Raw genomic sequence first — 113,633 nt, 5'->3', positions numbered from 1 at the left:
CGACCGACGACAATATGCTGCCGGACAGCCTGCGCGGCTTTGCGCCGGTTATCCGAGGGATCGCCAGTTCAACCGCGGAAGTTACGGTGCGCCAGAACGGCTACATCATTTTTCAGGATACCGTTGCTCCTGGCGCGTTTGAAATCAGCGATCTCTACCCCACGTCGCACAGCGGCGATCTGGAAGTAACCATTAAAGAGGCTGACGGCAAAGAGCGACGTTTCATTCAGCCGTTTTCCGCCGTACCGATCATGCAGCGGCCCGGACAGCTTAAATACAGCCTGACGGCGGGCGAATACGATCCGAGCGGGCCAGACGACGCCACGCCCGCCTTTGCGCAGGGCACGCTGATCTACGGTCTGAATAACGCAGTGACGCTCTATGGCGGCGCGATGGGGGCAGAGACTTATCAGGCCGCCGCCCTCGGCGTAGGCGTTGGGCTCGGGGAGTGGGGCTCGGTCTCGGTTGATGTCACGCAGGCGCGCAGCCAGCTGCAAAATAATACGACCTCGACAGGCCAGTCGTACCGCTTTCAGTATTCTAAAAATATTGAATACACCGATACCGCCATTACGCTTGCGGGCTACCGCTATTCCACCAGCGGCTATTACGATTTCGATGAAGCAAACCATGATGAAGACTGGTATGACGACCGCTACAGCGGGTATTACCAACAGCGCAGCCAGCTGCAAATCAGTATTAACCAGACGCTTGGCGGCATCGGTTCGTTTTATCTGAATGGCTATCAGCGAGACTTCTGGAACCGGGCGGACAAAGAGCAGAATCTCTCTGCGGGCTTTGCCTGTACGACATCCGGTATCACCTGGACGCTTTCGACTGCGTGGAACAAAACAGAAGATCAAACCGATCGGCAAATCGCGCTCGGCGTCAGTATTCCGTTGAGCCGCTGGCTGAATAATAGCTGGGCGACGTTTAACGTAAGCCAGAACCAGGATGGCGACACGCGCTACCAGACCGGGTTGAGCGGCACCCTGATGGATGACGGCCGGTTAAGCTATTCGCTACAGCAAAGCTACAACCAAGCGGGGCAAAACGGCGATAACAACACTGACAGCAGTGCCGATCTCAATTATAAATCGCGCTTCGCCAACCTGAGCCTCGGCTATTACCAGTCTGAGGATACCCGCCAGTGGAACTACGGTGCCTCCGGCGCGCTGGTGGTGCATCCGCATGGCGTTACGCTCGCTCAGCCGCTCGGCGACGCCTTCGCGCTGGTGGACGCCAATGGCGCCAGCGACATCCGCTTCAAAAATCAGTCCGGTGTCGCCACCGACTGGCTGGGTTATGCGGTGATCCCCTGGCTCTCTCCTTATGAAAGAAACGAGCTGACGCTCGACACCACCACGATGCCCGCTGGCGTGGACGCGGAAAATACGCACCTGACGCTTATCCCGAATAAAGGCGCGTTAGTCTACGCGCATATCGATGCGCGCAAAGGGCATCGGCTGCTTTTGACGCTGCGCCGGGCAAACGGCGAGCCGGTGCCGTTCGGCGCGCTGGTAACGCTGGATGGCGTTGAGAACTACGAAAGTATTGTTGACGAAGGCGGCGTCGCATACCTGACCGGCGTGAAAGAAAACGGCAGCGCGCAAGTGAGGTGGGGAAGCCGCGCCGACCAGCGCTGCCGTGCTTCTGTGATTTTACCCGAGACGCCGCCAGTACAGGGCGATCTCCTCCCCCTGACGGCTATGTGTCGATAAAAAGAGAATACGATGATGTCTAAAGCGTTCTTAAGGGGCCTGCTGTTCTGCTGTCTTGCCGCTGTCCCGTCCACACGGGCGGCAACGGGATTTTGCAACACGACGGGCGGCCCGAAAATTTTTAACGTCGACGCCAGCGCGACGGTAACCAATCCTGATGATAACCAGTCGGGCAAAACCTTTACTGAAAGATTCGGCTCATCGGAAAATTACAGCGCGCACTGCGATTGCGATGACAGCGATACAAATAAAGAGCCGCATCCGGGGGTCTACTATAAAAGCGAGTATCTGGCGCCGACGAGGCAATATGGCAGTTCGTCCTTTATTCGCGTCAATGACAATATTGATATGGCGGCGGCGATTAACATAGCAAACGTGGGCGATGTCAACGTGCCGTTTACCGATATCTGGAACAAAAAAAACAATGGCTGCTCGCTGAATAGCTTCACCACCGGACAAAGCGGATCGTTGACGTTTCGTATTAATAAACCTTTCCTGGGACAGGTGACTATCCCACAAATGGCCGTGGCAGCGATTTATGGCACCGTCAGGCCGGGGCAATATTCCAGCGAACCGATGTCTAAGGTGTATGTCCAGGGCACCATTACCGTGCCGCAAAGCTGTGAGATTAATTCCGGCGAAATCATCACCGTTGATTTTGGCACGCTGTTAGCCAGTACTTTTACGACCCGGGGCCATAAACCCGACGGCTTTGTCGATAAAAAAACGGCTATTGCTTATGTCTGCAAAAACATCAGCGACAGTGTGACCTTAACCATGACGTTTTCCGGTGCGGCGGCAGACGGCATGCCTGAGGCGCTCGCCACCAGCAACCCCGATGTCGGCGTGCTGATGAAAAACGACAGCGAACAGGTCATCCCCATCAATACCGGCGAACTGCCCATGCCGCTTAACGCCGCCACCGATATCTCGCGCCGTACCGGCGCGGTAAATATTCTCACGGCGCCGGTCAATCTCAGCGGCAAAACGCCGCAAAATGGCGAATTTTCGGGCTCGGCCTCTATCACCGTGAACATACGCTGACGCCGCCCGCGTTTCCCGCAGCCGCCACAAAGGCGGCTGATTTTGTTATGGTAATTAAAATTACCCTGCCCGGAGAGACGCCTGTGGAGATCCTTTTCTATCATCCCACCTTTGATGTGACCCAGTGGACCCCTTTGCTGCAACGGCACCTGCCGCACGCGCGTCTGCGTGCCTGGCAAACCGGCGATAACGCGCCCGCTGATTACGCCCTGGTCTGGCACCCCCCGTATGAGATGCTGCGTGGACGCACCCACCTCAAAGCGATTTTCGTGCTCGGCGCGGGCGTCGATTCGCTGTTAAGCCGCCTGGATGCGCATCCGGATCTGCTGCCGCCTGACGTGCCGCTCTGTCGTATGGAAGATACCGGCATGGCCGCGCAGATGCAGGAGTATGCGGTAAGCCAGGTACTGCACTGGTTTCGCCGCTTCGATGATTACGCGGCGCTACAGCGCGAGGCGAAATGGCAGCCGCTTGAAGAGTACCGCCATGCCGATTTCACCATTGGCGTGCTCGGCGCCGGCGTGCTCGGTGGGCAGGTGGCGCAAAGTCTGCATTCGTGGGGCTTTCCGGTGCGCTGCTGGAGCCGCGGCCGGAAAGCGTACCCCGGCATCGAAAGCTTTGCCGGTACGCACGAGCTGGCTGCGTTTTTGCGCGGCACGCGCGTGCTGATTAACCTGTTGCCCAATACGCCGGAGACAGTGGGTATTATTAACGGCGGGCTGCTCGCGGCGCTTGAGGATAACGCGTATGTCCTGAACCTGGCGCGCGGTGTGCATCTGGTGGAAGAAGATTTGTTGGCCGCGCTGGATAGCGGGAAAATCAAAGGCGCGATGCTGGACGTCTTTCATCAGGAGCCGCTACCTGCGGAAAGCCCGCTGTGGCGGCATCCGCGTGTGCGCCTCACGCCGCATGTGGCGGCGGTTACGCGTCCTGAGGAGGCGGCTGCGTTTATCGCGCAAAGCATCTCGCGCATTGAGCGCGGCGAGACGCCGCAAAATCAGGTGGATGTAGCGCGCGGCTACTAGCGACCGTCTGTCGCGCCCGGTGATTCGGCTAAAAATCGCCGGGGATACCTGTTATCCTTGAATAACATCACAAAGGAGAGCGCCATGTATCCCGTTGACCTGCATATGCACACCGTCGCCAGCACCCATGCTTACAGTAACCTGCATGATTATATCGCCGCGGCGAAGCAAAAAGGCGTCCGGCTCCTGGCCATCACCGATCACGGCCCGGATATGGCGGATGCGCCGCATCACTGGCATTTTATTAATATGCGCATCTGGCCGCGCGTCGTCGATGGCGTCGGCATTCTGCGCGGCATCGAAGCCAATATTAAAAACCGCGACGGAGAGATCGACTGCACCGGCCCGATGCTCGATTCGCTTGATCTCATCGTCGCCGGCTTTCATGAGCCTGTTTTCGCCCCCCAGGACAAAGACACGAATACCGAAGCGATGATTGCGGCGATGGCGAACGGTACGGTGCATATCATTAGCCACCCCGGCAACCCGAAATATCCGGTCGATATCCCGGAAATTGCCGCGGCGGCCGCGAAATATCAGGTCGCGCTGGAGATTAATAATTCCTCCTTCACCCACTCCCGCAAGGGCAGCGGGCCAAACTGTAAAGCTATCGCTGCCGCTGTGCGCGATGCGGGCGGCTGGGTGGCGCTCGGCTCTGACTCCCATACCGCCTTTACGCTTGGCGATTTCCATGAATGCCGTAAGGTGCTGGATGAAGTCGGTTTTCCGGAAGACCGCATCCTCAACGTCACGCCGCGCCGCCTGCTCGATTTTCTTGAAACCCGCGGCATGACGCCAATTGCTGAATTTGCCGCGCTTTAATATCGCCTGAAATGGAATCTGTTCATGAATGAGTTTTCAATAATTTGCCGCCTGCTGGGCTCTCTCTGGTACCGTGCGCCGCAGGACCCGGTGATGGCACCTATTTACGGCCTGATCCGCGACGGCAAACTCGCGCAAAACTGGCCGCTGGAGCAGGACGAGCTGCTGACGCGCCTGCAAAAAAGCGCGCAGCCCGATGAGGTGCAGACCGATTACCAGGCATTGTTCGGCGCTGATGACGCTCGCGTGGCGCCGTTTCGCTCCGCCTGGGTTGAGCAGGGCAGTGAACAGGAGGTCCGCGCCTTTTTAACCTCCCGCGGCATGCCGCTCGGCGAAACGGCGGCGGATCACTTCGGCCTGCTGCTGCTGGCGGCGTCGTGGCTGGAAGATCAGTCAGCCGAAGATGAAATCGAAGCGCAGGAGACCCTCTTCGGCGAGTTCCTGATCCCGTGGTATGAAACGTTCCTCGGTAAAGTAGAGGCGCACGCCACGACGCCGTTCTGGCGCACGCTTGCGCAAATCACCCGTGAAGCCATTCAGGCGATGTGGGAAGAGTTGCAGGAAGAAGATGAAGACGAAGAGCGCGGCGCGGAGTGATTTCTATTTGTGATTAATATCACAAATAAAATGTAACTCACTGTGCGTTATTTCATGTGGTGTGCGTAAGATCGCATTCCCGGTGCGGCGTTTTGCTAAGATACGCCGCCATGAACAGACACTTTTCTCTCGCATTAACTACCGGCCTGCTCTCCGCCCTCTGGGCGTGGAGCGCCGTCGCGCTCGGCCTGCCGTCCTGGGCGGGCTTTCTCGGCTGTACCGCCTGGTTTGCCAGCCCGCGGGGCGGCATCACGGGTTTTCTGACTCTCCTCTTTACGCTGTGCAGCGGCGTGCTGTGGGCGCAGGTGATTATCGCCGGTAGCGCCGTGGCACCGGGTCTCGCGTGGGTGAGCTATGCCATGACCGGCGTGGTGGCTTTCCTGATGTGCATCCAGTCGCGCCAGACGCTGCTCAGTTTCGTGCCCGGCACGTTTATCGGCGCCTGCGCCACGTTCGCAGGCCAGGGCGACTGGAAAAACGTGCTGCCAGCGCTGCTGTTGGGGCTGCTTTTTGGCGTGGCCATGAAAGGCAGCGGAATGTGGCTCGCGCACCGTACCGCGCCGAAAAACACCACCACCGCCTGACACGAAAACCCGCGCCCGCGGGTTTTTTATTGCGGCTTTACCCGTTCCGCCTGTATCAACCGTGACATAATAATCCCCCGCCGTGAATATTTCTGTTTCAGGCTTCCATAACCTTTGTTTGTAATATATATGTTAACTTTAAGTTAAAATAATATTACCTGTGTGGGAGCCATTTCAATGTATACCTCGCTTTTCGCCGCCGCGATGACCGCCGCGCTTGCCTTGTCGTCCGTTGCCGTTCTGGCGCAAACGGGCGGAACCCTTACGTTTCACGGCGCTATCGTGGAAGAGGTCTGCTCGGTCGCGCATAACGCGGCGCGTATTGAGCTCTCCTGCCCACGCGGTCATCAGGTACACCGCCAGACGCTCTCGCTGCGCGCCACGGGCGTGCGCGAGATGCACTCGCCGTGGGTGCACAGCCGTCTCGACTATCTTAATGCGTCGCATACGCTCGGCATTCTGACATTGACCTACCGCTGAACACGTCGTGGCGGCGACCGGGCGCGCTGTTCTACACTTGAATAAACAGCGTTTATCAGGAGAGAAGCATGTCAGGGCGCATTGAAGTGGTGCAGGGCGATATTACCCGCATCGATACCGACGTTATTGTCAACGCCGCCAACCCTTCGCTGATGGGAGGCGGAGGCGTGGATGGCGCTATCCACCGCGCCGCGGGGCCTGCGCTGCTGGCGGCATGTAAAGCCGTGCGTCAGCAACAGGGGGAGTGCCAGCCGGGGCACGCGGTGATTACCGAGGCGGGTAACCTGGCGGCGAAAGCCGTAATACACACCGTGGGGCCAGTCTGGCGCGGCGGGCGCGATAACGAACCGCAACTGCTGGCGGACGCCTATCGCAACAGTCTGGCGCTGGTGACAGCGAACGGTTATCACAGCGTGGCGTTCCCGGCCATCAGCACCGGCATTTATGGCTATCCGAAAGCGGCGGCAGCGCAAATCGCCTTTGATGCCGTTTCGGATTATCTTACCAGGCACCCACAACTTCAGCAGGTATACTTTGTCTGCTATGACGAAGAAAACTTCCTGCTTTACCAGCGCTTACTGGGACAATACGACGCACAGCCGGGCGCATAATACCCGGCTTGGCCGCGCTATTGCCCCGACCACGGCGCAGCACCCTCACCACAGCGGCTTACATCCTCTTGATGACAGCCTCGACGCCTTCGCCGCCCGGTATCTGCTGGCGGAGATGGCGGAGGAGACTATCGACGTCCAGTACTATATCTGGGAAGACGATATGTCCGGGCGGCTGCTGTTCGGCGCGCTGCTGGCGGCGGCGCGGCGCGGCGTCCGGGTGCGTATTCTGCTTGATGACAACAATACGGTGGGCATGGACGACACGCTGCGCCTGCTCAATGCCCATCCGAATATCGAAATTCGCCTCTTTAACCCCTTCTCTTTTCGCACGCTGCGCGCGCTGGGCTATCTCACCGATTTCGCAAGGCTTAATCGCCGCATGCACAATAAAAGCTTTACGGTGGACGGCGAGGTCACGATTATCGGCGGGCGCAACGTCGGCGACGCCTATTTCGGCGCGGGCGAACAGCCGCTGTTTTCCGATCTCGACGTCCTGGCGATAGGCCCGGTAGTCGCAGATGTCACCCAGGATTTCGAACGCTACTGGAAGAGCCGGTCAGTGTCGACGCTTGATAAAGTGCTGGAGGTCGAGGTGGAAGAGATAGACGCCCGCGTGCAGCTGCCGCCGCACTGGAAGGACGATCCGGTGGCGCGGCGCTATCTGGAGCGTCTTGAGAGTACACGCTTTGCAAGCTACATCGAAACCCGCACGCTGCCCCTGGTCTGGGCTAAAACGCGCCTGTTAAGCGACGATCCGCGCAAAGGGCAGGGGAGGGCGCGCAACCATACGCTATTGCCGCAGCGCATGATGACGCTTATCGGCGAGCCTAAAACCCAGTTCGATATCATTTCATCCTATTTTGTGCCCACCCGCGGCGGCGTGGCTTTACTGCTGGCGCTGCGCCGCAAAGGAGTGAAAATCGCAATCCTCACCAACTCGCTGGCGGCGAACGACGTCGCGGTTGTGCATGCCGGTTACGCGCGCTGGCGTAAAAAACTGCTGCGCCACGGCGTGGAGCTGTATGAGCTGAAACCGACCCGCGATCCGGGCCGTGTGCCGCACGACCGCGGGTTGACCGGTAACTCTGGCTCCAGCCTGCACGCCAAAACGTTCAGCGTTGACGGGAATCAGGTGTTTATCGGTTCGTTTAATTTCGACCCGCGCTCGGCGATGCTTAACACCGAAATGGGGTTTGTGATTGAAAGCGAAACGCTGGCGGGCGCTATCCATAAACGCTTTACGCGAACGCGGCGTGAAGCGGCCTGGGCGCTACGCCTCGACCGCTGGGGGCGTATTAACTGGATAGAAGAAAAAGATGGCAAAGAGATTGTCTGGAAAAAGGAGCCGAAAACCCGTTTCTGGCAGCGTCTGCTGGTGCGTCTGGTCTATCGGCTGCCGGTTGAGTGGATGCTCTGAAACGCTGGCTGAGTATTAAGACGACGCGCCGCGCGGGCGCGTGTCCGGATCACCCCGTTGCCGTACCTGGCGCCGGGGTTTTATTTTGCGGTTTCCCGGAGAACAGGAAACGCAGCAGGGGAATGCGCAGGTGCGCCTCATACAGCACTACGGCGATGCCAATTACAAACACCAGACCGGCGATGAAGCCCAGCGCGTTCGAGTGGATGTGCGGCGTGATATACGCGCCGAAGAACAGCGTCAGCGGGTGATGCACCAGGTAAATAAACAGCGAGGCGTTAACGAAATAGGTCACACGTGCCGATTTAAAATTCAGCAGGCGATGGCCGAGCGAGAACACGACGTTGACCATCCACAGTCCCATCAGCATGCTAATCACGTTATCGGTTTCATACATCCAGGCATCGCCGCTGCCGTAGCGTTGGTTCAGCAGATAGGCGATAAACGCCGCCGTCGCGCCGAGCGCGCAGCCGGGCGAGAAGGTGGTAAAGCGGTCTTTCAGCGAGGCATGCTTAAAGGCCAGCGCGCCGAGAATAAAAAACGGCGAATAAAATAAGGTTTGCATCACCACGAAATTAAACAAGCCGTCGCTTAATATCGGCGCATAGACGATAAAAATAAGACGGCGCAGCGCGGCGAATGCGACGCCGAAGAGTAAAAACAGCGCTGAGAGTTTTCCTAATGTCAGGCGTTCGGCCAGCGCCGCGCTTTTCTCTTCGGGCCAGTTTTTTATCTGCTGAAATAGCCATAAACCGAGGGTCGTGAACACCACCAGCACCAATAAAAACCATAAATGCGAGGTGAGTTCCCACACCAATGTGTTGTATTTGTCGTAACCGGAAAGCGTATGCCAGTCATCGGCCCGGCCTTTGACATATTGCAACATCAGAAATTGCGGCAGCGTGAGAAGCGGAATGGCGGTCAACATTGGGATGCCGACGCGCTCCACACGCACTTTCCACCAGCGTTTGCGCGGGTAGCGCAAGAACAGCATGTAGGAAAAATACCCTGAAATAACAAAGAAAACCTGCATGCGGAAGACGTGAATGAAATCGTTAAACAGCGTCAGGCCCACGGACGGGGTGAGGCTGTTGACATGCCACTGGTGGGTGGAATAAATAAGCGAAATATGAAAGGGGATGCCTAAAAGCATCAACCATGCGCGGATGGAATCGAGAAAAAACTCTCTCTGTGTCGACGTCGTCATATCACTCCATAAAATCTCGGACTATTCGCCTTATCCCTCAGGCTGATTCTGTTTTAGATTCGGCCCCCACCCTACAGGAAGGCCGACACACTGTCTCCAGGACAAATTCGCAAAGCGAAAATGGCGCGCATTCATTTGTTTAATCCCTGAGCCGGCGTGCTGAACAAAGCGGGGATTGTGTTGTCGGAAACCGCAAGTTTCCATTAAAATGGATCGGATTGATTTAAGCACACAAAGGGGGAAGTGCTTAGTTATATGAAACATAAAACACAGATGATGAAAATGGGTTGGCTGGGTGCGGCAGTGATGTTGTCACTTTATACCACTTCGGGTTGGGCCTTCACTATCGACGACGTCGCAAAACAGGCGAAATCCTTAGCGGGCAAGAGCTATGAAGCGCCGAAGAGCAACCTGCCCTCCGTTTTCCGCGATATGAAATACGCGGACTACCAACAGATCCAGTTCAATCACGACAAAGCCTACTGGAGCAAAATCAAAACCCCGTTCAAGCTTGAATTCTACCATCAGGGTATGTACTTCGACACGCCGGTCGCGCTTAACGAAGTGACCGCCAATACGGTTCGTAAAATTAAGTACAGCCCGGATTACTTTAATTTCGGCAACGTTCAGCACGATAAAGACACCGTCAAAGACCTGGGCTTCGCCGGTTTCAAAGTGCTCTACCCGATCAACAATAAAGATAAAAACGACGAAATCGTCAGCATGCTCGGAGCGAGCTATTTCCGTGTGATAGGACAAGGCCAGGTTTATGGGCTTTCCGCGCGCGGTCTGGCTATCGATACCGCGCTGCCGTCCGGTGAAGAGTTCCCGCGCTTTCGCGAGTTCTGGATTGAGCGTCCGAAAGCTGCCGACAAACGTCTGACCATTTACGCGCTGCTGGACTCTCCACGCGCGACTGGTGCCTATCGCTTCATCATTACCCCCGGGCGTGACACGGTCGTGGACGTGCAGTCGAAAGTTTACCTGCGCGATAAAGTGGGCAAACTGGGCGTCGCGCCGCTGACGAGCATGTTCCTGTTTGGGCCGAACCAGCCGTCGCCGGCAACCAACTTCCGCCCTGAATTGCATGATTCTAACGGTCTCTCTCTGCATGCTGGCAACGGCGAGTGGATCTGGCGTCCGCTGAACAACCCGAAACACCTCGCGGTCAGCACGTTCACGACCGAAAACCCGCAGGGCTTCGGTCTGCTGCAACGCGGCCGTCAGTTCTCACGCTTTGAAGATATCGACGATCGCTACGATCTGCGTCCTAGCGCGTGGGTAACGCCGCAGGGTCAGTGGGGCAAAGGAAAAGTCGAACTGGTGGAAATTCCGACCAACGACGAGACCAACGATAACATCGTGGCCTACTGGACGCCGGACCAGCTGCCGGAGCCTGGCAAGGAGATGAATTTCAAATACACCATCACCTTTAGCCGCGACGAAGACAAACTGCACGCGCCGGAAAACGCGTGGGTACTGCAGACCCGTCGCTCTACCGGCGACGTGAAACAATCCAATCTGATTCGTCAGCCGGACGGCACCATCGCATTTGTGGTGGATTTCACCGGCACCGAGATGCAAAAGCTGCCGGATAATACGCCGGTGACTGCTCAGGCGAGCATTGGCGATAACGGCGAAATCGTTGAAAACAGCGTGCGTTACAACCCGGTCACCAAAGGCTGGCGTATGACGCTGCGCGTGAAGATCAAAGACGCCAAGAAAACCACTGAAATGCGCGCGGCCCTCGTCAATGCCGATCAGCCGCTGAGTGAAACCTGGAGCTATCAGCTACCTGCCAATGAATAAGTCTACTGAGTATATCGACCTGCTGCCGCTTTCCGATATTGAGAAAGCGGCGCTGCCGACATCTGACATGCAGGCCCTTCATCAGTCGCTGGACGCCGAAGGGCGCGTCTGGGCCCGCGAGGATGACTCCCCGCTGGGCTCGGTGAAAACGCGTCTTGAACAGCGCTGGTCAGACTCGCTCAATGGCGATCAGCTGATCAAAGACGACGAAGGCCGCACGCAGATCCAGGCGATGCCGAAGGCAACGCGTTCCTCCATGTTCCCGGATCCGTGGCGTACCAACCCGATTGGGCGCTTCTGGGATCGTCTGCGCGGCCGCGAAGTGCTGCCGCGCTACATGGCGGGCCTGACGAAAGAAGAGCGCGCCGCGGAGCAAAAATGGCGTACGGTCGGCACTATCCGCCGTTACATCCTGCTGCTGCTGACGCTCTCCCAGACGGTCGTCGCCACCTGGTATATGAAAACCATTCTGCCTTATCAGGGCTGGGCGCTGATCAATCCGGCAGACATGATGGGCCAGGACTGGCTGGTTTCCGTGATGCAGCTGCTGCCATATGTGCTGCAAAGCGGCATCCTGATCCTGTTCGCAATTCTGTTCTGCTGGGTCAGCGCCGGGTTCTGGACCGCGCTGATGGGCTTTTTGCAGCTACTTATTGGTAAAGATAAGTACAGTATCTCCGCCTCGACGGTCGGGGACGAGCCTATCAACCCTGAGCACCGTACCGCGCTTATCATGCCTATCTGCAACGAAGATGTGGATCGTGTGTTTGCGGGCCTGCGCGCAACCTGGGAGTCGGTCAAAGCTACCGGCCAGCAGGCGCACTTCGACGTTTATATCCTGAGCGACAGCTATAACCCGGATATTTGCGTCGCCGAGCAGAAAGCCTGGATGGAGCTGATTGCCGAAGTGCAGGGCGAAGGGCAGATCTTCTATCGCCGTCGTCGCCGTCGCGTGAAGCGTAAAAGCGGCAACATCGACGATTTTTGCCGTCGCTGGGGCAACCAGTACAGCTACATGGTGGTGCTGGACGCCGACTCCGTGATGACGGGCGACTGTCTGACCGGTCTGGTGCGTCTGATGGAAGCGAACCCGAACGCCGGGATTATCCAGTCGTCGCCGAAAGCGTCTGGCATGGATACGCTCTATGCGCGCTGCCAGCAGTTCGCCACTCGTGTTTACGGGCCGTTGTTTACCGCCGGTCTGCACTTCTGGCAACTGGGCGAATCGCACTACTGGGGCCATAACGCGATTATCCGCGTGAAGCCGTTCATCGAGCACTGCGCGCTGGCACCGCTGCCAGGCGAGGGCTCTTTCGCAGGCTCCATCCTCTCCCATGACTTCGTGGAGGCGGCGCTGATGCGTCGTGCGGGCTGGGGCGTGTGGATTGCCTATGATCTGCCGGGCTCGTATGAAGAGCTGCCGCCGAACCTGCTGGACGAGCTTAAGCGCGACCGCCGCTGGTGCCACGGCAACCTGATGAACTTCCGCCTGTTCCTGGTGAAGGGCATGCACCCGGTTCACCGTGCCGTGTTCCTGACGGGCGTGATGTCTTACCTGTCGGCGCCGCTCTGGTTCCTGTTCCTGGCGCTCTCTACCGCGCTTCAGGTGGTACATGCGCTCACTGAGCCACAATACTTCCTGCAGCCGCGTCAGCTCTTCCCGGTCTGGCCGCAGTGGCGTCCTGAGCTGGCGATAGCGCTGTTCGCCTCGACCATGGTGCTGCTGTTCCTGCCGAAACTGCTGAGCGTTATTCTCATCTGGTGTAAAGGCCCGAAAGAGTATGGCGGCTTTTTCCGCGTCACGCTTTCTCTGCTGCTGGAAGTGCTGTTCTCGGTACTGCTGGCGCCGGTGCGTATGCTGTTCCACACCGTGTTTGTGGTAAGTGCTTTCCTCGGCTGGGAAGTGGTCTGGAACTCGCCGCAGCGTGACGACGACTCCACACCGTGGAGCGAAGCGTTCCTGCGTCACGGTTCGCAGCTGCTGCTGGGTCTGGTATGGGCCGTCGGTATGGCATGGCTGGATCTGCGCTTCCTGTTCTGGCTGGCACCTATCGTGTTCTCGCTGATCCTCTCGCCGTTTGTGTCGGTGATTTCAAGCCGCGCGACCGTGGGCCTGCGTACCAAACGCTGGAAGCTGTTCCTGATCCCGGAAGAGTATTCGCCGCCGCAGGTGCTGGTGGATACTGACCGCTATCTGGAGCTTAACCGCAGCCGTTCGCTGGAAGATGGCTTTATGCACGCGGTGTTCCATCCGTCGTTTAATGCGCTGGCGACCGCCATGGCAACCGCGCGTCACCGCGCAAGCCATGTGCTGGAGATTGCCCGCGATCGTCACGTCGAGCAGGCGCTGAACGATACGCCGGAGAAACTCACCCGCGACCGCCGCCTGGTGCTGTTAAGCGATCCGGTGACGATGGCGCGTATGCACTATCGCGTCTGGGCGCACCCGGAGAAATACTCCTCCTGGGTCAGCCATTACGACGAGCTGAAGCTCAACCCGCAGGCATTACGCGCGCAGTAAGCGTGGTAAATGCCAGAAATGAAAATGCCGGCCTGATGGCCGGCATTTTTTTGCCTCTCTCACGGACTGTTATACTTGAAACACTCTGTTAAAAAGCGAGGTCACCCTTGAGAATCGTCGCCGTTCTGCTTGCCGTCTGGATGCTCTGCGGCTGTGGCAGTATCATCAGTCGCGCCGTGCCGGGGCAGGGACATGGCAATCAGTATTACCCCGGCGTGCAGTGGGATGTGCGTGACAGGCCGTGGCGCTTTATTCTGATGCTCGATCTGCCGTTTTCGCTCATCTTCGACACGCTGTTGCTACCGGTCGATATGCATCACGGCCCGTATGAATAACGCTTAGCGGGTGGTATCCCATTCGTCCGCCGCGGTGCGCCCCTCTTCGGTGTCCAGCGGCGGCTCCAGCTGAAACTCGCCTTCATCCCACTCATGCAGCGTATTCTCTTCCTGCCACTCCTGGCGCAGTTCAATCTCGTCGAAATCGCCGTCAAACACGCTCTGCGCGGCGTCGCCGGTCAATACGGTCAGACAGTCGCCTTCGTCGGTTTCATTGGCGAAGAACTCGACCTGCCACATAATTTCCCCATCCTGCAGCACATATTTTTGCATATTGAACAGCTCGACAACCGCGTCCTCTTCCTCGATTGCCGGATTCGCGGCGAGGAACTCTTCGCGTGCTGCGTCAATGGCTTCTTCAAGCGTGGCGTACATAGTCATAGCTTTCTCCCTGAACGGACATGGTTGTTTCAGGAAAGAATAGTCGAAGATCAGGATTTGCAAGAATGAAGGCGAAAAAAATGGCGGGAGAAGCAACGCCCGCAACGTGGCGCGCTGCGGGCGGGGTGATTAATAGCGAGACGGTACGCCTTCCGGGCGCGTCTTGAAGCGGCGGTGCAGCCACATATACTGATCCGGGGCCATCAGAATGCACTTCTCCACCACCTTATTCATCCAGGCGGCGGTCTCTTCGGCGCTGCCAACAGGCGGCGCACACTCCGGCTCCAGCGCAATCAGCTCATAACCGCTGCCGTCCGCCTTGCGGCGCGGTACGAACGGCACGATGCAGGCTTTCGACGTTTTCGCCAGCATCCAGGTGCCGGAGGTGGTGGCAGCCTGATCAACCGCGAAAAACGGCACAAACACGCTGTTGCGTGGGCCGTAGTCGTGGTCCGGCGCATACCAGATGATTTCGCCGCCTTTCAGCGCGCGGATCATGCCTTTAAGATCTTTACGATCGAGCATGGTTTTATTGGAGCGCAGGCGTCCCCAGGTTTGCAGCCAGTCGAGCAGCGGGTTGTCGTTAGGGCGATAAACTCCGATGCCCGGCGTATGCATTCCGAAGATGCGCGCGCCCAGCTCCAGCGTCAGGAAATGCACGCCGATCAGCAAAATGCCCTGTTGCTGCGCCAGCAGCGCTTTGACGGGTTCGACGCCGGAAACCTCCGTCCAGCGCGCAACGCGCCAGTTGGGCCAGAACCAGGCCATGCCGGTTTCCATCAGCCCCATGCCGACCGATTCGAAATTCTTCACTACCAGCGCCTTTCGCTCGGCTTCGCTCATTTGTGGGAAGCAGAGCTCAAGATTGCGATGCGCGATGCGCGCGCGGCGTTTCATCACCCGCATCGCCAGGCGGCCAAGCCCACGCCCCAGGCGCCAGATGACCGGGTAGGGGAGCAGCACGACGAGATAGAGCAGGCCAATGCCAAGCCAGGTCAGCCAGTAACGGGGGTGCAGCAGTGCGCGAGAAAATTGCGGTAAATGCGTCATGAAAATTCCATTAATTGCAGGCGAAGCCCTTTCACGGCCGGTATTGTGACATTTTTTTGCGAACGACCAAAATTCTCTGCCGTTCACGCCGCGACGCCGGGGGAAGATAAAAGCGCTAAGGTGTGGAAAATGTAGCGCAAAATGTAGGGATGTAAATTAACGGTAATTGCTATATGATGCCGGCCGTTATTTATTCCCCCACCGATAGCAGGAAAGTACACCATGCCAGTGTTACACAACCGCATATCGAATGAGGAGCTGAGAGCGCGCATGCTGGCCGAAACCGAGCCGCGCACCACTATCTCATTCTATAAGTATTTCACCATCGACGATCCGAAAGCAACGCGCGACGCGCTCTATAAAGCGTTCACCGAACTCAATGTCTTTGGCCGTATTTATCTGGCCCATGAGGGTATCAACGCGCAAATCAGCGTGCCGGAAAGCAACGTCGAGGCGTTTCGCGCCGCGCTGTATGGTTTCCACCCGGCGCTGGACGGGCTGCGTCTGAATATCGCGCTGGATGACGACGGAAAATCCTTCTGGGTGCTGCGCATGAAAGTGCGCGATCGCATCGTGGCGGACGGCATCGACGACCCGACTTTTGACGCAAGCGACGTGGGCGAATACCTGAAGGCGGCGGAAGTCAACGCGATGCTCGATGACCCGGATGCGGTGTTTATCGATATGCGCAACCACTACGAATATGAAGTGGGGCATTTCGAGAATGCGCTGGAGATCCCGGCGGACACTTTCCGCGAGCAGTTGCCGAAAGCGGTGGAGATGATGCAGGAGTACAAGGAAAAGAAAATCGTCATGTACTGCACCGGCGGGATCCGCTGTGAAAAAGCGAGCGCATTCATGCGCCATAACGGTTTCCAGAAAGTCTGGCATATCGAAGGCGGCATTATTGAGTACGCCCGTAAAGCGCGCGAACAGGGGCTGCCGGTACGTTTTGTCGGCAAAAACTTCGTGTTTGACGAACGCATGGGCGAGCGCATCTCGGAAGATGTTATCGCGCACTGCCACCAGTGCGGCGCGCCGTGCGACAGCCACACCAACTGCAAAAATGACGGCTGCCATCTGCTGTTCATTCAGTGCCCGGCCTGCGCTGAGAAATTTGCCGGTTGCTGCAGCGAGCTGTGCAAAGAAGAGATGGCCCTGCCGGAAGAAGAGCAGCGCCGCCGGCGAGCGGGTCGTGAAAACGGCAATAAAATCTTTAATAAATCCCGCGGGCGTCTCAACACTACGCTCGGCATTCCGGACCCGGAATAACCCGCAGGCGTAAAAAAACCGGTCAGTTGACCGGTTTTTTTTATGCCGTAAAGGCGATTACTTCTGCTTCACGCCTTCCACAGAGATAATCAGATCCACTTCCTGGGAGGCCGGCCCCAGATCGGTGGTAATGTTGAAGTCTTTCAGCTTGATTTTCCCTTCCGCTTCAAAGCCCGCGCGCTCGCCGCCCCACGGATCTTTACCCTGGCCCAGCAGTTTCGCTTCCAGCGTTACCGGTTTGGTCACGCCGTTCAGAGTCAGGTCGCCAGTGATATCCAGTTCATCGCCATCTTTTTTCACGGCGGTCGACGTGAAGGTCGCTTTCGGAAACTTCGCCACGTTCAGGAATTCCGCGCTGCGCAGGTGCTTGTCGCGCTCGGCGTGATTCGTGTCGACGCTGTTGGTATTGATGGTGACGTTGACTTTATCCGCCGCCGGATTTTTCTCATCAAACGTGAACGTGCCGTCGAAATCGCGGAACGTGCCGTAGAGCCAGCTGTAGCCCAGATGCTGGATACGGAAGTTGACGAAGGCATGCTGGCCTTCTTTATCGATCTTGTAATCAGCGGCGACGGCTGAGCCGGTCGTGAACAGCAGGGCACCCAGAGTGACCCCCAGCAGGCTTTTCTTCATATTTCGCTCCATGGTTAGTGTGACGCTTTCCCGAGCATCCGCTTCAGGGTGACGTCTTTGTCGACAAAATGGTGTTTCAGCGCGGCCAGCGCGTGCAGGACCGACAGGCCCACCACGCTCCAGGCGAGCCACAGATGGATATCACCAGCGAGATCCGCCTGCTCGCCCGCGCCGCTCACCAGCGCCGGTACCTCGAACAGCCCGAAGACGGAGATCGGTTTGCCTTCCGCCGTCGAGATCAGATAGCCGCTGATAAGAATAGTAAACAGGATCAGGTAGAGCATGACGTGTACCGCAACGGCGCTGAAATGCGTCAGGCGTGAATAACTGGCGAGGGGCGGCGGGGGCGGAGAGATAAAGCGCCAGACCACGCGCACCAGCAGAAAGACAAACAGAATAATACCGATGCTCTTGTGAATTTCCGGCGCCTGGTGATACCAGACATCGTAATAGCCGAGCGACACCATCCACAGCCCGAGCGCAAACATGCCGTAAACCGTTAGTGCCATCAGCCAGTGAAGCAGTACTGAGAAATGTCCATATCGTGTTGGTGAGTTACGCCACTGCATGATTATGCGTCCGCAAGTAAGAATGACTCAAACAGTGGCGTTTAGACGAAGTAAAAGCAAACCAAAAAAACAAAACAAATTGTTCAAATATTTTGAAGCTAAAACATTCGTAAAAAAAATTCGTTAATTGATTGTTAAAACCGCTACAGGCGGCGGGAATATCCTATATCATTTTGAGTATAAACGCCTGGCGACGAGGCGGTAAGATTGTTTAGCCACCAAATAGTTTAGTGATTTATCAGCTTTTGTCAGTCTGGCGTCAATAAATTTGATTGTCGATACGAAAGCGAAAACCGGGCGCTGTCACGGCCCGGCTTGCGGTCAGTTATGCAGAAGCGGTAAAACGCGCCAGGGAGAAAGGAGAGAGATCGAATTCGTGCGGCTTACCGGCGGCGAACCGCGCGGCAATCTCGCCAAGCACCGACGCGAACTTAAAGCCGTGGCCGCTCAGCCCCGTCACCAGCAGCACGTTGGGGGTATCGGGCAGGGTGTCGATAATAAAATCCTCATCCGGCGTATTGTCATAGGTGCATGATGCGCCGTACAGACAGCCGCCAATGCCTGGCAGGAAGTGGCGCAGGAACGGGAAGGCTTCCGCGCCGTCGGTCGCCACCGCGCCAAAAGGCACGCGCTCTTCGGGGCGAGAAATAATCTGTCCGCCGTTATGCTTACCAATTTTCAGCTCGTTGTTTTCCGCCGGGAAGCCATAAAACTGGTCGCCGTTCGGCATTTCGCCCGTGAAAGCCGGAAAACGGTTGTTAGTGCTGTAGCGGCCATCCGCCTGATACCAGGCGAAGATTTTACGCACCGGCGTCACTGGCAACCCCGGCACCAGCCGCGACACCCAGGTCCCGGCGCTGATAAGCGCTTTGCGGGCGTGGTACACGCCGTCGGCGGTGGTGACGCGCACGCCCTCTTCGGTGGCCTCAAACCCGCTGACCGGGCAGTTAAAGAGCTGCGCGCAGCCCGCTTCTTCGGCAAGGCGAATATACGTAGCGATCGCTTTTTCACTGCGCAGCACGCCGGAATGAGGTTCAAACAGGCCGAGATAATTTTCCGGCAGGCGAATTTCCGGCCAGCGCGCCATCACCTCTTCACCGGTCAGTTTCTCCAGCGGGAGCTGCCAGCGCGTGGCGCTGTCGACAACGTTCGCGAGAAAGGGGGAGTCGGCCGGGCCAAGATTAATAACGCCGGTACGCTCGAAAATACGCTCGCCGCCGAGTTCCTGTAGCTCGTCCCACAGCGCCTGAGCGCGCAGCACCAGCGGAACATAGCGCTCGCCTTCGCCATAGGCATGGCGGATAAGCCGCGTGTCGCCGTGGTGGCTCCCCTCCTGATGCGGCGGGTGAGCGCTGTCGGTCATTAATACGTTAAGCCCGGCGCGGGTAGCGTAATAACCGGCCGCTGCGCCTGTTGAGCCGCTGCCGATGATAATCAGATCGTATTCCATGAAATTACTCCGCGAAAACCATTGGTTAGCAGAGTAATTAAGAGCAGGACAATTCTCAAGCGGGAAAAAATAAAGGCACCCCGGAGGATGCCTTTGAGTTATAAGAAAAGCACGGTATCAGTGCTTGCGATAATCGCTTTCCTGGTACTCACCGGATTCAATTTTTGCAATGCCGGCTTCTAAGATGGAAATAAATTGTCTTGCTACATCAGTGGTCAACCATAATGTCTGGCCGACTTCGGTCGCTTCGCGATCCGCCTGCGGAGAGGATTGATAGTGCAACCGCAGCATCAGTGCGTCATAGCTGTCGACGGTGCTGATGTCCCATCCAACAAGGGGATGCGTCTGTATTACTTCATTTTTTTCCATCATAACCCCCTTTATACGTGTTTATAGACAACGACTCATGAGGTTCAATGCGTGATTTCTTATCTCTGAAGCAAATAAAGTATATCAACCAATAAGGGAAAATGGGGAGGAAATAAATACCCTGAAACACATTTTTTTCAAAATTTGAATTAACTGAACAATAAAACGGCAGATTATTCGCAAATTTTTGTTAAGCATCGCGATCAATGAGATAAATGCTGAAAAGAAAAAAACGAACTATTGCAGAAAAAGGCGGGACAAATATAAAAAAAACCGGGCGGCGAAGCCCGGAAAACTGACACCATAGAGAAGAGGGATACGAGGGTTAATCAGCAGAAAACCAGTCGTCAGCGCTTTCCCAGGTTTCCTGGAGAATTTCGCTGATGCGATCTTTATCTTCTTTAGCGCCACCCAGTACCGACAACTGATTCGCAGCGGCATAGCGCACGCTCACGTGGTTCGGCATTTCCGGAAAATGGCTTTCAATACGGCGGGATAGCTCGCTGGCCAGCGCGTCGATAGCGCCTGGCGGTAACGGCGTGGTTTTGGCGATAGTCACTTCAATACGCATAACAACCCCCTGTTAATCATACTGTATATATATACAGCTTAAAGATGAGGCATGCAACAGGGGGCCGTGATTTTTTTGCAGGCTTTAGCCTTTTACCGTCCAGCAAACCGCTTCGCCCGCAAGGAACGGCACCAGCGTGTCGCCTGCAATTTCAATGGTTTCTGGCATGACGCTCGCTTCACGCACCAGCTCGACGGTGCCGTCATTTACCGGCAGACCGTAAAAGCGCGGGCCGTTGAGCGAGGCGAAGGCTTCAAAGTGCGCCAGCGCGTTCATCTCTTCAAAGACCGTAGCGTAGGCACCGAGTGCGGAGGGCGCGTTAAAACAGCCCGCGCAGCCGCAGCTCGCCTCTTTACGATGACGCGCATGGGGGGCAGAGTCAGTACCGAGGAACACACGCTCGCAGCCGCTCGCTACCAGCTCGCGCAGCGCCTGCTGATGCACGTTACGCTTAAGGACAGGCAGACAATAGAGGTGCGGGCGAATACCGCCCGCGAGCATATGGTTGCGGTTGAACATCAGGTGCTGCGGCGTAATGGTCGCGCCCAGACGCTCGTTGCCTTCACGCACGTAGTCAGCGGCGTCTTTGGTGGTGATATGTTCAAACACGACTTTAAGCCCCGTCAGGCGCTGTCTGAGCGGCTCCATCACTGTCTCAATAAACCGCGCTTCGCGATCGAAGATATCGATGTCGCTGTGGGTCACTTCGCCATGCACCAGCAGCGGCATGCCGAGCTTTTCCATGCGCTCCAGCACCGTCATGATGTTATCCACGCTGGTGACGCCGTGGCTGGAGTTAGTGGTGGCGTTAGCCGGATAAAGTTTGGCGGCGGTAAAAACGCCTTCGTTAAAGCCGCGCTCCAGTTCGTCCGCGTCCAGCGTGTCGGTCAGGTAGCAGGTCATTAACGGTTCGAAGGTGTGGGTGTCGGGTACGGCGTCAAGGATGCGCTGGCGGTAGGCGATAGCGGCTTCCACAGTGGTGACCGGCGGCGCCAGGTTTGGCATGACGATAGCGCGCCCGTATGTTTCGCTGGTGTAAGGCACGACGGTTTTCAGCATGTCGCCATCGCGCAGATGAACATGCCAGTCGTCGGGGCGGCGGATTTTTAAAACCTGGGGTTGTGCAGTCATGGAAGGCTCCGGCTTGAGGAAACAGTCAGTAATGGCTGGTTTTATGCCGGGCACTAAGGATAAGCGTAAACGTTTTCCTTTGCATCCTTTTCATGAAAATTCGGGGGCATCGCGCCCCCGGAATTTTTTAATCGGTAAACGGAATGACGATTTCGCCGGGTTTCACCTCCAGCCCTTTGGCGAATTTTTTCGCCAGCGCCTCGCCGTTGGTGCGATCTTCGCTCAACACATACGCCGGACGCTGTTCGAAGTAGCTGCGCAGCGACTTATTCAGATACGGCATCAGGGTTTCGAGCACCGGCGCCATTTTGTCCGGCGTCACGCTGCTGTCGACAATCTCCATTTCGCGCAGATAAATCGCGCCCTTGTCTTTATCGAATGAGGGCAACGCCTTGAGCTTCAGCTTCACCAGCGCTTTCTGGTTGCCGAACAGCGACGTCATATCGAGGCTCGCATCGCCAGTCAGCGTGACTTTATTGGGCTCTTCGCGGCCGATCGCGCTGCTGAGATTGGTTAAAACGATATGCGCGTCCGCGACGCCCGGCAGGCCGATATCTTTCGCGTAGTTATTCCGCTTTTGCAGCGCCTGGTTGATGTCCTGTTCGGTGACGGTGTACTGCGTGAGCTGGTTACATCCCACCAGCAAGCCGCTGACGATAAGCGCTGCGGCGACTAACATTTTTTTCATGAGCTTCCCTCGTTCTGGTGCTGTCGGGCGATCCTGACACAAAGCAGGATGCCCCGCCAGTGGAAGCGGCAAAAGCGGATTCGGCTTAAAACGCCGGTGGGAGCCACCGGCGTGCAGGTCAGATAGCCATTGAGGAGAGCAGATTAATTTGCGTCTGCTTGGCCATGTTGTCGCGGTAATCGGCAACGCGGGTAGGGTAGTTGACGCCCGCCACCAGCGTCAGGTTACGTAGCACCGGGAAGAGGTGTATGTCATCTTCGGAAAGCTCGCCGTTCACGGCGTTTGGCTGGACGATAAACTTATCGAGCGCGCGCAGGTCGTCGCTGATATTTTTGATAAGCCCCGCAGAGTGCGCCATATGGTCCTCAAACGAGCCAATCGCCGCCTCTTTTTTCTCGGTAAAGTAACGGCGCGCTTCCGGCGTGGCGAATTCATCAAACGCGGCTTTGGCGAAACGCGGCAGCAGCAGGCGGTTAACATAGCCATTGACGCGGCGCAGCCACTCCTCGATCGCCGGGTTACGCTTGCCGGTCAGCAGCGGTTTGCCGTCGAGGTTATCGACGTAATGAACGATGTCCATACTTTCCGGCAGGTAGCGACTGTCGTCTTTTTGCAGAATCGGGGCCATTTTCTGGCCAATCATGCGGGTGGGAGTGGCTTCGTCATCGCTGGACATCACTATAAGCTCCACCGGAAGGTTCTTGAGCCCGAAAATCATGCGCGCTTTCACACAGAACGGACAGTGATCGTAAATATATAACTTCACGTTTCTCCTCCTGCTCAGGTTACTGATTTTTCAGTATGGTGGAGAAAACGCAGGGGAGCAAATCGCCCCCCGCGCATCAGGCTTCCGGCTCCAGCAGCCCCGTTGTCAGGCGTTTCTGGCTGAACTGCCACCAGAGCATCATAAACGTGCCGAGGCCGATAATGCCGAGCATAGCCCAGGGCAATTCTGGCGTGTTGAGCGCGCGGCCAGCGTCAAACAGCCAGCCGCCGCCTGCGTAGCCGAGCGCGCCGCCAAAGGCGAGCCCAAGACGGCTAAAGCCCATATAGCTGCCGCGCGCGGGCGTCCGCCAGCGACGCGCTCAGGGTTTCACGCGCCGGTTCGGCGATAATCGAGCCGAGATAAAAGAGGCAGATAAGGGTAAAGAGTTGTTGCAGGTTGTCTGCAAGGCCGATTGGCACCAGGCTTAGCGTCATCACCAGCAGCCCGGCCATCAGCCGCTGCTCCAGGCGAAAGCGCTTTTCGCTCCAGCGCGCCAGCGGGTAGAGCAGCGTCAACGACAGCACGGCTTCAATGGCGTACATCCATTTCACCGCCGCCGGTTCGCCTGCGATATCGTTGACCATAACCGGCAGCATCAGCATCACCTGTACCGCCAGCATGTAGTAGCCGGTCAGCGTCAGCACATAGGTGACGAAGCGTTTGTCGCGCAGCACCCGGCCCATGCCTTCGCGCAGCGGCGTGCGTACGGTAGAGAGCTTCCAGTCCGGGAGCAGCCAGGCGTTAAACGCGGCGCAAACCACAAACAGCAGCGCGCCTACGCCGCACACCAGGCGGAAATCATATTGCAGCAGCCAACTGCCGATAAGCGCGCCCGTCACGGCGCCGGCGCTGTCCTGCATCATCAGCAGGGAGAAAAAGCGGCCCCGCTCCTGCGGGCGTACCAGCTTCACGACCAGCGCCGAGCGCGGCGGGTCGAAGAGCGTGCCGCCAAGCCCTGACAGCACACAGGAGACCCAAAGCACCCACGGCTCGTGGGCGATAGCCATCGTCGCGAAACCTGCCGCGCGCAGCAGCATGCCGGTGACAATCATCGGCCGCGCGCCCAGACGATCGGCGATAGCGCCGCCGAAAATACCGAGCCCCTGTTGCACAAGCTGGCGCAGACCGAGCGCGATGCCCACCATCAGCGCGGCCCAGCCGAGGTTGTCGACAAAGCGGATAGAGATAAGCGGAAAGACGACAAAAAAGCCCAACACTACGAGCATATTGTCTATTAACAGGAAATATTTACCCAGGCTTCTTGCCTGCGACACGCTGGACATTTCCCCTCCAGGGAAAAAAGCGAAGAGACAGACTATCTTACGGCCTGGCGCGTCCGTTGGCGGTGCTTTGAGCGACAATATTTTTTATCGATCGCTATGATTGATTCATGAAATTCATCGTTATGCCGCGCGGCACGTCAAAGAATGGCAGGTTGCTGTTTTCACTGTTTTGTTTACCGCGGTTATAGTAAAACGTAAGGCCCGCGATGGCGCGCTGTCCGGGGCAGGAATCAGGAATAATGCCGAGAAAGGAGCAGGGTATCGATGTTTGGCTACCGAAGTAACGTGCCGAAAGTAAGATTAACGACGGATCGCCTGGTGGTGCGGCTGGTGCACGATCGCGACGCGTGGCGGCTGGCGGATTACTACGCCGAAAATCGCCAGTTCCTGAAACCCTGGGAGCCTGTTCGCGATGAAAGCCACTGCTACCCCTCTGGCTGGCAGGCGCGGCTTGGCATGATCAACGAACTTCACAAGCAGGGCAGCGCCTTTTATTTCGCGCTGCTCGACCCGGACGAAAACGAAATCCGCGGCGTCGCGAATTTTTCCAACGTGGTGCGCGGCTCATTCCACGCCTGTTATCTCGGTTATTCGCTGGGCGAAAAGTGGCAGGGGCAGGGCATGATGTTTGAAGCGCTTACCAGCGCCATTCGCTATATGCAGCGCAGCCAGCATATGCATCGCATCATGGCCAATTATATGCCGCATAACCAGCGCAGCGGCGACCTGCTGGCGCGCCTCGGCTTTGAAAAAGAAGGCTATGCCAAAGATTATTTACTGATTGACGGCGTCTGGCGCGACCACGTGCTAACCGCGCTGACCGCGCGTGAATGGACGCCGGGGCGCTGAGGAGAAAACCATGAAACATCAGTTCAGCGCGCTGGAAGCGCGCGTCATCGGCTGCATGCTCGAAAAACAGGTCACGACGCCGGAGCAATACCCGCTCTCGGTCAACGGCGTGGTAACCGCCTGCAACCAGAAAACTAACCGCGAGCCGGTAATGAACCTGAGCGAAGCGCAGGTGCAGGAGACGCTCGATAACCTGGTGAAGCGGCACTATCTGCGCACCGTCAGCGGTTTTGGCAACCGGGTCACCAAATATGAGCAGCGCTTTTGCAACTCGGAATTTGGCGATCTGAAATTCTCGCCTGCTGAAGTGGCGATTGTCACCACGCTGTTGCTGCGCGGCGCACAGACGCCGGGCGAGCTGCGCAGCCGGGCTTCGAGAATGCATGAGTTCAGCGACACAGCGGCGCTTGAAGGCGCGCTGGAGACGCTGGCGAGCCGCGAGGATGGCCCGTTTGTGACGCGTCTTGCGCGCGAGCCGGGCAAGCGCGAGAGCCGCTATATGCATCTGTTCTGTGGCGAGCCGGATGCTGCGGCGTTTGCCACAAGCGAAGATACCCCGACGGCGGATACCGACGCCTTAACCGCGCGCGTCGAGGCGCTGGAGCTTGAGGTGGCTGAATTACGCCAGCGCCTCGAATCACTGTTGGCACACCTGGGAGAATAATCGTGGCGAAATTACGCGTAGGGGTAGTGGGGCTTGGCGGCATCGCGCAGAAAGCGTGGTTGCCGGTAATGTCGCAGGCGACGGACTGGACGCTCGCGGGCGCATTCTCCCCGACGCGCGCCAGGGCGCTGCCGGTCTGTGAGGCGTACCGTATCCCGTATATCGATTCGCTTCAGGCGCTGGCGGCGCAGTGCGATGCGGTCTTCGTGCACAGCGCCACCAGCAGCCATTATGAAGTGGTGAGCGAGCTGTTAAATGCGGGCGTGCACGTCTGCGTGGATAAACCGCTGGCGGAACATCTCGCCGACGCCGAGCGCCTGGTGGCGCAGGCGAAACAACGCAATCTGACGCTGATGGTCGGCTTTAACCGCCGTTTCGCGCCGCTGTATCGCGAACTGAAAGCGACACTCGGCGCCGCCTCGTCGCTGCGCATGGACAAACACCGCGCCGACAGCGTCGGCCCGCACGACCTGCGCTTTACGCTGCTGGACGATTACCTGCATCTGGTGGATACCGCCCTGTGGCTTGGCGGCGGCGAAGCGACGCTTGCGAGCGGCGCGCTGCACACCACCGCGCAGGGCGAGATGTGGTACGCCGAGCACCATTTTCGCCGCGGCGATCTTTCCATCACCACCAGCATGCACCGTCGTGCGGGCAGTCAGCGTGAATGGGTGCAGGCGGTAACCGACGGCGCGCTGATTGACGTCACCGACATGCGCGACTGGCGCGAAGAGCGCGGCGCAGGCGTGGTGCATCGTCCCGTGCCCGGCTGGCAGAGCACGCTGGAGCAGCGCGGCTTCGCGGGCTGCGCGCGGCATTTCATCCACTGCGTGCAGAATCAGACGGTTCCGGAAACCGCAGGCGAGCAGGCGCTGGCCGCCCAGCGCGTGGTGGAACGGTTGTGGCGCGAGGCGATGCGCGAGTAACCACGGCGCGCATCTGCCAGTAGTATTTCCCTTTCAGTCGAGTAGACTAAGCGCTTCGCTGAAAAGCCCCTGACGCCTGCCCTGCAGGCGTCGGTGTTTATGGGAAAGAATAAGAATGAATTTACTGAAGTCGCTGGCTGCGGTCAGCTCAATGACGATGTTTTCCCGCGTGCTCGGGTTTGCACGCGACGCCATTGTGGCGCGGGTGTTCGGCGCCGGTATGGCGACGGACGCCTTTTTCGTCGCCTTTAAGCTGCCGAACCTGCTGCGCCGCATCTTTGCCGAAGGCGCGTTTTCGCAGGCGTTTGTGCCGATCCTCGCCGAATATAAAAGCAAGCAGGGCGAAGACGCCACGCGGGTCTTTGTCGCTTACGTTTCCGGCCTGCTGACGCTGGCGCTGTTTATTGTGACGATCGCCGGTATGCTGGCGGCCCCGTGGGTGATTCTGGTCACGGCGCCGGGCTTCGCGGATACGGCGGATAAATTCGCGCTCACCACATCCCTGTTGCGCATTACCTTTCCTTATATTCTGCTGATTTCGCTGGCCTCCCTCGCGGGTGCCATTCTTAACACTTGGAACCGCTTTTCGGTGCCGGCGTTCGCCCCGACTTTCCTGAATATCAGCATGATAGGCTTTGCGCTCTTTGCCGCGCCGTACTTTAACCCGCCGGTGCTGGCGCTCGCCTGGGCGGTGACGGTCGGCGGCGTGCTGCAACTGGTCTATCAACTGCCGCACCTGAAGAAAATCGGCATGCTGGTGCTGCCGCGCATTAACTTAAAAGACGCGGGCGCAATGCGGGTGGTGAAGCAGATGGGGCCCGCCATTCTTGGCGTATCGGTGAGCCAGATCTCGCTCATCATTAACACTATTTTCGCCTCATTTCTGGTCTCCGGCTCGGTCTCCTGGATGTATTACGCCGACCGCCTGATGGAGTTCCCGTCCGGTGTGCTGGGCGTCGCGCTCGGCACCATTCTGCTGCCGTCGCTGTCACGCAGCTTCGCCAGCGGCAATCATGACGAATATTCGCGTCTGATGGACTGGGGGCTGCGCCTGTGCTTTTTACTGGCGCTGCCGAGCGCTGTAGCGCTGGGCATTCTCGCAAAGCCGCTTACCGTGTCGCTGTTCCAGTACGGTAAATTCTCCAGTCACGATGCGAGCATGACGCAGCAGGCGCTGGTGGCGTATTCGGTGGGGCTGATGGGGCTGATTGTGGTGAAGGTACTGGCGCCAGGGTTTTATTCGCGCCAGGACATCAAAACGCCGGTTAAGATAGCCATCGTGACGCTTATCATGACGCAACTGATGAACCTGGCGTTTATCGGGCCGTTGAAACATGCCGGACTGGCGCTTTCCATCGGCCTTGCGGCTTGCCTGAACGCGAGTCTGCTCTACTGGCAGTTACGTAAGCGCAAAATTTTCCAGCCGCAGCCCGGGTGGGGCGCGTTTCTCGCACGACTGGTTATCGCGGTGCTGGTGATGGCCGCCGCGCTGCTGGGCGTCATGCACCTGATGCCGGATTGGGCGCAGGGCACGATGCCGCTGCGGCTGTTGCGTCTCGCGGCTGTTGTGGTGGCGGGCGTTATCGCCTATTTCGCCACGTTAACGCTGCTTGGCTTCCGCGTTCGCGATTTTGCGCGCCGCACGGCCTGAGCCCGCTACACGCCAACGCGCCGCGCTTATCGCCCGGCGCGTTTTTTTATCGGCTTTTTTCAGGCGGCATAGTGCAGACGTGCGAAAACCTTCCGGCAGGTTTCCCTGCCAGAAGGGGTATGATTATCCACTGCCTTGCGGTCAGATGGCGATTTTCTTCCCGCCGCGATGCATATTCGCGGACGTCTGCCCGTTAGCGCCATACAGCGCCGGCTCCTGCAGCGGCTTTAACACCGCCAGAGCCTGCTGGTTGCGGGCCATTTGCCCTTCGAGCAACCAGCCGTTATGCAGATTCATATCGCGCAGGTGCAGGGTTTTCTGAGTAATCGTCTGCCAGCGCGCGGCCACGTCCGGCGGCGCGACGCGGTCCGTCTTTTGTTCGCTGCGGCGCTGCTGTTCAAGGTAGTCCAGCGTGGCCAGCAACGAGCTTTTCTCCTCGGTGATGCGCTGAAGCGCACTGCCGTTAAGACTGCCCGCGGATAACTGTTGCTGCTCCGCGTCCATCACAGACTTCAGCGAATTCAGTACAGTTGTCATTTGGTCTAACACTTCTGACAGACGGCTCATAAATTATTTATCCTGCAAGTAACTCTGAGCTTCCTGGATAAGCGCATCGGCGATTTTGCCGGTGTCCATTTTCAGCTCGCCATTACGAATGGCGGCCTTCAGCGCTTCCACACGCTCAACGTTGATGTCATCAGCGCCTGGCTTCATCAGTTTTGCCTGGGCGCCGCTAAGGGTGACGCTGGCGCTGCCTGCCGCGGTGGTTTCCGTCTGGCGGGCTTTTGGTGCCTGCGGTTCACTGTTTTCGCGCGGTTGCACCGTACTCACTGGCTTCAGGGGGGACGTGCGTTCAATGCTCATTGATTTTTTCCTCATAGAGGGGCTCGCGGCGTAGAGCCGATATCCATCGTTAGTTGATTAACTATATCGGCAGCCACGATGAATTCTTTATAAAGATTACAGGTTAATCAGAATAATCCCATCAGAACCCACGATGCCGCTTACCACCTGGCCTGAGGCCATTCTGACCCGGGCGTTTTGCGCCACCGCCGCATTGTTTAAGGCCCGGCCTTCGCCATTAATGCTAAAGCCTTCGCCGTTGGCGATTATCTGTACCTGCTGACCCGCTTTTACACGCCAGGACTGGCGCACCATCGTCAGCATTACCGGCTGATCGGGCGCGAGGTCACGCAGGGTAACAGCTTCGCGCGCCTGGTCAAGATTGAGCATAGCTTTTGGGGGCAGGAGATCCAGACGGCCGCGTTCAAGGCGGACGTTGGACTCGTTCAGCATGCCGCCGCGCGCGACAGGCTGACTGGCCACCACATAGTTCCCGAAGGCCTGAACGTTGACCTGCATATACCGTTTTTCACTGCCGCAGCGCACCAGCACGCTGAGGTTTCCCCACAGACGGGCGTTGCCCGGCAGGCTGAAATCAGGATTGTCGCAAATCAGTCTCTGCGGCTCCGGCGTTTTCACCGTCACCACTACCGCGTCGCTAATGCCTGCAAGACGCTGAAGAAAGAACGGCGTCAGCTGGGCGTTAAGCGTATCGGCGAAAAGGCCCGGGCTTAACAGCAGCAAACCCGCGGCGAGACAGTATTTCAGGCTCTTCATTGCACTTCTCCACTTTCGGAACAGGGAGGATTCTACTCTGCTCTGTTTTTGTTCAAGGCAACAAATAGCGACGCATTTTGCGTTTATTCCAACGATAACGCACGCGTGAGGGGCGATAAGCTTTGCACACTCACCAGACTAATTGGAGGAATCATGCTCGATAAACTGGACGCCGCGCTGCGCTTTCAACAGGAAGCTATCAATTTACGCGCTCAGCGTCAGGAGATTCTGGCGGCCAATATCGCCAACGCCGATACCCCAGGTTATCAGGCGCGCGATATTGATTTCGCCAGTCAACTGAAAAAAGTGATGGATCAGGGCCGCGCGTCAGGCAGCACCATGACGCTCGCCGTGACCTCATCACGCCATATCCCGGCTCAGGCGTCCACCGGCGCTTCTCTTGATTTGCTTTACCGCGTGCCGGACCAGCCCTCGATGGATGGCAACACCGTCGATATGGACCGTGAGCGTACCCAGTTTGCCGACAACAGCCTGAAGTATCAGACCGATCTGCAGGTTCTCGGCGGCCAAATCAAGAGCATGATGTCCGTGCTGCAGCAACAGTAAGGGTTAAAACGCGATGGCGCTTTTAAACATTTTCGACATTGCCGGCTCAGCGATGACCGCGCAATCCAAACGCATGAACGTGGCGGCCAGTAACCTTGCCAACGCCGACAGCGCGACCGGGCCGGATGGACAGCCTTACCGCGCCAAGCAGGTGGTTTTCCAGGTGGATGCCGCGCCAGGCGCCGCGACAGGCGGTGTGAAGGTAACGGATGTCGTGGAAAGCCAGGCGCCGGACAAGCTGGTTTATGAGCCAGGCAACCCGCTGGCGGACGCCAAAGGGTATGTCCGTATGCCGAACGTTGACGTGGTGGGCGAGATGGTGAACTCCATGTCCGCCTCCCGCAGTTACCAGGCCAACGTTGAAGTGCTGAACACCGTGAAAAGCATGATGCTGAAAACGCTCACGCTCGGTCAATAAAGGAGAGAGTTATGTCGGTGACATCAACTATTAATGAGAATTACAGCACCAGCAGTGCCGCCAGCGCGACCTCCAGCAGCAGCCTGACCGGGAGCAAAGCGTCTGACCTGCAAGGCAGCTTCCTGACGCTTCTGGTGGCGCAGCTGAAAAACCAGGACCCGACCAACCCGATGCAGAACAACGAACTGACCACGCAGCTTGCGCAGATCAGTACGGTGAGCGGCATCGAGAAACTGAACACCACCCTCGGATCTATCTCCGGTCAGATCGATAACAGCCAGTCGCTTGCGGCGAGCGCGCTTATCGGTCACGGCGTGATGATCCCGGGCAGCACCATTCTGACCGGCAAAGACACCACGACACCGTTTGGCGTCGAGTTGCAGCAGGCCGCAGATAAAGTTACCGCGACTGTCACTGATAAGAGCGGGAAAGTCGTTCGTACCATCGAGATCGGCGCGCTGAGCGCAGGTGTCCATACCTTCTCTTGGGATGGTTCGATGAGCGACGGCACTAAGGCGCCGGATGGCTCCTACAACGTCTCCATTGCCGCAAGCAACGGAGGCACTCAGCTGGTCGCGCAGCCGCTTAACTTCGCGATGGTAAACGGCATTACGCGAAGCAACGGTTCGAACCTGCTGGATCTGGGCACCTACGGGACTGCCTCACTCGACCAGGTACGGCAAATTATTTAAGCCTTCAATCTTATCAGGAGTAAGAAATGGCCTTTTCACAAGCGGTCAGCGGTCTGAATGCTGCCAGCACCAACCTCGACGTTATCGGCAACAACATTGCCAACTCCGCCACTTATGGTTTTAAGTCTGGTTCCGTCTCTTTCGCCGACATGTTCGCCGGCTCGAAAGCGGGCCTGGGCGTTAAAGTCGCGGGTATCACCCAGGACTTTGGCGACGGCGTGACCACCAACACCGGCCGTAAGCTTGACGTGGCTATCAGCCAGAACGGTTTCTTCCGTCTGGTCGACAGCAACGGCGGCGTGTTCTACAGCCGTAACGGCCAGTTCAAACTGGACGAAAACAGCAACCTGGTCAACATGCAGGGCATGAAGGTAACCGGCTATCCGGCAACCGGCACCCCGCCGACCGTACAGCAGGGCGCAGATCCGGTCTCACTGACCATCCCGACCGCGCAGATGCCGGCAAGCAAAACCACCAGCGCGAACTTCGTGATGAACCTGAACTCCGCTGACGATGTTCCGGCGCAGTCTCCGTTCGATCCGGCTAACTCCAGCACCTTTAACAAAAGCGTGCCGCTGACTGTTTACGACACCCTGGGTAACGAACACAACCTGAAGCTGTACTACGTGAAAACCGCGGATAACAAGTGGGATGTCTACAACATGGACACCAGCGTAAGCTCCGCGACCCCGACCACGCCGCTGACCAGCCTGACCTTCAGCGACAGCGGCGCCCTGACTGGCGTGACCAACGCGGCTCCGGCCGGTACGCAGCAGGTGCCGATCGCAGTGGCGGCCCTCAACGGCTCTGCGGCGTTCAGCTTCAGCATGAACCTGACTGGCACCACCCAGCAGAACTCCGGCGCCAACGTGCTGCTGACCTCAAACCAGGACGGCTACAAGCCGGGCGACCTGGTCGGTTATGAAGTGACCGAAGACGGCAGCCTCGTCGGCAACTACTCGAACGAGAAGAGCCAGTTGCTGGGTCAGATCGTTCTTGCGAACTTTGCTAACCCGGAAGGCCTCTCTTCTCAGGGCGACAACGTCTGGTCAGCAAGCACCGCCTCCGGCGTGGCGCTGCTGGGCTCTGCGGGCACCGGCAACTTCGGCAAGCTGACCAGCGGCGCGCTGGAAGCGTCTAACGTCGACTTGAGTAAAGAACTGGTCAACATGATCGTCGCGCAGCGTAACTATCAGTCGAACGCGCAGACCATCAAGACTCAGGACCAGATCCTCAATACCCTGGTTAACCTGCGCTAATTGTCTGAAGGGATGGCTTAATGGATCACGCAATTTATACCGCCATGGGCGCAGCCAGCCAGACGCTGAATCAGCAGTCTGTCACGGCAAGCAACCTGGCCAACGCATCAACGCCTGGCTTTCGCGCTCAGCTCAACGCGCTGCGCGCCGTGCCGGTAGAAGGGCTGTCATTGCCAACCCGTACGCTGGTCACGGCTTCCACCCCTGGCGTGAATATGAGCCAGGGGGCGCTCGACTACACCTCCCGTCCGCTGGACGTTGCCATTCAGGGCAGCGACGGCTGGCTGGCGGTGCAGGCGCCGGACGGCACCGAAGCGTATACCCGCAACGGTAACATCCAGCGCACGGCGACCGGCCAGCTCACCATCCAGGGTAATCCTGTGATGGGCGAGGGCGGTCCGGTCGTGGTGCCGGAAGGCGCGGAAGTCACGATTGCCGCCGACGGTACGATCTCCGTACTGAACCCGGGCGACGCCCCGAACACCATTGCGCCGGTTGGCCGTCTGAAGATGGTTAAAGCCAGCGCGCAGGAAGTGGTACGCGGCGACGATGGTCTGTTTCGTTTAAAACCGCAGGCGCAGACCGCCCGCGGCGCGACGCTACAGGCCGACCCGACCATCAGCCTGATGTCCGGGGTGCTGGAAGGCAGTAACGTGAAACCCGTGGAAGCAATGACCGACATGATAGCTAACGCCCGTCGCTTTGAGATGCAGATGAAAATCATCACCAGCGTCGATGAGAACGAGCAGCGCGCTAACCAGTTATTGTCGATGAGTTAATCAACAGGACGACCCTATGATCAGTTCTTTATGGATTGCCAAAACCGGCCTCGACGCCCAGCAAACCAATATGGACGTTATCGCCAACAACCTGGCGAACGTCAGCACCAACGGTTTCAAACGTCAGCGCGCGGTGTTTGAAGATCTGCTTTATCAAACCATCCGCCAGCCGGGCGCGCAGTCGTCTGAACAGACCACGCTGCCTTCCGGCCTGCAGATCGGTACCGGTGTGCGCCCCGTCGCCACCGAGCGTCTGCACAGCCAGGGCAACCTGTCTCAGACCAACAACAGCAAAGATGTCGCGATTAAAGGCCAGGGCTTCTTCCAGGTTCTGCTGCCGGACGGCACCTCCGCGTATACCCGCGACGGTTCTTTCCAGGTCGATCAGAACGGCCAGCTGGTGACCGCAGGCGGTTTCCAGGTGCAGCCCGCCATCACTATCCCGGCGAACGCGCTGAGCATCACCGTCGGTCGCGACGGCGTGGTGAGCGTGACCCAGCAGGGAACGGCGGCGCCGGTTCAGGTTGGCCAGATCAACCTGACCACTTTTATGAACGACAGCGGTCTGGAAAGCATTGGTGAAAACCTCTACACCGAGACCCAGTCCTCCGGCACGCCGAACGAAAGCACGCCGGGTCTGAACGGTGCAGGGCTGCTGTATCAGGGTTATGTCGAAACCTCTAACGTCAACGTGGCGGAAGAGCTGGTCAACATGATCCAGGTGCAGCGCGCTTACGAGATTAACAGTAAAGCGGTTTCCACCACTGACCAGATGCTGCAAAAACTGACGCAACTCTAAAGCCTGTTTCGGTGTGGCGTGACGCCACACCGAACGCCACTACTGAAGATGAAAGCAATGCAAAAGACCGGTGCGCAACTCTGCCCTTTAGCGATAGCTCTCGCATTGACCCTTTCGGGCTGTGCGTGGGTGCCTTCTACTCCGCTGGTTCAGGGCGCGACGACCGCGCAGCCCGCACCTGCCCCCGCGCCGGTGGTTAACGGTTCCATTTTCCAGTCGGTACAGCAGATTAACTACGGTTATCAACCGCTGTTCGAAGACCGTCGTCCGCGTAACGTCGGCGACACGCTCACGATTGAGCTGCAAGAAAACGTCAGCGCGAGCAAGAGCTCGTCTGCAAACGCCAGCCGCGACGGCAAGACCAATTTCGGTCTCGACACCGTTCCACGCTACCTGCAGGGCCTCTTCGGCAATGCGCGCGCCGATATCAGCGCGTCCGGCGGCAATACCTTTAATGGTAAAGGCGGCGCCAACGCCAGCAACACCTTCAGCGGCACACTGACCGTGACCGTCGATCAGGTTCTTGCCAATGGCAACCTGCACGTGGTGGGCGAAAAACAGATTGCCATCAACCAGGGCACAGAATTTATCCGCTTCTCGGGCGTGGTTAACCCTCGCACCATTAGCGGCAGCAACACGGTACCGTCCACGCAGGTGGCGGATGCCCGAATCGAATATGTCGGCAACGGCTATATCAACGAAGCGCAGAACATGGGATGGCTACAGCGTTTCTTCCTTAATTTATCGCCGATGTAACAGAGGTGAAAAATGTTTAAATCGCTCCCAGGACTCCTGCTGCTGCTCGTCGCGACGTTCGCGCAAGCTGACCGCATTCGTGACTTAACCACCGTACAGGGCGTACGTGAAAACTCCCTGATAGGCTACGGCCTGGTGGTGGGCCTTGACGGCACCGGCGACCAGACGACCCAGACGCCGTTTACCACCCAGAGCCTGAACAATATGCTCTCCCAGCTCGGGATCACCGTCCCGGCGGGCACCAATATGCAGCTGAAAAACGTGGCGGCGGTGATGGTTACCGCCTCCTATCCGGCGTTCGCGCGCCAGGGGCAGTCCATCGATGTGGTGGTCTCCTCCATGGGTAACGCCAAGAGCCTGCGCGGCGGTACGCTGCTGATGACCCCGCTGAAAGGCGTCGATAATCAGGTGTACGCGCTGGCGCAGGGCAACATTCTTATTGGCGGCGCGGGCGCGTCGGCGGGCGGCAGCAGCGTGCAGGTAAACCAGCTCAACGGCGGCCGTATTACCAACGGCGCGGTGATTGAACGCGAGCTGCCGACCCAGTTCGGCACGGGCAACACCATCAACCTGCAGCTGAATAATGACGACTTTACGCTGGCCCAGCAGATCTCTGACACCATCAACCGCGCGCGCGGTTATGGCAGCGCCACCGCGCTGGACGCCCGTACCGTTCAGGTACGCGCATCAAGCGGCGGTAGCTCCCAGGTGCAGCTGCTCGCCGCGATTCAGAACCTTGAAGTCAACGTCGCGGTGCAGGATGCCAAAGTCATTATTAACTCGCGTACCGGCTCGGTGGTGATGAACCGCGAAGTGTCGCTCGACAGCTGTGCGGTCGCGCAGGGCAACCTTTCTGTGACGGTGAACCAGCAGGCGAATGTCAGCCAGCCGGATACGCCGTTCGGCGGCGGCCAGACCGTCGTGACGCCGCAGACCCAGATCGATATGCGTCAGTCAGGCGGCGCGCTGCAGCGCGTGACCTCCAGCGCCAACCTGAACAGCGTCGTACGCGCGCTTAACGCGCTGGGCGCCACGCCGATGGATCTGATGTCAATTCTGCAATCCATGCAAAGCGCGGGCTGTCTGCGCGCCAAACTGGAAATCATCTGATGCTGACTGATAGCAAATTACTGTCCAGCGCCGCCTTTGACGCGCAATCGCTCAATGACCTGAAAGCTAAGGCCGGTAAGGATCCGAACGGCAACCTGAAACAGGTTGCCCGCCAGGTGGAAGGGATGTTCGTGCAAATGATGCTGAAAAGCATGCGCGAAGCGCTGCCCAAGGATGGGATGTTCAGTAGCGATCAGACTCGGCTATATACCAGCATGTACGATCAGCAAATTGCCCAGCAGATGACGGCGGGCAAGGGGCTTGGCCTTGCGGACATGATGGTGAAACAGATGGGCGGCGACCCTTCAGCCAGCGCTGAAGCGCCCGCCGCTGCGCAAAGCGCGTCTCAGGTGCCGATGAAGTTCGATATCGACACCATGAACAGCTACCGCAACCAGACAATTACCCAGATTGTGCGCCAGGCGATGCCGAAGGCGCCGTCCAATGAAGAACCGCTCTCCGGCGACAGTAAAGACTTTCTGGCGCAGCTGGCGCTGCCCGCGAAGCTTGCAAGCCAGCAGAGCGGCGTTCCTCATCACCTGATCCTCGCCCAGGCGGCGCTGGAATCGGGCTGGGGCCAGCGCCAGATCCTGAAAGCGAACGGCGAGCCAAGCTTTAACATTTTCGGCATCAAAGCGACCTCGTCGTGGAAAGGGCCGGTGACGGAGATAACCACCACCGAATATGAAAATGGCGAAGCGAAGAAGGTGAAAGCGAAGTTCCGTGTTTATAGCTCCTATCTTGAGGCGCTGTCGGACTACGTGGGCATGCTGACGCGCAACCCGCGTTACGCGGCGGTCACCACGGCCGCCTCGGCGGAAGATGGCGCGAAAGCGTTGCAGAGCGCCGGTTACGCGACCGATCCGAACTACGCCCGTAAGCTGACCAGCATGATCCAGCAGATGAAATCGCTGGGCGAAAAGGTGAGCAAAGCGTACAGCCAGGATATCTCGACGTTGTTCTGAAACGGCTCAAGTTCTCTTAAGCGCTGCCGATAATTATCGTCAGGACCCGCGTATGAATGTTCAAAAGGAACCTCCATGTCCAGTAGCTTAATTAATAGCGCCATGAGTGGCCTGAGTGCGGCGCAAACCGCACTGAGCACGGTGAGCAATAACATCTCTAACTACAACGTCGCAGGCTATACCCGCCAGACCACCGTTCTGGGGCAGTCTAACAGCACCATGACGCAGGGCGGCTGGGTCGGCAACGGCGTGTATGTGTCCGGTATTCAGCGTGAATATGATGCATTTATCACGAATCAGCTGAACGCGGCGCAAAACCAGAGCAGCGGGTTAACCACCCGTTATGAGCAGATGTCGAAAATCGACGATATGCTCTCTGGCACCACCAATAACATCTCTACTACCATGCAGGATTTTTTCAAAAGCCTGCAAACGCTGACCAGCAACGCCGAAGATCCGGCGGCGCGTCAGACCCTGCTCGGTAAAGCCGACGGTCTGGTCAATCAGTTTAAGGTGGTGGATCAGTATCTGCGCGACCAGGATAAGCAGGTCAATACGGCCATTACTTCCAGCGTCCAGCAGATCAACAACTACGCCACGCAGATTGCGTCGCTGAACGAGCAGATCACCCGCCTGACCGGCATGGGCTCCGGCGCATCGCCGAACGATCTGCTGGATCAGCGCGATCAACTGGTGAGCGAGCTGAACAAAATCGTCGGCGTGGATGTCTCCGTTCAGGATGGCAACACGTTTAACGTCACGATGGCGAACGGTTACAACCTGGTTCAGGGCAGCAAAGCCAGCCAGATTGCCGCCGTGCCGTCGAGCGCCGATCCGGCGCGCACCACGATTGCGTTCGTCGACAAGATTGCCGGCAATATTGAGATCCCGGAAAAACTGGTGACCAGCGGTTCGCTGGGCGGTCTGTTCGCCTTCCGTTCTCAGGATCTCGACCAGGCGCGTAACAACCTGGGCCAGCTGGCGCTCTCTTTTGGCGATGCGTTTAACAAACAGCACGAAGCGGGCTTTGACGCCAGCGGCGACATCGGTAAAGCGTTCTTTAAGCTCGGCGATGCGGCGGCGATGAGCAATACCCGCAACACCGGCAGCGCTTCCCTGACCGCGACCATCACTGACAGCTCGGCGGTGAAAGCCAGTGATTATCAGATGGCGTACGACGGCAGCAACTGGAAAGTGACGCGTCTGTCTGACAACGTCATCGTGAACGCCACGCCGACGACCGACGGTTCGGGCAACCTGACCGCGCTGGAGTTCGACGGCCTGAAGATTGACATCACGGGCGCGGCGGCCAACAAAGACACCTTTACCATCAAGCCGGTGAGCAACGTCATTATCAGCATGGACGTGGCTATCCATGATGAGTCGGAAATCGCGATGGCATCCGACGCGGCATCGGGCGAGAGCGACAACCGTAACGGTAAAGCGCTGCTGGATCTGCAAAACAGCAAAACCGTCGGCGGCAGCAAAACGTTTAACGATGCCTATGCAGCGTTTATCAGCGACGTGGGTAACACCACCAACACGCTGAAAAGCTCCAGCACCACCCAGACTAACGTGGTAACGCAGCTGACCAACCAGCAGCAGTCCATTTCCGGGGTCAACCTGGATGAAGAGTACGGCAACCTGCAGCGCTATCAGCAGTACTACATGGCGAACGCCCAGGTGCTGCAAACCGCGTCCACGCTGTTTGACGCCCTTCTCCAGATTCGCTAACAGGGAACCGAACAATGCGTATTAGTACTCAAATGATGTATCAGCAGAACATGCGGGGCATTACCGAATCGCAGAGTACCTGGCTGAAATACGGTGAGCAGATGTCCACCGGCAAACGCGTTAACCGTCCGTCTGACGATCCGATCGCCGCCGCGCAGGCAGTCGTGCTCTCCCAGGCGCAGGCGCAGAACGACCAGTACACCCAGGCGCGTACCTTCGCGACCCAGAAAGTGTCGCTGGAGTCGAGCGTGCTGGATCAGGTGACCAGCGTCATCACCTCCGCCCAGGAGAAGATTGTCTATGCCAACAACGGCACGCTGAGCGACACCGACCGCGCGTCGGTCGCGACCGATCTTCAGGGGATGCGCGACCAGTTGCTGAACCTGGCGAACAGCGCTGACGGTAATGGCCGCTATATTTTTGCGGGCTATAAAACCGATGCGGCGCCGTTTAGCGGTACGGCGGGCAACATCACGTACAACGGCGGCACGGACAACATCACTCAGCAGGTGGATTCCGCACGTACCATGGTTATCGGTCATACCGGCAACCTGGTTTTCGACCGCGTCACCAGCAACGCCACGCCGGAGCCGGACGGCTCGCCGAGCGAAACGAACCTGTTTAAAATGCTCGACTCCGCTATCGCAGCGCTGAAAACCCCGATGGAAGGCGCGGACGAAACGACCCAGCAGGGCCTGCTGGACGCTATCTCCAAAACCTCGCGCGGTTTGAGCAACTCGCTGGATAACGTCGGGACGGTGCTGGCGGAAGTGGGTACCCAGCTTAAAGAGCTGGATAACCTGGATGAGCTGGGCGCGGAACGTACGCTTGGTCAGACCGAGCAGATGAGTAATCTGGTGGATGTGGACTGGAACTCGGCCATTTCCTCTTATGTCATGCAGCAGGCGGCGCTTCAGGCTTCCTACAAAGCATTTAGCGATATGCAGGGTATGTCGCTGTTCCAGTTAAACCGTTAAGGTTTGTCGATTTGAAGCATGTCATGAAACTGGGCATGCTTGATGTGCCCGCTTCATCACCCCGAAGCGGGCTTTTTTTTGCTTAGCGTTCCGCCACCGGTTTCGCCGCGAACCCGGCCGGACGCGTTTTCTGCGTCAGGCGAATCACCAGCGCCACGCCGCTTGCGAGCGTTGCCAGCGCAACCACCGCAGGCCAGCCGCCAAACGCCCAGGCTTTACTGCCGAGCAGCGACCCCAGCGCCATCCCCACAAACACGCCGGTAAAGAGCAGGGCGTTCAGACGCCCGCGCGCTGTCGGCTCCAGGCTGTAAACCAGCGTCTGGTGCGCCACCAGCGATGACTGCAGGCCTAAATCGAAACCGACCGCCGCCAGCGCAATCACCAGCAGTTGCATGGAAGGCGTCAGCAAGGGCAGGGCAAACATGGCGGCAAAGGAGAGCATCACTAACAGGCTGCCGAGCTGGGTAACGCGCGCCGGGCCGAAACGGTCGGAGAGCGCGCCGGAGAGCGGTGCGGCCAGCGCGCCAGCTGCGCCTGCGAGACCAAACGCGCCCGCGACCGCGCTGCCCATGTGAAACTGCGCCTGAAGCATGACTGCCAGCATCGACCAGAACGCGCTGAAGCCAATCGACAGGAAGCCTTGCGCCAGGGCCGCGCCGCGCAGGGTCGGGTAGCGTTTCCACAGGCCGCCCATTGAGTGCAGCAGAGCCGGATAGCTGAGGGTCGCGTGCGTTTCAAAGCGCGGCAGGACGCGCCACAACACCAGGCCGGTCAGCGCGATGCTGGCGGCAGCAAGCTGATACATTACCCGCCAGCCGAAGGCCGCGCTGATAACGCCGCTCACCGAACGGGAGAGCAGAATGCCAAGCAGCAGGCCGGTCATCACCGTACCGACGATTTTTCCCTGCTGACCCGCAGGTGAAAGGATGGCCGCGGCGGGGACGATATCCTGCGCCATCGTCGCCATCATGCCCACTAACAGGCTCAGCACCAGCAGGCTATGCAGCCCGTCGCTGAAACTGTAAAGCGCGAGCATTACGGCAAGCGCCAGGCATTTGACCAGGATGAGCGTGCGGCGGTCGTGACGGTCGCCCAGCGGCAGCAGAAACAGAATGCCGAGCGCGTAGCCCGCCTGTGTCAGCGTCGGGATAAGCCCCATGCCGTCGACGCCGAGGCGCAGATCGCTGCCAATCAGCGGCAGGATCGGCTGCGCGTAGTAAATCGAGGCGACACTCAGGCCGGTCGCTATGGCCAGAATCAGTATTAACAGCCGTGAGAGCCCAGGGGCGCGGTATGCAGCATCGTTATGGTTATTCATGGTGAAACCCTTGTGAGTAATCAGTACGGGTTGATTGTCAGCGAGCGGCGGCTGGCGCGGTAGAGGCCGACATGATAAAACGGTTATACGTGTAACGTATAACCAGTGAAAAAACTATGGGCATTGAGCGTATAGATCGGGTGGAGCTGATGCACACCTTTGTGCGTATTATCGAAAGCGGCTCGCTTTCAGCCGCCGCCGTGCAGATGAATACCACCCAGGCGACCGTCAGCCGCCGCCTGAAGTCGCTGGAGGATTTACTGGGCGCGAGGCTGTTGCTGCGCACCACGCACGCCATGAAGCTTACCGATGACGGCGAGCGCTGCTATCAGCACGCCCGAAGCGTAATGGCAAGCTGGCAGGCGCTGGAGGATGAAATTAAAAACGCGGAAGGGGAGCCGGTCGGCGTACTGCGCGTGCGGGCGCCGCACGCGTTCGGACAGGATCAGCTTATCGATCCGCTGACCGGCTTTTTAAACCGCTATCCGGGCCTGTGCGTGGAGTGGATGCTCAACGATAAATCACCGGATTTTATCGGCGATAATATCGACTGCGCGCTGCACGTCGGGCCGGATGTCGACCCGTCAGTGATAGCCGTACAGCTCGCTGAAGTGCCGCGCATCGTGGTGGCGTCGCCTGCGCTGCTGGAACGCCGCCCGGCGGTGAACACCCTTGACGATCTTGCCGCGCTGCCCTGGGTGGCGCTCAGTACCTTTTATCGACGCGAAGTCGCGCTCCAGCATACGCAAAGCGGCGAACGGCAGGCGTTCGCGGTAATGCCGAGGCTCAGCTCTGACAGCCTGTACGCGGTGCGCCGCACTATTCTTAACGGGCTGGGCGCTGGCATGGTTTCCGCATGGGTGGTGGAGGACGATCTGCGCGAGGGGCGGCTGGTGCAACTGCTGCCGGCGTGGCAGGCGCCGCCGCTGCCGGTTTATCTGCTCTACCCGTGGGCGCGCTACTACCCGGCGCGGCTGCGGCGGTTTCTGGAGTTGATGAAAGCGGTCATGCCGGAGCTGGCAGGGATGCGGCGGGTCCCGGCAGGCGGGGCGTAACAAAATATAGCGGGAAACAGGCAATAAAAAAGCCGGTCAGAGACCGGCTTTTTTGTGCGGGGAAGATTACTCCACCGGCTGAGGGCGTGTCGCAGGGGCAGAGGCCTGATGGGTGGCGCTGTGGCCGCCCGCCGAACCTTTACCGCTGAACTCGAACGCCGGACGTACCCAGTCACTGTGACGCGGCGGTTCCGGAACATATTCCGGCGCCGGCGCGCGGGTCATCGGCGCGGAAGCGACTTTCGCGGCAGCGAAGGCCACGACAGGCGCTTTCACTTCTTCTTCCTGCGCTTTCGCGACAGGGGCAGCTTCCGGCGCTTTCACTGGCGTTTGCGCGATAGCGTCCGGCTGAGGTGCCTGGGCTGGCGTGCTTTCTGCGATGGCAGCAGCGGCATCAGCGGGGGCAGCGTCGTCGGCAACCGGTTCATCAGACGCTTCATCCGCCGGAACGGCTTCCTGAGCGATCTGTTCCGCGACCGGCGCATCCTGCGGTTCAATCAGCTGCGGCTGCGCGTCAACAGGGGCTTCGATGGCTTCCGGATGGGTGGTTTCCACCACCGGCTCCTGCGGCGCAGTCTCAACCACTGACGGCTCAACCACAACGGCTTCAGCAACCGGCTCAACCGGCGCTGTCACGGTCTGGGCTTCAGCGACCGGCGCGGTGTTCTGCTCCGGCGTCTGCTGCTCATCCTGTTCCTGCGCACGCGGCAGCGGGTAGCGGATCCAGACTTTACCTGACGCCATCTCCGGCGACGCGCACGCGACGGTCAGCGGCATCGGCGACTGGGTCGGGTAGCGCTCGTCACGGTAGCGACGACGGCGTTGACCGCTGACGCGCAGGTGACGCGGAGAACGACGGGAGCGACGCGGCATGCCCGCATTTTCGCTGCCTGTCTGGGCGCTGTCATCGGTCGCGGCTGGCGCCTCGACGTTCGCCGGCAGCGCCAGGGGAGCCGCCTCTTCACGCGCTTCGGCGACAGGCGCCTGGGCGTCAGTCTGTTCGATAGCCTCAGAAACCGACTCGATACGCACTTTCTGGCTCAGCTGGCGCGGTTTACGACGCGGCATCACCTGAACAACGCGATCTTCCTGTTCGGTCTCTTCCACCGCCTCGTCACGGTTCAGCGCGCTGACTTCCTGCTGCGCCTGACGTTTCTCATCAGAGCGACGACGGTTGCGATCGCGGCGGGACGGCTGCTGCTCATCACGGGCTTTGGACGGTTTCTCCGCTTCTTCAGCCACGACCGGCGTGCGGGTTTCACGCGCGTCGGCGTTCTGCTGCTGTTTCTCGCGGCGGTTGCGGCGGTTTTCTTCGCGCGCTTCGCTGTTGTCACGGTTATCGCGAGTGTCGCGGTTTTCACGAGACGGACGCTCGCCGCGTTCGCCACGGTCGTTACGGTCATTGCGATCGCGACGGTTGTTCTGGCGACGGCCGTTACGACGTTCCTGCTGCTTATCGTCACGGTTTTTCGCTGGCTGCTGCTCCGGCTCGCTCGCGGTCGGTTGCGGCTGCGGTTCGCTGGCGAACAGGCTCTTCAGCGCGCTGATAGCGCGGCTCAGGAAGCCTTCTTTCGCAGGCTCAGCGGCTTTCGTCGGCGCTTTCGGTTCGGTAGCGGCGGCTTTCGGCGCGCTGGCCTCCTGCGGCACTGGCGGTACGTCCGGCATCACGAAGGTGGCAAGCGCCGGCTGCTCAGGACGTTTACGCTCGGCGTATTCATCTTCAGACGGCAGCGCCATCGCTTCTTCATGCAGCTTCGGCAGCATGTAGCTCAGGGTGTGGGTCTCTTCGCCTTTACGGACGCGCAGTACGGAGTAGTGCGGAGTTTCCATCTGATCGTTTGGCACGATCACGCAGCGCACGCCGCCCTGGCGCTTCTCGATGGCGGTAATCGCTTCACGCTTCTCGTTAAGCAGGTAGGAGGCGATAGGCACCGGAACGATAGCGTGGACTTCCTGGGTGTTCTCTTTCAGCGCTTCTTCTTCAATCAGACGCAGAATGGACAGCGACAGGGATTCGTTATCGCGGATAGTGCCGGTGCCGCTACAACGCGGGCAGACGTGATGGCTGGATTCGCCAAGCGACGGGCTCAGACGCTGGCGGGACATCTCCAGCAGGCCGAAGCGCGAAATATGGCTAATCTGGATGCGCGCGCGATCCTGACGCACCGCTTCGCGCAGACGATTCTCTACCGCGCGCTGGTGGCGTACCGGGGTCATATCGATAAAGTCGATAACGATAAGACCGCCCAGGTCGCGCAGGCGCAGCTGGCGGGCGATTTCATCCGCCGCTTCCAGGTTAGTATTGAACGCCGTCTCTTCGATATCGCCGCCGCGGGTGGCGCGAGCGGAGTTGATATCGATGGCGGTCAGCGCTTCGGTAGTGTCGATAACAATCGAGCCGCCGGACGGCAGACGCACTTCGCGCTGGAAGGCAGACTCAATCTGGGATTCGATTTGGTAATGGCTGAACAGCGGGATTTCACCGGTGTAGAGCTTAATTTTGCTGCTGAAATCCGGACGACCCAGCGCGGCGATGTGCTGGCGGGCCAGCTCAAGCACTTTCGGGTTATCAATGAGGATTTCGCCGATGTCCTGGCGCAGATAGTCGCGGAACGCGCGCACGATAACGTTACTTTCCTGATGGATAAGGAACGGCGCCGGGCGGTTTTCTGCGGCTTTCTGGATGGCTTCCCAGTGCTTCAGGCGGAAGCTTAAATCCCACTGCAGCGCTTCGGCAGATTTGCCGACGCCCGCGGTGCGCACGATAAGCCCCATGCCGTCAGGCAGCTCCAGGCTGGAAAGTGCTTCTTTAAGCTCAGTGCGATCGTCGCCTTCGATACGGCGAGAGATACCGCCCGCACGCGGGTTATTCGGCATCAGCACCAGGTAGCTGCCTGCGAGGCTGATAAATGTCGTCAGCGCCGCGCCTTTGTTGCCACGCTCTTCTTTATCGATCTGAACGATAACTTCCTGGCCTTCGCGCAGAACATCTTTAATGTTCGGACGACCATGGGAGGCATAGCTGGCGGGGAAGTATTCGCGGGCGATTTCTTTTAAGGGGAGGAAACCATGTCTTTCGGCGCCATAATCTACAAATGCGGCTTCGAGACTGGGTTCAATGCGGGTAATTTTGCCTTTGTAGATGTTCGCTTTTTTCTGCTCGTGTCCAGGACTTTCGATATCCAGGTCGTACAGACGTTGCCCATCCACGAGGGCGACGCGCAACTCTTCCTGCTGAGTTGCGTTAATTAGCATTCTTTTCATCGTAACTTACTCGTTATTCTTACATTGACGACAAAGCTGCGGGCATGGTGACGCTGACCGGGAGAGAACCGATGGCCTCGTGACTGTTCGCGCCGTCAACCTCCCGGTTGTCGAACGCTTAAGAGGCGCAGAGTGTCGGTAGCCTGTATTTCAGGTGGAAATACAGCGCAATTATCAGAGGAATGACCGGGATTGTTTCTCCGGAAGCTTCCCTTTACCGGCCAGGCTGCAACCCGCAGCCCGCTAACTGCCTGAAAGTTCAACACGTCTTACGCCATTGCTGCGTGGAAGGACTAGCAGGCAAAACTGGTAATTCCGCAAAATTCCTTGTCTAAACAAGTCTCAACACGGAAAACAGTCGCATTATTCCATTGCTAAGCTTGATATAGCAAGCTGACTTTTGCCCTTTGCCATCGACTTACTCACAGTTTTTTAACTTCTTGTTCATCTGTTCCACCGAAGCGGCGACGAAATGAACTCATTAGCTGTGCGAATCGATGAGCTACTCAATATAAGCATATAAAAATGTGTGGCGCTACGGTCATCCGGTATTTAGAATCGCGCACCATGAAAACAGAGACGCCATCCGTAAAAATCGTTGCCGTTTCCGCCGATCAGGCCGGGCAACGTATCGATAATTTTTTGCGCACGCAGCTGAAAGGCGTGCCCAAAAGCATGATTTACCGCATCCTGCGTAAAGGTGAAGTGCGCGTGAACAAAAAACGCGTGAAGCCGGAATACAAGATTGAGGCGGGCGATGAAGTGCGTATTCCGCCAGTTCGCGTCGCCGAGCGCGAAGAAGAGGCGGTTTCGCCGCATCTGCAAAAGGTTGCGGCGTTAAGCGACGTCATCCTTTATGAAGACGACCATATCCTTGTGCTGAATAAGCCGTCCGGTACGGCGGTGCATGGCGGCAGCGGGCTGAGCTTCGGCGTGATCGAAGGGCTGCGCGCCCTGCGCCCTGAGGCGCGTTTCCTTGAGCTGGTGCATCGTCTGGACCGCGATACCTCCGGCGTGCTGCTGGTGGCGAAGAAGCGCTCTGCGCTGCGTTCGTTACATGAACAGTTACGTGATAAAGGGATGCAGAAAGACTATCTGGCGCTGGTGCGTGGTCAGTGGCAGTCGCATGTGAAAACGGTGCAGGCGCCGCTACTGAAAAATATTCTGCAAAGCGGCGAGCGCATCGTGCGCGTTAACCAGGAGGGGAAACCCTCTGAGACCCGCTTTAAGGTGGAAGAGCGTTTTGCGCACGCCACGCTAGTGCGCTGTAGCCCGGTGACGGGCCGTACGCATCAGATCCGCGTACATACCCAGTACGCCGGGCATCCGATCGCCTTTGACGATCGCTATGGCGACCGTACCTTCGACGCACAGCTCGCCGCGACCGGCCTTAGCCGCCTGTTCCTGCACGCGGCGGCGCTGCGTTTCGAGCATCCGGGCACCGGCGAGACCATGCGCGTTGAGGCGCCGATGGACGATGAGCTTAAGGGTTGTCTGAAAGTGCTGCGTGCGGGCGGCTGACAGCCTCCCGAATGTGGTAGTTCTCGCCAGCCATTCCCGCGCTGCGTTGTGAAATGCACTATACTGAACACCCGGCTTCGGCCGGGTGTTTTTTTATACATATACAACCGCATGGAGATAAAAATGGCCTGGTTACATTCCCGGACATGGAAACGTGTTTTCTTTACCCTGTTTCTGACAGGCATGGTGTGGCAACTCGCAGGGTGCGATAACGACAAAGAACCGGAACAGCGTAAAGCGTTTATTCAATTCCTTCAGACCCGCATTCTGCCTTCTGAGAAGTTGTCGGTTCCGACGCTGACTGAGCAGGAAAAAGAGAGCTTTGGCAAGTACGCTGACGATTACGCCATTCTGAGCGATTACTCCAATGAAATGACTACCGCGTTCTCCGGCAACGATCAGGCTATGCGTCAGATGCGCGGTGTGACCAGCGCGAAAGACATGGTGGAAAAACGCGATACTATCGAGAAGTCCCGTAAAGAAGTGGGGAACATCGAGTCGAAACGCGCTGATACTATGAAGAGCGTGGAAGACCGTTATTCTAAACTGAAACAGCCTGACGACCTGAAAGCGGTCTTTGACCAGGCTTATCAGAAAACGGTTGTACGTCCTAACGCGCTGTTGACCCAGACTCTTTCTCTGACTGACGCCATTCTTGGTCAGGCGCTGGATATCGGCAACTACCTGAACAGCCTCGGTAATAAAGTGCAGTATACCGGCTCGATGGCGCAGTTTACCGACCAGAAACAGCTGGATCTGTTTAACGAAAAACTGAACGCGATGCGCGAAAAACAGCAGGAACTGCTGACCGTCGCGCGTCAGCTGGCAGGCATGCAATAAGCCGCAGCCTTGCGATAAAAAAGCCCTGCGTTGCAGGGCTTTTTGCTTTCTGATGCCTAGCGGCGGGCGAGGGGATCGACCCCTTCGCGGCGGAGCATTTCGCACAGACGAATTAACGGCAGGCCTATCAGCGTGTTCGGGTCACGACCGTCGAGGCGGTCAAAAAGCGTAATGCCGAGCCCCTCGCTTTTAAAACTCCCCGCGCACTGCCAGGGCGTTTCACGATGCAGATAGTTCTCGATTTCCTCATCGCTCAGCGTGCGAAAATGCACATGGAAAGGCTCGCAATCGCATTGCTGCTCGCCCGTCGCGCTATTATAAAGCGCAAGGCCGGTATAAAAGGTCACTACCTGGCCACTCGCCTGACGCAGCTGTTTAAGGCCGTTTTCAAACGTGTGGGGTTTGCCGGTAATGGTATTATTCAGCACGCAAACCTGATCGCTGCCAATAATCAAATGCCGGGGATATTTCTCCCGCAGCGCTTGCGCTTTTTGCAAAGCCAGCCTTAATACTAATTGTTGTGCGGTTTCATCCGCGTATGGCGTTTCGTCGGTCTCAGGCGCTGCGGTTTCAAACGGTAAACCCAGCTTTTCTAACAGGCTACGGCGAAACGGCGACGTGGAAGCAAGCACAATTGAGGTCATATTTTTCAGGGAAAGATAGCGAATCGATGAGCGCTATTTTAAACTGTCGGCCGCAATGTGTGCGAATAAATGGTAAAAGGTGTTTCAAACCCGCCTTTTTCTTTGACTCTATGACGTTACAAAGTTAATATGCGCGCCCTATGCAAAAGGTAAAATTACCCCTGACTCTTGATCCGGTTCGTACGGCTCAAAAACGCCTCGATTACCAGGGTATCTATACCCCTGAACAGGTAGAGCGTATCGCCGAATCTGTGGTCAGTGTGGACAGCGATGTCGAATGCTCCATGTCGTTCGCTATCGATAACCAGCGTCTCGCCGTTTTAAAAGGCGATGCAACGGTTACGGTAACGCTCGCGTGTCAGCGTTGCGGTCAGCCGTTTAGTCATGTTGTTCACACAACGTATTGCTTCAGCCCGATCTCTAACGACGATCAGGCAGAAGCACTCCCGGAAGCGTATGAGCCGATTGAAGTAAATGAATTCGGCGAAATCGACCTGCTGGCGACGGTGGAGGATGAATTAATCCTCGCCCTGCCTGTAGTTCCGGTGCATGATTCTGAACACTGTGAAGTGTCCGAGGCGGACATGGTCTTTGGTGAACTGCCTGAAGAGGCACAGAAACCAAATCCATTTGCCGTGTTAGCCAGTTTAAAGCGTAAGTAATTGGCGTTTCCCGCGCGAGCAGGAATAAGCCGTAATTGAGGAGTAAGGTCCATGGCCGTACAACAGAATAAACCCACTCGTTCCAAGCGCGGTATGCGTCGTTCTCATGACGCGCTGACCGCTGTCACCAGCCTGTCTGTAGACAAAACTTCTGGTGAAACCCATCTGCGTCACCACATCACCGCCGACGGTTACTACCGCGGTCGCAAGGTTATCACTAAGTAATCACGCGCAAGCGTGATTGAGCTTAGTGCGCTTTCCCCGCTCCAGCGGGGATAACCGTAACCTGGCGATATCTTGACACCTCTAACCCTGGCGTTAGATGTCATGGGCGGGGACTTTGGTCCTGCCGTGACAGTGCCTGCAGCATTGCAGGCACTGAATTCTGATCCACATTTGCATCTTCTTTTAGTCGGCGACCCCGACGCCATCACGCCATTACTTGCCAGAGCTGATTTTGAACAACGTTCACGGCTGCACATTATTGCGGCAGAATCGGTTATTGCCAGTGATGTCCGTCCTTCTCAGGCTGTGCGCAACAGTCGCGGCAGCTCCATGCGTATCGCGCTGGAGCTGGTGAAAGAAGGGCGTGCGCAGGCTTGTATCAGCGCTGGTAATACCGGCGCGCTGATGGGGCTTGCCAAACTGTTGCTTAAGCCTGTCGACGGCATTGAGCGGCCTGCGCTGGTGACGGTGTTGCCGCACCAGCAGAAGGGCAAAACGGTGGTGCTGGATTTAGGCGCCAACGTGGAATGCGACGGTACGATGCTCGCGCAATTTGCGATTATGGGCTCGGTGATGGCGGAAGAGGTGCTTGGCATCGATAATCCGCGCGTCGCGCTGCTCAATATTGGCGAAGAAGAGACGAAAGGGCTGGATAGCATCCGCGATGCGGCGGCGATCTTAAAAGCCGTACCATCGATGAACTACATCGGCTATCTCGAAGCCAACGAATTACTGACCGGCAAAACGGATGTCCTGGTATGCGACGGTTTTGTCGGTAACGTCACGCTAAAAACGATGGAAGGTGTTGTCAGGATGTTCCTTTCGCTGCTCAAATCGCAGGGGGAAGGAAAAAAACGGTCGTGGTGGTGGCTTTTATTAAAGCGTTGGTTACAAAAAAGCCTCTCAAGGCGATTCAGTCACCTCAACCCCGACCAGTATAATGGCGCCTGTCTGTTAGGATTGCGCGGCACGGTGATTAAGAGCCACGGTGCAGCCAATCAGCGAGCTTTTGCGGTCGCGATTGAACAGGCAGTGCAGGCGGTGCAGCGACAAGTCCCTCAGCGGATTGCCGCTCGCCTGGAATCTGTATTACCCAAGAGTGACTGAGCGTACATGTATACGAAGATTATTGGTACAGGCAGCTATCTGCCTGAACAAGTGCGGACGAACGCCGATCTGGAAAAAATGGTCGAGACCTCTGACGAGTGGATTGTCACTCGCACCGGTATCCGCGAGCGCCGCATTGCGGCGCCTGACGAGACTGTCGCCACTATGGGCCACGAAGCGGCGCTGCGCGCGATTGACATGGCCGGCATCGACAAAACACAGATTGGCCTGATTATCGTCGCCACCACCTCCGCCACGCACGCTTTCCCAAGCGCGGCCTGCCAGGTTCAGGGCATGCTGGGCATTAAAGGCTGTCCGGCATTTGACGTCGCTGCCGCCTGCGCAGGCTTTACTTATGCGCTAAGCATCGCCGATCAATACGTAAAATCCGGCGCGGTGCAAAACGCGCTGGTGATAGGCTCAGACGTGCTGGCACGTACGCTCGATCCTGAAGATCGCGGCACGATCATTTTGTTCGGCGATGGCGCCGGCGCCGCCGTTCTTGGCGCGAGCGAAGAGCCGGGCATTCTCTCCACCCATCTGCACGCGGACGGCAGCTACGGCGAGCTGTTAACGCTGCCGAACCAGGATCGCGTAAATCCGGACAGCCCGACCTTCCTGACGATGGCCGGGAACGAAGTCTTTAAAGTCGCGGTAACGGAACTGGCCCATATTGTCGACGAGACGCTGGAAGCCAATCAGCTCGATCGTGCCGCTCTCGACTGGCTGGTGCCGCATCAGGCGAATCTGCGCATTATCAGCGCGACCGCGAAAAAACTCGGTATGTCGATGGACAATGTCGTTGTGACCCTCGACAGACACGGCAACACCTCTGCGGCTTCCGTGCCTTGCGCGCTGGATGAAGCGGTACGCGACGGACGCATTCAACGGGGCCAACTGGTTCTGCTGGAAGCTTTCGGCGGCGGCTTCACCTGGGGTTCCGCGCTGGTTCGTTTTTAATCGAGAAGGATAAAAAAATGACGCAATTTGCTTTTGTGTTCCCGGGCCAGGGCTCTCAGGCTGTGGGAATGCTGTCTGACATGGCGGCAAATTTTCCCGTTATTGAAGCGACGTTCCGCGAAGCCTCCGCGGCGCTGGGCTATGATCTCTGGGCGCTGGTTCAACAAGGCCCGGCGGAAGAGCTGAACAAAACCTGGCAGACACAGCCTGCGCTCCTGACGGCGTCCGTCGCGCTGTGGCGCGTCTGGCAGGAGCAGGGTGGTAAAGCACCTGCGCTGATGGCCGGTCATAGCCTCGGCGAATATTCCGCGCTGGTGTGCGCGGGCGTTATTGATTTCGCCGACGCGGTGCGTCTGGTTGAACTGCGTGGCAAATTCATGCAGGAAGCCGTGCCGGAAGGCACGGGCGCGATGGCGGCGATTATTGGCCTCGATGACGATGCGATTGCGAAAGCTTGCGAAGAAGCCGCTGAAGGGCAGGTGGTTTCGCCGGTTAACTTCAACTCGCCAGGTCAGGTGGTTATCGCGGGTCATAAAGAGGCCGTCGAGCGCGCAGGCGCTGCCTGCAAAGCCGCAGGCGCCAAGCGCGCGCTGCCGTTGCCGGTCAGCGTGCCATCTCACTGCGCGCTGATGAAGCCGGCGGCGGATAAGCTCGCGTCTGAGCTTGAAAAGATCACGTTCAACGCTCCACAAATCCCGGTCGTCAATAACGTCGACGTGAAATGCGAGACCTCGCCGGAAGCGATTCGCGATGCGCTTGTGCGCCAGCTTTACAGCCCTGTACAGTGGACGAAAAGCGTTGAATTTATCGCGGCGCAGGGCGTGACGCAGCTGTATGAAGTGGGTCCGGGCAAAGTGCTGACCGGCCTGACGAAACGTATTGTTGACACCCTGACGGCGGCGGCGATTAACGAGCCGGCCAGCCTGTCAGCGGCACTTGCGCAATAAAACGAGGAAAACCATGAGCTTTGAAGGAAAAATCGCGCTGGTCACTGGTGCGAGCCGCGGTATCGGCCGCGCTATCGCCGAAACCCTGGCCGCACGCGGCGCTAAGGTTATCGGCACCGCCACCAGCGAAAGCGGCGCGCAAGCGATTAGCGACTATCTGGGCGCTAATGGCAAAGGCCTGATGCTGAATGTGACCGATGCGGCATCCATCGAATCGGTTCTGGAAAATATTCGCGCAGAATTTGGCGAAGTGGATATTCTGGTCAATAATGCCGGGATAACCCGTGACAATCTGCTGATGCGAATGAAAGATGACGAGTGGAACGATATCATCGAAACCAACCTGTCATCGGTTTTCCGTCTGTCAAAAGCGGTAATGCGGGCTATGATGAAAAAGCGTCACGGCCGCATTATCACTATCGGTTCTGTGGTTGGTACCATGGGAAATGCCGGTCAGGCCAACTACGCTGCGGCGAAAGCGGGTCTTATCGGTTTCAGTAAATCGCTGGCGCGTGAAGTTGCGTCCCGCGGTATTACGGTAAACGTTGTTGCTCCGGGTTTTATTGAAACGGACATGACGCGTGCGCTGTCTGACGACCAGCGTGCGGGTATTCTGGCGGAAGTTCCTGCGGGTCGCTTAGGCGACGCAAAAGAAATCGCCAGCGCGGTTGCATTTTTAGCCTCTGACGAGGCCGGGTACATCACTGGTGAGACCCTGCACGTCAACGGCGGAATGTACATGGTTTAATCACGAATAAAATTATTTGCGTTATCAGGGCAATTGCCCGCAAAATAGCGTAAAATCGTGGTAAGACCTGCCGGGATTTAGTTGCAACTTTTTCAACATTTTATACACTACGAAAACCATCGCGAAAGCGAGTTTTGATAGGAAATTTAAGAGTATGAGCACTATCGAAGAACGCGTTAAGAAAATTATCGGCGAACAGCTGGGCGTTAAGCAGGAAGAAGTTACCAACAATGCTTCCTTCGTTGAAGACCTGGGCGCTGATTCTCTTGACACCGTTGAGCTGGTAATGGCTCTGGAAGAAGAGTTTGATACTGAGATTCCGGACGAAGAAGCTGAGAAAATCACCACCGTTCAGGCTGCCATTGATTACATCAACGGCCACCAGGCGTAAGTGAACATCTCCAGGCGGTCGCTCGACCGCCTGAGTTTTATCTTTTAGTCCCACAAGTATCTACTAATATCATCCCTCCCTGGAGGACAAACGTGTCTAAGCGTCGTGTAGTTGTGACCGGACTGGGCATGTTGTCTCCTGTCGGCAATACCGTAGAGTCTACCTGGAAAGCTCTCCTTGCCGGTCAGAGTGGCATCAGCCTGATCGACCATTTCGATACTAGCGCCTATGCAACAAAATTTGCTGGCTTAGTAAAGGATTTTAACTGTGAAGACATTATCTCGCGCAAAGAACAGCGCAAGATGGATGCCTTTATTCAATATGGAATTGTCGCCGGCGTACAGGCCATGCAGGATTCCGGCCTTGAAGTGACGGAAGAGAACGCTCCTCGCATCGGCGCGGCTATCGGTTCCGGCATCGGCGGCCTTGGCTTAATCGAAGAGAACCACAGCTCGCTGGTTAACGGCGGCCCGCGGAAAATCAGTCCCTTCTTCGTGCCATCAACGATTGTTAACATGGTGGCGGGTCATCTGACCATCATGTACGGTCTGCGCGGTCCCAGCATTTCTATCGCCACCGCCTGCACCTCCGGCGTGCACAACATCGGCCATGCGGCGCGCATCATCGCCTACGGCGATGCTGACGTCATGCTGGCAGGCGGCGCAGAAAAAGCCAGTACGCCGCTCGGCGTTGGCGGATTCGGCGCGGCGCGTGCGCTCTCCACCCGTAACGATAACCCGCAGGCCGCAAGCCGTCCGTGGGATAAAGAGAGGGATGGATTTGTGCTGGGCGACGGCGCGGGCATCATCGTGCTGGAAGAGTACGAGCACGCGAAAAAACGCGGCGCGAAAATCTACGCTGAACTGGTCGGTTTTGGTATGAGCAGCGATGCGTATCATATGACCTCTCCGCCGGAAAACGGCGCGGGCGCGGCGCTGGCCATGACGCACGCGCTGCGTGACGCAGGTCTTGACGCAGGCCAAATCGGTTACGTCAATGCGCACGGCACCTCGACGCCTGCGGGCGACGTAGCAGAAGCCCAGGCGGTGAAATCCGTCTTCGGCGACGCGGCGAAACGCGTAATGGTGAGCTCCACTAAATCGATGACCGGCCATCTGCTTGGCGCGGCGGGCGCAGTAGAATCTATCTACTCCATCCTCGCGCTGCGCGATCAGGCGGTTCCGCCGACCATCAACCTGGACAATCCGGACGAAGGCTGCGATCTTGACTTCGTTCCGCATGAAGCGCGTCAGGTTTCTGGTCTGGAGTATACCCTGTGTAACTCCTTCGGCTTCGGCGGCACCAACGGCTCTCTGATCTTCAAAAAGGTCTGACAGTCGCCACAAAGGCCCGCCCCGCGCGGGCCTTTGAACATTTTCCCTTCCTCTTGCCCCCCGTCGGTCATCCTGCCAGACTAATGCGCTACCCGTTAAGGAGCCACCATGCTGTTAATTAATGGTCTCGACCAGGATTGCCTGCCGGCGGCCGATCGCGCCGTTCAGTTCGGCGATGGCTGTTTTACCACGGCCCGCGTGCGCGACGGCGTCGTTATCATGCTGGAGCAGCATCTGGCGCGCCTGCGCGAAGGTTGCGAGCGGCTGGTCATCGCAATGCCGGACGCCAGCGCGCTGCGTAACGAAATGATGCAGGCGGCGCAGGGGCAGGGGAGCGCGGTCGTGAAAGTCATTATCACCCGAGGGGCTGGATCGCGCGGCTACGGTATCGCCGGATGCGGCGCGCCGACGCGTATCGTATCGCGCGCGGCGTATCCCGCGTTTTACGACGACTGGCGCGCGCGAGGCATCCGTCTTGCCCTCAGTCCAGTGCGGCTCGGACGCAACCCGCATCTTGCTGGCATTAAGCACCTCAACCGGCTTGAACAGGTGCTCATTCGCGCGCATCTTGAGCAGACGCCCGCCGATGAGGCGCTGGTACTTGACAGCGAAGGGTGGGTTACGGAATGCTGTGCGGCTAATCTGTTCTGGCGTAAAGGAAAAGCGGTGTTTACCCCCCGTCTCGATCAGGCTGGCGTCGATGGCCTTATGCGGCGCCATATTATTGGTCTGCTGAATCAGTCAGCCTGGCGATTGTCTGAAATTAACGCGCCGTTCAGTGCGCTTGAAGAGGCTGACGAGGTCTTTATCTGCAATGCGCTGATGCCGCTGGTGCCAGTGCGTGAGATTGACGGTCACGCTTACGCCTCCCGCGAACTTTATAAATACCTCATTTCCCACTGCGAATAACCGGGTTCCCATGAAGAAAATGTTGCGCGTCGCGCTACTGCTGGTTCTTGTGCTTGCCGCCGCGGCAGGTGTTGGTTACTGGAAAGTGCGCCAGCTGGCGCAAAGCCCGTTGCCGATTGCGAAAGAAACGATATTTACACTTAAACCGGGCACCGGGCGTCTCGCGCTTGGCCAGCAGCTTTATGATGAAAAGCTCATCAAACGCCCGCGCGTATTCCAGTGGCTGTTACGTCTTGAGCCAGGGCTGGCACATTTCAAAGCCGGGACATACCGATTCACGCCACAAATGACTGTGCGTGACGCTTTGCGTCTGCTCGCGAGCGGTAAAGAGGCGCAATTCCCCATCCGCTTTGTCGAAGGCATGAAGCTGAGTGACTGGCTGAAACAGCTGCGCGAAGCGCCCTATATTAAACACACCCTTAAAGACGACGAGTACGCGACGGTAGCGCAGGCGCTGAAGCTTGAACATCCCGACTGGGTGGAGGGGTGGTTCTGGCCTGATACCTGGCTCTATACCGCCAACACCTCTGATGTGACGCTGCTCAGGCGCGCCCATCAACGGATGGTGAAAGCGGTGGACGCTATCTGGAAATCACGTATGGACGGGTTGCCATACAAAGATCCGAACCAGCTGGTGACGATGGCGTCCATCATTGAAAAAGAGACGGCGGTGGCGGGCGAGCGTGACCGCGTTGCATCGGTGTTTATCAACCGTCTGCGCATTGGAATGCGTCTGCAAACCGATCCGACGGTCATTTACGGCATGGGTAACGATTACAACGGGAAGCTTTCACGTAAAGATCTGGAAACCCCGACGCCGTATAATACCTACGTCATCAGCGGCCTGCCGCCAGGCCCTATCGCAATGCCTGGCGAGGCGTCGCTGAAGGCGGCGGCGCATCCGGCGAAAACGCCGTACCTCTATTTTGTGGCGGACGGTAAGGGCGGCCACACGTTCACCACGAATCTCGCCAGCCATAATCGTGCAGTGCAGGATTATCTTAAGGCGCTTAAGGATAAAAATGAGCAGTAAATACATTGTCATCGAAGGGCTGGAAGGCGCCGGAAAAACCACGGCGCGCAATCTGGTGGTCGAGACGCTGAAATCGCTCGGCGTAGCCAACCTGACCTTCACTCGCGAGCCGGGCGGTACGGTGCTGGCCGAAAAACTGCGTAGCCTCGTGCTGGATATCAAATCGGTGGGCGATGAAGTCATCACCGACAATGCCGAAGTGCTGCTGTTTTACGCCGCCCGCGTCCAGCTCGTGGACACTGTGATTAAGCCTGCGCTCGCGCGCGGCGAATGGGTCATTGGCGACCGTCACGATCTCTCCACCCAGGCTTATCAAGGCGGCGGGCGCGGCATTGACCGCGCGCTGCTGACCACGCTGCGCCAGGCGGTGCTGGGCGATTTCGCGCCGGATCTGACCATTTATCTTGATGTCGATCCGCGCATCGGGCTTGAGCGCGCCCGCGCGCGCGGGGAGCTTGACCGCATCGAACAGGAATCGCTCGATTTCTTTAACCGCACCCGCGCTCGCTATCTTGAGCTGGCTGCGGCTGACCCGCGCATTGTCACTATTGACGCCTGCCAGCCGCTGGAGGCCGTCAGTCGCGATATCCGCGCCACGGTGACGCGTTGGGTGCAGGAGCAAAAATAATGAAATGGTATCCGTGGCTGCGCCCCTCGTTTGAACATCTGGTCGGCAACTGGCAGTCCGGCAGGGGACACCATGCGGTATTGATTCACGCATTGCCCGGCATGGGCGACGACGCGCTGATTTACGCGCTAAGCCGCTGGCGCATGTGTCAGCAGCCACAAGGGCAGAAAAGCTGCGGCCAGTGCCGCGCCTGCCAGCTGATGCAGGCGGGCACGCATCCTGATTATTATCTGGCGGAGCCGGAGAAGGGCAAATCGACGCTCGGCATCGACGCTATCCGCGATATCAGCGAAAAGCTCTACGACCGCGCGCGTCTTGGCGGCGCGAAAGTCGTCTGGATCAAAGAGGCCGCGCAGCTGACGGAGGCGGCGGCCAACGCGTTGCTGAAAACGCTGGAAGAGCCGCCGGAAAATACCTGGTTTCTGCTGGGCTGTCGTGAGCCGGAACAACTCCCCGCCACGCTTCGCAGCCGCTGCTTTAGCTGGCACCTCGCGCCGCCGGAGGCGCGTTACGCCGAGGCCTGGCTTGCGCGTGAAACCCAGGCGGACCCGTCGCGTATTAACGCCGCGCTGCGTCTCACCGGCGGAGCGCCCGCCGCCGCGCTGGCACTCCTCCAGCCGGAACAGTGGCAGCAGCGTGTGGCGCTCAGCGAGAAAACGGCGGCGGCGCTCGCGAGCGGAGACTGGCTCTCCTTATTACCCGCGCTTAACCACGATCAGGCGCCGTTTCGGCTCCACTGGCTGGCGTCTTTCCTGATGGACGCGCTGAAGTGGCGTCACGGAGCTTATGGCGCGCTGGTAAACACCGATTATCAGGCGCTGGTGGCACAACTGGCCCAGAACTTTACGCCCGTCATCCTGCAGGCGATGCTCGATTCGCTGTTCCGCTGTCGCGAACGACTCTTGAATGTGGCGGCGGTCAATCGGGAGCTGCTGCTGACCGAACTGCTACTCACCTGGGAGCGTTATATGCGCCCGGGTGCCGCGCTTCCTTCTTATCATCTCTGAGAGAGACGTTATGTTTTTAGTCGACTCACACTGCCATCTCGATGGCCTGGATTATCAGTCTCTGCATAAAGATGTGGATGACGTTCTGGCGAAAGCCGCCGCCCGCGACGTGAAATATTTTCTGGCGGTCGCCACCACGCTGCCTGGCTACAACGCCATGCGCGAGCTTATCGGCGAGCGGGAAAACGTGGCGTACTCCTGCGGCGTGCATCCGCTCAATCAGGACGAGGAATATGATGTCGAAGAGCTGCGTCGTCTCGCCGCCGACCCGCGCGTCGTGGCGATGGGCGAAACGGGGCTTGATTATTATTACACGCCGGAAACTAAAGCCCGCCAGCAGGAATCGTTCCGTCATCACATCCGCATCGGCCGTGAGCTGAACAAGCCGGTTATCGTCCATACCCGTGATGCGCGTGAAGACACACTCGCTATCCTGCGCGAAGAAAAAGTGACGGACTGTTCAGGCGTACTACACTGTTTTACGGAAGACAGAGAGACGGCGGGCAAACTGCTGGATTTAGGGTTCTATATTTCCTTCTCCGGCATTCTGACCTTCCGCAACGCGGAGCAGATCCGCGAGGCGGCGCGTTATGTCCCGCTCGATCGTCTGCTGGTGGAAACCGACTCGCCGTACCTGGCGCCGGTTCCGCACCGCGGTAAAGAGAATCAGCCTGCGCTGGTGCGCGATGTGGCGGAATATATGGCGGTGCTGAAGGGCGTGAGCCTGGAAACGCTGGCTGAAACCACCACCCGCAACTTCTCCACGCTGTTCCACGTTGACCTCGCCGCGCTGCAATCTGCCTGATAAACCGAGTTATTTTAAAGCTCGTAATTAATAGACAAAGCGAGTAAAGTTCACCGCCGAAATTCAGGCGGTGACCCTCGATTTATAAACATCCTGAAACACTTAATGTAAAGAATCGCAAGTTTTCGCCTAAGGTGTGTTTGAAACGTGATAGCCGTCAAACAAAGATCGCGTGATTTATTTTACTCTGCGTAATAAATAAAGGGTACTCAGATGCCCTGTTTATGGCCCGTTTCTCCCCCGGGCTAATGCGTAAAACGCGTAAAAAAAGCACAAATACTCAGGAGCACTCTCAATTATGTTTAAGAATGCATTTGCTAACCTGCAGAAGGTGGGTAAATCGCTGATGCTGCCAGTCTCCGTACTGCCTATCGCAGGTATCCTGCTGGGCGTCGGTTCTGCAAACTTCAGCTGGCTGCCAGCCGTGGTTTCCCACGTCATGGCGGAAGCGGGCGGTTCTGTTTTCGCTAACATGCCGCTTATCTTCGCTATCGGTGTTGCGCTGGGCTTCACCAATAACGACGGCGTATCAGCGCTGGCTGCGGTAGTCGCCTACGGCATCATGGTGAAAACCATGGCGGTCGTTGCACCGCTGGTGTTGCACCTGCCTGCGGAAGAGATCGCCGCGAAGCATCTGGCTGATACCGGTGTTCTGGGCGGTATTATCTCCGGTGCGATTGCAGCGTATATGTTCAACCGCTTCTATCGTATCAAGCTGCCTGAGTATCTGGGCTTCTTCGCGGGTAAACGTTTCGTTCCGATCATTTCTGGTCTGGCGGCGATTTTCACTGGCGTGATCCTGTCCTTCATTTGGCCGCCGATTGGCTCCGCCATCCAGACGTTCTCTCAGTGGGCGGCGTACCAGAACCCGGTTGTGGCGTTTGGTATCTACGGCTTCATCGAACGTTGCCTGGTGCCGTTTGGTCTGCACCATATCTGGAACGTTCCTTTCCAGATGCAGATTGGTGAATTCACCAACGCGGCAGGTCAGGTGTTCCACGGCGATATCCCGCGCTATATGGCAGGCGACCCGACCGCAGGCAAACTGTCTGGCGGCTTCCTGTTCAAAATGTACGGTCTGCCGGCTGCTGCCATCGCTATCTGGCACTCCGCTAAACCGGAAAACCGCGCCAAAGTGGGCGGTATCATGATCTCCGCCGCGCTGACCTCGTTCCTGACCGGTATCACTGAGCCGATCGAGTTCTCCTTCATGTTCGTGGCGCCGATCCTCTACATTATCCATGCGGTACTGGCAGGTCTGGCCTTCCCGATCTGTATCCTTCTGGGTATGCGTGACGGCACCAGCTTCTCGCACGGTCTGATCGACTTTATCGTTCTGTCCGGTAACAGCAGCAAACTGTGGCTGTTCCCGATTGTCGGTCTGTGCTATGCCGTTGTGTACTACACCATCTTCCGTGTGCTGATCAAAGCACTGGACCTGAAAACGCCGGGTCGTGAAGATGCAACGGAAGACAGTAAAGCAGGCGCAACCAGCGAAATGGCTCCGGCTCTGGTGGCGGCGTTTGGTGGTAAAGAGAACATCACTAACCTTGACGCCTGTATCACCCGTCTGCGCGTAAGCGTGGCGGACGTAGCGAAAGTGGATCAGGCTGGCCTGAAGAAACTGGGTGCTGCGGGTGTGGTTGTCGCAGGCTCCGGCGTTCAGGCGATTTTCGGCACCAAGTCCGATAACCTGAAAACCGAAATGGATGAATACATCCGTAACAGCTAATCCAGGCTGACGGGGAGATAAAGGGAGGCGCAAGCCTCCCTTTTTTTACGCCTGAAAACGCGCGGGGAATGGATGCAGCGAGCGGCAGAACGGGGGAGCTGGCTGAGGCGTTAATGCCGCCAGTACCGCGTTGAGACGACTATTTTGGCCCGCGCTTTGGATGCGTCGCGAGGCGTAACGCCCAATAAAAAAGGGAGCCGCAGGGCTCCCTTTTTATGACACAGAGTGAATCAGAACTGATAGCGGGCGGTAATACTCGCGTTACGCGGCTCACCATAGACGATGGACCCTTCGACATTGGTATCGTATTTCTTGTCGAACAGGTTATTAATATTGCCTTGCACGGAGAAGTTTTTAGTCACCTGATAGCGGGTGAAAAGATCCACCAGCGCATAGCTTCCCTGCTCGGCACGCCAGGTACCGTACGGCGTTACGGTATCATTCCAGACCCGATTCTGCCAGTTAATGCCACCACCGACGGTCAGCTGCGGCATAACGGGCAGACGGTAGCTGGTAAACAGTTTTACGCTGGTGCGTGGCAGGTAAGGGTTAACCGCTTTGCCTTCGTTATCGTCAGCGATGTAACGGGTCGCGCCGAAGGTCATTTGCCAGTTATCGGTGATGGCGCCGTTAACTTCAAATTCGACACCTTTACTTACTGTGCCATCCACAGCACGATAAGCCGTTTCGTTATTGCTGCCGGCGATAGGCCTGCCGGTATTCTGGCCGACATTGTCCTGTTCAATACGGAAGATAGCGAGCGTGGTGGTCAGACGGCTATTCATCCAGTCAGACTTCAGACCAATTTCATAGTTGTTGCCGGTAACAGGCGAAAGGTACTTACCTGAACTGTCACGGTAGTTTTGCGGCTGGAAGATAGAGGTGTAGCTGGTGTAGGCGGACCAGTTATCGTTGATGTCATAAACCAGACCCGCGTAAGGCGAGGTGTGGTTTTTTTCCATGCTGTAAGTCAGCGTATCAATACGCCAGTTCGTATAGCGCGCGCCAATAATCAGATGCAGCGGGTCGGCCAGGGAGAGGCGGGTCGCGGCATACAGGGATTTCATGTGCGTGGTGTCTTCCTGCGCCAGCGTCTGCTCGCCCCAGTTAGTTTCTGGGAAGTTACCGTTATAGTCGTAGAAGCTGCCAATCTCATCCGGGAAGACATTTGCCCAGGTATTGACGTAACGGTTGTTCTGTTCGGTATAGCTGCCGCCAATCATGAGGTTGTGTTCACGGCCAAGCAGCTCGTAGGTGCCATCGGCAAAGAGATCGACGGCGTCAATTTTACGTTTGCCGCTGTTCCAGCCGGTCCCACCGACATAATCATAGCCCGGGCCGTAGCTGGCATACGGGCCGACCAGTGAACCATCGGCTTTGTTGACATACGCATCGACATACATGGTTCTGCCATCAAACTTCACTTCTGAGTGCGTGGCATTCAGCGTCGCTTGCCAGGTGTCGGCGAAACGCTGTTTGAAGGTCACAAAGACTTTATCGATATCTTTATCGTTATAGGCCCAGTCCGGTGCGGTGCTGCGGGAGCGATCGTAGCTGTTTTTTGTGCCGTCGGTATTCCAGCGCGGCAGACCGCCCCAGGTCGGACTATCGACATTAATGCTCTGGTGTTCATAACCTGCCGAAAGGCTGGTGGTTTCGCCCAGATCCGCATCGACGATACCGGAGAAGAAGGTTTTCTCATTGGTGTAACGATCGAGCCAGGAGTCGTTATGCTGGTAGCCCGCCACGATACGGCCACGAACATGACCATCTGGCGTCAGCGGCCCCTGCAAATCAGCCACGTAACGTTGTTTATTCCAGCTACCATATTCTGCAGAGACAGTGCCGGTATAATCACGGCTGGTGGCGTGTTTACGGATCATATTGATGGACGCAGAAGGGTTCCCCGTACCGGTCATCAGACCGTTGGCGCCGCGTACCACTTCCACACGTTCGAATAATGCGGTATCAGACAGCGCATCGCCCAGGTTCCAGCGTGATTCAAAATAGGTCGGGATGCCATCCACCATGTAATTATCGATCTGGAAACCGCGCGAGTAGTAACTGCTGCGGTCAGAATCCGCCTGGCTTTTGCTAATACCCAACGTGTGATCCATTACGTCGCCGAGCGTATCAAGCTGCTGATCCTTCATGCGCTGTTCGCTGATAATACTGACGGACTGCGGAATATCGCGCTGGATCATCTGCATTTTGGTGCCCGCGCTGGTCACTTTTACGCTGTAATCCTGCGACTCATCAGGCGTGCCGCTGTCGGCAGCCGCGTCGACCACAATGGTGTCGTTTGTCGCCGGTGCTGCGTAAACTGCTGGTGCCGCCAGCGCGCTGGCAATGCTTAACGCCAGCAAAGAGGGAAGAGAAGACGCCGGAACGACGCCCTGACGAAGTGCATGCTTAGCCATGTGTTGCCCTTAAAAATAATAAAATGATGCTGTGCATCAGGCTGTTGTAGTACGACTCTCATCACTGGCATCCGGCCTGATGAACAGAAATCGCGGGACTAAAACAACGTTCCACTGTCAATAAAAATGAGAACTATAATCATTTGTTTTTGCGGTGTAAACAAATGTAAGACGCGTTACAAATCGGCGGAAACAGGCCTGCCGAAGAAAAGCGCGTGAAGCAGGGCGACAACACCTCGGGTATGCGCTATAAGCATCCGCTTTATAAAGAAAAACCGGCGCAAAGGTTGAAAGGAAGCGATCATCTCGCTCATACTCTTAGCGTTTATCCAAGAAGGAAAAAAACCATGGCCGAAGAAACCATTTTCAGCAAAATTATTCGTCGCGAGATCCCGTCGGATATCGTTTATCAGGATGAGCTGGTAACGGCGTTTCGCGATATTTCTCCCCAGGCCCCAACCCATATTTTGATCGTCCCGAATGTACTGATACCGACCGTCAATGACGTCACGCCGGAACACGAGCAGGCGCTTGGTCGTCTGTTTACCGCCGCCGCGAAAATCGCGCAGCAGGAAGGCATTGCGCAAGATGGTTATCGCCTCATCATGAACTGCAACCGTCACGGCGGGCAGGAGGTCTACCACATCCATATGCATCTGGTAGGTGGCCGTCCGCTGGGGCCAATGCTTGCGCATAAAGGTCTCTGATATGGGCTGCGCACGCACAGGCTGGCTGCTGGCCGCGCTGCTGCTGGCGGGCTGCCGCTCCGCGCCGACGATTCCTGTCAGCGACGATCAGGCTGTAGTGATGGAATCCAGCGTTCTGGCTGCGGGCATTACCGCTGAAAAACCAGACTTTTCTCTGCAAAACGGCAAGCCTGGCGCCGCCGCTACCATTTACAATAACAAAGACGCGCCCGTTACCGTCCACTACCGCTTTTACTGGTACGACGCCCACGGGCTGGAAGGCCAGCCGCTGGATGTTCCGCGAACGGTGGTCATCCCGGCGCAGGGCCGTGTGACGGTTAACGGCCAGACCGACTATCTGGCGGCACGGAAAGCCCGTCTTTATCTCTATCTCTGAAGGGGGAAACGTTGAACAGAATGTATCGCTATGCGCTACTGGCGGCTGTCGCCCTGGCGCTGTCGGGTTGTATTGTACCCGGCGAGCAGAAACCCGCGCCGGTCGAAGAAGTGCAACCGGGCACGCAGCAACCTACGCAGCCCGTCCCGCCGCCGACCCAGCCGGTGCCGACTGTGCCATCCGTGCCGTCAATTCCGGCGCAGCCTGGCCCGATTGAACACCAGCCTGAAAACACCACGCCGGAGCCGAAATCGCGCACCTATGACTGGAACAGCGCAATGGCACCGATGGTCGGCAAAATGTTACAGGCCGACGGGGTAAACGCGGGCAGCGTGCTGCTGGTGGACAGCGTCAATAACCGTACCAACGGCTCAATGCAAACCGGCCCGGCTACCGAGGCACTGCGCGGCGCGCTGGCGAACAATGGTAAATTCACGCTGGTCTCGGCGCAGCAGCTCTCAATGGCGAAACAGCAGTTAGGACTTTCGCCGCAGGACAGCCTGGGCTCGCGCAGTAAAGCCATCGGCATCGCCCGTAACGTGGGCGCGCAGTATGTGCTTTACGCCAACGCCAGCGGCAACGTGAACGCCCCCACGCTGCAAATGCAGCTGATGCTGGTACAGACCGGCGAAATTATCTGGTCCGGTAAAGGTGCCGTTCAGCAAACCCAGTAATCAGAGCCCGCAAGGGTTTTTACAGCAGAGTTTTCCGGCGGCTTCGGCCGCCGGCGTCGTTTGCGCGCTGCCGGGCCTTAGCGATGGTGTCTGGCGGGTGTTCGTTGATGACGAAACGCTGGTGGTACGCCGTGACGCGCGCGCAAGCCGCGCCCGTAGTCCTCGCCAGTATCGCGCGCTGAAACGGCTTCCCGCGACGCTCGCGCCACGCCCGCGCCGCTGCGATAACGGCTGGCTGGCGGTCACTTTTTTACCGGGCGACATTCACGACACGCTGCCGCCTGTGCCGCAACTCGGTGCGCTGCTGTATCATCTGCATCGTCAGCGACGCTTCGGCTGGCGTATCGAACTGCTGCCGCTGCTGATGCGAGACTGGCAGCAGAGCGCGCCGACGCGCCGCACGCGTTTCTGGCTGCGTCTGCTACACCGCATGCGCCGCCTCGGCGAGCCGCGTCCACTGCGTCTCGCGCCGCTGCATATGGACATTCATCCCGGCAACCTGGTCTGGGCGCAGGAGCGACTGATGCTTATTGACTGGGAGTACGCGGGCGATGGCGACGTTGCGCTGGAGCTTGCCTGCGTCTGGCTCGATGACGCGACGTGCGATGCGCTTATCGCCGACTACGCGAAACGAGCAATGATTAACGAGACGTCGCTGCGCCGTCAGGTGGCGCGCTGGCGTCCGTGGAGCGGGTTACTGATGGCGGGCTGGTATGAGCGCCGCTTTCAGGAAACCGGCGACCGCACATTTATCACACTTGCAGACGAGGCCTGGCGCCAGCTGCGGGAAAACGAATACGAAGGGAGAGAAACATGGGTCCGGTAATGCTGGATGTGGAAGGCTTTGAGCTTGATGCCGAAGAGCGTGAAATTCTGGGGCATCCGCTGGTAGGTGGGCTTATCCTGTTTACCCGCAACTATCATGATCCCCAGCAGTTGCGCGAACTGGTGCGTCAGATACGCGAAAGCGCGCATAACCATCTGGTCATTGCTGTAGACCAGGAGGGCGGACGCGTGCAGCGTTTTCGCGACGGATTTACCCGACTGCCTGCGGCGCAGAGCTTTGCCGCCCTGCTGGGTATGGAGGAGGGCGGGAAACTTGCGCAGGAGGCGGGCTGGTTGATGGCCTGCGAAATGATTGCAATGGATATCGACATCAGCTTCGCGCCGGTGCTGGATGTCGGGCATCTCAGCGCCGCGATTGGCGAGCGCGCGTTTCATGACGACCCGGCAAACGTGCTGGCGATGGCAAAACGCTTTATTACCGGTATGCAGAGCGCGGGCATGAAAGCGACCGGCAAACACTTCCCGGGCCACGGGGCCGTCAGCGCTGATTCGCACAAAGAGACACCGCGCGATCCGCGCCCGGCTGCGGAGATTCGCCGCCACGACATGCTGCCGTTTCGCGAGCTTATTAGTTACAACATGCTAGATGCTGTCATGCCGGCGCACGTCGTCTATAGCGATGTCGATCCCCTGCCAGCCAGCGGTTCGCCTTACTGGCTTAAGCAGGTGCTGCGCGGTGAACTCGGTTTCGACGGCGTGATTTTCTCTGACGATCTCTCAATGGAAGGCGCGGCAATTCTTGGCGGCTATGCGGAGCGCGGGCAGGCGGCGCTGGACGCCGGTTGCGATATGATCCTGGTCTGCAATAATCGGAAGGGTGCCGTTAGCGTTCTGGATAACCTGTCGCCGATCAAAGCAGAACGTGTTACACGTTTGTATCATAAAGGTGTAATTTCGCGTCAGGAACTGATGGCGTCAGCGCGCTGGAAGCAGGTAAGCGGCGAGCTTACCGCACTGCATGAGCGCTGGCAGACGCACAAGGCGGGGTAATTCGTTGCCCTGAAGCTGCTACGCTGGGATGAGAATGCGATGATTATCTACTTACACGGTTTCGATTCAAACAGTCCGGGTAACCATGAGAAAGTGCTGCAACTGCAGTTTATCGATCCGGATGTGCGGCTTATCAGCTACAGCACGCGCCATCCGAAACACGACATGCAGCATCTGCTGCGCGAAGTGGACAAGATGCTGCAGTTAAACGTCGACGAGCGGCCCCTCATCTGCGGCGTGGGGCTTGGCGGCTTCTGGGCGGAGCGTATCGGTTTTCTGTGTGATATCCGGCAGGTTATCTTCAACCCCAACCTGTTTCCGTATGAAAACATGGAAGGCAAAATCGACAGGCCGGAAGAGTATCTGGATATCGCGACCAAATGCGTTGAGAACTTCCGCGAGAAAAACCGCGACCGCTGCCTGGCTATCCTCTCGCGTGAGGATGAAGCACTCGACAGCCAGCGCTCGGCGCAGCTGTTGCATCAGTTTTATGAAATCGTCTGGGATGAAACGCAGACGCACAAATTCAAAAATATTTCGCCCCACCTGCAACGCATTAAGGCTTTTAAAACACTCGGGTAATGCCTGCCTGAAACATCAAGCGCCATCATATCGACGATGGGCCAGCCGCAAGCTGGCCCATTTTGTTTATCTTTAATGCATAAAAATTGATGCACATCAAATTTGGTATGACCAATGCACCGTTCATGTTATGCTCGTCTCTGTTGTGAACCGGGTTGCTAAACTATTGTTAATTAAAAGCTATTTTTAATAACTTTGAATTAACAATTAGTTAAACACTTTAAGGGGGTCACGTTGACTACGCCATTAAGAAAGATCGTTATCGTGGGCGGCGGTGCCGGCGGACTGGAGCTCGCCACGCAGCTCGGTCATAAACTGGGCCGCGGCAAAAAAGCGAAAGTCACGCTGGTGGATCGTAATCACAGCCACCTGTGGAAACCGCTGCTGCACGAAGTGGCGACCGGCTCGCTGGATGAGGGCGTTGATGCGCTGAGCTATCTGGCGCATGCGCGCAACCACGGTTTCCAGTTCCAGCTGGGTTCCGTTGTGGATATCAACCGCGACGCGAAAACCATCACGCTTGCCGAACTGCGCGATGAGAAAGGCGAACTGCTGGTGGCTGAGCGTAAAGTCCCTTACGACACGCTGGTCATGGCGCTCGGCAGTACCTCCAACGACTTCAACACGCCAGGCGTCAAGGATCACTGCATTTTCCTCGACAACCCGCACCAGGCGCGTCGTTTCCATCAGGAAATGCTTAACCTGTTCCTGAAATACTCCGCCAACCTCGGCGCTAACGGCAAAGTGAACATCGCGATTGTCGGCGGCGGCGCAACAGGCGTTGAGCTCTCCGCAGAGTTGCATAACGCGGTGAAACAGCTGCACAGCTACGGCTACAAAGGGCTCACCAACGAAGCGCTGAACGTGACGCTGGTGGAAGCGGGCGAGCGTATTCTCCCGGCGCTGCCGCCGCGTATCTCCAGCGCCGCGCACAATGAGCTGACCAAGCTTGGCGTACGCGTGCTTACCAACACCATGGTGACCAGCGCGCAGGAAGATGGGCTCAACACCAAAGACGGCGAATTCATTCAGGCTGACCTGATGGTCTGGGCGGCAGGTATTAAAGCGCCAGATTTTATGAAAGAGATAGGCGGGCTCGAAACCAACCGCATCAATCAGCTGGTGGTGGAACAGACGCTGCAAACCACGCGCGATCCGGATATCTTCGCCATTGGCGACTGCGCGTCCTGCCCGCGTCCGGAAGGCGGCTTCGTACCGCCGCGCGCCCAGGCGGCGCACCAGATGGCTTCCTGCGCGCTGGACAACATTCTGGCGCAGATCAAAGGCAAGCCGCTCAAGCCGTACGTCTATAAAGACAAAGGCTCGCTGGTATCGCTGTCGAAATTCTCAACCGTCGGCAGCCTGATGGGCAACCTGATGCGCGGCTCTATGATGATCGAAGGGCGTATCGCGCGCTTTGTCTACATCTCGCTGTATCGTATGCATCAGATAGCGCTGCATGGCTACTTCAAGACCGGCCTGATGATGCTCGTTGGCAGCATCAACCGCGTGATCCGCCCGCGCCTGAAGCTGCACTAAGCAAGACATCCGCCCCGGCGCCCGCCAGGGCGGATGAAATTTTATTTCCGTCACATTTTCCCTTCAGACTCCTCTCAATCCGCTGATTCGCCCCGGTTAATCCTCTTTTTTGAGTCGTTTTCTGATTTGCCATTCGTTTCCTCAATTGCAAAATTGTTACTAATTGCACAGCCGGGAGGAATTCCTGTGAATAAATCAATGTTAGCGGGTATCGGTATTGGGGTGGTTGCTGCGCTGGGCGTGGCGGCGGTGGCGAGTCTGGATGTTTTTACTCCTTCGCCGAAATATGCTCAGGTGGTTTCTGCCACGCCTATCAAAGAGACCGTGAAAACGCCGCGTCAGGAGTGCCGTAATGTCACCGTGACGCATCGTCGTCCGGTTCAGGATGAAAACCGCCTGACCGGCTCGGTACTGGGCGCGGTCGCAGGCGGCGTGATTGGCCACCAGTTTGGCGGCGGGCGCGGTAAAGATGTCGCGACGGTGGTGGGCGCGCTGGGCGGCGGCTACGCCGGCAACCAGATCCAGGGTCATCTGCAGGAGAGCGATACCTACACCACGACTCAGCAGCGCTGCAAAACCGTCTATGACAAATCAGAGAAAATGCTCGGTTATGATGTGACGTACCGCATCGGGGAAGAGCAGGGCAAAATCCGTATGGATAACGATCCGGGCAGCCGTATTCCGCTCGACAGCAACGGACAGCTGGTACTGAATCAGAAAACCTGAAAATAAAAAAGCGTTACGCACCATTGCCCCTCTCGCACTCAGGCAGAGGGGCTTTTTTATGCCTGCGCCCCGGTGGGAAGCCACAAAATACGCATGCGAAAACGCCCATGCGTCACGGGCTGTGAGGCATGGGCGTTGGCATTACATAGCACTGTGTTGTCTGAATAAAATAAAACCCGTGATCAGCACTGATAAAAACGCATAAAGAATAGAACCACCGCAGAACAACCAAAGGCCAAATAACAATGTTATTACTATTAACACCTTAAATAATGGTAATAGCAAAGCCATGTTCATCTTCCTTCTGTAGGTGTATAGCCAAAAATCGTCTCTTGTCTTCCATATTTGAAACTTGATACACCACGGATACTGTGTGGAAAAAAGTCCTCGTCCCTGCATGGCTCCGTCTTCATGACGTGAATAACTCCAGTTCTAATAATTGATGGTGCTAATTAATTAGCACACGAATAATCATTTCTTTGACGATCAAAGAGTAGCTATTCTGAAGGATATATTTGCCAGTTTTTTCCTATCAATAAACGGCGCAGAAAGGCTTTCAGCGAAACGGTGATTATTCATAGAATTTATGGGAAAAGCGGGAGTGGCGGATGCCGCTCCCGGAAGGCGGGGATACTATTGCAAGAGGTGCGGCCACAGTCGCATAGTCATATTCACAATCTGAATCAATTCTTCCTGGCTGGCGCCTTCGCGTGCGCTTACCGACATGCCGTGCACCAGGCAACTGATAAAGCGTACCAGTGCAGGCAAGTTGCATTCTGATGGAATTTCTTTTTTCGCCTGCCGCTCACTTAAAAAGCGCAGCAAAATTTCTTCGCGTTGCGTATGACGGGCTTTCAGCGTGGCGGCGATTTCTTCAGACGATGCGGCGAGTGCCGCAGACGTCGTGACCATAAAACAGCCCGCCGGCGTCTCTTTACTGGCAAAGCAGCTCGCTACCGCGCAAAGATAATCATGCAGCGCTTCATCGACGCGTTTATCAGCGCGAAACAGCAAGGTTTCCTGCTGTTGCGCGAAGCGTGCGATATAGCGGTCAAGCACGGCGCGAAACAGCCCCTCTTTATTGGTGAACTCCGCATACAGCGTCGGCGCTTTGGCACCGGTCGCTTCCACCAGATGCGCCAGCGACGTGGCTTCGTAGCCGTGCTGCCAGAATAGTGCCATGGCCTTATCAAGCGCCGCTTCCCTGTCGAACACTTTCGGTCGGCCACGGCTTTTTTTTGCGCAACTTTGCGTTTCTGTTGTCATGGTGCCGTTTAACCTCTTTATCAAACCTGCCTTCAAAATACCCCTTTTTGCACCGGGAGTACCAGCAAAACCGCGCCGGATGTAGTTTCCAGCGGCGGGTCGCCGTAAGCGAGCTATTAATATAACGATCGTTAAAAATTATATTGAAACGTGATGCAGATCACAACTATCATTTATCTATCGATCGTTAATTAAATAATGTTAACGACCCTCTGTTACCGAACCGTCTTACTGATAAAAAGGTTACCCTATGAAAAACGTCAACATGCTGTTCGCCGTCGCCATTCTGAGTTCGCTGTCATTTGCAAGCGTTGCTGCCGTTCAGGTGCAGTCAACGCCAGCGGGGCAGCAGAAAGTGGGTACTATCTCCGCCACCGCCGGCACTAACCTGTCGTCGCTCGAAGCGGAGCTTGCGCAAAAAGCGGATGAAGCCGGTGCGAAATCGTTCCGCATCACCTCGGCGAATGGCCCGAACGCCCTGCACGGCACGGCGGTTATTTATAAATAAGCTGAACCGACACACAGCAAAAGGCCCTGTCCAGCGACAGGGCCTTTTTTCGTTCAGGGCTCAGATGGCGTTAGAGGCGGGTTCAGAAGCGTGCGCGGTGACGTTGACCGGCACGCCAGCGCGCAGGCGCAGCGCGTGCTCCATCACGTCGCGGTCGGTCTGCGGGGCAGACTGGAACGCCTGAAGGGTTGCGTTCAGTACAATCGGCAGCGTTTTCGGATCGTCCTCAATCCGTTTTGACAGCGGTTGATGCACCTCTACCAGATGCCGGCCATCCGGTTCTACGGACGCTTTCACCGGCGCGTTAATGATATTCACGCGCGTTCCGACCGGCACCACGCTGAATAAATGCTTAATGTCGTCATCGCGCAGGCGAATACAGCCGGAGCTAACGCGCATCCCGATACCGAAATCGGCATTCGTGCCGTGCAGAAGATAGACGCCGCCGTAAGCCGCAAGGCGGATCGCGTGGTGGCCCATCGGGTTATCCGGCCCGGCCGGGACTACCGGCGGCAGATCAATACCCTGGGCTTTATAGCGCGCGCGGATATTGGCGGTCGGCGTCCAGGTGGGGTTAGCGCGTTTTTGCGAGACGGATGTCTGCATCGTCGGCGTCAGCGTATCGCCATCCAGTTGACCGATGCCTATCGGGTAGACGGTCACGCTGTTTTCTCCCGGTGGGAAATAGTAGAGCCGCAGCTCGGCAAGATTAATGAGAATGCCTTCGCGCGGCGCGTCCGGCAGCAGCATCTGGCGCGGAATCGTCAGTACGCTGCCCGCGCGCGGCACATACGGATCAACGCCCGGGTTCGCCTGCAAAAGCGCCAGAAAGCCGACGTTATAGCGTTTGGCGATCGCCTCCAGCGAGCCGCCGTCGTCTGCCACCGTGTGGTAGAGGGTGTCGCCGATAAGCCGGCTGCCAGGCGGCGGCAGCGGATAGGTATTGGCCAGCGCCTGGCTTGCGCCGAGCGTCACGCTCGCGGCGAAGGCAAGCCATGACAGCCAGCGGGTAAAACGCGTATTTTCTCTTTTCATTTACAGATCCCAAAGGCAGAGAAGCTTTTGTAATTTATTGATAAAGAGAGAAGTATGGCGGGGGTTCGTCCAGGGAAACCCTGGACGAATGCAAAAGATTGTAAAGTTACGCCCCTGAGCGGGGCGTGGCGGATTACGGCAGGGTGTGTTCGGCGAGTTGCGCCATAAACTGACGCACCCATTCCATGCGGTTTTTGCGCTCTTCCAGCTCGCGGAAAAACTTCAGGCGCGTCGGCCCGTCGAGGCGATAATGTTGCGGCTCTTTTTGCAGCAGACCAATAAGCCAGCCCGGATCAACATGGTTCTTCTCGGCAAATTCAATCGTCCCGCCTTTTTCATTGGCCTCAATCTTGCGTACGCCAAGCTTCTGCGCCTGCTGGCGCAAAAGCGCGATATCCAGCAGGTTGCGCGCCGGGTCCGGCAACAGGCCAAAGCGATCGATAAGCTCCACCTTGATCTCTTCAAGCTCCTGCTCTTTTTTGGCGCTGGCAATGCGCTTGTAGAAGGACAGTCGCGTATTGACGTCCGGGATAAAGGCTTCCGGCAGCAGCGAGGGCATCCGCAGCTCAACTTCGGTCTGCTGGCTGGTGAGATCTTCAAGCGACGGCTCGCGCCCGGCTTTCAGCGCGTCGACGGCGTTTTCCAGCAGTTCCATATAGAGCGAAAAGCCGATGGTCTCCATCTGGCCGCTTTGATCTTCGCCCAGCAGCTCGCCCGCGCCGCGGATTTCCAGATCGTGCGTCGCCAGCGCAAAGCCTGCGCCCAGATCTTCCAGCGAGGCGATGGCTTCGAGGCGTTTCTGCGCATCGGTGGTCATCGCTTTAGGCGGCGGCGTCAGCAGCCAGGCGTACGCCTGGTGGTGCGAACGGCCCACGCGGCCACGCAGCTGGTGCAACTGCGCAAGGCCAAAGTGGTCGGCGCGCTCGATAATAATGGTATTGGCGGTCGGAATATCGATACCGGTTTCGATAATCGTGGTGCAGACCAGCACGTTGAAGCGCTGGTGATGGAAGTCGTTCATCACCCGCTCCAGCTCACGCTCGCGCATCTGGCCGTGGCCGATGGCGATACGCGCCTCCGGTACCAGGTTTGCCAGCCGCTCGGCGGCTTTCTGAATATTCTCGACGTCATTGTAAAGGTAATACACCTGCCCGCCGCGCAGCACTTCGCGCAGGATCGCCTCGCGCACCACCAGATTGTCATACTCGCGCACGAAGGTTTTCACCGCCAGTCGGCGCGCCGGCGGCGTGGCGATAATCGACAGGTCCCGCATGCCGCTCATCGCCATGTTAAGCGTGCGCGGAATCGGCGTCGCGGTAAGCGTCAGGATATCGACATCGGCGCGCATCGCCTTGATACGCTCTTTGTGACGCACGCCGAAGCGGTGCTCCTCATCGACGATGAGAAGCCCCAGATCTTTCATCTTCACATCGCTCTGCAACAGCTTATGGGTGCCGATAAGAATATCGACTTTCCCTTCGGCAGCCTGTTCCAGCACCTGCGCCTGCTCTTTGGCGCTGCGAAAGCGCGACAGCAGCTCAATGCGCACCGGCCAGTTGGCGAAACGGTCGCGGAAATTGTCGTAATGCTGCTGGGCGAGCAGAGTGGTCGGCACCAGCACCGCGACCTGTTTATTGTTCTCGACGGCAAGAAACGCCGCGCGCATCGCCACTTCGGTTTTGCCGAAGCCGACATCGCCGCACACCAGGCGATCCATCGCCAGCGGCTGGCACATATCGCTCAACACCGCGTTAATGGCCTGCGCCTGATCGGGCGTCGTTTCAAACGGGAAGCCCTCGCAGAACAATTGATACTGCTCTTTGTCATGCTTAAAGGCGAAACCGGCTTTCGCGGCGCGCTGGGCATAGATATCCAGCAGCTCCGCCGCCACGTCGCGCACTTTTTCCGCCGCTTTCTGGCGCGCTTTGCTCCAGGCGTCGCCGCCCAGTTTATGCAGAGGCGCATTCTCTTCGGCCCCGCCCGCGTAGCGGCTGATCAGATGCAGTGACGAGACCGGCACATAGAGTTTCGCCTCGTTGGCGTAGGTCAGCATCAGATATTCAGCAGTGATGCCGCCCGCTTCAAGCGTGGTCAGCCCGGCATAGCGGCCCACGCCGTGCTCCAGATGCACTACCGGCTGGCCGGGGCGCAGCTCCGCCAGGTTGCGGATAAGCGTGTCGGGGTTAATGGTGCGGCGGCTCTCCTGACGGCGGCGCGTCACGCGCTCGCCCAGCAGATCGCTTTCGCAGATAAACGCCCGGTGGCGCAGGGTGTCGATAAACCCGCGCTCCGCCGCGCCGATGCTCAGATAACAGCCGCCATCGGCGGCATCTTCGAGACGCAGCAGGCGCTTTGGTGCGACTTTAATGCGCGAGAGCAGTTCAGAGAGCGCCTCGCGGCGGCCCTCACTTTCTACCGAGAAAATTACCGGCCCGGTGAACGATTCAAGAAAACGGCGCAGGCTGTCGAGCGGCGCTTTCTGCTGGGCCTGAACGGCGATATCCGGCAGCGGCTGATAGCCGAGATTGGTATTCGCGGCTTTATCGGCGAGCGCTTCGGTTTTCAACTGTACGCGCGGCCAGGCTTTCAGTTGCGCATGAAGTTCATCAGTGCGCAGCCAGAGTTCTTCCGGTGGCAACAGCGGACGCATCGGGTCAACGCCGCGGTTCTCATAACGCGCGACGGCGTCGGTCCAGAAGCGGTCAGCGCTCGCCTCAAGATCGCCTGTGCTCACTACCAGTGTGTTTTTCGGGAAATAGCTGAACAGCGGCGGCAGCGGCTCGCTGAAGAACAGCGGCTGCCAGTATTCGATCCCGGCGGGCAGGGTGCCTTTGCTCACCTGCTGATAGATATGCTCCGGGTCACGCTTGACCTCGAAACGGTCGCGCCACTGGCTGCGGAACAGTTCAATGGCCGCTTTGTCGGTCGGAAATTCGTGCGCCGGCAGCAGATTTATCGCCTCGACCTCTTCCAGCGTGCGCTGGGTGTCGACGTCAAACAACCGCAGGCTGTCGATTTCGTCATCGAAAAAGTCGATGCGGTAGGGCTGTTCGCTGCCCATCGGGTAGAGATCGAGCAGCGCGCCGCGGGTGGCGTATTCGCCATGCGCCATCACCTGATCCACATGACGATAGCCCGCCTGGTCGAGCTGGCTGCGCAGGGTGTCGCGCGACAGCTGCTGGCCTTTTTGCATCACCAGCGCGTGGCCGTGCAGGAAGCTGTGCGGGCAGACGCGCTGCATCAGCGTGTTCACCGGCAGGATCAACACGCCGCGCTGCATGGCGGGCAGCTGATAGAGCGTCGAGAGGCGCGAGGAGATAATCTCCTGATGCGGTGAGAAACTGTCGTAAGGCAGCGTCTCCCAGTCGGCGAGGTTCATGACCAGGCTTTCGGTAAACTGTTGAATTTCATCATGCAGGCGCAGGGCGTTTTGCATATCCGGCGCGATAAGCACCAGCGGGCCGGCGTGGCGTTCCGCCATTTCCGCCACCTCGACGGCGCAGGCCGCGCCGGTCAGTTCACCCAGTTGACGCTGATCGCCCGCTTTGACGGGCAGAGTGTAACGATATTGTTCAGGCATAGAAGGCGAAGCGTGCTCCGGTTGTGCCGCTTGTCCGGGATAAAAACCCGGCGACAGAGTGGGTTAGTGGTTCCATAAATCAGATCTGGGCTTTATTATCGTTGATCACTTTGCATTAGCAACCGTACAAGACGGATTTCATGTATCAACCTGTCGCGTTATTTATCGGCCTGCGCTATATGCGCGGGCGTGCAGCAGACCGCTTCGGCCGCTTCGTCTCCTGGCTCTCTACTATCGGCATCACGCTTGGCGTGCTGGCGCTGGTGACAGTGCTCTCCGTGATGAATGGTTTCGAGCGCGAACTGCAAAACAACATTCTCGGGCTGATGCCGCAGGCGGTGGTCAGCGCATCCAAAGGCTCCGTTAACCCACAGCAGTTGCCTGCCGACCGCCTTCACTTGCAGGGCGTGAACCGCGTAGCGCCGCTGACCACCGGCGATGTGGTGCTGCAAAGCGCCCGTAGCGTGGCGGTTGGCGTAATGCTGGGCATCGACCCGCAACAGCGCGATCCGCTGACGCCGTATCTGGTGAACGTCAAACAGCAGGATCTGGCCGCCGGCAAATACAACATCATTCTCGGCGAACAGCTCGCGGGCCAGCTTGGCGTCAAACGCGGCGATCAGCTGCGCCTGATGGTGCCGTCGGCAAGCCAGTTCACGCCGATGGGCCGTTTACCGAGCCAGCGTCTCTTCACGGTGATTGGCACTTTCGCCGCCAACAGCGAAGTGGATGGCTATCAGATGCTGGTGAACATTCAGGACGCCTCGCGCCTGATGCGCTATCCGGCGGGCAATATTACCGGCTGGCGGCTGTGGCTGAACGAGCCGCTCAAGGTCGATGTGCTGAGCCAGCAGCCGCTCCCGGCAGGCACCGAATGGCACGACTGGCGCGATCGCAAAGGCGAGCTGTTCCAGGCGGTGCGCATGGAGAAAAACATGATGGGCCTGCTGCTGAGCCTTATCGTCGCTGTCGCCGCATTTAATATCATCACCTCGCTGGGGTTAATGGTGATGGAGAAGCAGGGCGAAGTGGCGATTCTGCAAACCCAGGGGCTGACGCGTCGCCAGATCATGGCGGTGTTTATGGTGCAGGGCGCGAGTGCGGGCGTCATCGGCGCGCTCTTTGGCGCGCTGTTGGGCGCGCTGCTCGCCAGTCAGTTGAATAACCTGATGCCGGTCATCGGCGCGTTTCTTGACGGCGCGGCGCTGCCGGTCGTAATCGAACCGCTGCAGGTCATCGGGATTGCGCTGGCGGCGATGGCCGTCGCGCTGTTGTCTACGCTTTATCCTTCCTGGCGCGCTGCCGCCACCGAACCCGCTGAGGCTTTACGTTATGAGTAATTCTGTGCTGTTACAGTGCGACAACCTGTGCAAACGCTACCAGGAAGGCAAAGTGCAAACGGATGTGTTGCACAACGTCAGTTTCAGCATCGATGCGGGCGACATGATGGCGATTGTCGGCAGCTCCGGCTCCGGCAAAAGTACGCTGCTGCACCTGCTGGGCGGCCTTGACACGCCGACTTCCGGCGACGTGATCTTCAGCGGACGACCGCTGAGTTCGCTGTCGTCCGCTTCCAAAGCCGAACTGCGTAACCGCGAGCTCGGCTTTATCTACCAGTTCCACCACCTGCTGCCGGATTTCACCGCCATGGAAAACGTGGCGATGCCGCTACTTATCGGTAAACAGCCAAAGGCCGAGACGGAGCGCCGGGCGCTGGCGATGCTCGACGCCGTTGGGCTTGCGCACCGCAGCAATCACCGCCCGTCGGAGCTTTCCGGGGGCGAGCGTCAGCGCGTCGCCATCGCCCGTGCGCTGGTAAATAACCCGCGTCTGGTGCTGGCGGATGAACCCACCGGCAACCTGGATGCGCGCAATGCCGACAGCATTTTCGATCTGCTCGGCGAGCTTAACAAAACCCAGGGCACCGCCTTCCTGGTGGTGACGCACGATCTGCAGCTCGCGAAGCGGCTGTCGCGCCAGCTTGAGATGCGCGACGGGCATCTGAACCCTGAACTGACCCTGATGGGGAGGGCGTAAATGGGTTCCGCGTTATCGTTACTGATAGGCCTGCGTTTTAGTCGTGGCCGTCGGCGCAGCGGCATGGTGTCGCTGATTTCCGTGATTTCGACCGTCGGCATCGCGCTTGGCGTGGCGGTGCTGATTGTGGGGCTGAGCGCCATGAACGGCTTTGAGCGCGAACTGAACAACCGCATTCTGGCGGTGGTGCCGCACGGCGAAATCGAGCCGGTCGAACAGCCGTGGCGCGGCTGGCAGGAGGTTGTGACGCGCGTTGAGAACGTTAACGGCATCGTGGCGGCAGCGCCCTACGTGAATTTCACCGGGCTGGTGGAGAGCGGGGCAAACCTGCGCGCCATTCAGGTCAAAGGCGTCGACCCGGCGCAGGAACAGCGTCTAAGCGCGCTGCCACGCTACGTGCAGAACAACGCCTGGCAAGATTTTCAGGCGGGCAAACAGCAGATAATCATTGGTAAAGGCGTTGCGGATGCGCTGAAAGTGAAGCAGGGCGACTGGCTCTCCATCATGATCCCCAACTCCGATGCCGACCATAAGCTGTTGCAGCCCAAACGCGTGCGTTTACAGGTGGCGGGCATTCTGCAACTCAGTGGCCAGCTCGATCACAGCTTCGCGATGGTGCCGCTGGCCGATGCGCAGGGGTATCTGAATTTAGGTGACAGTGTCACGGGTATCGCTATCAAAGTGAATGACGTGTTTAACGCCAATCAGCTGGTGCGTGACGCGGGCCAGGTGACTGACGCCTACGTTTACATCAAAAGCTGGATTAACACCTACGGCTATATGTACCGCGACATCCAGATGATCCGCGCCATTATGTATCTGGCGATGGTGCTGGTGATCGGCGTCGCCTGCTTTAACATCGTTTCCACGCTGGTGATGGCGGTGAAAGATAAAAGCAGCGATATCGCGGTGCTGCGCACGCTCGGCGCGAAAGATGGCCTCATCCGCGCGATTTTCGTCTGGTACGGATTGCTGGCGGGGCTGCTTGGCTCGGTCAGCGGCGTGGTGGTGGGCGTGCTGGCCTCGTGGCAACTGACGGCGATTATTCACGCGATTGAAAAACTGATTGGTCATCATTTCCTCTCCGGCGACATCTACTTTATCGACTTTCTGCCGTCGGAGCTGCACGCGCTGGACGTGGTGTATGTGCTGGTCACGGCGCTGGTGCTGAGCCTGCTGGCGAGCTGGTATCCGGCGCGGCGCGCGAGCCGCATCGACCCGGCGCGCGTGCTGAGCGGACAATAATTCAGGGAGCGGCGAATGTATTACGGGTTTGACATTGGCGGCAGCAAAATCGCCCTCGGGGTTTACGATGAAGCGCGGCGCCTGCAATGGCAAACCCGCGTGGCGACCCCGCACGACAGCTATGAACGCTTCCTCGACGCTGTCGCTACGCTGGTGGCAGAAGCCGATCGCCGATTTGGCGCTGCCGGTCATGTCGGCGTCGGCATTCCCGGTATTCCTGAAACCGACGACGGGCTGCTTTATGCGGCCAACCTGCCCGCCGCCAGCGGCAGGGCGGTACGGCGCGATCTCAGCGTGCGGCTTGGGCGCGAGGTGCGCATCGATAACGACGCCAACTGCTTTGCGCTCTCCGAAGCCTGGGACGACGACTTTCGCGCTTACCCGGTGGTGATGGGGCTAATCCTCGGCACCGGCGTTGGCGGCGGAATAATTGTTGACGGCAAACCGGTGACCGGGCGCAGCTTTATCACGGGCGAATTCGGGCATATCCGTCTGCCGGTGGACGCGCTGGCGATCCTCGGGCGCGATATCCCGCTGCTGCGCTGCGGCTGCGGTCAGCATGGCTGCATCGAGAACTATCTTTCGGGCCGGGGCTTTGCATGGCTCTGGCAACACTTCTACCATCAATCACTGGACGCGCCGGAAATCATTGCGCGCTGGCAGCAGGGTGACGCCCAGGCGCAGGCGCACGTGGAGCGCTACACTGACCTGCTGGCGGTCTGCGTCGCCAGCCTGCTGACCGTGCTGGACCCGCACTTGCTGGTGCTGGGCGGCGGCTTGTCGGGGTTCGCGCATCTGACGACGGCGCTCGCAGCGAAGCTGCCCGCCCATCTGCTGCCAGTGGCGAAAGTCCCGCGTATCGAGCAGGCGCGCCACGGCGATGCAGGCGGTATGCGGGGCGCGGCTTTTCTCCATCTCACACGCTCACGGAGTTGAAATGCAATCGCGTCGTCTGCACCGGCTGGGCCGGTTTCGAAGGAATAAACGTCGGCTGCGCGAGCGGTTGCGTCAGCGAATTTTTTTCCGGGACAGAGTCATGGTACCTGAAGTGATGAATAAACCTGTGGTAGTGGTGTTAACCGGGGCGGGCATTTCGGCGGAATCGGGCATTCGCACCTTCCGCGCCGCCGACGGACTGTGGGAAGAGCATCGGGTGGAGGATGTGGCGACGCCGGAAGGTTTTGCGCGCAATCCGCAACTGGTGCAGGATTTTTATAACGCCCGGCGGCGTCAGCTCCAGCAGCCGGAGATTAAGCCCAACGCGGCGCATCTGGCGCTGGCGCGGCTGGAAGAGGCGTTCGGCGACCGCTTTTTGCTGATAACCCAGAATATCGATAACCTGCACGAGCGCGCCGGAAATAATAATGTCGTGCATATGCATGGCGAACTGCTGAAAGTGCGCTGTTCGCAGAGCGGACAGGTGCTGGAGTGGACGGGCGATGTGACGCCCGACGATAAGTGTCACTGCTGTCAGTTCCCCGCGCCGCTGCGCCCGCACGTGGTGTGGTTCGGCGAGATGCCGCTCGGCATGGATCGGATTTATGAGGCGCTGGCGCGCGCCGATGTGTTCATTGCTATCGGCACCTCCGGTCATGTTTACCCGGCCGCCGGTTTTGTGCATGAAGCTAAGTTGCAGGGCGCGCACACGGTGGAGCTAAACCTTGAACCGAGTCAGGTTGGCAGCGAATTCGAAGAGAAGCATTACGGGCTCGCAAGCCAGGTGGTGCCGGAGTATGTCGAGAAGTTGTTGAAAGGGTTGTAGAAAGGGCGGGGGCGTTAGGCTTACCCGCCCTGCAAACCCGCCCTTTCGTCTGATATCACTGTAAGGCGGGTAAGCGAAGCGTACCCGCCCTGTCACCACGATGAACGTTAACGTCCCGCTTTTAACTTCTGGTAATACGACTCATAAATCGCGCTCGCCTCGCCGACGTCGTTCTGCCATTCACCTTTCTGAATGGTCGCATCGTCCGGGTAGAGCGATTTATCGTCCGCCACCTCTTTTTTGAGCAGCTTACGGGCGGCGAGGTTCGGCGTAGGGTAACCGATGGTTTCGGCAACCTGTTTCGCCACGTCCGGGCGCAGCAGGAAGTTAATCAGCTTGTGCGCGCCTTCGACATTTTTCGCATTCGCCGGAATAGCCAGGCTATCCATCCAGAAAATCCCGCCTTCCTTCGGCCAGACCACATCCAGCGGGGCGCCAGCCTGACGCGCCACCCACGCAGAGCCATTCCACACCATACCGAGATTCACTTCGCCTTCCAGATACGGGTTCGCCGGGTTGTCGGAGTTAAACGCCGCCACGTTCGGCATCAGCTTTTTCAGCTCGTTATAGGCCGCTTCGATCTCTTTCGGATTGGTGGTGTTGCCGGAAAGCCCGAGCTTGCGCAGCGCCATCTGGAACACTTCGCGCGCGTCATCGGTCAGCAGCAGGCTGCCTTTATACTCTGGCTTCCAGAGATCCGCCCAGGAGGTCACGCTCTTCGGGTTGATCGCATCGCTGTTTACGCCGATCGCCGTCGCGCCCCAGATATAGGGCACGGAATAGTCGTTATTCGGATCGAACGGCTTGTTCAGCATCGCCGGGTCCAGATTGTGAAAATTCGACAGCTTGCTTTTGTCGATCTTCTGGATCATTCCTTCCTTGCGCATCTTGTCGACAAAATAAGTCGACGGCACGATCAGATCGTACGCGCCCTGCTGATAAGTTTTAAGCCTGGCGTACATGGTCTCGTTCGATTCATAGGTCGAATAGATAACCTTGATGCCGGTCTCGTTGGTGAACTGCTCCAGCAGGCCTGGCGGCACATATTCGGTCCAGTTGTAGAAGTAGAGCGTTTTGCCGTCATCAGCGTGCGCAGCGCTCATACCGACCGCCAGAGCACCCGCTGCAAGCAGGTGGCGTGACCATTTTTTCATTTTACGTCCCCTGAGTTGAAGGCCTGGCGAGGCAGGCTTTTCGTTTTATCGCGAAGCAATAGCTGGCTTGCCAGTACCAAAACCAGCGACAGCGCCAGCAGAATGGTGGCGAGCGCGTTGACTTCCGGCGACACGCCCACTTTCACCATGGAATAAATTTTCAGCGGCAGGATTTCATAGCCCGGCCCGGTCACAAACGATGAGACCACGACGTCATCCATCGACAGCGTAAAGCTCAGCAGCCAGCCCGCCGCCACCGCCGGCATCGCCAGCGGCAGGATAATTTTGCGCAGAATAGTGATTTCGCTTGCGCCCAGATCGCGCGCCGCTTCAAGCATGCGTACGTCAAAACCTTTCAGCCTTGAATAGACGGTCACAACCACAAACGGCAGGCAGAAGGTGATGTGCGAGAACAGTAGCGACCAGAAGCCAAGCTGAATGCCCGCCAGCATAAACAGCACCAGCAGGGAAATCGCCATCACGATATCGGGCGACATCATCACCACAAACAGCATGCCGCTGACAAACGGTTTGCCGCGAAAACGGTAGCGGTAGAGCGCGACCGCCGTCAGCGCGCCGATGGCGGTGGCGAACGTGGCGGAGAAGACCGCCATCGTCAGCGAATGTTGGGCGGCCTGTAACAGGCTGTCGTTATTCATCAATAGGCTGTACCAGTTTGTGGTGAAGCCCTGCCAGTTAATGCCGAAACGCGAGCTGTTGAATGAGTTCACAATCAGGATCACGATCGGGATGTAAAGATAAGCGTAAATAGCGGCCATAAAACCGCCGCGCAGCAGTCGACCGATCATTCCAGCTCCACCTTCTTGTTAAGCAGGCGCGCGGCGCGCCAGTACACCAGCAGCATCAGGCCCATCACCAGCGTCAGCGTGATGCTGGTCGCCGCGCCGAACGGCCAGTCGCGGATGTTCAGGAACTGGCTCTTGATAACATTGCCGATAAGCAGGTTCTTTGCGCCGCCCATGAGATCGGAGACATAAAACAGGCCCATCGCGGGCAGCATCACCAGCAGACACCCGGCAATAATGCCCGGCATCGTCAGCGGCAGGATAATGCGCACAAAAGTTTGCAGCTTGCTGGCGCCGAGATCGCGCGCGGCTTCCAGCAGCGGCTTGTCGAGCTTCTCAATGCTGGAGTAGAGCGGCATCACCATAAACGGCAGCAGGATATAAACCAGGCCGATAATCACCGCTGACGGCGTATACATGATGCGCACCGGCGTGTCGATAACGCCGAGCCAGAGCAAAAACTCGTTCAGATAGCCGCGCGTGCTGAGAAACAGCTTCAGGCCGTAAATACGGATAAGCGAGTTCGTCCAGAAGGGAACTATCAGCAAAAACAGCAGCAGCGGGCGCACTTTCGCCGGCAGTTTCGCCAGGAACCAGGCAAACGGGTAGCCCAGCACCAGACACGCGAGCGTCGCCTGCAGCGCCATATTCAGCGAGTGCAGCAGCACCTGGAAATAGAGCGGGTCGAGCAGGCGCGCGTAGTTATCCAGCGTAAACACCAGGCTTACGAAATGCGCGTCGTCGCGGGTCAGGAAGCTGGTGGCGATGATCATCAGGTTAGGCAGGAACACAAACAGCACCAGCCAGCCGACGATCGTGGCGATCACCACATTCTGGAATTTACGCGAGCTCTTCATCGGCCAGCACCACCTCCCAGCTTTCCACCCAGGTCACGGCCATTTTCTGATCGAGAGAGTGGTCGAAATCCGGGTCGTCTTCGTTAAAGAATTCGCTGACCAGCACTATTTTGCCGTTTTCCAGCTCAACGACCGACTCCAGCGTCATGCCCTTATAGTTGCGCTCGCGCACAAAGCCAATCAGGCCGTCGGCGTCGCCTTCGCCATTGATCTCTTCAACGCGCAGATCTTCCGGGCGCAGCAGCACGTTGAGTTTCTGGCCGACCGCGACCGGGAAACTGACATACAACACACACTCGCGGCCTTCCACGTTCGCCCGCACGCGGCTGGCGTCGACGCGCTCGATGACTGTCGCCTCGAAGATATTGATCTCGCCGATAAAGCTCGCCACAAAGAGGTTTTTCGGCTCTTCGTAGATTTCACGCGGCGTGCCATCCTGCTCGATGCGCCCGTCGCGCATCACCACGATGCGATCCGACATGGTCAGTGCCTCTTCCTGATCGTGGGTCACGAACACGAAGGTAATGCCCAGCTTACGCTGGAGCGCTTTCAGCTCATTTTGCATCTGTTTGCGCAGTTTATAGTCGAGCGCGGACAGCGATTCATCAAGCAACAGCAGGCGAGGTTTATTGACCACCGCGCGGGCGATCGCCACGCGTTGCTGCTGGCCGCCGGAAAGTTGATGCGGTTTACGCTGGGCAAATTCCTCAAGCTGCACCATCTTTAATGCATCCATCACGCGCGGCGCTATCCCGGCGGCAGGTGTTTTCTGCATCCGCAGGCCGAACGCCACGTTTTCAAAGACCGTCATGTGCGGGAAGAGGGCATAGCTCTGGAAAACCGTATTCACATGGCGATGTTCGGCGGGAACGTCGGTAATGTCCTGCGAATCAAGGGTAATTCGCCCGGCGTCGGCGTTCTCAAGGCCTGCGATAAGGCGCAGCACGGTCGTTTTACCGCAGCCGGAAGGGCCGAGAAGCGTGAGGAATTCACCATGATTGATGGTCAGCGAGAAATCAGAAATGACGGTTTTACCATCAAAGCTTTTCCCGATATCCGCCAGTTGCAGAAGGGGGGAAAGCGAGCGCGGCTGTGTATTCAATTTTTTTACTCTGTCCCGTAAAAAACGCATCAAGAAGAAACCGGATGCGGGGTTTGTGATGAACCACCTTTGGGTCTGGCACATGATAAGGGCAGGCATTCTACGGCAAACCATTGAAATCTCCAATGCCACAGACGCTTTCTTGCCGGTATCGCGCGTTTTCCAGGGGTTTTCATTCATGCAGGCGCGCCAGGGGCGGATACCCCCTTTTTTCCCGGCAGGATTATTCCTCTTCGCCGGGTGAAAGGTGACCTGAAACAATATTTGTCTTTTAATGCTTAATGATAATGACGTCACAAAATAACAGGGGTGAGAACATGGATAAATTACTCGAACGTTTCCTGCAATATGTCACTATGGATACCCAGTCACGGGCCGGGGTGAAGCATGTTCCCAGCACCGAAAGCCAGTGGAAGCTGTTAAACCTGCTGAAAAACCAGATGGAAGCCCTGGGGATGACCCAGGTCATGCTGAGCGAGCACGGCACGCTGACCGGCACGCTGCCGTCTAACGTCAATAAGCCCGTCCCGCCCATCGGCTTTATTTCGCATGTGGATACATCGCCCGATTTCACCGCGAAGAATGTCAATCCGCAGATTGTCGAAAACTATCGCGGCGGGGATATCGCGCTCGGCACTGGTGAGGAAGTGTTATCGCCGGTCATGTTTCCGGTGTTGCATCAGCTACTCGGCCATACGCTTATCACAACCGATGGTAAAACGCTGCTCGGCGCGGACGATAAAGCAGGGGTCGCTGAGATCATGACCGCGATGGCGACACTGGCGCAGAGCGACATCCCTCACGGCGATATCCGCGTTGCCTTTACGCCGGACGAAGAGGTCGGCAAAGGCGCGAAGCATTTCGATGTTGGGGCGTTTGACGCGCGCTGGGCGTATACGATGGATGGCAGCGGCATCGGCGAGCTGGAGTATGAGAATTTTAACGCCGCCTCGGTGACCATTAAGATTGTCGGCAATAACGTGCACCCCGGCACCGCCAAAGGCGTGATGGTAAACGCGCTGTCGCTGGCCGCGCGCATTCACGCGCTGGTGCCCGCCGAGGAGAGCCCGGAGTGCACCGAGGGCTATGAAGGTTTTTACCATCTGCATACCATGAAAGGCTCGGTGGATCGCGCCGAGATGCATTACATCATCCGCGATTTCGACCGCGAGAATTTCGAAGCGCGTAAACGTCGCATGATGGATATCGCGAAACAGGTCGGCAAAGGGCTGCATCCGGATTGTTACATTGAGCTCGCGATTGAAGACAGCTATTACAACATGCGGGAAAAAGTGGCCGAGCATCCGCATATCATCGAGATTGCGCGTCAGGCGATGGTGGATTGCGGCATCGAACCGCAGATGAAACCCATTCGCGGCGGCACCGACGGCGCGCAGCTGTCGTTTATGGGCCTGCCGTGCCCGAACATTTTCACCGGCGGGTACAATTACCACGGCAAGCATGAATTCGCGACGCTCGAAGGGATGGAGAAAGCGGTGCAGGTGATTGTGCGCATCGCCGAGTTAACGGCGCAGCGGGCAGGGTAACCGGGGCGAACCGTGACATTAAAAAGGCGGGTGCGCTAACGCTTACCCGCCTTACAGATTAAGCCATCATTTTGTGGTTATGTCTCAGCGCGGGTCACTAAAGCGCACCCGCCGTCCCACACGCGGTTAATCCGCGAAATACCAGTAGCCGCTGTTAACCAGCGCGGCCAGCATCGCCAGGAATGACGGATCTTCCAGCGCGTCGCCGAACATCGCGTCATTCAACACGATTTCATTGGCGAGCTGATGCAGCGCCGGGCGGTGCGGGGTGTCTATCTTCTCGCCGTTTACGAATACCTCTTCGCCGATACGCAACACGCGCAGGCCACCCAGACGCACCAGCGAATCGCCCTGTTTCAGCGCGTCATAGATTTCATCTGGCTGATAGGGCGGCTCTGGCGGCGAGACGTCCAGCTCGTGACGTGACTGAGTAATAAATTCGCCAAACCACTCGTTGAAATGCGCCGGATCGCGAATAAGATCCAGCATCATCTCGCGAAGCTTGTCCACTTCCGCAGGCACGATATCCGCCGCATGCTCGCGGGCCGGCACGTCAGGGTCGCTGTAGCGCTGGCTGCCAAGTTCGCGCTGCAGCACGTAATCGGCGAAACCGCTGATAAGTTCGCGACCGCTCGGCGCGCGAAAGCCCACCGAATAGTTCATTGAGTTTTCCAGCGAATAGCCTTCATGCGGGAAACCTGGCGGAATATAGAGAATATCGCCCGGCTCCAGCTCTTCGTCGATCAGCGCTTCAAACGGGTCGACCTGCAGCAGATCCGGATGCGGGCAGTGCTGTTTCATCGGCACTTTTTCGCCGACGCGCCAGCGACGACGCCCCACGCCCTGAATAATAAACACGTCATACTGATCCAGATGCGGGCCTACGCCGCCGCCCGGCACTGAGAACGAGATCATCAGATCGTCGATGCGCCAGTCCGGCAGCGCGCGGAACGGACGCATCAGCGCCGCGCTCGGCTCATGCCAGTTATTCACCGCCTGCACTAAAAGCGACCAGTTATTTTCACCCAAATGATCGTAGATCTGGAACGGGCCGTGGCTCACTTCCCATTTGCCGTCCTGATGACTGACCAGGCGGCTGTCCACCTCGTTCTCCATCGCAAGACCGGCCAGTTCGTCCGGTGAGAGCGGGTCGACAAAATTCTTGATGCCGCGCTTTAACACGACCGGGCGTTTTTGCCAGTAGCGTTCAATGAAATCGGGCCAGTTTATCTCTACGTGGTAATCCATATTGTATTCCGCAGGCTCTGAAGATGAGTCGGATTATAACGGACGCGCGTCACTCTGCGTGGCCGTCAGACAGGTTTTTTCGCAGACTGGCGGAAGATTCGCCGGCGGGCGGCTGCTGGCGGGCGAAAACGACTTCCATCCTGGCGCCGCCGAGCGGGCTGCTGCCGGTGAGGATCTGCCCGCTGTATTGTTCAACCACTTCACGCGCCACCGACAGCCCCACGCCCTGGCCGGGACGCAGCGTATCGGCCCGCTGGCCGCGGTCAAACACCAGCGCGCGTTTACTCTCCGGAATGCCCGGACCGTCATCTTCGACCACCAGGTGCAGCGTATCATCCGCCACGCGCGCGGTGACCTCGACAAACTCCAGACAATATTTGCAGGCGTTATCCAGGACATTGCCCATGACTTCGAGAAAATCGTTTTTTTCGCCGATAAACACGATTTCCGGCGAGATATCGAGCGTAATACTCACGCCTTTGCGCTGGTAAACCTTGTTCAGCGCCGAGGTCAGGTTGTCGAGCAGCGGCGCCACCGGGTGCAGCTCGCGGCTCAGCAGCATATTGCCGCTGCGCATACTGGCGCGGTGCAGGTAGTAGCCAATTTGCTGTGAAATACGGCTGATCTGCTCAAGCATGACGGGCTCGGCCTGTTCGACATCGGTTTTGCCGGTACGCAGCGAACGCAGCGTACTTTGCAGCACCGCCAGCGGCGTTTTAAGGCTGTGGGTGAGATCGGTGAGCGTCGTGCGGTATTTCTCATAGCGCTCGCGCTCGCTTTTCAGCAGCCGGTTGAGGTTATGCACGAGGCTTGTCAGCTCGCGGGTGGTATAGGGGTTGAGCTGTTCCCGGTGATGCTCTTCCAGCTCGCGCACTTCGCGGGCCAGCGCCTCAATCGGGCGCAGGCTCCACCATGCCGCGAGCCACAGCAGCGGAACAACCAGCAGCAGATTCGCCGCGAGCACATAGATAAACCAGTTCCAGACGCTCCACGAGCTTTTCAGCTCGTCGGGGATCGTATCGACCACCACGACCGTCAGCGCGGGCAGGGTGGCGGTCGCGGGGTAAAGGTTCACCGCCACCGAGTGCGTGGTTTCGTCATCTCTTTCGGGATCGTATTCGTTCAGCCGTTTTTGCAGGGAGTGGTTGGTGCCCAGCAGTACGCGGGTGTCGCTAAAGCGCGTTTCCAGCTCGTGAAAACCGTTGGCGGAGAGCCATTCCGGGCGAATTTCTTTCATCAGCCAGGGTACGTCGCGCTGCGACCAGAGCAGTTTGCCTTTTTCGTTATAGATAAACGTCAGCGTCGGGCTCTGCCTGTCGATATGATCGGGGATCTCCACGCTCAGCCTGCCGTTTTCATAGCGGGCGAGCGTGTAAAACAGATTGCTCTCGCCGCGCAGCAGGCGAAAGGTGGTTTTATCGAAACTCACGCTGTAGCCCACCAGCGCCACCATGCCGTAAGCGAGCGAGAGCACCAGCACGACCGCCGCCGTCGCCAGCAGAAAGCGAACCCGCAGCGAGAGCGGTAAAAAGTGACGCAGGAATTTTTTCATTTAGCGCAGATCGAACCGGTAACCCTGGCCGCGAACCGTGGTGATCGCCTCGCCGGGGTATTCCGCCTGAATTTTTTTGCGCAGGCGTCCCATCAGGACGTCAATGGTGTGGCTTTCACGCAGCTCGGCGTCCGGGTAAAGCTGGAGCATCAGCGAATCTTTGCTGACCACTTTACCGGCGTTGCGGATAAGCGTTTCCATAATGGTGTATTCGAAGGCGGTCAGGCGGATCAGGTTATCGTTAATGGCCACTTCGCGGCGTGAGAGATCCACCACAAACGGCGGCATGGAGATCACCTGTGAGGCAAGCCCGCTGTTACGCCGCAGCAGCGCCTGCATCCGCGCCACCACCTCTTCGATGTGAAACGGCTTGGTGACGTAATCGTCCGCGCCCGCGCCCAGCACTTCTACTTTATCCTGCCAGCCTTCACGGGCGGTGAGCACCAGAATCGGCAGCGTGATATCGTGCGAGCGCCAGCGGCGGATCAAACTGAGCCCGTCTTCATCCGGCAATCCGAGATCGACAATCGCCACGTCCGGCAGATGTTCATTGAGGTAATAATCGGCTTCTTTGGCATCTTCCGCCGCATCCACCTGATGCCCCAGCTCAGAGAGCTGCACTTTCAGATGATGCCGCAGCAGAGCGTTATCTTCGACGACCAGCACGCGCATGCGACGTCCCCTTATTTATTAATTTGATAAATAGTTTAACGCCAATTATTACCAAAAGGGCATAAACATTGGGTAAACCAGCCGGGGATCGCGCGTGAGGGAAACAGGCAGGAAAGCGCAGGAAAAGCGATAAAAAACGCCACCCGAAGGTGGCGTCGCGTGCGGATTATTTCAGATCGTCAACCATCTGGATAGCGCGGCCGATGTAATTGGCAGGCGTCATCGCTTTCAGACGCGTTTTTTCGTCTTCCGGCAGTTCCAGACTGTCGATGAACTGCTTCATGCCTTCGGCGTCAACGCGCTTGCCGCGGGTCAGCGCTTTGAGCTTCTCATAGGGCTTCTCGATGCCGTAGCGGCGCATCACGGTCTGGATCGGTTCCGCCAGCACTTCCCAGTTGCTATCCAGCTCTGCCAGCAGGCGATCGCGGTTCACTTCCAGCTTGCTCACGCCTTTCAGCGTCGACTGATAAGCGATCAGCGCGTAGCCGACGCCAACGCCGAGGTTACGCAGAACGGTGGAGTCGGTGAGGTCGCGCTGCCAGCGGGAGACCGGCAGTTTGCTTGCCAGATGTTGCAGCACGGCGTTCGCCAGGCCCAGGTTGCCTTCGGAGTTTTCGAAATCGATAGGGTTGACCTTGTGCGGCATGGTGGAGGAGCCGATTTCGCCCGCGATGGTTTTCTGTTTGAAGTGGTTCAGCGCGATATAACCCCAGACGTCACGGTCGAAGTCGATAAGGATCGTGTTGAAGCGCGCCATGCAGTCGAACAGCTCTGCAATGTAGTCGTGCGGTTCAATCTGGGTGGTGTACGGGTTCCACTGAATGCCAAGCGAGGTGACGAATTCTTCGCTGAACTGGTGCCAGTCCACTTCCGGGTAAGCGGCGATATGCGCGTTATAGTTGCCGACCGCGCCGTTGATTTTGCCGAGGATCTCGACCTTGGCGAGCTGACGGTACTGGCGCTCCATACGGTACGCGACGTTCGCCATCTCTTTACCCATGGTGGACGGCGTCGCCGGCTGGCCGTGGGTGCGGGAGAGCAGCGGAATATCGCGATACTGGTGCGCCAGATCTTTTACAGCGTCAATGATGTTGCGCCAGGCGGGCAGGATCACTTCTTCGCGCGCCGTAGAGAGCATCAGCGCGTGGGAGAGGTTATTGATGTCCTCAGAGGTGCAGGCGAAGTGAATAAATTCTGAGACGGCATGCAGCGCCGGCACTTCAGCCACTTTTTCCTTCAGGAAATACTCAACCGCTTTTACGTCATGGTTGGTGGTGCGCTCGATAGTCTTGATGCGCGCGGCGTCTTCTTCGCTAAAGCCCGCCACAATCGCATCGAGGAAATCGTTTGCGTTTTTGTCAAAAGCAGGAACTTCCTTGATCGCTGCGTGTGCGGCCAGCTTTTGCAGCCAGCGTACTTCAACCTGTACGCGGAACTTCAGCAGGCCAAATTCGCTGAAAATGGCGCGCAGCGCGCTGACTTTGTCGCCGTAGCGTCCATCAACGGGGGAAACGGCGGTCAGTGAGGATAATTCCATCAGTCACTCCTGAGAGGTTAACATTGAGCAAGAATTTGTTTCGCCTGGGTGGTCAGACGATTACGGGAAAACATCAGTTGCAGCCGTCCGCCGCCGACCTGCTGCCAGAGTACCGCGGCGCGGATACCGGCCAGCAGCGTGGCGCGAACTTTGGCCTGTACCTGCGGGCTTTGCAGCACGGCAGGCGAGCCGTTGACCTGAATGCGCGGGCCAAGCGGGCTAATCACATCCACGTAGATCCCGGCCATCGCGTTCATCAGCGTGTCGGATTCCAGATCGAAGTGCTCAAGCTGGCGGCTTAAATCGGCGATACGGTTGCCAAGGGTATTCATGGCGCCTTTGCTGCCGGCAAGCTTACGCTCCAGCACCATCAGGCTTAAGGTGTAGCGCGTCAGTTCGGCGCCGAGGCCCTGACGGTTGCTGGTGTTGAGGATGCCAAGCAGCGTTTCCAGACCGGTTTTGAGGCCGGCTTCTTCACCGCCGAATACGTCAAGGGTAGACGCCGGGTTCTGGTCAATCACGCTTTTCAGCGAGACGCGCAGCGCCCTGGCGTCGCACGTGCCCTGATGCGCGAGCTCCTGAACCAGACGCGCCGACTGACAGATGCCCGCCAGCGCAAGGGTGATGTCGTAGAAGTTCTTTGCCACACGTGCTCCTTTTTGACCGCGGCGTCTTGGTTATCGCCGCGCAAGCGGCATCACAGTTATACCGGTAGCGGCAGGCGCTGTTCGATGATTCCGCCGCCGAGGCAGACTTCACCCTGATAGAACACGGCGGACTGCCCCGGCGTGACCGCAGAAACCGGCTCGTCAAACAGCACTTCGATGCGGTCTTCATCCAGCGGGCGCACGGTGCAGGGGATATCGCCCTGACGATAGCGGGTTTTTACGGTGCAGGTAAACGGCGCGGTGACCGGCTCGCGATTAACCCAGTGCAACTGCTGCGCAATCAGACCGACAGACATCAGACGCGGGTGATCGTGGCCCTGGGCGACGATAAGAATGTTGTTTTCAACGTCTTTATCCACCACGTACCATGGCTCTTCGCCGCCGTCTTTGGTGCCGCCGATGCCGAGGCCTTTGCGCTGGCCGAGCGTATGATACATCAGCCCCTGGTGCTCGCCGAGGGTGTCACCGTCGACGGTCACGATTTTACCCGGCTGCGCGGGCAGGTAGCGGCCCAGGAACTCGCGGAACTTGCGCTCGCCGATAAAGCAGATGCCGGTGGAATCTTTTTTCTTCGCGGTCACCAGGTCGAGTTCTTCGGCGATACGGCGCACTTCCGGTTTTTCCAGCTCGCCGACCGGGAACAGGCTCTGCGCGACCTGATCGTGGCCGAGCGTGTAGAGGAAGTAGCTCTGGTCTTTATTGCCGTCGAGACCGCGCAGCAGGCGGCTTTTACCGTCAACATCCGCGCGGCGCACGTAGTGGCCGGTCGCGATATAATCGGCGCCCAGATCTTCAGCAGCAAACTCCAGGAAGGCTTTGAATTTAATTTCTTTGTTGCACAGGATATCCGGGTTTGGCGTGCGTCCGGCTTTATATTCCGCCAGGAAATGCTCAAACACGTTATCCCAGTACTCTGCCGCGAAGTTCACGGTATGCAGCTCGATGCCAAGCTTATCGCACACCGCCTGGGCGTCGGCGAGGTCAGAGGCGGCCGTGCAATAATCCTCGCCGTCATCCTCTTCCCAGTTCTTCATAAAGAGACCTTCCACCTGATAGCCCTGCTGTTGCAGCAGGTAAGCGGAAACGGAGGAATCGACGCCGCCGGACATTCCGACGATGACTTTTTTCTGGCTGTTATCAGACATTGCACCACTCACGACATAAAACAAAGGCGGCGTATTCTAGCACGCGCTGGCGACGCAAACACCCCCTGCGCGCGCCGGGTTGGCCTTCGGACGTGAAGAAAAGCGTTTAACGGCAAGAATTGCGACCCGCGGCGAGAGGCTGAAAGGCAGGACAGGGGACGGTGATGTCAAAGACGCGGAGCCGCGGCTGCGGCCCCGCCTGTCGGTTTATGCGTAGCGTTCGTCGAGGCTGAACTGTTCGACGGTTTGCGCCAGTTGCTGCGCCTGCTCTTCAAGCGAGCTGGCGGCGGCGGCCATCTGCTGCACCAGCGCGGCGTTCTGCTGGGTTACGCCATCCATCTCATTGACGGCGATAGTCACCTGGCTGATGCCTTTCGACTGCTCATCAGACGCGCTGACGATTTCGCCGATGATGGTTTGCACGGAGTGCACCGCCTGGGTCATCTCTTGCATGGTTTTCCCGGCGTCGTTCACCAGCTGCACGCCGTTGGCGACACGCTGGCCCGACTCCTCGATCAGTGCGGCTATCTCTTTCACCGCGTTGGCGCTGCGCTGTGCCAGGCTTCGTACTTCACTTGCCACCACCGCGAAGCCGCGGCCCTGTTCGCCCGCGCGCGCCGCCTCTACCGCAGCGTTGAGCGCCAGGATATTGGTCTGGAACGCGATGCTGTTGATCATGGTGGTGATGTCGCTGATTTTCTTCGAGCTGTCGTCAATCTGCGCCATCGTTTGTACAACCTGGCCGACCAGCGCTTCACCGCGGCTGGCTATCTGCGTGGCGTTGGCGGTCAGTTCGGTCGCATGATGCGCATTGGCGGCGTTGTGCTTCACCGTGGCGCTGATCTGCTCCATGCTCGCCGCGGTCTGTTCCAGCGCCGCAGCCTGTTCTTCGGTTCGCGAGGAGAGGTTAATATTGCCGCTGACTATTTCGCCCGCGCCCTGACGGACAGAGTCGCTCGCCTCTTTGATCTGCCCGACGATGCCACGCAACTGCGCCTGCATGGTGTGCAGCGCGTAGAACAGACTACCGCGATCCCCCGGCTTGACCGGCACCACGTTATCCAGCTTGCCGTCGGCCACCGCCAGCGCGATGGTGGCCGCCGCCAGCGGTTCACCGCCGAGCGGTTTGAGCACTTTGCGGCTAAAGACGATGCCCAGCAGCGCGCTCACCAGCAGAATGCTCACTACCATCAGGATAATCGCATTCATGAGCTGGCGGTTGGCGGCCGCCATCACCTGGCTTACCGGCGCCACGACGCCGAGATACCATTTATCGGTACTGGTGCCGATGCTCACCGGCTGCCAGGTCACTAACGCTTGCTCGCCAAGGATCGGATCTTCCTGCTCCACCACGTTGCTGGTGAAACCGGCGGTATCGCCAGGAAAGGGTTTGCTGGTCAGCTTTTTGTCCGGGTAAGAGATAACTTTGCCTGCGGTGGAGAGCAGCACGGCATAGCCGCCGCCTTCCCACGGTTTAATCTGGTTAACTTTCTGTTGCAGTGAGGCCAGAGAAATATCGGAGGTCACCACGCCCTGGAGTTTGCCGTCGGTGATGATGGGCGCCGCCACGGAGGTGAGCAGCGTCGGCACGCCGTTATAGGCGTAGCTGTAAGGCTCGATTAGCGTGTCTTTCTGCGTCTTTTGTGGGATCAGATAGTAGTCGCCCTGGCCTGGCGTCAGATAAGAAAGCAGGGGATGGAATTTATAGTTGCCCGCCTGATCGTGGTCGACAAAAAAGGCGTAGCGGCCTTTCGGCGCCTGTCCGGGCTTGCCGTCGAATTCCGCATCGCGTCCGTCAAAGGCGTTTTCTTCAAAAATCACCGAGACCGACAGGTAATCAGGGTTATCGCGCAGCGCGCCTTCCAGCAGTTTGTCAGCGACGTTGCGATCGGTGACGCCCGCGCGGGGGAGTGCCGCCATGCTGTGACCGAGGTTATGCGCCACATCGCGCGCGTAGTTCAGCTCCTGCTGGATTTTCAGCGCCTCGCTCTGAGCTATCTGTTTTAAGTAGCTTTCGGCCAGAGATTTTTGTTCATTGCTGGACTGCCAGCTCAGCACGCCGATGGTGACAACAAACCCCAGCGTGATGGTTAAGGCGCCCGTCAACAGCATCTGCGCGCGGGTACTCATCTTTTTATGTACGGATTGTCTGGCCATCACGGCTCCTCAGGATCAACCACGAAATATCATTACTGTCCCTTCGCTTAGAGCCTCCTGGTCAATGCTCTATCGGCGTTTATTTTTTGTTCTTTAATCACGCGCAGTGCGTGAATGGTGGCGTAAAACGAGGCTCTTTCAGCGAAAACAGCGGATGCGCGCGGGCGAAAACGACGGCAACGGGAGAAGATGCTAAATGTAGCGGTGAGCGGCAGCATGTTAAGCTGCCGTTAAAAGTTTCGCGGCGAAACGAAAATGTGGGCGGTCTGACGAAACGCTTAGTGGAACGGCCAGTTAAACGCGCCGATAAGCGAGAGCGGGTAGCGTTCGCCCTGCTGCCAGGTGCGGATGCTTTCCGCTACCAGCGGCGAGCGCAGGTTCCCGGCGGTGAGGATTTCGTCGGCGCTCACCCAACGGCAGCAGTCGATATCGCTGTCGTGCGGCTCGGTCGGCAGCGGCGCATCGAGTTCAATACTGAACAGGAAGCGCAAAAAGGGCGTGTTATCGGGCGCCTGCCACTGATGCAGACGCAGAAAATGCTGTGGCTCTGCGCGAATGCCGGTTTCTTCCCACAATTCACGGCGGGCGGCCTCCAGGAGCGTTTCGTCGGCTTCGAGATGGCCGGCGGGCTGGTTCCACAGCGCCTTGCCGTTGATGGTCTCTTCCACGACCAGAAATTTGCCCTGCGCGTGAACCACGCAGGCGACGGTAACATGGGGTTTGAACATCCGGTTCTCCTTATTTGAGCGTTATTTCTCGCCACTGGCCGCAGGCCAGATCCTCGAGAGTATAGTCGCCCATCGCGTACCGAATCAGCCGCAGCGTCGGGAAACCGATATGCGCCGTCATACGGCGCACCTGGCGGTTGCGGCCTTCATAAAGGGTTATTTTAAGCCAGCAGGCAGGAATGGATTTGCGCTCTCGGATGGGCGGATTACGCGGCCACAGCCAGGCGGGCTCGTCGACCCGTTCCACGCCGGCAGGGAGCGTCGGCCCGTCATTCAGCGTTACGCCCACGCGGAGTTTCGCCAGCGCTTCTTCTGTCGGCTCGCCTTCGACCTGCACAAAATAGATTTTACCGGTGCGTTTGCCGGGCTGAGTTAATTTCGCCTGTAGCGCGCCGTCGTTGGTCAGCACCAGCAACCCTTCGCTGTCGCGATCCAGACGCCCTGCGGCGTAAACACCCGGCACCGGAATAAAATCCTTCAGCGTCTGGCGCCCGGACTCATCGGTAAACTGCGGCAGCACATCGTAGGGTTTATTAAACAGGATCAGCCGTTTCGGGCCTTCGGGTTTGCGGCGCTTAGCGGAATGTTGTGAGCTGAATCGCTCAAGCCGGTGATTTCTAAAAGAAGTTTTCTGCATACTATTTTCAGGCTTTATCAATTGCCGCATTATACCCTATTCATAAGGGCGTGGCATGGGGCAGAACATTAAGGTAGTATTATCACGCCTATTACAAATCATTAACAAAATGAGTCACAACCAGAAGCGCTCGAAGGAGAGGTGAATGGAAAGCAAAGTAGTAGTTCCGGCGGAAGGTGAAAAGATCACAGCGCAAAACGGCAAGCTGAATGTACCCCACAACCCGATCATCCCGTTCATTGAAGGCGACGGTATCGGCGTGGACGTTACCCCAGCGATGCTGAAAGTGGTCGACGCCGCGGTTGAGAAAGCCTACAAAGGCGAGCGTAAAATTTCCTGGATGGAAATTTACACCGGTGAGAAATCTACCCAGCTTTACGGCCAGGATGTCTGGCTGCCCCAGGAAACCCTGGATCTGATTCGTGAATATCGCGTTGCCATTAAAGGCCCGCTGACCACGCCGGTTGGCGGCGGTATTCGCTCCCTTAACGTCGCCCTGCGTCAGGAGCTGGACCTTTACGTCTGCCTGCGCCCGGTGCGTTACTACCAGGGCACCCCAAGCCCGGTAAAACACCCGGAACTGACCGACATGGTTATCTTCCGTGAGAACTCCGAAGATATCTACGCGGGCATTGAGTGGAAAGCCGACTCTGCCGACGCGGAAAAAGTCATCAAATTCCTGCGCGAAGAAATGGGCGTGAAGAAAATCCGCTTCCCGGAACATTGCGGCATCGGCATCAAGCCGTGTTCTGAAGAAGGCACCAAACGTCTGGTGCGCGCGGCGATTGAATACGCCATCACCAACGATCGCGAATCCGTGACCCTGGTGCATAAAGGCAACATCATGAAATTCACCGAAGGCGCGTTTAAAGACTGGGGCTATCAGCTGGCGCGTGAAGAGTTCGGCGGCGAGCTTATCGACGGCGGCCCGTGGGTGAAAATCAAGAACCCGAACAACGGCAAAGAGATTGTGGTGAAAGATGTGATTGCCGACGCCTTCCTGCAGCAGATCCTGCTGCGTCCGGCGGAATATGACGTTATCGCTTGTATGAACCTCAACGGCGACTACATCTCTGACGCCCTGGCAGCCCAGGTTGGCGGGATCGGCATCGCGCCAGGCGCGAACATCGGCGACGAATGCGCGCTGTTTGAAGCGACCCACGGCACCGCGCCGAAATACGCAGGCCAGGACAAAGTTAACCCGGGCTCTATCATTCTCTCCGCTGAAATGATGCTGCGTCATATGGAATGGTTCGAAGCCGCTGACCTGATTGTTAAAGGTATGGAAGGCGCTATCAACAACAAGACCGTGACCTACGACTTCGAACGCCTGATGGAAGGCGCTAAACTGCTGAAATGCTCAGAGTTTGGCGACGCTATCATCGCGAACATGTAATCTGTTTTATGGGTTACATAAAAACGGGAGCCGATGGGCTCCCGTTTTTTATTAGGCTATAACGATGGCAAAACGACATTTAGATGAGGAGGGGATGTGAATCCAATGAAAAATGAAGACTTACACTATATCGACCTGATTAAATTACAGTACGAGCGTATTGCTCATCACGAGAATCAGAGGCTTACATTTAGTTCGCTGGTCATGGCCTTAACCACTGCGCTACTGCCTGTTTTATTTGCAGTTGATAAAACGCCCGGTTCGACTGTCATTGTCTTCGTTTGCGCATTACTCATCATTATTAACTGCATTGCGGTAAAGTTCGTATTTAAATCCAGAGAGTGGGTTAAGTTTCATCAAAGAAGGGCGCGACACATCCTTAATAAGTATAACCCGGAGCTGGCAGCAAGTGTTTATAACGATGGAAATAACGCATCACCAGCAGACTCAATGGAGCAGCTTCCACCGTCAAAACGCGATAGCGATAAAGATCCTGCAAGAAGGCCCAGTTTGCAGATATATCTGCACTATTTTCTTATAGGTGATGTGGTGATTTTTCTGTTTTTTAATTTTACATGATGTCCTTCCTCTTAATGCCTTTCAAAAGCGTACTATAAGTAATTTTATTTTTTAGCTGGGGTATTTCCCCAGTTTTTTTGATCCTTCATTTTACAATATAACATTTCGATTCGTTAATAGCGGACGGCATAAACGTGACCACTATCTCCTCCGTTCGCAAAAAGCACTATCTATGCCTGTGCCTCCAGCAAGTCTGGCGTGCTCATGTAGACACAGTATGCGTCGAAATATCCATGTATTTTTTGAATGCAGTGTCGCGTTTTACCCCTTTCGGATCTGACAAAAAAGGGACCCTTAGCCGTGGTGTATCGGATACTGTGACAGTCCAAAGATAATCCCCAATAAATCTGAAGTTGATTTTGTCTGCTGTAATAGATAACGCCTCAAAACTACCTGTGGTGTACTCATTGCCCACATAGACAATCTCTTTGATACCCTCACGAAAATCAATGAGAGCTATAGTCAGTGATTCTTCGAAAATAACATCGTCAGTTAGAAAAAGAACATAAAGCTGTTCATTGACCTGAACAGATGCCTCAAGTATTTCCCCAGGCACGATAATACCTGTAATATTCCCGTTGATTAAGACTTCAGAACGAGCCTGTGATATTTCGGTCGCTTCCTGAACTTTGATTAGTGATATTGAATTAACCTGTTGCATAATCAACTCCATAAACGACCCATTTCCCAGGCGGCAAGCGCACCACCAACGAAGGCACCTATAAGTACACATACAGGGGCACCGGGCCCACACATCAATCCCGCCATCGCTCCACCTGCGGCTGCGCCAGCAATACCCGCACTGTTTATGGCCAGTTGCCTTCCTGACTCCGAAATTTTATCGTCTGCGTTATAGATCTCGTAAACAGAAATAGCAATTGAAAGCACGATGAGGCCTTTACCTAAACGCGAAAGTTGCATCATTTGCATGTTAACTTGCGGATTGGATTTGCCAGCAGCCAACACAATATCAGCGTATATTTGATTTTTTTGTACTTCGGACAATGTATTGAAATTAACCCTGGAACCAAACAGAGACTTTGCTTTTTTTGCAACTAACTCATTAAACGTTTTACCCTGTGATTTCATACGTTCGGCCATAGCTCGGCCAAGAGGAGTGCTACGGACTCTTACCATATCCATTATTAAATTTCGGGTTTGCTGTGCTTCGCGTGCAGCCTGTTCCCAGGAAATCATGCCCGCATTGGCTTTTGCCCTAAGATCGGCAGACATTTCTTTGATTAGTCTCGCGTATTGAAGACGTAAGCGAGGATCAATCGTTAGCCTGGCTGCCGCAGCAGAGACATCCCCTTGTAAGGCATTTATCGCGCCTTCAAACTTATCGCGTCCGTCTGTGTTTAGTGCATTAAGTAAGGTTGTATCCATAATCTCACCAGTCCTTCCCATAGGGATTGAGAAACGTTGCACAAAGCTCTGGCACATTATCTACAAAAGAGGTGAATTGCAATCGTTGACAATACAGTCAAGTCATTTTTGTTATTTTATTTCAATGTGATAAATAAAGATAGTGACGCGTTATGATTGGGGGAAAGATTAAACATACCAATGTGAGTAACTACTGGATCGGGGAACATACGTTTATGCAAGATTACCTTATAAGCGTGTGGGACGCTTTACGTAGCATAGTCGCACATTCAGAACCTTATATTGTTGCTTTGGAGAAGAGACATAAACTGATTTTGCCCAATGTATGATCCAGCAAAAATAACAGAGATATATGATCTTTTACTAAAAGATGGTTATCAAAACCTAAAGACAGTCGTTCTTTATCATAGGCTTATAATTAACTAAAAATTAATAGAATAGAATAGAATAGAATCGAAAGCGGAAACTCGCTTTTTTCAATATTATTAGACAGTTATCGTTAAGCCTAATAAATGCTGCTGCGTCATAGGGAATGGTTCGAAGCGGTTTAACTTATCGTGAAGGGTATGGAAGGCGCTAAGCTGCTGAAATGCTCAGAGTTTGGCGACGCTATCATCGCGAACATTTCATCTGTTTTATGGGTTACATAAAAACGGGAGCCGATGGGTTCCCGTTTTTTATTATCAGGTTTAGAACGGTTATCAAAATAATTTATCAAAACCCCACCTGAACATGGGCTGAAGAGGCGCCGTCGGATGTCGTATCGTCAGAAAGCAGGCGTAATACTGGGCGACTTTTTCAGTCAGTACGAGGCGCAACCGAACCTGTTTGACGCGAATGCGGTGCGCGCGAGCGGCGAGGCACTACTGAAGAAAGTCTAACTCAGCCTTCGCGCTGGGCCCGGTTTTGAGTTATCCAACCCTCTATTTTCATTCTGCTTTCTTCGGTCGCTGGATTGAAGAGCATCATTGACAGATCCGGCCTCCCTTCGACAGAAAAGGTGCAAAACTCGAGCGCAATTGTCCCGATTTGCGGGTGATGTAGCATCTTTAACCCTTCCCCATGCTCGGCAACATCGTTGTTACGCCACAGGCGGGCAAAGTCAGCGCTTTGAGCGGATAGCTCCTCAACCAGCCGAGCGATTTCCTCTGACGCACCAAGGCGCGCGGCATCCGCCCGAAAGGCATTGACGATGAGCCGGGCCACGCCCTCCCGGTCGTGCTGCATCTCCAGCGCCTCCGGGTCGGTAAACAGCAGGCGCAGAATATTTCGCCGCGCGGGCGGCAGCAGCGCGTAGTCCTTCAGCACAACCGCCGCCGGGTGATTCCATGCCACTACATCCCAGATGACGGTTTTGATAATCGCCGGAATCGTCAGGCTTTCCAGCACGCGTTGCAGCCGTGGGGTTATGCTGCCGGACGGACTTACCCGGCTTTCCGGCGGATGGCCAAACGCAAGTATAAACAGATGATCGCGTTCGGGAGATGTAAGCCGCAGCCCGGCAGCAATCCGGTTCAGCACCTCGCGCGAGGGGGCTCCTCCGCGGCCCTGCTCAAGCCAGGTATACCAGGTCGGGCTGATATTCGCGAGCTGAGCCACCTCTTCGCGGCGCAGGCCCGGCGTACGGCGGCGGCCGGGCAAAAAACCAAACGAAGCCGGGTCAAGTCCCAGACGGCGGGCCCTTAAAAAATCACCCAGAGGATTTTCAGAAAGGAGCGTCATAAATTAGCCTGTTAATGTTTATACACTGATAACGTCACTACTTTAATAGTAAAAGATCCGTGCTTACGCTGTTGCAGTAAATTACTCAGGAGAAAGACCATGCGTATTTTTGTAACGGGTGCGACGGGTTTTATTGGCTCACGTGTAGTATCAGCCCTTCTTGCACGCGGCTATCAGGTGACTGGGCTTGTGCGTTCAGAAGAAGCAGCCCGGCAGTTAGTCGATAAGGGCGTTACTGCCCAGCGCGGAACTCTGGAAGATCCCCTGGCGTGGGTTGCAGGCGTCGACCAGTGCGATGCGGTGATCCACACCGCCTTCGATCATGATTTCACTCGTTTTGTGGAAAATTGCGAAAAAGATCGCCGGGTTATTGGCGCTATTGGCTCTGTGTTGCAGGGCAGCCAGCGCCCGCTGCTTATCACCTCCGGCACCGGGATGGGTGATGACGGCAGCGGCCAGCCCGCTCTGGAGCAGAATTTCAACCCGGCACATCCTAACCCACGTGTAGCCTCTGAGCTGGAAGGCTCTCAGCTACTGGAATCAGGGATTGATGTGCGCGTGGTGCGTTTGCCTCAGGTTCACAACACCGAACGCCAGGGGTTAATCAGCTATTACCTCTCTCTTGCCAGAGAAAAAGGCGCGGCAGCTTACATTGGCGAAGGTAATAACGCCTGGTGTGCGGCACACGTTGATGACGTGGCCGGGCTGTATGTAAAAGTGCTTGAGCAAGGCGAACGCGGCGAACGATATCATGCGGTAGCGGAGGAAAGCATTGCCTCATGGCTGATTGCGCAAACCGTGGCGACAGGCCTGGATATCCCCGCTGTTTCGCTGAAATCAGAACAGGCCGCAGAGCATTTTGGCTGGTTCGCCGCTTTCACCATGATGGATATGCGTGCCAGCGGTGCATGGACACGCCAGCAGCTCGACTGGCAGCCCAAAGGACCGGGGCTTATTGATGATTTGCGCAAAATGAGTTTCTCAGGCAAGCCTTAGACCCAGCGCCGGGTAGCGGTTAAAACCTACGTCTATAGGCAAAGCCTGTTATTACGGCGTCGATACGTCCGCTTCTGGCACTTAGCGGAACAATACACCGTCCGCTATGAGCGAGAAGCGGACCTTGCATTCATGAGCATCAGAGTTTTTAAGGCGCTGAACATTACATCCCTGTTAAGCGCCCTGGCCAGAATCTGAAAGCGATTATCAAAAATGACAGAAAAATTCACTCCACCTTAGCGGGTATAGAAAGTTTCTCATCGATGGCGTTTAACGCAGATAAGGCATAGCCGCGTAGCCATGCAGTCAGGGGCTGCAGCAATGCAGCCAGTTCATGGCCTTCAGGTGACAGGCTGTAGAGAATTTTTTTACAGTCCACTTCAGAAACGTTTCTGCAGATAAATCCGTCAGCCTCAAGTTCGTGAAGTGTTTTTATGAGCATCCTGTCTGTGACCGTATGCAGATTTTTTTTCAGCTGAGAAAATCGGAGGTTCCCCTCTTTTAGCGCGACAAGCACCTGCACGGCCCACTTACTGGTTATTCTGCTGAACATATTCTGAGCAGAAGCTTCAGCCTGCTCCAGCCTTGCACTGCAATATTGATACGGCTCCATAAATGTCCTTACTCCTGCTTTCATGACCTTTAAACCCGTCTGCCCCGGTAGTGAGTTTTAAGAAACGCCACCCGGATTCAGCCACAGACTGTTCATGCAGCGTCCTGCTGTACCGAGTGACTTTAACTCAGGACGTCACAAAGGCGAGGTGATAGGTTTCCGTCAGCGTGACCAGCCTGCCCAAGTCCTGAGAAACCTCCTGAGAAGTCCCCGCCTTGTTTAGGCTTTGCTGGTAAGACTTTAGCTGTGTCAGAAACGCACCGAGTTTTTCCTGTCTTTTCTGGCTACTCTCTGCATGCTTAACGTCCTCAGCAGAACGGCGAAGCTCACGGTATGATGCTTCAAGTGCCGGATGGCGCGGGAGCTCAGTGCTCACCAGTCTGCTATGGCCGGCGATTAGCGCAAGCGACATTCTCTGCTTGTCCATATCGCCCGGATGAAGCGCCTGAAGCAGGCTGAGATGCTGATACAGTGCAGGAAGATGGTTTTTTAGGGCCCTGCGGTTTGCAGGATTAACCGCCGTAATGATTGAATAAATAAACGTATTCATAATTTTGTGCGTTGTCCGTGCCCGCGAACGATCGGGAATGATGAGAATAACTGCGAACGCCATCAGGCTGCCCACTATCTGACCCAGAACGTTGTCGGTAAAAGAGTGAATGTTGAACACCATCGGATTTTCAATAGTCACCGCATTCAGGATGCCGGCAAAGGCGCCCATGGTCCCCAGCTGTCTGCGCTGCAGAAATATTCCGCTGATGAAGGCGACCAGGCCCAGCATGATGCAGAGCAGGACCATGCTCTGCTGTGTCGAAGGGATAACAATGGTGTAGAGCAGAAAAGAAATCGGCGCAGCAACTGTCATGCCGTAAACAAAATCTTTAGCCACGGCAATGGGATTAGGCGAGCGCATGGCCAGTGCCGTCACCACCCCGAGCAAAATCATGCAGCTGGTTCCGGACGTCCAGCCACTGTAAAGCCAGAACAGCGCTGCCGTTCCTGTCGCGACGAACGTCCTCAGGCCGTTTACCCGTGCTGAATGTGTCTCCAGTGATCGTTCCTGTACCGGTTTAACGCCGGAAAGCATTTTTTCTTCACCGTCTGCCAGGCGTGGGTTTGCTTTAAATCGCCTGAGTAATAAAAAATATTCTCCGGCGGCATGACTCCACTCAGCCTGTGACAATAAGCGGGTGTCAGCCGGCACTGTGGCAAGCGCAAAGCGGAAATCTCTCAGGTATCTCAGTGATGAGTCCGTATCAACAGGGTCTGCCGGAAAAGACGCCCCCCGGCGTGCAGCCGAGTCACCTGCATTCATTTTACGCGTCAGAAACACATCCAGCGACAGCGTAAGCAGGGTCAGGGATCGGCTGTGGAGAGCAGCCAGACGCCGGGAGGCAAGCTCATGATGTCCGGCTTCGTTTTTCAGGTTAACAAGTATCGACTTCAGCGCTGCAGACCTGCGAATTACCTCATTCATTTTTTTATCAAATATTTTCTGCTCGGCAGGTTCTGCGGCAAGCGCCATCATCTGACACTGATGCGTGATAAGGGCCTCAGCCTCCCGTTCAGCAACCTGTTTGATGGATTTTGGGGAAAATATGACGTCTGCAAACAGCGCGCAGAAGATACCCAGCACAATTTCGCTGCAGCGTTCGATGGCATATACGGGGGCCAGCGTCAGGTTGTGACTGGCATAAACAGTAACGAGTACCGTCAGGGCGGTATAGCTCGCAGTCGCCATTCCACTCGTATTTTCAACGCGCACAAGTGTGGACAGCCAGACGCAGAATCCCGCCCAGATGCATGCCGTCAGAAGCAGCAGAGAGGGCGTCCGTGCAAAAATAATAATCAGCAGCAGTGCTGCGCCGCTTCCAAGAAAGGTGCCGGCAATTCGCAGGATTCCCCGAAGGCGCAGTGCTCCCGCGTACGGGTCACCGCCAGCGGAAAACGCCGAACCGCCCGCTACGATACCTGCGGTCATCACCGCCCATCGCGGCATTTCAAGATTAAAATAAAAGCCAATCATCAGCGCTGAGACCAGAGCAAAAGCCAGCTTCACGGGAAAACGGAGATATTCAAACATTCTTATTCCTGAAAGGAGGGTGCATTCAGACCGTCAGGACTGCAGCCAGCGTCACGATGACTTCCTGTTTTTTTGCCGGTTTTTTCCTGCAGGACAGTAAGGAGCCGGGCGGGTAGAACTGACGTTAAGGGAGCACTCTGAGATGCATGACGACTGCACTTCCGTTAAGGTGTGCAGGAAGTCATACCGTTTTATCAATAACGTTGTTAATAATAACCTGCGTCAGAAATGGCTCACATCGGGCTCCGGCTAATTAAGTTTTCAAAAAGAGTAAACAATGCAGACACTCCGAAGCATGATGATATTCGTCCAGGTTGCCGAGTCCGGTTCCTTTACCCGTGCAGCCCGGCAGCTCGATCTCAGCGTACCCTCTGTAAGCCTGGTCATTTCTAAGCTGGAAGAGGAACTGCACGTTAAGCTTCTCAACAGGTCAACCCGTAGCCTGGCGCTCACCGAAGCCGGGAAAATGTTTTACCGGGGATGCTGCAGAACGCTTGATGAAGCAAGACAGACGCAAGAAAACATGTTTGCCTTTAATGGGCGTCCTTCCGGCGTCCTGCGGATCGGATGCTCGCCCACTATGGCGCACTATGTGATGACGCATGTCAGTGCTCAGCTACTTGAAGGATATCCCGGACTCAGCGTGAATCTGGTTACGGCAAGCCCGGCGCCCGACCTGATATCTCACGGGCTGGATGTGGTACTGCGCTTCGGAGACATTGAGGATTCGGGGCTTTACAGCCGAAGGATTGGAAGTATGCCTATGGCTGTCTGTGCAGCCAGAAACTATCTGAATAAAGCAGGCAGGCCCGCTCATCCTGATGAACTCGAAAAGTTTGAGTGGCTGGAGTATGACATTCAGCCGGATAACATCTGTAACCTGACATCGCCGGATGGCACTCAGATAAGCCTGCGCCCGAGGGGGCGCTATGCGACAAATGACCCGCTCGCGCTCATTGACTGGCTGCAGGCCGGACGGGGAATTGCCTTCGTACCGATGATCTGGGTCATAAACGATATTGCTCAGGGTAACGTAGAAGTTCTGTTCAGCGACATGAGGGCAGAAAGTCGCCCCGTCTACGCACTCCACACGTCTCGTGAAAATATGCCGCTGAAGGTGAAAGCCTGCATTGAGGTTTTGACAGAGTTTTTCTCAAAAAGCGAAGACGACTGCGCATATTATCTTAAGCAGAGAGTTTTCTCAGATAACTGACTGGAGGAATGCTCTGCTTTTGGCTCACTGCTCTTGTTTTATTACTAATAAGCAATGAATCGGCACGTCTAATTTAGACACTTCTGAGCCGTTGATAATATAGGTTTTCATATTCAGCCGGTGGCATCTGCTCGCTCGAACCATGCCGACGCTTACTGTTATAAAACATTTCGATGTAATCAAAAATATCGCTTCTGGCTTCGTTTCTCGTTCCGTAGATCTTTTTCTTAATCCGTTCGCGTTTCAGTAGCTGGAAAAAGCTCGCCGCAACCGCGTTGTCGTGGCAGTTACCGCGACGACTCATGCTGCTTTCAAGACCGTGTGATTTCAGGAACGACTGCCACTCATGGCTCGTGTATTGACTGCCCTGATCAGAGTGAACCAGTACCTGTTTTTGAGGATTACGCCTCCACACCGCCATAAGTCATGCGTTCAGGACAATCTCTTTTGTCATGCGGGGTTGCATTGACCAGCCGATAACTTTTCGGGAGAACAGGTCAACCACCACGGCCAGATACAGCCAGCCTTCGTGGGTTCGGATGTAGGTTATGTCCGTCACCCAACGCTCATCCGGTGAGTCCGGATTGAACTGCCGCTGGAGCCTGTTGGGTGTCACGATGCTGGCTTCGCCTTTACGTGCCCGTGGGCTACGATACCCAACCTGAGCTTTTATTCCGGCACGCTTCATCAGTCGCCAGACCCGGTTCACTCCGCACTGCTGTCCGGTATCACGCAGATCGAGATGGATCTTGCGATAACCATAGACACAGCCAGACTCAAGCCAGAACTGTTTGATCTGCCCGGTCAACATCTGGTCTGCCTGGTGACGCTGTGAATATGGCTGCTGAAACCAAAAATAAAATCCACTCGGATGGACATCCAGAACCCGACAGAGCAAACGAACAGGCCAGCAACACCTGTTGTCGCGGATAAAGGCGTACCTCAGTCGGACAGCTTTGCGAAGTACGCCGCGGCTTTTTTTAATATGTCTCGTTCGTCGGTAACCCGCTTCAGCTCTTTCTGGAGGCGGCGGATCTCGGCCTGAGCATCTGACTGTTCATTATTAGTGGAAGAATCCGGGCCGTACTTCTTTATCCAGGCGTAAAGGCTGTGGGTGGTGACATCGAGACGTGTTGCAACGCTGGAAACAGAATGACCACGATCAATCACCTGTTTGGCTGCTTCAATTTTAAACTCTTCAGGATAACGCTTACCGCTCATGGGCACCTCTCTTTAAGTCATCTTAAATGACTCAGAGGTGTCTGTTAAACCTGTGGGGATTCATTCCTGGTGCCGAATTATATCGTCTGCGTTATAAATATCGTAAACAGAAATAGCAATTGAAAGCGCGATGAGGGCTTTACCTAAACGCGAGAGTCGCATCATTTGCATGTTAACTTGCGGGTTGGATTTGCCAGGAACGGGAACCGTCGTGCCCCCGTTATTTATTCGGGATATGAAAATGGCAAGCGGCATTAGCATAAAAACGGGCAAATGGATCCCATGAGAAATAAAGATTTACGCTATATCTCTCTGATTAATTTACCAATTAAACGCCGATAACGCTTTCACGTCAGCCGCAGGGTTGGCTTCTTTTACCGCCAGTAAAAAACCCGCGAAGTTATGGTTGAAAAACGTAATGTTATGATAAAACTGAAACTCTTTTTTTTGCCCATGGTTGAGATAAATCACGGACCATTTGCGTCGGTTATTAAGAGTGGTAAAGCCTGGCTTGATTTGCAGTATGTCCGAAAAATGCACTTTAACCGTAATGCCATTTTTCACCTGATATAAATATGCGCTGTCATAGAAATACGCTTCCTTCTTGGCAAAACGCGCGAAAATGGAAGGGTTGCACGATATTTTTATCATGCCGTTGTCAGCGGGAACGATTTTTTTCGCCTGGCGCATCCAGTTTAAAAACCATCTTCCTGAAAAGATGAATATAAGCGGTAATAATAAGACGGTTGAAAACCCCAAAACATCCTTCATGTTTTACTCTCTTTCGGCCCTTTTCCCCATCATGTTAATGAGTAAAAGGGCATGCACAGGGTGCAGTTCGTGCGTGGCATACCTTTGGCAGCAATACGCGGCCAGCCATCCGAATGACGGTACCTCAACGGGCGGAACCCGTGAAGAGCAGACCGCCCATCGCCTCTGAATAACCCACCAGACGCGTTAGCGAGTTTGTCGTCAGGACTGCCTTTGTTGCACAACTCCATCCGCGCCGTTCGTCACCAGGCGAATGGCTTCAACGTATATCTGTCTTGTTCCATCCACAGTCTGTTCTTCAGAATCCCTGAGCTGTGCCAGTATATTATCTGTCTTTACAGGTATTCCTGACACTATCAAACGTGACACCGCCTTTCCTATCACTCTGTAAATAGCGTCCATGTTTTCGGGGTTTACGATGCCCATTCAGAACTCTCCTGCTAATTGGATCCGCTGCTATTGCCTGTACGGTTGGCTTGAGAACCGTCTCAACTGAGCAGAATCATACCGGGCACTACGGCAAAAGGTAACAGGTTTTTGTGGACGCTTAATCGGGCAGCATCGACTGACAGGCGCTGATGATAACCCTGAGGCTTTTCTGCACGTGTAGGGCTTAAATGAAATTATAAGAGGATGAGCGCAGGGGCACGATGAAACCGCGCAAAGGGGAGGGACAGCCATGAAAAAGAGACAACCTTTAATTAATTCAGTGATACGCGGGTTTTGAAACGAATTAAAAGCACCAGCACTGGCCGGTGCTTTTAACCGGCTGCGGGAACGCAGATACAACATTAATTTTGACTGGCTGGGGTTTGTGCAGAGATAAATAAATGATTACAGGCGGGGCAGATGAGCGTTTTTTTCTTATTGACGCGGGCGGAGCTGTGTTCAGATTTTTCACTGCATTTCGGGCAGGTCACGCGGCTTAAGTAACTGTCTTGGGATTTTCTTTTATGAATAGCCATAAGTATCTTCTTTGATGTCAGGAGGGGGCACCTTACACACTTCCAGGCTCAATAGCCCGTAATTTCGCATTTTATTTGGCACATGCGCGTTTTTTATGCAGCGCTTACATTACGACGTTACGCTTACGGAGCGAGGGTTCTGTTATCGGCAGGCATAAGCGCGATGACCATTCTGGTAGCTTAATTCGTCTTTGTTGATGCGGTAATCTGGGATAAAACGCGAATAAGAAAAGGAATAAAGGGATGAGCCACGGCTATCTGATCTGGCTTAAAAATACGTTTCGCTGGGGCTACCGGCTGACGATTAAGCAACTGGTGACGTTTATTCTTTACAGCGCGCTGGTGTATTGCCTGCTGTCAGGAGCATGGTTTGCCCTGGTGCAGATAATAGCCCTGACACCGCTAACAGAGTATGTAACGGCGGATGAGGTGATGCTGACATCGTTTTCAGTCACACGCATCATTCAGGCGCTGGTCGGCATTCCGGTGGTGCTGCACGTGCTTAAGTCGTTCATCTGGCTTTTTACCCGCGCGCCACACGGACAGAACGGTGATACGAGCTATTACACCGACACTACGCATCACCCCGTAAATAACCCTGCGCCTGGTAATTCCACGCCTGCGCATTTAAGCGCATCGCATCACCACAGCTATTCCGACAGTTGCAGTTCAGATAGCGGCTCCGACAGCGATTCAGGCAGTTGTAGCAATGATTAAAGATACAGCCCGGTATGAAGCCGGGCTGTGTTTTGCGGTAAGTAAGCTCTTAAGGCAATAATGCCTGTCAGGCTTCATCATCGCCATAATAGAGCGTACCGATTTTGATAAGCGGGCGTCCCTGAGATTTACGGTGCAGGTTGGAGTCGCGTAGTGAATAGACGCAACCGCAATATTCTTGCTGATAAAAACGCTCGCGTTTGCTGATTTCAATCATGCGCGCGGAGCCGCCCTGTTTGCGCCAGTTGTAATCCCAGTACACCATGCCCTCATAAGGGGCCGCGGCGCGATGCCCGCAGTCGTTAATTTGCTGCATGTTTTTCCAGCGGGAAATGCCGAGCGAACTGCTGATCACTTTAAAGCCATTCTCATGCGCATAAAGCGCGGTGCGCTCAAAGCGCATATCGAAGCACATGGTGCAGCGCACGCCCCGCTCTGGCTCCCATTCCATGCCCCTGGCGCGCTCGAACCAGTTATCGGTATCGTAATCCGCGTCCACAAAAGGAATACCGTGTTGATCGGCAAAGCGCATATTTTCCTCTTTGCGCAGCAGATATTCCTTTTGGGGATGAATATTGGGGTTGTAGAAAAAGATAGTGTAATCGATACCTGAAGCGTGGAGCGCCTCCATGACTTCGCCCGAGCAAGGCGCGCAGCAGGAGTGCAGCAGCAGTTTTTGTTCCTGATTGGGTAGCGTCAGTGTGGGTCTGACAAACGCGTTCATCATTACCTCGTTCCGTGTTGTCCTGAGATAAACCTTAACAATATTTTATGCGCGACGCACGCATCACGCCGCGTTTGGACAATTTTACAACGCCTGACCGCATGTTGGAAAAAGCCAGGTAAAATAGCGAAGCCATAAGAAAATATATTCTCTTGTCAAAAATATCTCTGGGCCGCTGTGTTTAAATGTGTACGGATAATTTATTTATGCGCCGCGCTGGCAATTCGCTCAATAATGAACTAGCAAAAATAGTTGTCGCTTTTTAAATATATAGTTTTGTAAAAGACCGGGTATTGCTTGCTTAAAAAATCCGGGCGTGCGTTAATAGACTCCTCGGTTTGATATGCAGAATCCGTGTGCAGTGGTCGCGATAAGTCCTCCGCTTCAGTTGTGCTCATTTCCAGACGTTATCCTTTGATATCTCTTTTCTTGAGTTTCCTCTTAAGCACTGAATATTTCTGTTCTTCAAACCATTTTCGCCGCAAGGCTCAAGTATAAAGGTAATAGTATGGCTAACAGAATCAGTGGTTCAGTGAAATGGTTTAACGCGGATAAAGGCTTTGGTTTTATCGCACCGGCAGACGGCAGCAAAGACGTGTTCGTTCACTTTTCCGCTATCCAGAGCGACAATTTTCGCACGCTGACCGAAGGCCAGCAGGTTGAATTCTCGGTTGAAAACGGCGCTAAAGGCCCGTCAGCCGTGAATGTGGTGGCGCTTTAAAGACGACATGATTGCTGCAGGGTTGCATTTCAGATGTCCTGCGTGTCATGGCTCGCAGTACCGTATTTCCCGTTTCGACGTGACCGATAAAAACCCACACGGCGCAAAATGTATATTTTGTAAAAACGTGATGCTGGTAGGGAATGCCGAACGTTATGACAGTTATGCGATGAGTCATTCGGAAACGAATACGCATCGCTAATATCGCATTCTGTAAAAAAAGCCCGCTTGCGGGCTTTTTCTTTTGGCTTTTCAGGCACTAAAGTCACCCGTTACCCTGGCGGTGCAAGCAGTGCCAGGGGCGGCAATATTCATGTGACGCTATGATAAAGCCCTGGACGTGCGTCGTCATGTACGCAGAGCCTGCCAGAAGTGCGGGAAAGAAAAACGCGACGCCGGGGCGTCGCGCTAAAGCAAGAGAGGCAATCAGTGTTTGCGGGCTAATAGCTGCTCCACCACCGCGCGCGCGGCGGTGATTTTTTGCGCCCGCTCCGGATCGCTGTTGACGCCTGCTTCAAGGCTTGCGAAGTGGTGACGCGCGTTATCAACCACCCGTTCCTTCAGCACGGCGGGCACTTCTTCCAGCAATGACTGGAACAGAATTTCGTACGCCAGGATGCGCGTCTGAAGTTTTTCAATAATCTCGTCAATCGAGCCCGTCATTTGTACCTCTTCTGGTGAGTGCGTCGGCGCTAAGTTTCACTTTAGCCGCTCGGCAGAGCGTTGGCGAGGGGGGAGAGGCAGAAAAGCGTCCGGCATGCGCAGGCCAGGCTACACTTTTTCTGTCTCCCGTGGATTATGAGGAAAGAAAAATGTCTGACCATCGCCATCCCGACAGACCGCTTGCGGATGATAATGAACATCACGGATTGCCGGAAGACGCGCCGGATATCATCAACCCGTGGGAAGAGGACGATCTGCCTGAAAAAGAGGAGCAGCACGGGCGGGAATCGCTGCGCGACGCATGGCGCAAGGCGCCCTGACACAGGTTTTTCCGACGCTTTTCCAGCGCCGCCTGCGGGCGGCTTTGTTATTTTTTGCGCCCGCTCTCCTTTTTTACATCCCGCCGACATTTTGTCGCTTTCTGTGCCCTCTATTTTTTCCAAAAGCTGCCGATAACGATTTAAAGCAAATTCAGGCGCCAGGCTTGCCTGAAACCAGGCACCAGCGTGTTGTCCCTTTCGCAGC

Annotated in this window: 113 protein-coding genes and 3 pseudogenes (1 of these 116 running past the window's edge); 70 read left to right on the top strand and 46 right to left on the bottom strand. The window is 56.7% G+C overall.

Annotated elements, in window-relative coordinates; genetic code table 11:
• The 9 genes from BJP61_RS13920 to BJP61_RS13880 form a co-directional block, all read left to right on the top strand.
• Positions 1-1,721, top strand: the 3' portion of a protein-coding gene (locus tag BJP61_RS13920) for a fimbria/pilus outer membrane usher protein (protein ID WP_171999335.1). It extends 763 nt beyond the left edge of the window; only the last 1,721 of its 2,484 coding nucleotides appear in the window; its start codon lies beyond the left edge, outside the window; its stop codon occupies positions 1,719-1,721.
• A gap of 12 nt (positions 1,722-1,733) precedes the next feature.
• Positions 1,734-2,765 carry a fimbrial protein gene (locus tag BJP61_RS13915; protein ID WP_171998564.1) on the top strand — a complete coding sequence of 344 codons (1,032 nt, stop codon included), beginning with the start codon at positions 1,734-1,736 and terminating at the stop codon, positions 2,763-2,765.
• An 83-nt stretch (positions 2,766-2,848) separates the two neighbouring features.
• Positions 2,849-3,790 (top strand): glyoxylate/hydroxypyruvate reductase GhrA, encoded by a 942-nt coding sequence (gene ghrA, locus BJP61_RS13910; RefSeq protein ID WP_171999333.1) that lies wholly within the window; start codon positions 2,849-2,851, stop codon positions 3,788-3,790.
• 84 nt (positions 3,791-3,874) lie between these two features.
• On the top strand, positions 3,875-4,612 hold the full coding sequence (locus BJP61_RS13905; RefSeq protein WP_161579250.1) for a phosphatase: 738 nt from the start codon (positions 3,875-3,877) through the stop codon (positions 4,610-4,612).
• Between the two features lie 24 nt (positions 4,613-4,636).
• Positions 4,637-5,209: a molecular chaperone gene (locus BJP61_RS13900; protein WP_171998563.1), complete on the top strand. Its 573-nt coding sequence runs from the start codon at positions 4,637-4,639 to the stop codon at positions 5,207-5,209.
• Positions 5,210-5,319: 110 nt separating this feature from the next.
• Positions 5,320-5,793 carry a DUF1097 domain-containing protein gene (locus BJP61_RS13895; RefSeq protein ID WP_038863670.1) on the top strand — a complete coding sequence of 158 codons (474 nt, stop codon included), beginning with the start codon at positions 5,320-5,322 and terminating at the stop codon, positions 5,791-5,793.
• 177 nt (positions 5,794-5,970) lie between these two features.
• Positions 5,971-6,273: a hypothetical protein gene (locus BJP61_RS13890; protein ID WP_075194113.1), complete on the top strand. Its 303-nt coding sequence runs from the start codon at positions 5,971-5,973 to the stop codon at positions 6,271-6,273.
• A 68-nt stretch (positions 6,274-6,341) separates the two neighbouring features.
• A complete protein-coding gene (gene ymdB, locus BJP61_RS13885; protein WP_038863668.1) occupies positions 6,342-6,884 on the top strand; it encodes an O-acetyl-ADP-ribose deacetylase in 543 nt (180 codons plus the stop codon).
• Positions 6,817-8,304, top strand: a complete 1,488-nt coding sequence (locus BJP61_RS13880) for a phospholipase D family protein (protein WP_038863667.1) — start codon at positions 6,817-6,819, stop codon at positions 8,302-8,304. The genes ymdB and BJP61_RS13880 overlap by 68 nt, the downstream gene beginning before the upstream one ends.
• Positions 8,305-8,353: 49 nt before the next feature.
• On the opposite strand, the gene mdoC is transcribed toward BJP61_RS13880, so the two are convergent.
• Positions 8,354-9,511 carry a glucans biosynthesis protein MdoC gene (gene mdoC / locus BJP61_RS13875; protein WP_171998562.1) on the bottom strand — a complete coding sequence of 386 codons (1,158 nt, stop codon included), beginning with the start codon at positions 9,509-9,511 and terminating at the stop codon, positions 8,354-8,356.
• Between the two features lie 273 nt (positions 9,512-9,784).
• Between mdoC and mdoG the strand changes: the two genes are divergently transcribed.
• From mdoG to BJP61_RS13860, 3 genes are all read left to right on the top strand, one after another.
• Positions 9,785-11,320, top strand: coding sequence for a glucans biosynthesis protein MdoG (gene mdoG / locus BJP61_RS13870; RefSeq protein WP_108695708.1), 1,536 nt, complete (start codon positions 9,785-9,787; stop codon positions 11,318-11,320).
• Positions 11,313-13,841: a glucans biosynthesis glucosyltransferase MdoH gene (gene mdoH / locus BJP61_RS13865; RefSeq protein ID WP_038863662.1), complete on the top strand. Its 2,529-nt coding sequence runs from the start codon at positions 11,313-11,315 to the stop codon at positions 13,839-13,841. Before mdoG ends, mdoH begins: the two co-directional genes overlap by 8 nt.
• Positions 13,842-13,948: 107 nt before the next feature.
• On the top strand, positions 13,949-14,176 hold the full coding sequence (locus tag BJP61_RS13860; protein ID WP_038863660.1) for a YceK/YidQ family lipoprotein: 228 nt from the start codon (positions 13,949-13,951) through the stop codon (positions 14,174-14,176).
• A 3-nt stretch (positions 14,177-14,179) separates the two neighbouring features.
• Here BJP61_RS13860 and BJP61_RS13855 read toward each other — a convergent pair whose 3' ends face one another.
• Complete coding sequence (locus BJP61_RS13855; RefSeq protein WP_038863658.1) at positions 14,180-14,557, bottom strand: MysB family protein; 378 nt, start codon at positions 14,555-14,557, stop codon at positions 14,180-14,182.
• A gap of 129 nt (positions 14,558-14,686) precedes the next feature.
• Positions 14,687-15,607, bottom strand: a complete 921-nt coding sequence (locus BJP61_RS13850) for a Kdo(2)-lipid IV(A) acyltransferase (protein WP_171998561.1) — start codon at positions 15,605-15,607, stop codon at positions 14,687-14,689.
• A 222-nt stretch (positions 15,608-15,829) separates the two neighbouring features.
• Here BJP61_RS13850 and BJP61_RS13845 point away from each other — a divergent pair, with 222 nt between their 5' ends.
• Positions 15,830-16,879: a rhodanese-related sulfurtransferase gene (locus BJP61_RS13845; protein ID WP_171998560.1), complete on the top strand. Its 1,050-nt coding sequence runs from the start codon at positions 15,830-15,832 to the stop codon at positions 16,877-16,879.
• A gap of 57 nt (positions 16,880-16,936) precedes the next feature.
• Here BJP61_RS13845 and BJP61_RS13840 read toward each other — a convergent pair whose 3' ends face one another.
• The 9 genes and pseudogenes from BJP61_RS13840 to mdtH all read right to left on the bottom strand — a co-directional run bounded on the left by BJP61_RS13840 (position 16,937) and on the right by mdtH (position 24,339).
• On the bottom strand, positions 16,937-17,512 hold the full coding sequence (locus BJP61_RS13840; RefSeq protein ID WP_038863653.1) for a YceI family protein: 576 nt from the start codon (positions 17,510-17,512) through the stop codon (positions 16,937-16,939).
• Between the two features lie 14 nt (positions 17,513-17,526).
• Positions 17,527-18,081 (bottom strand): cytochrome b, encoded by a 555-nt coding sequence (locus BJP61_RS13835; RefSeq protein WP_038863652.1) that lies wholly within the window; start codon positions 18,079-18,081, stop codon positions 17,527-17,529.
• Between the two features lie 325 nt (positions 18,082-18,406).
• Positions 18,407-19,531: an N-methyl-L-tryptophan oxidase gene (solA, locus tag BJP61_RS13830; RefSeq protein ID WP_171998559.1), complete on the bottom strand. Its 1,125-nt coding sequence runs from the start codon at positions 19,529-19,531 to the stop codon at positions 18,407-18,409.
• 117 nt (positions 19,532-19,648) lie between these two features.
• A complete protein-coding gene (bssS, locus tag BJP61_RS13825) occupies positions 19,649-19,903 on the bottom strand; it encodes a biofilm formation regulator BssS (RefSeq protein WP_023898967.1) in 255 nt (84 codons plus the stop codon).
• 322 nt (positions 19,904-20,225) lie between these two features.
• On the bottom strand, positions 20,226-20,471 hold the full coding sequence (gene dinI, locus BJP61_RS13820) for a DNA damage-inducible protein I (protein ID WP_038863649.1): 246 nt from the start codon (positions 20,469-20,471) through the stop codon (positions 20,226-20,228).
• Between the two features lie 84 nt (positions 20,472-20,555).
• Positions 20,556-21,602: a dihydroorotase gene (gene pyrC, locus BJP61_RS13815; RefSeq protein WP_171998558.1), complete on the bottom strand. Its 1,047-nt coding sequence runs from the start codon at positions 21,600-21,602 to the stop codon at positions 20,556-20,558.
• A 127-nt stretch (positions 21,603-21,729) separates the two neighbouring features.
• Positions 21,730-22,290 carry a lipoprotein gene (locus BJP61_RS13810; RefSeq protein WP_161581282.1) on the bottom strand — a complete coding sequence of 187 codons (561 nt, stop codon included), beginning with the start codon at positions 22,288-22,290 and terminating at the stop codon, positions 21,730-21,732.
• 118 nt (positions 22,291-22,408) lie between these two features.
• Positions 22,409-23,056 (bottom strand): glutaredoxin 2, encoded by a 648-nt coding sequence (gene grxB, locus BJP61_RS13805; RefSeq protein WP_171998557.1) that lies wholly within the window; start codon positions 23,054-23,056, stop codon positions 22,409-22,411.
• Positions 23,057-23,132: 76 nt separating this feature from the next.
• Positions 23,133-24,339: pseudogene (gene mdtH, locus BJP61_RS13800) on the bottom strand (multidrug efflux MFS transporter MdtH).
• 264 nt (positions 24,340-24,603) lie between these two features.
• On the opposite strand from mdtH, the gene rimJ reads away from it, so the two are divergent.
• From rimJ to murJ, 4 genes are all read left to right on the top strand, one after another.
• Positions 24,604-25,188: a ribosomal protein S5-alanine N-acetyltransferase gene (gene rimJ / locus BJP61_RS13795; protein WP_075194106.1), complete on the top strand. Its 585-nt coding sequence runs from the start codon at positions 24,604-24,606 to the stop codon at positions 25,186-25,188.
• 10 nt (positions 25,189-25,198) lie between these two features.
• Positions 25,199-25,852, top strand: a complete 654-nt coding sequence (locus BJP61_RS13790) for a YceH family protein (protein ID WP_161579239.1) — start codon at positions 25,199-25,201, stop codon at positions 25,850-25,852.
• A gap of 2 nt (positions 25,853-25,854) precedes the next feature.
• On the top strand, positions 25,855-26,778 hold the full coding sequence (locus BJP61_RS13785; RefSeq protein ID WP_171998556.1) for a Gfo/Idh/MocA family oxidoreductase: 924 nt from the start codon (positions 25,855-25,857) through the stop codon (positions 26,776-26,778).
• Between the two features lie 115 nt (positions 26,779-26,893).
• On the top strand, positions 26,894-28,429 hold the full coding sequence (murJ, locus tag BJP61_RS13780; RefSeq protein WP_038863638.1) for a murein biosynthesis integral membrane protein MurJ: 1,536 nt from the start codon (positions 26,894-26,896) through the stop codon (positions 28,427-28,429).
• A gap of 141 nt (positions 28,430-28,570) precedes the next feature.
• Here murJ and flgN read toward each other — a convergent pair whose 3' ends face one another.
• The 3 genes from flgN to flgA all read right to left on the bottom strand — a co-directional run bounded on the left by flgN (position 28,571) and on the right by flgA (position 30,049).
• Complete coding sequence (gene flgN / locus BJP61_RS13775; RefSeq protein WP_038863637.1) at positions 28,571-28,996, bottom strand: flagella biosynthesis chaperone FlgN; 426 nt, start codon at positions 28,994-28,996, stop codon at positions 28,571-28,573.
• A 3-nt stretch (positions 28,997-28,999) separates the two neighbouring features.
• Positions 29,000-29,293: a flagellar biosynthesis anti-sigma factor FlgM gene (gene flgM / locus BJP61_RS13770; protein ID WP_038863636.1), complete on the bottom strand. Its 294-nt coding sequence runs from the start codon at positions 29,291-29,293 to the stop codon at positions 29,000-29,002.
• A 96-nt stretch (positions 29,294-29,389) separates the two neighbouring features.
• The gene (gene flgA, locus BJP61_RS13765) at positions 29,390-30,049 is read right to left on the bottom strand and encodes a flagellar basal body P-ring formation chaperone FlgA (protein ID WP_038863634.1); all 660 of its coding nucleotides are present in this window, start codon (positions 30,047-30,049) and stop codon (positions 29,390-29,392) included.
• Between the two features lie 153 nt (positions 30,050-30,202).
• Between flgA and flgB the strand changes: the two genes are divergently transcribed.
• The 11 genes from flgB to flgL all read left to right on the top strand — a co-directional run bounded on the left by flgB (position 30,203) and on the right by flgL (position 40,105).
• Positions 30,203-30,616, top strand: a complete 414-nt coding sequence (gene flgB, locus BJP61_RS13760) for a flagellar basal body rod protein FlgB (protein WP_038863631.1) — start codon at positions 30,203-30,205, stop codon at positions 30,614-30,616.
• 13 nt (positions 30,617-30,629) lie between these two features.
• Positions 30,630-31,034 carry a flagellar basal body rod protein FlgC gene (gene flgC, locus BJP61_RS13755; protein WP_004385214.1) on the top strand — a complete coding sequence of 135 codons (405 nt, stop codon included), beginning with the start codon at positions 30,630-30,632 and terminating at the stop codon, positions 31,032-31,034.
• An 11-nt stretch (positions 31,035-31,045) separates the two neighbouring features.
• Positions 31,046-31,726 (top strand): flagellar hook assembly protein FlgD, encoded by a 681-nt coding sequence (gene flgD, locus BJP61_RS13750; RefSeq protein WP_038863628.1) that lies wholly within the window; start codon positions 31,046-31,048, stop codon positions 31,724-31,726.
• Positions 31,727-31,752: 26 nt separating this feature from the next.
• On the top strand, positions 31,753-32,985 hold the full coding sequence (gene flgE, locus BJP61_RS13745; protein WP_038863626.1) for a flagellar hook protein FlgE: 1,233 nt from the start codon (positions 31,753-31,755) through the stop codon (positions 32,983-32,985).
• A 20-nt stretch (positions 32,986-33,005) separates the two neighbouring features.
• The gene (locus BJP61_RS13740; RefSeq protein WP_171998555.1) at positions 33,006-33,764 is read left to right on the top strand and encodes a flagellar basal body rod protein FlgF; all 759 of its coding nucleotides are present in this window, start codon (positions 33,006-33,008) and stop codon (positions 33,762-33,764) included.
• Positions 33,765-33,780: 16 nt separating this feature from the next.
• Positions 33,781-34,563 (top strand): flagellar basal-body rod protein FlgG, encoded by a 783-nt coding sequence (gene flgG / locus BJP61_RS13735; RefSeq protein WP_007663430.1) that lies wholly within the window; start codon positions 33,781-33,783, stop codon positions 34,561-34,563.
• A gap of 57 nt (positions 34,564-34,620) precedes the next feature.
• On the top strand, positions 34,621-35,319 hold the full coding sequence (flgH, locus tag BJP61_RS13730; RefSeq protein ID WP_032990808.1) for a flagellar basal body L-ring protein FlgH: 699 nt from the start codon (positions 34,621-34,623) through the stop codon (positions 35,317-35,319).
• A 12-nt stretch (positions 35,320-35,331) separates the two neighbouring features.
• Positions 35,332-36,429: a flagellar basal body P-ring protein FlgI gene (locus BJP61_RS13725; protein ID WP_038863624.1), complete on the top strand. Its 1,098-nt coding sequence runs from the start codon at positions 35,332-35,334 to the stop codon at positions 36,427-36,429.
• Entirely contained in the window at positions 36,429-37,394 is a 966-nt protein-coding gene (gene flgJ, locus BJP61_RS13720; protein WP_038863622.1) for a flagellar assembly peptidoglycan hydrolase FlgJ, read from the top strand. The genes BJP61_RS13725 and flgJ overlap by 1 nt, the downstream gene beginning before the upstream one ends.
• 75 nt (positions 37,395-37,469) lie before the next feature.
• Positions 37,470-39,128 (top strand): flagellar hook-associated protein FlgK, encoded by a 1,659-nt coding sequence (gene flgK, locus BJP61_RS13715; RefSeq protein WP_171998554.1) that lies wholly within the window; start codon positions 37,470-37,472, stop codon positions 39,126-39,128.
• Positions 39,129-39,142: 14 nt separating this feature from the next.
• Positions 39,143-40,105: a flagellar hook-associated protein FlgL gene (gene flgL / locus BJP61_RS13710; RefSeq protein WP_161579236.1), complete on the top strand. Its 963-nt coding sequence runs from the start codon at positions 39,143-39,145 to the stop codon at positions 40,103-40,105.
• An 82-nt stretch (positions 40,106-40,187) separates the two neighbouring features.
• Here flgL and BJP61_RS13705 read toward each other — a convergent pair whose 3' ends face one another.
• Positions 40,188-41,423 carry an MFS transporter gene (locus tag BJP61_RS13705; protein ID WP_171998553.1) on the bottom strand — a complete coding sequence of 412 codons (1,236 nt, stop codon included), beginning with the start codon at positions 41,421-41,423 and terminating at the stop codon, positions 40,188-40,190.
• A gap of 116 nt (positions 41,424-41,539) precedes the next feature.
• Here BJP61_RS13705 and BJP61_RS13700 point away from each other — a divergent pair, with 116 nt between their 5' ends.
• Complete coding sequence (locus BJP61_RS13700; RefSeq protein ID WP_075192695.1) at positions 41,540-42,478, top strand: LysR family transcriptional regulator; 939 nt, start codon at positions 41,540-41,542, stop codon at positions 42,476-42,478.
• 66 nt (positions 42,479-42,544) lie between these two features.
• Here BJP61_RS13700 and rne read toward each other — a convergent pair whose 3' ends face one another.
• The gene (gene rne, locus BJP61_RS13695) at positions 42,545-45,742 is read right to left on the bottom strand and encodes a ribonuclease E (protein WP_171998552.1); all 3,198 of its coding nucleotides are present in this window, start codon (positions 45,740-45,742) and stop codon (positions 42,545-42,547) included.
• Between the two features lie 567 nt (positions 45,743-46,309).
• Here rne and rluC point away from each other — a divergent pair.
• Together rluC and BJP61_RS13685 are read left to right on the top strand one after the other, a co-directional pair.
• Complete coding sequence (rluC, locus tag BJP61_RS13690; RefSeq protein WP_038863612.1) at positions 46,310-47,263, top strand: 23S rRNA pseudouridine(955/2504/2580) synthase RluC; 954 nt, start codon at positions 46,310-46,312, stop codon at positions 47,261-47,263.
• 123 nt (positions 47,264-47,386) lie between these two features.
• Positions 47,387-48,103, top strand: coding sequence for a DUF3053 family protein (locus tag BJP61_RS13685; RefSeq protein WP_038863611.1), 717 nt, complete (start codon positions 47,387-47,389; stop codon positions 48,101-48,103).
• Positions 48,104-48,159: 56 nt separating this feature from the next.
• Here the strand turns inward: BJP61_RS13685 and BJP61_RS13680 are convergent, their stop codons facing one another.
• Positions 48,160-48,747: a nucleoside triphosphate pyrophosphatase gene (locus tag BJP61_RS13680; RefSeq protein ID WP_038863609.1), complete on the bottom strand. Its 588-nt coding sequence runs from the start codon at positions 48,745-48,747 to the stop codon at positions 48,160-48,162.
• 140 nt (positions 48,748-48,887) lie between these two features.
• Here BJP61_RS13680 and yceD point away from each other — a divergent pair, with 140 nt between their 5' ends.
• The 14 genes from yceD (at position 48,888) to ptsG (ending at position 61,235) form a co-directional block, all read left to right on the top strand.
• Entirely contained in the window at positions 48,888-49,409 is a 522-nt protein-coding gene (gene yceD / locus BJP61_RS13675; RefSeq protein ID WP_038863608.1) for a 23S rRNA accumulation protein YceD, read from the top strand.
• 51 nt (positions 49,410-49,460) lie between these two features.
• Positions 49,461-49,634, top strand: coding sequence for a 50S ribosomal protein L32 (rpmF, locus tag BJP61_RS13670; protein ID WP_004385196.1), 174 nt, complete (start codon positions 49,461-49,463; stop codon positions 49,632-49,634).
• A 72-nt stretch (positions 49,635-49,706) separates the two neighbouring features.
• Complete coding sequence (plsX, locus tag BJP61_RS13665; protein WP_071603699.1) at positions 49,707-50,741, top strand: phosphate acyltransferase PlsX; 1,035 nt, start codon at positions 49,707-49,709, stop codon at positions 50,739-50,741.
• Positions 50,742-50,747: 6 nt separating this feature from the next.
• On the top strand, positions 50,748-51,701 hold the full coding sequence (locus tag BJP61_RS13660) for a beta-ketoacyl-ACP synthase III (protein WP_171998551.1): 954 nt from the start codon (positions 50,748-50,750) through the stop codon (positions 51,699-51,701).
• Positions 51,702-51,718: 17 nt separating this feature from the next.
• Complete coding sequence (gene fabD / locus BJP61_RS13655; protein WP_161579232.1) at positions 51,719-52,648, top strand: ACP S-malonyltransferase; 930 nt, start codon at positions 51,719-51,721, stop codon at positions 52,646-52,648.
• A 13-nt stretch (positions 52,649-52,661) separates the two neighbouring features.
• Positions 52,662-53,396, top strand: coding sequence for a 3-oxoacyl-ACP reductase FabG (gene fabG / locus BJP61_RS13650; protein ID WP_007707910.1), 735 nt, complete (start codon positions 52,662-52,664; stop codon positions 53,394-53,396).
• 154 nt (positions 53,397-53,550) lie between these two features.
• Positions 53,551-53,787, top strand: a complete 237-nt coding sequence (acpP, locus tag BJP61_RS13645; RefSeq protein WP_000103754.1) for an acyl carrier protein — start codon at positions 53,551-53,553, stop codon at positions 53,785-53,787.
• A 92-nt stretch (positions 53,788-53,879) separates the two neighbouring features.
• Positions 53,880-55,121, top strand: coding sequence for a beta-ketoacyl-ACP synthase II (gene fabF, locus BJP61_RS13640; protein ID WP_038863601.1), 1,242 nt, complete (start codon positions 53,880-53,882; stop codon positions 55,119-55,121).
• Between the two features lie 108 nt (positions 55,122-55,229).
• Positions 55,230-56,030 carry an aminodeoxychorismate lyase gene (gene pabC, locus BJP61_RS13635; protein WP_171998550.1) on the top strand — a complete coding sequence of 267 codons (801 nt, stop codon included), beginning with the start codon at positions 55,230-55,232 and terminating at the stop codon, positions 56,028-56,030.
• 10 nt (positions 56,031-56,040) lie between these two features.
• Complete coding sequence (yceG, locus tag BJP61_RS13630) at positions 56,041-57,063, top strand: cell division protein YceG (RefSeq protein WP_038863599.1); 1,023 nt, start codon at positions 56,041-56,043, stop codon at positions 57,061-57,063.
• Positions 57,053-57,691: a dTMP kinase gene (tmk, locus tag BJP61_RS13625; protein ID WP_075192688.1), complete on the top strand. Its 639-nt coding sequence runs from the start codon at positions 57,053-57,055 to the stop codon at positions 57,689-57,691. Before yceG ends, tmk begins: the two co-directional genes overlap by 11 nt.
• The gene (holB, locus tag BJP61_RS13620) at positions 57,691-58,698 is read left to right on the top strand and encodes a DNA polymerase III subunit delta' (RefSeq protein ID WP_171998549.1); all 1,008 of its coding nucleotides are present in this window, start codon (positions 57,691-57,693) and stop codon (positions 58,696-58,698) included. Before tmk ends, holB begins: the two co-directional genes overlap by 1 nt.
• A 10-nt stretch (positions 58,699-58,708) precedes the next feature.
• Positions 58,709-59,503 carry a metal-dependent hydrolase gene (locus tag BJP61_RS13615; RefSeq protein ID WP_038863594.1) on the top strand — a complete coding sequence of 265 codons (795 nt, stop codon included), beginning with the start codon at positions 58,709-58,711 and terminating at the stop codon, positions 59,501-59,503.
• A gap of 298 nt (positions 59,504-59,801) precedes the next feature.
• Entirely contained in the window at positions 59,802-61,235 is a 1,434-nt protein-coding gene (gene ptsG, locus BJP61_RS13610) for a PTS glucose transporter subunit IIBC (RefSeq protein WP_038863592.1), read from the top strand.
• 230 nt (positions 61,236-61,465) lie between these two features.
• On the opposite strand, the gene fhuE is transcribed toward ptsG, so the two are convergent.
• A complete protein-coding gene (fhuE, locus tag BJP61_RS13605; RefSeq protein WP_171998548.1) occupies positions 61,466-63,655 on the bottom strand; it encodes a ferric-rhodotorulic acid/ferric-coprogen receptor FhuE in 2,190 nt (729 codons plus the stop codon).
• A gap of 347 nt (positions 63,656-64,002) precedes the next feature.
• On the opposite strand from fhuE, the gene hinT reads away from it, so the two are divergent.
• From hinT to BJP61_RS13565, 8 genes are all read left to right on the top strand, one after another.
• Entirely contained in the window at positions 64,003-64,362 is a 360-nt protein-coding gene (gene hinT, locus BJP61_RS13600) for a purine nucleoside phosphoramidase (RefSeq protein ID WP_075192685.1), read from the top strand.
• 1 nt (position 64,363) lies between these two features.
• On the top strand, positions 64,364-64,738 hold the full coding sequence (locus BJP61_RS13595; RefSeq protein WP_038863587.1) for a YcfL family protein: 375 nt from the start codon (positions 64,364-64,366) through the stop codon (positions 64,736-64,738).
• Between the two features lie 20 nt (positions 64,739-64,758).
• Positions 64,759-65,412, top strand: a complete 654-nt coding sequence (gene lpoB / locus BJP61_RS13590; protein WP_038863585.1) for a penicillin-binding protein activator LpoB — start codon at positions 64,759-64,761, stop codon at positions 65,410-65,412.
• A complete protein-coding gene (gene thiK, locus BJP61_RS13585; protein ID WP_171998547.1) occupies positions 65,390-66,238 on the top strand; it encodes a thiamine kinase in 849 nt (282 codons plus the stop codon). Before lpoB ends, thiK begins: the two co-directional genes overlap by 23 nt.
• Positions 66,226-67,248 (top strand): beta-N-acetylhexosaminidase, encoded by a 1,023-nt coding sequence (gene nagZ, locus BJP61_RS13580; RefSeq protein WP_075192682.1) that lies wholly within the window; start codon positions 66,226-66,228, stop codon positions 67,246-67,248. The genes thiK and nagZ overlap by 13 nt, the downstream gene beginning before the upstream one ends.
• A gap of 39 nt (positions 67,249-67,287) precedes the next feature.
• Positions 67,288-67,830 (top strand): alpha/beta hydrolase YcfP, encoded by a 543-nt coding sequence (gene ycfP / locus BJP61_RS13575; protein WP_038863581.1) that lies wholly within the window; start codon positions 67,288-67,290, stop codon positions 67,828-67,830.
• Between the two features lie 234 nt (positions 67,831-68,064).
• Positions 68,065-69,369, top strand: a complete 1,305-nt coding sequence (locus BJP61_RS13570; protein WP_075192681.1) for an NAD(P)/FAD-dependent oxidoreductase — start codon at positions 68,065-68,067, stop codon at positions 69,367-69,369.
• A gap of 186 nt (positions 69,370-69,555) precedes the next feature.
• Positions 69,556-70,095 (top strand): glycine zipper 2TM domain-containing protein, encoded by a 540-nt coding sequence (locus BJP61_RS13565; RefSeq protein WP_038863577.1) that lies wholly within the window; start codon positions 69,556-69,558, stop codon positions 70,093-70,095.
• A gap of 633 nt (positions 70,096-70,728) precedes the next feature.
• Here BJP61_RS13565 and BJP61_RS13560 read toward each other — a convergent pair.
• Complete coding sequence (locus BJP61_RS13560) at positions 70,729-71,361, bottom strand: TetR/AcrR family transcriptional regulator (protein WP_038863574.1); 633 nt, start codon at positions 71,359-71,361, stop codon at positions 70,729-70,731.
• A 250-nt stretch (positions 71,362-71,611) separates the two neighbouring features.
• On the opposite strand from BJP61_RS13560, the gene bhsA reads away from it, so the two are divergent.
• A complete protein-coding gene (gene bhsA / locus BJP61_RS13555; protein ID WP_038863572.1) occupies positions 71,612-71,869 on the top strand; it encodes a multiple stress resistance protein BhsA in 258 nt (85 codons plus the stop codon).
• Positions 71,870-71,929: 60 nt separating this feature from the next.
• On the opposite strand, the gene BJP61_RS13550 is transcribed toward bhsA, so the two are convergent.
• Positions 71,930-72,904 (bottom strand): L,D-transpeptidase family protein, encoded by a 975-nt coding sequence (locus tag BJP61_RS13550; protein ID WP_171998546.1) that lies wholly within the window; start codon positions 72,902-72,904, stop codon positions 71,930-71,932.
• Positions 72,905-73,037: 133 nt separating this feature from the next.
• Entirely contained in the window at positions 73,038-76,484 is a 3,447-nt protein-coding gene (gene mfd, locus BJP61_RS13545) for a transcription-repair coupling factor (protein ID WP_161579225.1), read from the bottom strand.
• A gap of 140 nt (positions 76,485-76,624) precedes the next feature.
• On the opposite strand from mfd, the gene lolC reads away from it, so the two are divergent.
• From lolC to cobB, 5 genes are read left to right on the top strand one after another with little or no spacing between them, the layout of a single operon-like run.
• A complete protein-coding gene (gene lolC / locus BJP61_RS13540; RefSeq protein WP_038863568.1) occupies positions 76,625-77,824 on the top strand; it encodes a lipoprotein-releasing ABC transporter permease subunit LolC in 1,200 nt (399 codons plus the stop codon).
• Positions 77,817-78,521 (top strand): lipoprotein-releasing ABC transporter ATP-binding protein LolD, encoded by a 705-nt coding sequence (gene lolD, locus BJP61_RS13535; RefSeq protein WP_171998545.1) that lies wholly within the window; start codon positions 77,817-77,819, stop codon positions 78,519-78,521. The genes lolC and lolD overlap by 8 nt, the downstream gene beginning before the upstream one ends.
• Positions 78,522-79,766, top strand: a complete 1,245-nt coding sequence (lolE, locus tag BJP61_RS13530; RefSeq protein WP_038863565.1) for a lipoprotein-releasing ABC transporter permease subunit LolE — start codon at positions 78,522-78,524, stop codon at positions 79,764-79,766.
• A gap of 15 nt (positions 79,767-79,781) precedes the next feature.
• On the top strand, positions 79,782-80,702 hold the full coding sequence (gene nagK, locus BJP61_RS13525) for an N-acetylglucosamine kinase (protein WP_171998544.1): 921 nt from the start codon (positions 79,782-79,784) through the stop codon (positions 80,700-80,702).
• Position 80,703: 1 nt separating this feature from the next.
• Positions 80,704-81,528 (top strand): Sir2 family NAD+-dependent deacetylase, encoded by an 825-nt coding sequence (gene cobB / locus BJP61_RS13520; protein ID WP_171998543.1) that lies wholly within the window; start codon positions 80,704-80,706, stop codon positions 81,526-81,528.
• 107 nt (positions 81,529-81,635) lie between these two features.
• Here the strand turns inward: cobB and potD are convergent, their stop codons facing one another.
• Genes potD through potA form a run of 4 tightly spaced genes read right to left on the bottom strand, consistent with a single transcriptional unit; the run spans position 81,636 to position 85,477 of the window.
• Positions 81,636-82,682, bottom strand: coding sequence for a spermidine/putrescine ABC transporter substrate-binding protein PotD (gene potD / locus BJP61_RS13515; protein WP_171998542.1), 1,047 nt, complete (start codon positions 82,680-82,682; stop codon positions 81,636-81,638).
• On the bottom strand, positions 82,679-83,491 hold the full coding sequence (gene potC / locus BJP61_RS13510) for a spermidine/putrescine ABC transporter permease PotC (protein ID WP_038863557.1): 813 nt from the start codon (positions 83,489-83,491) through the stop codon (positions 82,679-82,681). The genes potD and potC overlap by 4 nt, the downstream gene beginning before the upstream one ends.
• Entirely contained in the window at positions 83,488-84,345 is an 858-nt protein-coding gene (gene potB, locus BJP61_RS13505) for a spermidine/putrescine ABC transporter permease PotB (RefSeq protein ID WP_038863556.1), read from the bottom strand. Before potB ends, potC begins: the two co-directional genes overlap by 4 nt.
• Complete coding sequence (gene potA, locus BJP61_RS13500; protein ID WP_038863555.1) at positions 84,329-85,477, bottom strand: spermidine/putrescine ABC transporter ATP-binding protein PotA; 1,149 nt, start codon at positions 85,475-85,477, stop codon at positions 84,329-84,331. The genes potB and potA overlap by 17 nt, the downstream gene beginning before the upstream one ends.
• A 287-nt stretch (positions 85,478-85,764) precedes the next feature.
• On the opposite strand from potA, the gene pepT reads away from it, so the two are divergent.
• Complete coding sequence (gene pepT / locus BJP61_RS13495) at positions 85,765-86,994, top strand: peptidase T (protein WP_038863552.1); 1,230 nt, start codon at positions 85,765-85,767, stop codon at positions 86,992-86,994.
• A gap of 126 nt (positions 86,995-87,120) precedes the next feature.
• Here the strand turns inward: pepT and BJP61_RS13490 are convergent, their stop codons facing one another.
• The 9 genes from BJP61_RS13490 to rluE all read right to left on the bottom strand — a co-directional run bounded on the left by BJP61_RS13490 (position 87,121) and on the right by rluE (position 97,368).
• The gene (locus BJP61_RS13490; RefSeq protein ID WP_171998541.1) at positions 87,121-88,242 is read right to left on the bottom strand and encodes a cupin domain-containing protein; all 1,122 of its coding nucleotides are present in this window, start codon (positions 88,240-88,242) and stop codon (positions 87,121-87,123) included.
• A 49-nt stretch (positions 88,243-88,291) separates the two neighbouring features.
• The gene (gene phoQ, locus BJP61_RS13485) at positions 88,292-89,794 is read right to left on the bottom strand and encodes a two-component system sensor histidine kinase PhoQ (protein WP_171998540.1); all 1,503 of its coding nucleotides are present in this window, start codon (positions 89,792-89,794) and stop codon (positions 88,292-88,294) included.
• Positions 89,795-90,466 (bottom strand): two-component system response regulator PhoP, encoded by a 672-nt coding sequence (gene phoP, locus BJP61_RS13480; protein ID WP_038863548.1) that lies wholly within the window; start codon positions 90,464-90,466, stop codon positions 89,795-89,797.
• Between the two features lie 166 nt (positions 90,467-90,632).
• Positions 90,633-92,003, bottom strand: a complete 1,371-nt coding sequence (gene purB, locus BJP61_RS13475; protein ID WP_171998539.1) for an adenylosuccinate lyase — start codon at positions 92,001-92,003, stop codon at positions 90,633-90,635.
• 17 nt (positions 92,004-92,020) lie between these two features.
• Complete coding sequence (gene hflD, locus BJP61_RS13470) at positions 92,021-92,650, bottom strand: high frequency lysogenization protein HflD (protein ID WP_038863545.1); 630 nt, start codon at positions 92,648-92,650, stop codon at positions 92,021-92,023.
• Between the two features lie 56 nt (positions 92,651-92,706).
• Positions 92,707-93,816, bottom strand: coding sequence for a tRNA 2-thiouridine(34) synthase MnmA (gene mnmA / locus BJP61_RS13465; protein ID WP_038863543.1), 1,110 nt, complete (start codon positions 93,814-93,816; stop codon positions 92,707-92,709).
• A gap of 207 nt (positions 93,817-94,023) precedes the next feature.
• Positions 94,024-95,973, bottom strand: a complete 1,950-nt coding sequence (locus tag BJP61_RS13460) for a methyl-accepting chemotaxis protein (RefSeq protein WP_171998538.1) — start codon at positions 95,971-95,973, stop codon at positions 94,024-94,026.
• A 278-nt stretch (positions 95,974-96,251) separates the two neighbouring features.
• Complete coding sequence (locus tag BJP61_RS13455) at positions 96,252-96,701, bottom strand: NUDIX hydrolase (RefSeq protein ID WP_038863539.1); 450 nt, start codon at positions 96,699-96,701, stop codon at positions 96,252-96,254.
• A 10-nt stretch (positions 96,702-96,711) separates the two neighbouring features.
• A complete protein-coding gene (rluE, locus tag BJP61_RS13450) occupies positions 96,712-97,368 on the bottom strand; it encodes a 23S rRNA pseudouridine(2457) synthase RluE (RefSeq protein ID WP_071603697.1) in 657 nt (218 codons plus the stop codon).
• 115 nt (positions 97,369-97,483) lie between these two features.
• On the opposite strand from rluE, the gene icd reads away from it, so the two are divergent.
• Positions 97,484-98,734: an NADP-dependent isocitrate dehydrogenase gene (gene icd / locus BJP61_RS13445; RefSeq protein WP_007747609.1), complete on the top strand. Its 1,251-nt coding sequence runs from the start codon at positions 97,484-97,486 to the stop codon at positions 98,732-98,734.
• Positions 98,735-98,830: 96 nt separating this feature from the next.
• Positions 98,831-99,313, top strand: coding sequence for a hypothetical protein (locus BJP61_RS13440; protein ID WP_171998537.1), 483 nt, complete (start codon positions 98,831-98,833; stop codon positions 99,311-99,313).
• A gap of 202 nt (positions 99,314-99,515) precedes the next feature.
• On the opposite strand, the gene BJP61_RS13435 is transcribed toward BJP61_RS13440, so the two are convergent.
• On the bottom strand, positions 99,516-99,974 hold the full coding sequence (locus BJP61_RS13435) for a hypothetical protein (RefSeq protein WP_134877476.1): 459 nt from the start codon (positions 99,972-99,974) through the stop codon (positions 99,516-99,518).
• 2 nt (positions 99,975-99,976) lie between these two features.
• Positions 99,977-100,699 carry a hypothetical protein gene (locus tag BJP61_RS13430; protein WP_105664927.1) on the bottom strand — a complete coding sequence of 241 codons (723 nt, stop codon included), beginning with the start codon at positions 100,697-100,699 and terminating at the stop codon, positions 99,977-99,979.
• A 512-nt stretch (positions 100,700-101,211) separates the two neighbouring features.
• Between BJP61_RS13430 and BJP61_RS21745 the strand changes: the two are divergent.
• A pseudogene (locus BJP61_RS21745) lies at positions 101,212-101,349 on the top strand (hypothetical protein); the annotation flags it as partial.
• 105 nt (positions 101,350-101,454) lie between these two features.
• Entirely contained in the window at positions 101,455-101,580 is a 126-nt protein-coding gene (locus BJP61_RS21740) for a hypothetical protein (protein WP_255485357.1), read from the top strand.
• 1 nt (position 101,581) lies between these two features.
• On the opposite strand, the gene BJP61_RS13425 is transcribed toward BJP61_RS21740, so the two are convergent.
• Positions 101,582-102,421 carry a helix-turn-helix transcriptional regulator gene (locus BJP61_RS13425; RefSeq protein WP_171998536.1) on the bottom strand — a complete coding sequence of 280 codons (840 nt, stop codon included), beginning with the start codon at positions 102,419-102,421 and terminating at the stop codon, positions 101,582-101,584.
• Between the two features lie 99 nt (positions 102,422-102,520).
• Here BJP61_RS13425 and BJP61_RS13420 point away from each other — a divergent pair, with 99 nt between their 5' ends.
• Complete coding sequence (locus BJP61_RS13420) at positions 102,521-103,417, top strand: SDR family oxidoreductase (RefSeq protein WP_171998535.1); 897 nt, start codon at positions 102,521-102,523, stop codon at positions 103,415-103,417.
• Between the two features lie 226 nt (positions 103,418-103,643).
• Here the strand turns inward: BJP61_RS13420 and BJP61_RS13415 are convergent, their stop codons facing one another.
• Together BJP61_RS13415 and BJP61_RS13410 are read right to left on the bottom strand one after the other, a co-directional pair.
• A complete protein-coding gene (locus BJP61_RS13415) occupies positions 103,644-104,030 on the bottom strand; it encodes a winged helix-turn-helix transcriptional regulator (RefSeq protein ID WP_171998534.1) in 387 nt (128 codons plus the stop codon).
• A gap of 127 nt (positions 104,031-104,157) precedes the next feature.
• Positions 104,158-106,113 (bottom strand): FUSC family protein, encoded by a 1,956-nt coding sequence (locus BJP61_RS13410; RefSeq protein ID WP_171998533.1) that lies wholly within the window; start codon positions 106,111-106,113, stop codon positions 104,158-104,160.
• 277 nt (positions 106,114-106,390) lie between these two features.
• On the opposite strand from BJP61_RS13410, the gene BJP61_RS13405 reads away from it, so the two are divergent.
• Entirely contained in the window at positions 106,391-107,326 is a 936-nt protein-coding gene (locus tag BJP61_RS13405) for a LysR substrate-binding domain-containing protein (protein ID WP_171998532.1), read from the top strand.
• Positions 107,327-107,399: 73 nt separating this feature from the next.
• On the opposite strand, the pseudogene BJP61_RS13400 reads toward BJP61_RS13405, so the two are convergent.
• The 4 genes and pseudogenes from BJP61_RS13400 to BJP61_RS13385 all read right to left on the bottom strand — a co-directional run bounded on the left by BJP61_RS13400 (position 107,400) and on the right by BJP61_RS13385 (position 110,283).
• Positions 107,400-108,547: pseudogene (locus BJP61_RS13400) on the bottom strand (IS3 family transposase).
• Positions 108,548-108,868: 321 nt separating this feature from the next.
• The gene (locus BJP61_RS13395) at positions 108,869-109,318 is read right to left on the bottom strand and encodes a hypothetical protein (protein WP_255485352.1); all 450 of its coding nucleotides are present in this window, start codon (positions 109,316-109,318) and stop codon (positions 108,869-108,871) included.
• A gap of 201 nt (positions 109,319-109,519) precedes the next feature.
• Positions 109,520-109,744 carry a hypothetical protein gene (locus tag BJP61_RS13390; RefSeq protein ID WP_161581304.1) on the bottom strand — a complete coding sequence of 75 codons (225 nt, stop codon included), beginning with the start codon at positions 109,742-109,744 and terminating at the stop codon, positions 109,520-109,522.
• 365 nt (positions 109,745-110,109) lie between these two features.
• The gene (locus BJP61_RS13385; RefSeq protein ID WP_165688847.1) at positions 110,110-110,283 is read right to left on the bottom strand and encodes a YnfU family zinc-binding protein; all 174 of its coding nucleotides are present in this window, start codon (positions 110,281-110,283) and stop codon (positions 110,110-110,112) included.
• 243 nt (positions 110,284-110,526) lie between these two features.
• Here BJP61_RS13385 and BJP61_RS13380 point away from each other — a divergent pair, with 243 nt between their 5' ends.
• Complete coding sequence (locus BJP61_RS13380; protein ID WP_171998531.1) at positions 110,527-111,000, top strand: hypothetical protein; 474 nt, start codon at positions 110,527-110,529, stop codon at positions 110,998-111,000.
• A gap of 67 nt (positions 111,001-111,067) precedes the next feature.
• Here the strand turns inward: BJP61_RS13380 and BJP61_RS13375 are convergent, their stop codons facing one another.
• The gene (locus BJP61_RS13375; RefSeq protein ID WP_075192698.1) at positions 111,068-111,724 is read right to left on the bottom strand and encodes an epoxyqueuosine reductase QueH; all 657 of its coding nucleotides are present in this window, start codon (positions 111,722-111,724) and stop codon (positions 111,068-111,070) included.
• Between the two features lie 508 nt (positions 111,725-112,232).
• Here BJP61_RS13375 and BJP61_RS13370 point away from each other — a divergent pair.
• Positions 112,233-112,445: a cold-shock protein gene (locus BJP61_RS13370; RefSeq protein ID WP_038863444.1), complete on the top strand. Its 213-nt coding sequence runs from the start codon at positions 112,233-112,235 to the stop codon at positions 112,443-112,445.
• Positions 112,429-112,647, top strand: coding sequence for a cold-shock protein (locus BJP61_RS13365; protein ID WP_171998530.1), 219 nt, complete (start codon positions 112,429-112,431; stop codon positions 112,645-112,647). Before BJP61_RS13370 ends, BJP61_RS13365 begins: the two co-directional genes overlap by 17 nt.
• Before the next feature lie 224 nt (positions 112,648-112,871).
• Here the strand turns inward: BJP61_RS13365 and BJP61_RS13360 are convergent, their stop codons facing one another.
• Positions 112,872-113,108: a hypothetical protein gene (locus tag BJP61_RS13360; protein ID WP_038863442.1), complete on the bottom strand. Its 237-nt coding sequence runs from the start codon at positions 113,106-113,108 to the stop codon at positions 112,872-112,874.
• 149 nt (positions 113,109-113,257) lie between these two features.
• Here BJP61_RS13360 and BJP61_RS13355 point away from each other — a divergent pair, with 149 nt between their 5' ends.
• Positions 113,258-113,428: a hypothetical protein gene (locus tag BJP61_RS13355; protein WP_165688846.1), complete on the top strand. Its 171-nt coding sequence runs from the start codon at positions 113,258-113,260 to the stop codon at positions 113,426-113,428.
• Positions 113,429-113,633 lie beyond the last annotated feature (205 nt).

Origin of the sequence: Cronobacter sp. JZ38 (assembly GCF_008932145.1) — a bacterium.
Lineage (GTDB): Bacteria > Pseudomonadota > Gammaproteobacteria > Enterobacterales > Enterobacteriaceae > Cronobacter > Cronobacter muytjensii.
Note: the sequence above shows the minus strand (reverse complement) of the source record. Positions and strands in the feature narration are given on the sequence as shown.

Excerpts from the sequence above, each read along its gene's own strand:
- BJP61_RS13915 (WP_171998564.1), top strand. The coding sequence starts at position 1,734 with ATGATGTCTAAAGCGTTCTTAAGGGGCCTGCTGTTCTGCTGTCTTGCC.
- BJP61_RS13905 (WP_161579250.1), top strand. The coding sequence starts at position 3,875 with ATGTATCCCGTTGACCTGCATATGCACACCGTCGCCAGCACCCATGCT.
- BJP61_RS13900 (WP_171998563.1), top strand. The coding sequence starts at position 4,637 with ATGAATGAGTTTTCAATAATTTGCCGCCTGCTGGGCTCTCTCTGGTAC.
- BJP61_RS13895 (WP_038863670.1), top strand. The coding sequence starts at position 5,320 with ATGAACAGACACTTTTCTCTCGCATTAACTACCGGCCTGCTCTCCGCC.
- BJP61_RS13890 (WP_075194113.1), top strand. The coding sequence starts at position 5,971 with ATGTATACCTCGCTTTTCGCCGCCGCGATGACCGCCGCGCTTGCCTTG.
- ymdB (WP_038863668.1), top strand. The coding sequence starts at position 6,342 with ATGTCAGGGCGCATTGAAGTGGTGCAGGGCGATATTACCCGCATCGAT.
- BJP61_RS13880 (WP_038863667.1), top strand. The coding sequence starts at position 6,817 with ATGACGAAGAAAACTTCCTGCTTTACCAGCGCTTACTGGGACAATACG.
- mdoC (WP_171998562.1), bottom strand. The coding sequence starts at position 9,511 with ATGACGACGTCGACACAGAGAGAGTTTTTTCTCGATTCCATCCGCGCA.
- mdoG (WP_108695708.1), top strand. The coding sequence starts at position 9,785 with ATGATGAAAATGGGTTGGCTGGGTGCGGCAGTGATGTTGTCACTTTAT.
- mdoH (WP_038863662.1), top strand. The coding sequence starts at position 11,313 with ATGAATAAGTCTACTGAGTATATCGACCTGCTGCCGCTTTCCGATATT.
- BJP61_RS13855 (WP_038863658.1), bottom strand. The coding sequence starts at position 14,557 with ATGACTATGTACGCCACGCTTGAAGAAGCCATTGACGCAGCACGCGAA.
- BJP61_RS13850 (WP_171998561.1), bottom strand. The coding sequence starts at position 15,607 with ATGACGCATTTACCGCAATTTTCTCGCGCACTGCTGCACCCCCGTTAC.
- BJP61_RS13845 (WP_171998560.1), top strand. The coding sequence starts at position 15,830 with ATGCCAGTGTTACACAACCGCATATCGAATGAGGAGCTGAGAGCGCGC.
- BJP61_RS13840 (WP_038863653.1), bottom strand. The coding sequence starts at position 17,512 with ATGAAGAAAAGCCTGCTGGGGGTCACTCTGGGTGCCCTGCTGTTCACG.
- BJP61_RS13835 (WP_038863652.1), bottom strand. The coding sequence starts at position 18,081 with ATGCAGTGGCGTAACTCACCAACACGATATGGACATTTCTCAGTACTG.
- solA (WP_171998559.1), bottom strand. The coding sequence starts at position 19,531 with ATGGAATACGATCTGATTATCATCGGCAGCGGCTCAACAGGCGCAGCG.
- bssS (WP_023898967.1), bottom strand. The coding sequence starts at position 19,903 with ATGATGGAAAAAAATGAAGTAATACAGACGCATCCCCTTGTTGGATGG.
- dinI (WP_038863649.1), bottom strand. The coding sequence starts at position 20,471 with ATGCGTATTGAAGTGACTATCGCCAAAACCACGCCGTTACCGCCAGGC.
- pyrC (WP_171998558.1), bottom strand. The coding sequence starts at position 21,602 with ATGACTGCACAACCCCAGGTTTTAAAAATCCGCCGCCCCGACGACTGG.
- BJP61_RS13810 (WP_161581282.1), bottom strand. The coding sequence starts at position 22,290 with ATGAAAAAAATGTTAGTCGCCGCAGCGCTTATCGTCAGCGGCTTGCTG.
- rimJ (WP_075194106.1), top strand. The coding sequence starts at position 24,604 with ATGTTTGGCTACCGAAGTAACGTGCCGAAAGTAAGATTAACGACGGAT.
- BJP61_RS13790 (WP_161579239.1), top strand. The coding sequence starts at position 25,199 with ATGAAACATCAGTTCAGCGCGCTGGAAGCGCGCGTCATCGGCTGCATG.
- murJ (WP_038863638.1), top strand. The coding sequence starts at position 26,894 with ATGAATTTACTGAAGTCGCTGGCTGCGGTCAGCTCAATGACGATGTTT.
- flgN (WP_038863637.1), bottom strand. The coding sequence starts at position 28,996 with ATGAGCCGTCTGTCAGAAGTGTTAGACCAAATGACAACTGTACTGAAT.
- flgM (WP_038863636.1), bottom strand. The coding sequence starts at position 29,293 with ATGAGCATTGAACGCACGTCCCCCCTGAAGCCAGTGAGTACGGTGCAA.
- flgA (WP_038863634.1), bottom strand. The coding sequence starts at position 30,049 with ATGAAGAGCCTGAAATACTGTCTCGCCGCGGGTTTGCTGCTGTTAAGC.
- flgB (WP_038863631.1), top strand. The coding sequence starts at position 30,203 with ATGCTCGATAAACTGGACGCCGCGCTGCGCTTTCAACAGGAAGCTATC.
- flgC (WP_004385214.1), top strand. The coding sequence starts at position 30,630 with ATGGCGCTTTTAAACATTTTCGACATTGCCGGCTCAGCGATGACCGCG.
- flgD (WP_038863628.1), top strand. The coding sequence starts at position 31,046 with ATGTCGGTGACATCAACTATTAATGAGAATTACAGCACCAGCAGTGCC.
- flgE (WP_038863626.1), top strand. The coding sequence starts at position 31,753 with ATGGCCTTTTCACAAGCGGTCAGCGGTCTGAATGCTGCCAGCACCAAC.
- BJP61_RS13740 (WP_171998555.1), top strand. The coding sequence starts at position 33,006 with ATGGATCACGCAATTTATACCGCCATGGGCGCAGCCAGCCAGACGCTG.
- flgG (WP_007663430.1), top strand. The coding sequence starts at position 33,781 with ATGATCAGTTCTTTATGGATTGCCAAAACCGGCCTCGACGCCCAGCAA.
- flgH (WP_032990808.1), top strand. The coding sequence starts at position 34,621 with ATGCAAAAGACCGGTGCGCAACTCTGCCCTTTAGCGATAGCTCTCGCA.
- BJP61_RS13725 (WP_038863624.1), top strand. The coding sequence starts at position 35,332 with ATGTTTAAATCGCTCCCAGGACTCCTGCTGCTGCTCGTCGCGACGTTC.
- flgJ (WP_038863622.1), top strand. The coding sequence starts at position 36,429 with ATGCTGACTGATAGCAAATTACTGTCCAGCGCCGCCTTTGACGCGCAA.
- flgK (WP_171998554.1), top strand. The coding sequence starts at position 37,470 with ATGTCCAGTAGCTTAATTAATAGCGCCATGAGTGGCCTGAGTGCGGCG.
- flgL (WP_161579236.1), top strand. The coding sequence starts at position 39,143 with ATGCGTATTAGTACTCAAATGATGTATCAGCAGAACATGCGGGGCATT.
- BJP61_RS13705 (WP_171998553.1), bottom strand. The coding sequence starts at position 41,423 with ATGAATAACCATAACGATGCTGCATACCGCGCCCCTGGGCTCTCACGG.
- BJP61_RS13700 (WP_075192695.1), top strand. The coding sequence starts at position 41,540 with ATGGGCATTGAGCGTATAGATCGGGTGGAGCTGATGCACACCTTTGTG.
- rne (WP_171998552.1), bottom strand. The coding sequence starts at position 45,742 with ATGAAAAGAATGCTAATTAACGCAACTCAGCAGGAAGAGTTGCGCGTC.
- rluC (WP_038863612.1), top strand. The coding sequence starts at position 46,310 with ATGAAAACAGAGACGCCATCCGTAAAAATCGTTGCCGTTTCCGCCGAT.
- BJP61_RS13685 (WP_038863611.1), top strand. The coding sequence starts at position 47,387 with ATGGCCTGGTTACATTCCCGGACATGGAAACGTGTTTTCTTTACCCTG.
- BJP61_RS13680 (WP_038863609.1), bottom strand. The coding sequence starts at position 48,747 with ATGACCTCAATTGTGCTTGCTTCCACGTCGCCGTTTCGCCGTAGCCTG.
- yceD (WP_038863608.1), top strand. The coding sequence starts at position 48,888 with ATGCAAAAGGTAAAATTACCCCTGACTCTTGATCCGGTTCGTACGGCT.
- rpmF (WP_004385196.1), top strand. The coding sequence starts at position 49,461 with ATGGCCGTACAACAGAATAAACCCACTCGTTCCAAGCGCGGTATGCGT.
- BJP61_RS13660 (WP_171998551.1), top strand. The coding sequence starts at position 50,748 with ATGTATACGAAGATTATTGGTACAGGCAGCTATCTGCCTGAACAAGTG.
- fabD (WP_161579232.1), top strand. The coding sequence starts at position 51,719 with ATGACGCAATTTGCTTTTGTGTTCCCGGGCCAGGGCTCTCAGGCTGTG.
- fabG (WP_007707910.1), top strand. The coding sequence starts at position 52,662 with ATGAGCTTTGAAGGAAAAATCGCGCTGGTCACTGGTGCGAGCCGCGGT.
- acpP (WP_000103754.1), top strand. The coding sequence starts at position 53,551 with ATGAGCACTATCGAAGAACGCGTTAAGAAAATTATCGGCGAACAGCTG.
- pabC (WP_171998550.1), top strand. The coding sequence starts at position 55,230 with ATGCTGTTAATTAATGGTCTCGACCAGGATTGCCTGCCGGCGGCCGAT.
- yceG (WP_038863599.1), top strand. The coding sequence starts at position 56,041 with ATGAAGAAAATGTTGCGCGTCGCGCTACTGCTGGTTCTTGTGCTTGCC.
- tmk (WP_075192688.1), top strand. The coding sequence starts at position 57,053 with ATGAGCAGTAAATACATTGTCATCGAAGGGCTGGAAGGCGCCGGAAAA.
- holB (WP_171998549.1), top strand. The coding sequence starts at position 57,691 with ATGAAATGGTATCCGTGGCTGCGCCCCTCGTTTGAACATCTGGTCGGC.
- BJP61_RS13615 (WP_038863594.1), top strand. The coding sequence starts at position 58,709 with ATGTTTTTAGTCGACTCACACTGCCATCTCGATGGCCTGGATTATCAG.
- ptsG (WP_038863592.1), top strand. The coding sequence starts at position 59,802 with ATGTTTAAGAATGCATTTGCTAACCTGCAGAAGGTGGGTAAATCGCTG.
- fhuE (WP_171998548.1), bottom strand. The coding sequence starts at position 63,655 with ATGGCTAAGCATGCACTTCGTCAGGGCGTCGTTCCGGCGTCTTCTCTT.
- hinT (WP_075192685.1), top strand. The coding sequence starts at position 64,003 with ATGGCCGAAGAAACCATTTTCAGCAAAATTATTCGTCGCGAGATCCCG.
- BJP61_RS13595 (WP_038863587.1), top strand. The coding sequence starts at position 64,364 with ATGGGCTGCGCACGCACAGGCTGGCTGCTGGCCGCGCTGCTGCTGGCG.
- lpoB (WP_038863585.1), top strand. The coding sequence starts at position 64,759 with ATGTATCGCTATGCGCTACTGGCGGCTGTCGCCCTGGCGCTGTCGGGT.
- nagZ (WP_075192682.1), top strand. The coding sequence starts at position 66,226 with ATGGGTCCGGTAATGCTGGATGTGGAAGGCTTTGAGCTTGATGCCGAA.
- ycfP (WP_038863581.1), top strand. The coding sequence starts at position 67,288 with ATGATTATCTACTTACACGGTTTCGATTCAAACAGTCCGGGTAACCAT.
- BJP61_RS13560 (WP_038863574.1), bottom strand. The coding sequence starts at position 71,361 with ATGACAACAGAAACGCAAAGTTGCGCAAAAAAAAGCCGTGGCCGACCG.
- bhsA (WP_038863572.1), top strand. The coding sequence starts at position 71,612 with ATGAAAAACGTCAACATGCTGTTCGCCGTCGCCATTCTGAGTTCGCTG.
- BJP61_RS13550 (WP_171998546.1), bottom strand. The coding sequence starts at position 72,904 with ATGAAAAGAGAAAATACGCGTTTTACCCGCTGGCTGTCATGGCTTGCC.
- mfd (WP_161579225.1), bottom strand. The coding sequence starts at position 76,484 with ATGCCTGAACAATATCGTTACACTCTGCCCGTCAAAGCGGGCGATCAG.
- lolC (WP_038863568.1), top strand. The coding sequence starts at position 76,625 with ATGTATCAACCTGTCGCGTTATTTATCGGCCTGCGCTATATGCGCGGG.
- lolD (WP_171998545.1), top strand. The coding sequence starts at position 77,817 with ATGAGTAATTCTGTGCTGTTACAGTGCGACAACCTGTGCAAACGCTAC.
- lolE (WP_038863565.1), top strand. The coding sequence starts at position 78,522 with ATGGGTTCCGCGTTATCGTTACTGATAGGCCTGCGTTTTAGTCGTGGC.
- nagK (WP_171998544.1), top strand. The coding sequence starts at position 79,782 with ATGTATTACGGGTTTGACATTGGCGGCAGCAAAATCGCCCTCGGGGTT.
- cobB (WP_171998543.1), top strand. The coding sequence starts at position 80,704 with ATGCAATCGCGTCGTCTGCACCGGCTGGGCCGGTTTCGAAGGAATAAA.
- potD (WP_171998542.1), bottom strand. The coding sequence starts at position 82,682 with ATGAAAAAATGGTCACGCCACCTGCTTGCAGCGGGTGCTCTGGCGGTC.
- potC (WP_038863557.1), bottom strand. The coding sequence starts at position 83,491 with ATGATCGGTCGACTGCTGCGCGGCGGTTTTATGGCCGCTATTTACGCT.
- potB (WP_038863556.1), bottom strand. The coding sequence starts at position 84,345 with ATGAAGAGCTCGCGTAAATTCCAGAATGTGGTGATCGCCACGATCGTC.
- potA (WP_038863555.1), bottom strand. The coding sequence starts at position 85,477 with ATGCGTTTTTTACGGGACAGAGTAAAAAAATTGAATACACAGCCGCGC.
- pepT (WP_038863552.1), top strand. The coding sequence starts at position 85,765 with ATGGATAAATTACTCGAACGTTTCCTGCAATATGTCACTATGGATACC.
- BJP61_RS13490 (WP_171998541.1), bottom strand. The coding sequence starts at position 88,242 with ATGGATTACCACGTAGAGATAAACTGGCCCGATTTCATTGAACGCTAC.
- phoQ (WP_171998540.1), bottom strand. The coding sequence starts at position 89,794 with ATGAAAAAATTCCTGCGTCACTTTTTACCGCTCTCGCTGCGGGTTCGC.
- phoP (WP_038863548.1), bottom strand. The coding sequence starts at position 90,466 with ATGCGCGTGCTGGTCGTCGAAGATAACGCTCTGCTGCGGCATCATCTG.
- purB (WP_171998539.1), bottom strand. The coding sequence starts at position 92,003 with ATGGAATTATCCTCACTGACCGCCGTTTCCCCCGTTGATGGACGCTAC.
- mnmA (WP_038863543.1), bottom strand. The coding sequence starts at position 93,816 with ATGTCTGATAACAGCCAGAAAAAAGTCATCGTCGGAATGTCCGGCGGC.
- BJP61_RS13460 (WP_171998538.1), bottom strand. The coding sequence starts at position 95,973 with ATGGCCAGACAATCCGTACATAAAAAGATGAGTACCCGCGCGCAGATG.
- BJP61_RS13455 (WP_038863539.1), bottom strand. The coding sequence starts at position 96,701 with ATGTTCAAACCCCATGTTACCGTCGCCTGCGTGGTTCACGCGCAGGGC.
- rluE (WP_071603697.1), bottom strand. The coding sequence starts at position 97,368 with ATGCGGCAATTGATAAAGCCTGAAAATAGTATGCAGAAAACTTCTTTT.
- icd (WP_007747609.1), top strand. The coding sequence starts at position 97,484 with ATGGAAAGCAAAGTAGTAGTTCCGGCGGAAGGTGAAAAGATCACAGCG.
- BJP61_RS13435 (WP_134877476.1), bottom strand. The coding sequence starts at position 99,974 with ATGCAACAGGTTAATTCAATATCACTAATCAAAGTTCAGGAAGCGACC.
- BJP61_RS13430 (WP_105664927.1), bottom strand. The coding sequence starts at position 100,699 with ATGGATACAACCTTACTTAATGCACTAAACACAGACGGACGCGATAAG.
- BJP61_RS21740 (WP_255485357.1), top strand. The coding sequence starts at position 101,455 with ATGTCGTATCGTCAGAAAGCAGGCGTAATACTGGGCGACTTTTTCAGT.
- BJP61_RS13425 (WP_171998536.1), bottom strand. The coding sequence starts at position 102,421 with ATGACGCTCCTTTCTGAAAATCCTCTGGGTGATTTTTTAAGGGCCCGC.
- BJP61_RS13420 (WP_171998535.1), top strand. The coding sequence starts at position 102,521 with ATGCGTATTTTTGTAACGGGTGCGACGGGTTTTATTGGCTCACGTGTA.
- BJP61_RS13415 (WP_171998534.1), bottom strand. The coding sequence starts at position 104,030 with ATGGAGCCGTATCAATATTGCAGTGCAAGGCTGGAGCAGGCTGAAGCT.
- BJP61_RS13410 (WP_171998533.1), bottom strand. The coding sequence starts at position 106,113 with ATGTTTGAATATCTCCGTTTTCCCGTGAAGCTGGCTTTTGCTCTGGTC.
- BJP61_RS13405 (WP_171998532.1), top strand. The coding sequence starts at position 106,391 with ATGCAGACACTCCGAAGCATGATGATATTCGTCCAGGTTGCCGAGTCC.
- BJP61_RS13395 (WP_255485352.1), bottom strand. The coding sequence starts at position 109,318 with ATGAAGGATGTTTTGGGGTTTTCAACCGTCTTATTATTACCGCTTATA.
- BJP61_RS13390 (WP_161581304.1), bottom strand. The coding sequence starts at position 109,744 with ATGGGCATCGTAAACCCCGAAAACATGGACGCTATTTACAGAGTGATA.
- BJP61_RS13385 (WP_165688847.1), bottom strand. The coding sequence starts at position 110,283 with ATGGCTATTCATAAAAGAAAATCCCAAGACAGTTACTTAAGCCGCGTG.
- BJP61_RS13380 (WP_171998531.1), top strand. The coding sequence starts at position 110,527 with ATGAGCCACGGCTATCTGATCTGGCTTAAAAATACGTTTCGCTGGGGC.
- BJP61_RS13375 (WP_075192698.1), bottom strand. The coding sequence starts at position 111,724 with ATGAACGCGTTTGTCAGACCCACACTGACGCTACCCAATCAGGAACAA.
- BJP61_RS13370 (WP_038863444.1), top strand. The coding sequence starts at position 112,233 with ATGGCTAACAGAATCAGTGGTTCAGTGAAATGGTTTAACGCGGATAAA.
- BJP61_RS13365 (WP_171998530.1), top strand. The coding sequence starts at position 112,429 with ATGTGGTGGCGCTTTAAAGACGACATGATTGCTGCAGGGTTGCATTTC.
- BJP61_RS13360 (WP_038863442.1), bottom strand. The coding sequence starts at position 113,108 with ATGACGGGCTCGATTGACGAGATTATTGAAAAACTTCAGACGCGCATC.
- BJP61_RS13355 (WP_165688846.1), top strand. The coding sequence starts at position 113,258 with ATGTCTGACCATCGCCATCCCGACAGACCGCTTGCGGATGATAATGAA.